This window comes from Xylanibacter caecicola (genome assembly GCF_013166515.1).
Lineage (GTDB): Bacteria > Bacteroidota > Bacteroidia > Bacteroidales > Bacteroidaceae > Prevotella > Prevotella caecicola.
This window is the reverse complement of the sequence record NZ_JABKKJ010000003.1, coordinates 1-115,343: the sequence shown is the minus strand read 5'-3', so window position 1 is coordinate 115,343 and position 115,343 is coordinate 1. Positions and strand designations below refer to the sequence as shown.

86 protein-coding genes, 3 tRNA genes, 1 rRNA gene and 1 pseudogene (1 of these 91 running past the window's edge) are annotated in these 115,343 nt (G+C 49.0%); 43 read left to right on the top strand and 48 right to left on the bottom strand.

Going from position 1 to position 115,343, the window contains the following annotated elements; genetic code table 11:
- The 4 genes from HPS54_RS03235 to HPS54_RS03220 all read left to right on the top strand — a co-directional run.
- A protein-coding gene (locus HPS54_RS03235) for a YifB family Mg chelatase-like AAA ATPase (RefSeq protein ID WP_172344040.1) crosses the window boundary here: on the top strand, positions 1-1,159 show its 3' portion. Its footprint begins 389 nt before the window's first position; 1,159 of the gene's 1,548 nt are visible here — the last part of the coding sequence; the start codon falls outside the window, past its left edge; the stop codon is at positions 1,157-1,159.
- Positions 1,160-2,046: 887 nt separating this feature from the next.
- Complete coding sequence (locus HPS54_RS03230; RefSeq protein ID WP_172344039.1) at positions 2,047-3,999, top strand: Omp28-related outer membrane protein; 1,953 nt, start codon at positions 2,047-2,049, stop codon at positions 3,997-3,999.
- A 172-nt stretch (positions 4,000-4,171) separates the two neighbouring features.
- Entirely contained in the window at positions 4,172-6,250 is a 2,079-nt protein-coding gene (gene metG / locus HPS54_RS03225; RefSeq protein WP_172344038.1) for a methionine--tRNA ligase, read from the top strand.
- A gap of 251 nt (positions 6,251-6,501) precedes the next feature.
- Positions 6,502-7,149 carry a DUF4294 domain-containing protein gene (locus HPS54_RS03220; protein WP_172344037.1) on the top strand — a complete coding sequence of 216 codons (648 nt, stop codon included), beginning with the start codon at positions 6,502-6,504 and terminating at the stop codon, positions 7,147-7,149.
- A 124-nt stretch (positions 7,150-7,273) separates the two neighbouring features.
- On the opposite strand, the gene HPS54_RS03215 is transcribed toward HPS54_RS03220, so the two are convergent.
- Positions 7,274-8,506, bottom strand: a complete 1,233-nt coding sequence (locus tag HPS54_RS03215) for an FtsX-like permease family protein (protein ID WP_172344036.1) — start codon at positions 8,504-8,506, stop codon at positions 7,274-7,276.
- 6 nt (positions 8,507-8,512) lie between these two features.
- A complete protein-coding gene (gene rbfA, locus HPS54_RS03210) occupies positions 8,513-8,851 on the bottom strand; it encodes a 30S ribosome-binding factor RbfA (protein WP_172344035.1) in 339 nt (112 codons plus the stop codon).
- 482 nt (positions 8,852-9,333) lie between these two features.
- Between rbfA and HPS54_RS03205 the strand changes: the two genes are divergently transcribed.
- From HPS54_RS03205 to HPS54_RS03160, 10 genes are all read left to right on the top strand, one after another.
- Complete coding sequence (locus HPS54_RS03205) at positions 9,334-10,131, top strand: DNA alkylation repair protein (protein WP_172344034.1); 798 nt, start codon at positions 9,334-9,336, stop codon at positions 10,129-10,131.
- 226 nt (positions 10,132-10,357) lie between these two features.
- Positions 10,358-11,620, top strand: a complete 1,263-nt coding sequence (gene metK, locus HPS54_RS03200; RefSeq protein ID WP_172344033.1) for a methionine adenosyltransferase — start codon at positions 10,358-10,360, stop codon at positions 11,618-11,620.
- 22 nt (positions 11,621-11,642) lie between these two features.
- Entirely contained in the window at positions 11,643-12,668 is a 1,026-nt protein-coding gene (locus HPS54_RS03195) for a DUF4271 domain-containing protein (protein WP_172344032.1), read from the top strand.
- Between the two features lie 7 nt (positions 12,669-12,675).
- Positions 12,676-13,425, top strand: a complete 750-nt coding sequence (locus HPS54_RS03190) for a uroporphyrinogen-III synthase (RefSeq protein ID WP_172344031.1) — start codon at positions 12,676-12,678, stop codon at positions 13,423-13,425.
- A gap of 8 nt (positions 13,426-13,433) precedes the next feature.
- The gene (locus tag HPS54_RS03185) at positions 13,434-13,835 is read left to right on the top strand and encodes a ribonuclease P protein component (RefSeq protein ID WP_172344030.1); all 402 of its coding nucleotides are present in this window, start codon (positions 13,434-13,436) and stop codon (positions 13,833-13,835) included.
- On the top strand, positions 13,832-14,083 hold the full coding sequence (yidD, locus tag HPS54_RS03180) for a membrane protein insertion efficiency factor YidD (protein ID WP_172344029.1): 252 nt from the start codon (positions 13,832-13,834) through the stop codon (positions 14,081-14,083). Before HPS54_RS03185 ends, yidD begins: the two co-directional genes overlap by 4 nt.
- A gap of 123 nt (positions 14,084-14,206) precedes the next feature.
- Complete coding sequence (gene tyrS, locus HPS54_RS03175; protein WP_172344028.1) at positions 14,207-15,508, top strand: tyrosine--tRNA ligase; 1,302 nt, start codon at positions 14,207-14,209, stop codon at positions 15,506-15,508.
- Between the two features lie 113 nt (positions 15,509-15,621).
- Positions 15,622-15,692: transfer RNA gene (locus HPS54_RS03170), tRNA-Gln, on the top strand.
- Between the two features lie 407 nt (positions 15,693-16,099).
- Positions 16,100-16,942 carry a 5-dehydro-4-deoxy-D-glucuronate isomerase gene (gene kduI, locus HPS54_RS03165; RefSeq protein ID WP_172344027.1) on the top strand — a complete coding sequence of 281 codons (843 nt, stop codon included), beginning with the start codon at positions 16,100-16,102 and terminating at the stop codon, positions 16,940-16,942.
- Between the two features lie 101 nt (positions 16,943-17,043).
- The gene (locus HPS54_RS03160; protein ID WP_172344026.1) at positions 17,044-17,844 is read left to right on the top strand and encodes a gluconate 5-dehydrogenase; all 801 of its coding nucleotides are present in this window, start codon (positions 17,044-17,046) and stop codon (positions 17,842-17,844) included.
- 78 nt (positions 17,845-17,922) lie between these two features.
- Here HPS54_RS03160 and rd read toward each other — a convergent pair whose 3' ends face one another.
- The 3 genes from rd to HPS54_RS03145 are packed head-to-tail and all read right to left on the bottom strand — an operon-like array spanning position 17,923 to position 19,799.
- Positions 17,923-18,090, bottom strand: coding sequence for a rubredoxin (gene rd / locus HPS54_RS03155; RefSeq protein ID WP_172344025.1), 168 nt, complete (start codon positions 18,088-18,090; stop codon positions 17,923-17,925).
- Positions 18,091-18,135: 45 nt separating this feature from the next.
- Positions 18,136-19,191, bottom strand: a complete 1,056-nt coding sequence (locus HPS54_RS03150; protein ID WP_172344024.1) for a glycosyltransferase family 9 protein — start codon at positions 19,189-19,191, stop codon at positions 18,136-18,138.
- The gene (locus HPS54_RS03145) at positions 19,191-19,799 is read right to left on the bottom strand and encodes a DUF4254 domain-containing protein (protein WP_172344023.1); all 609 of its coding nucleotides are present in this window, start codon (positions 19,797-19,799) and stop codon (positions 19,191-19,193) included. Before HPS54_RS03145 ends, HPS54_RS03150 begins: the two co-directional genes overlap by 1 nt.
- Before the next feature lie 614 nt (positions 19,800-20,413).
- Here HPS54_RS03145 and HPS54_RS03140 point away from each other — a divergent pair.
- The 12 genes from HPS54_RS03140 to HPS54_RS03085 all read left to right on the top strand — a co-directional run bounded on the left by HPS54_RS03140 (position 20,414) and on the right by HPS54_RS03085 (position 34,084).
- Positions 20,414-21,487, top strand: a complete 1,074-nt coding sequence (locus tag HPS54_RS03140; RefSeq protein WP_172344022.1) for a 4-phosphoerythronate dehydrogenase — start codon at positions 20,414-20,416, stop codon at positions 21,485-21,487.
- 156 nt (positions 21,488-21,643) lie between these two features.
- Positions 21,644-21,880, top strand: coding sequence for an acyl carrier protein (locus tag HPS54_RS03135; RefSeq protein WP_172344021.1), 237 nt, complete (start codon positions 21,644-21,646; stop codon positions 21,878-21,880).
- A 129-nt stretch (positions 21,881-22,009) separates the two neighbouring features.
- Positions 22,010-23,272: a beta-ketoacyl-ACP synthase II gene (gene fabF, locus HPS54_RS03130; RefSeq protein WP_172344020.1), complete on the top strand. Its 1,263-nt coding sequence runs from the start codon at positions 22,010-22,012 to the stop codon at positions 23,270-23,272.
- Positions 23,262-24,293 (top strand): ribonuclease III, encoded by a 1,032-nt coding sequence (rnc, locus tag HPS54_RS03125; RefSeq protein WP_172344019.1) that lies wholly within the window; start codon positions 23,262-23,264, stop codon positions 24,291-24,293. The genes fabF and rnc overlap by 11 nt, the downstream gene beginning before the upstream one ends.
- A gap of 13 nt (positions 24,294-24,306) precedes the next feature.
- Positions 24,307-25,647 carry a tRNA (N6-isopentenyl adenosine(37)-C2)-methylthiotransferase MiaB gene (gene miaB, locus HPS54_RS03120; protein ID WP_172344018.1) on the top strand — a complete coding sequence of 447 codons (1,341 nt, stop codon included), beginning with the start codon at positions 24,307-24,309 and terminating at the stop codon, positions 25,645-25,647.
- Positions 25,648-25,781: 134 nt separating this feature from the next.
- Positions 25,782-27,611, top strand: a complete 1,830-nt coding sequence (locus tag HPS54_RS03115; protein ID WP_172344017.1) for an ABC transporter ATP-binding protein — start codon at positions 25,782-25,784, stop codon at positions 27,609-27,611.
- Positions 27,612-27,676: 65 nt separating this feature from the next.
- Positions 27,677-28,618 carry a lysophospholipid acyltransferase family protein gene (locus tag HPS54_RS03110; protein WP_172344016.1) on the top strand — a complete coding sequence of 314 codons (942 nt, stop codon included), beginning with the start codon at positions 27,677-27,679 and terminating at the stop codon, positions 28,616-28,618.
- A 59-nt stretch (positions 28,619-28,677) separates the two neighbouring features.
- Entirely contained in the window at positions 28,678-29,832 is a 1,155-nt protein-coding gene (gene glf, locus HPS54_RS03105) for a UDP-galactopyranose mutase (protein WP_172344015.1), read from the top strand.
- Between the two features lie 35 nt (positions 29,833-29,867).
- Positions 29,868-30,890, top strand: a complete 1,023-nt coding sequence (locus HPS54_RS03100; protein ID WP_172344014.1) for an acyltransferase family protein — start codon at positions 29,868-29,870, stop codon at positions 30,888-30,890.
- Positions 30,887-31,669: a lipopolysaccharide kinase InaA family protein gene (locus HPS54_RS03095; protein WP_172344013.1), complete on the top strand. Its 783-nt coding sequence runs from the start codon at positions 30,887-30,889 to the stop codon at positions 31,667-31,669. Before HPS54_RS03100 ends, HPS54_RS03095 begins: the two co-directional genes overlap by 4 nt.
- 373 nt (positions 31,670-32,042) lie before the next feature.
- The gene (locus HPS54_RS03090; RefSeq protein WP_172344012.1) at positions 32,043-33,062 is read left to right on the top strand and encodes a glycosyltransferase; all 1,020 of its coding nucleotides are present in this window, start codon (positions 32,043-32,045) and stop codon (positions 33,060-33,062) included.
- An 8-nt stretch (positions 33,063-33,070) separates the two neighbouring features.
- Positions 33,071-34,084 carry a glycosyltransferase family 10 domain-containing protein gene (locus tag HPS54_RS03085; protein ID WP_172344011.1) on the top strand — a complete coding sequence of 338 codons (1,014 nt, stop codon included), beginning with the start codon at positions 33,071-33,073 and terminating at the stop codon, positions 34,082-34,084.
- 138 nt (positions 34,085-34,222) lie between these two features.
- Here HPS54_RS03085 and HPS54_RS03080 read toward each other — a convergent pair whose 3' ends face one another.
- The 12 genes from HPS54_RS03080 to HPS54_RS03025 all read right to left on the bottom strand — a co-directional run bounded on the left by HPS54_RS03080 (position 34,223) and on the right by HPS54_RS03025 (position 55,430).
- Positions 34,223-35,014 carry a DUF3108 domain-containing protein gene (locus HPS54_RS03080; protein ID WP_172344010.1) on the bottom strand — a complete coding sequence of 264 codons (792 nt, stop codon included), beginning with the start codon at positions 35,012-35,014 and terminating at the stop codon, positions 34,223-34,225.
- A 218-nt stretch (positions 35,015-35,232) separates the two neighbouring features.
- The gene (locus HPS54_RS03075; RefSeq protein WP_253951920.1) at positions 35,233-37,152 is read right to left on the bottom strand and encodes an Ig-like domain-containing protein; all 1,920 of its coding nucleotides are present in this window, start codon (positions 37,150-37,152) and stop codon (positions 35,233-35,235) included.
- A gap of 191 nt (positions 37,153-37,343) precedes the next feature.
- Complete coding sequence (locus HPS54_RS03070) at positions 37,344-38,858, bottom strand: GH3 auxin-responsive promoter family protein (protein WP_172344009.1); 1,515 nt, start codon at positions 38,856-38,858, stop codon at positions 37,344-37,346.
- An 862-nt stretch (positions 38,859-39,720) separates the two neighbouring features.
- Positions 39,721-41,538: a RagB/SusD family nutrient uptake outer membrane protein gene (locus HPS54_RS03065; protein WP_172344008.1), complete on the bottom strand. Its 1,818-nt coding sequence runs from the start codon at positions 41,536-41,538 to the stop codon at positions 39,721-39,723.
- A gap of 12 nt (positions 41,539-41,550) precedes the next feature.
- Positions 41,551-44,577, bottom strand: a complete 3,027-nt coding sequence (locus HPS54_RS03060) for a SusC/RagA family TonB-linked outer membrane protein (protein WP_172344007.1) — start codon at positions 44,575-44,577, stop codon at positions 41,551-41,553.
- 584 nt (positions 44,578-45,161) lie between these two features.
- Positions 45,162-45,815 carry a hypothetical protein gene (locus HPS54_RS03055; protein ID WP_172344006.1) on the bottom strand — a complete coding sequence of 218 codons (654 nt, stop codon included), beginning with the start codon at positions 45,813-45,815 and terminating at the stop codon, positions 45,162-45,164.
- 1,060 nt (positions 45,816-46,875) lie between these two features.
- Positions 46,876-47,091, bottom strand: a complete 216-nt coding sequence (locus HPS54_RS03050; RefSeq protein WP_172344005.1) for a hypothetical protein — start codon at positions 47,089-47,091, stop codon at positions 46,876-46,878.
- 19 nt (positions 47,092-47,110) lie between these two features.
- On the bottom strand, positions 47,111-50,071 hold the full coding sequence (locus HPS54_RS03045; RefSeq protein ID WP_253951922.1) for an immunoglobulin domain-containing protein: 2,961 nt from the start codon (positions 50,069-50,071) through the stop codon (positions 47,111-47,113).
- Positions 50,072-50,850: 779 nt separating this feature from the next.
- On the bottom strand, positions 50,851-51,156 hold the full coding sequence (locus HPS54_RS03040; RefSeq protein ID WP_172344003.1) for a helix-turn-helix domain-containing protein: 306 nt from the start codon (positions 51,154-51,156) through the stop codon (positions 50,851-50,853).
- Positions 51,128-51,469 carry a type II toxin-antitoxin system RelE/ParE family toxin gene (locus HPS54_RS03035; protein ID WP_172344002.1) on the bottom strand — a complete coding sequence of 114 codons (342 nt, stop codon included), beginning with the start codon at positions 51,467-51,469 and terminating at the stop codon, positions 51,128-51,130. Before HPS54_RS03035 ends, HPS54_RS03040 begins: the two co-directional genes overlap by 29 nt.
- Before the next feature lie 484 nt (positions 51,470-51,953).
- Positions 51,954-52,928: an acyltransferase family protein gene (locus HPS54_RS03030; RefSeq protein WP_172344001.1), complete on the bottom strand. Its 975-nt coding sequence runs from the start codon at positions 52,926-52,928 to the stop codon at positions 51,954-51,956.
- Between the two features lie 9 nt (positions 52,929-52,937).
- The gene (locus tag HPS54_RS03025) at positions 52,938-55,430 is read right to left on the bottom strand and encodes a TonB-dependent receptor (RefSeq protein WP_172344000.1); all 2,493 of its coding nucleotides are present in this window, start codon (positions 55,428-55,430) and stop codon (positions 52,938-52,940) included.
- Positions 55,431-55,699: 269 nt separating this feature from the next.
- On the opposite strand from HPS54_RS03025, the gene HPS54_RS03020 reads away from it, so the two are divergent.
- Positions 55,700-55,771 (top strand) — tRNA-Arg (locus HPS54_RS03020).
- Between the two features lie 217 nt (positions 55,772-55,988).
- Here HPS54_RS03020 and secDF read toward each other — a convergent pair.
- The 3 genes from secDF to HPS54_RS03005 all read right to left on the bottom strand — a co-directional run bounded on the left by secDF (position 55,989) and on the right by HPS54_RS03005 (position 61,118).
- Positions 55,989-58,976, bottom strand: a complete 2,988-nt coding sequence (gene secDF / locus HPS54_RS03015) for a protein translocase subunit SecDF (protein ID WP_172343999.1) — start codon at positions 58,974-58,976, stop codon at positions 55,989-55,991.
- A 96-nt stretch (positions 58,977-59,072) separates the two neighbouring features.
- The gene (locus HPS54_RS03010) at positions 59,073-60,164 is read right to left on the bottom strand and encodes an endonuclease/exonuclease/phosphatase family protein (protein ID WP_172343998.1); all 1,092 of its coding nucleotides are present in this window, start codon (positions 60,162-60,164) and stop codon (positions 59,073-59,075) included.
- Positions 60,165-60,200: 36 nt separating this feature from the next.
- Positions 60,201-61,118, bottom strand: a complete 918-nt coding sequence (locus HPS54_RS03005; protein ID WP_172343997.1) for a rhomboid family intramembrane serine protease — start codon at positions 61,116-61,118, stop codon at positions 60,201-60,203.
- 212 nt (positions 61,119-61,330) lie between these two features.
- Here HPS54_RS03005 and HPS54_RS03000 point away from each other — a divergent pair, with 212 nt between their 5' ends.
- A complete protein-coding gene (locus HPS54_RS03000; RefSeq protein WP_172343996.1) occupies positions 61,331-61,603 on the top strand; it encodes an HU family DNA-binding protein in 273 nt (90 codons plus the stop codon).
- Between the two features lie 584 nt (positions 61,604-62,187).
- Here HPS54_RS03000 and HPS54_RS12875 read toward each other — a convergent pair.
- The 9 genes and pseudogenes from HPS54_RS12875 to HPS54_RS02960 all read right to left on the bottom strand — a co-directional run.
- Positions 62,188-62,298, bottom strand: a pseudogene (locus tag HPS54_RS12875) (alpha/beta hydrolase); the annotation flags it as partial.
- Positions 62,299-62,350: 52 nt separating this feature from the next.
- Positions 62,351-63,187, bottom strand: coding sequence for a glutamate racemase (murI, locus tag HPS54_RS02995; protein WP_172343995.1), 837 nt, complete (start codon positions 63,185-63,187; stop codon positions 62,351-62,353).
- Between the two features lie 19 nt (positions 63,188-63,206).
- Positions 63,207-63,707 (bottom strand): OmpH/Skp family outer membrane protein, encoded by a 501-nt coding sequence (locus HPS54_RS02990; RefSeq protein WP_172343994.1) that lies wholly within the window; start codon positions 63,705-63,707, stop codon positions 63,207-63,209.
- 123 nt (positions 63,708-63,830) lie between these two features.
- Positions 63,831-64,331, bottom strand: coding sequence for an OmpH/Skp family outer membrane protein (locus HPS54_RS02985; RefSeq protein ID WP_172343993.1), 501 nt, complete (start codon positions 64,329-64,331; stop codon positions 63,831-63,833).
- Between the two features lie 86 nt (positions 64,332-64,417).
- On the bottom strand, positions 64,418-64,933 hold the full coding sequence (locus tag HPS54_RS02980) for an OmpH/Skp family outer membrane protein (protein ID WP_172343992.1): 516 nt from the start codon (positions 64,931-64,933) through the stop codon (positions 64,418-64,420).
- Between the two features lie 133 nt (positions 64,934-65,066).
- Entirely contained in the window at positions 65,067-67,679 is a 2,613-nt protein-coding gene (locus HPS54_RS02975; protein ID WP_172343991.1) for a BamA/OMP85 family outer membrane protein, read from the bottom strand.
- A 22-nt stretch (positions 67,680-67,701) separates the two neighbouring features.
- Positions 67,702-68,448, bottom strand: a complete 747-nt coding sequence (locus tag HPS54_RS02970; protein WP_253951919.1) for an isoprenyl transferase — start codon at positions 68,446-68,448, stop codon at positions 67,702-67,704.
- 2 nt (positions 68,449-68,450) lie between these two features.
- On the bottom strand, positions 68,451-69,128 hold the full coding sequence (porG, locus tag HPS54_RS02965; protein ID WP_172343990.1) for a type IX secretion system protein PorG: 678 nt from the start codon (positions 69,126-69,128) through the stop codon (positions 68,451-68,453).
- A 25-nt stretch (positions 69,129-69,153) separates the two neighbouring features.
- On the bottom strand, positions 69,154-70,590 hold the full coding sequence (locus HPS54_RS02960; protein WP_172343989.1) for a BamI family beta-barrel-assembly machinery protein: 1,437 nt from the start codon (positions 70,588-70,590) through the stop codon (positions 69,154-69,156).
- A gap of 995 nt (positions 70,591-71,585) precedes the next feature.
- Here HPS54_RS02960 and HPS54_RS02955 point away from each other — a divergent pair.
- From HPS54_RS02955 to HPS54_RS02930, 6 genes are all read left to right on the top strand, one after another.
- Positions 71,586-72,563 (top strand): LicD family protein, encoded by a 978-nt coding sequence (locus HPS54_RS02955; protein WP_172343988.1) that lies wholly within the window; start codon positions 71,586-71,588, stop codon positions 72,561-72,563.
- A gap of 126 nt (positions 72,564-72,689) precedes the next feature.
- On the top strand, positions 72,690-73,991 hold the full coding sequence (aepX, locus tag HPS54_RS02950; RefSeq protein ID WP_172343987.1) for a phosphoenolpyruvate mutase: 1,302 nt from the start codon (positions 72,690-72,692) through the stop codon (positions 73,989-73,991).
- Positions 73,991-75,136, top strand: coding sequence for a phosphonopyruvate decarboxylase (gene aepY, locus HPS54_RS02945; RefSeq protein WP_172343986.1), 1,146 nt, complete (start codon positions 73,991-73,993; stop codon positions 75,134-75,136). The genes aepX and aepY overlap by 1 nt, the downstream gene beginning before the upstream one ends.
- A gap of 53 nt (positions 75,137-75,189) precedes the next feature.
- Entirely contained in the window at positions 75,190-76,320 is a 1,131-nt protein-coding gene (locus HPS54_RS02940; RefSeq protein ID WP_172343985.1) for a 2-aminoethylphosphonate aminotransferase, read from the top strand.
- Positions 76,320-77,039 carry a phosphocholine cytidylyltransferase family protein gene (locus HPS54_RS02935; RefSeq protein WP_172343984.1) on the top strand — a complete coding sequence of 240 codons (720 nt, stop codon included), beginning with the start codon at positions 76,320-76,322 and terminating at the stop codon, positions 77,037-77,039. Before HPS54_RS02940 ends, HPS54_RS02935 begins: the two co-directional genes overlap by 1 nt.
- A gap of 6 nt (positions 77,040-77,045) precedes the next feature.
- Positions 77,046-77,858, top strand: coding sequence for a LicD family protein (locus tag HPS54_RS02930; protein WP_172343983.1), 813 nt, complete (start codon positions 77,046-77,048; stop codon positions 77,856-77,858).
- Between the two features lie 121 nt (positions 77,859-77,979).
- Here the strand turns inward: HPS54_RS02930 and HPS54_RS02925 are convergent, their stop codons facing one another.
- From HPS54_RS02925 to HPS54_RS02895, 7 genes are all read right to left on the bottom strand, one after another.
- Positions 77,980-78,792: a glycosyltransferase family 2 protein gene (locus HPS54_RS02925; RefSeq protein WP_172343982.1), complete on the bottom strand. Its 813-nt coding sequence runs from the start codon at positions 78,790-78,792 to the stop codon at positions 77,980-77,982.
- A 233-nt stretch (positions 78,793-79,025) separates the two neighbouring features.
- Positions 79,026-81,326, bottom strand: coding sequence for a DUF5703 domain-containing protein (locus HPS54_RS02920; protein WP_172343981.1), 2,301 nt, complete (start codon positions 81,324-81,326; stop codon positions 79,026-79,028).
- A gap of 93 nt (positions 81,327-81,419) precedes the next feature.
- Entirely contained in the window at positions 81,420-82,637 is a 1,218-nt protein-coding gene (locus tag HPS54_RS02915; RefSeq protein WP_172343980.1) for a glucuronyl esterase domain-containing protein, read from the bottom strand.
- 260 nt (positions 82,638-82,897) lie between these two features.
- Positions 82,898-84,517, bottom strand: a complete 1,620-nt coding sequence (locus tag HPS54_RS02910; protein WP_172343979.1) for a RagB/SusD family nutrient uptake outer membrane protein — start codon at positions 84,515-84,517, stop codon at positions 82,898-82,900.
- 22 nt (positions 84,518-84,539) lie between these two features.
- Complete coding sequence (locus HPS54_RS02905; RefSeq protein ID WP_172343978.1) at positions 84,540-87,551, bottom strand: SusC/RagA family TonB-linked outer membrane protein; 3,012 nt, start codon at positions 87,549-87,551, stop codon at positions 84,540-84,542.
- A gap of 609 nt (positions 87,552-88,160) precedes the next feature.
- Positions 88,161-88,817 carry an HAD family hydrolase gene (locus HPS54_RS02900; protein ID WP_172343977.1) on the bottom strand — a complete coding sequence of 219 codons (657 nt, stop codon included), beginning with the start codon at positions 88,815-88,817 and terminating at the stop codon, positions 88,161-88,163.
- A gap of 79 nt (positions 88,818-88,896) precedes the next feature.
- Entirely contained in the window at positions 88,897-89,919 is a 1,023-nt protein-coding gene (locus HPS54_RS02895) for a C1 family peptidase (RefSeq protein ID WP_253951917.1), read from the bottom strand.
- Between the two features lie 159 nt (positions 89,920-90,078).
- Between HPS54_RS02895 and HPS54_RS02890 the strand changes: the two genes are divergently transcribed.
- The 4 genes from HPS54_RS02890 to HPS54_RS02875 all read left to right on the top strand — a co-directional run bounded on the left by HPS54_RS02890 (position 90,079) and on the right by HPS54_RS02875 (position 94,204).
- Positions 90,079-91,356: a peptidase U32 family protein gene (locus tag HPS54_RS02890; protein WP_172343976.1), complete on the top strand. Its 1,278-nt coding sequence runs from the start codon at positions 90,079-90,081 to the stop codon at positions 91,354-91,356.
- 12 nt (positions 91,357-91,368) lie between these two features.
- Complete coding sequence (locus HPS54_RS02885; RefSeq protein ID WP_172343975.1) at positions 91,369-91,794, top strand: SufE family protein; 426 nt, start codon at positions 91,369-91,371, stop codon at positions 91,792-91,794.
- Between the two features lie 213 nt (positions 91,795-92,007).
- Complete coding sequence (locus HPS54_RS02880; RefSeq protein WP_172343974.1) at positions 92,008-92,547, top strand: RNA methyltransferase; 540 nt, start codon at positions 92,008-92,010, stop codon at positions 92,545-92,547.
- Positions 92,548-92,695: 148 nt separating this feature from the next.
- Positions 92,696-94,204: a butyryl-CoA:acetate CoA transferase gene (locus tag HPS54_RS02875; protein ID WP_172343973.1), complete on the top strand. Its 1,509-nt coding sequence runs from the start codon at positions 92,696-92,698 to the stop codon at positions 94,202-94,204.
- Between the two features lie 268 nt (positions 94,205-94,472).
- Here HPS54_RS02875 and HPS54_RS02870 read toward each other — a convergent pair whose 3' ends face one another.
- From HPS54_RS02870 to HPS54_RS02850, 5 genes are all read right to left on the bottom strand, one after another.
- Positions 94,473-95,900: an L-fucose/L-arabinose isomerase family protein gene (locus tag HPS54_RS02870; RefSeq protein WP_172343972.1), complete on the bottom strand. Its 1,428-nt coding sequence runs from the start codon at positions 95,898-95,900 to the stop codon at positions 94,473-94,475.
- A gap of 98 nt (positions 95,901-95,998) precedes the next feature.
- Positions 95,999-97,477 carry an FGGY family carbohydrate kinase gene (locus HPS54_RS02865; protein ID WP_172343971.1) on the bottom strand — a complete coding sequence of 493 codons (1,479 nt, stop codon included), beginning with the start codon at positions 97,475-97,477 and terminating at the stop codon, positions 95,999-96,001.
- A 170-nt stretch (positions 97,478-97,647) separates the two neighbouring features.
- Positions 97,648-98,574: a transketolase family protein gene (locus HPS54_RS02860; RefSeq protein ID WP_172343970.1), complete on the bottom strand. Its 927-nt coding sequence runs from the start codon at positions 98,572-98,574 to the stop codon at positions 97,648-97,650.
- 13 nt (positions 98,575-98,587) lie between these two features.
- The gene (locus HPS54_RS02855) at positions 98,588-99,412 is read right to left on the bottom strand and encodes a transketolase (protein WP_172343969.1); all 825 of its coding nucleotides are present in this window, start codon (positions 99,410-99,412) and stop codon (positions 98,588-98,590) included.
- A gap of 345 nt (positions 99,413-99,757) precedes the next feature.
- Positions 99,758-99,831 (bottom strand) — tRNA-Ile (locus HPS54_RS02850).
- 414 nt (positions 99,832-100,245) lie between these two features.
- Between HPS54_RS02850 and HPS54_RS02845 the strand changes: the two genes are divergently transcribed.
- The 5 genes from HPS54_RS02845 (at position 100,246) to HPS54_RS02825 (ending at position 106,557) form a co-directional block, all read left to right on the top strand.
- Complete coding sequence (locus HPS54_RS02845; protein WP_172343968.1) at positions 100,246-102,882, top strand: calcium-translocating P-type ATPase, PMCA-type; 2,637 nt, start codon at positions 100,246-100,248, stop codon at positions 102,880-102,882.
- Between the two features lie 41 nt (positions 102,883-102,923).
- A complete protein-coding gene (locus HPS54_RS02840) occupies positions 102,924-103,529 on the top strand; it encodes an HAD family hydrolase (RefSeq protein WP_172343967.1) in 606 nt (201 codons plus the stop codon).
- Positions 103,530-103,551: 22 nt separating this feature from the next.
- On the top strand, positions 103,552-104,481 hold the full coding sequence (gene ribF, locus HPS54_RS02835; RefSeq protein ID WP_172343966.1) for a riboflavin biosynthesis protein RibF: 930 nt from the start codon (positions 103,552-103,554) through the stop codon (positions 104,479-104,481).
- Between the two features lie 12 nt (positions 104,482-104,493).
- Entirely contained in the window at positions 104,494-105,297 is an 804-nt protein-coding gene (locus HPS54_RS02830; RefSeq protein WP_172343965.1) for a CPBP family intramembrane glutamic endopeptidase, read from the top strand.
- A 645-nt stretch (positions 105,298-105,942) separates the two neighbouring features.
- Positions 105,943-106,557 carry a superoxide dismutase gene (locus tag HPS54_RS02825; protein ID WP_172344104.1) on the top strand — a complete coding sequence of 205 codons (615 nt, stop codon included), beginning with the start codon at positions 105,943-105,945 and terminating at the stop codon, positions 106,555-106,557.
- A 146-nt stretch (positions 106,558-106,703) separates the two neighbouring features.
- Here the strand turns inward: HPS54_RS02825 and HPS54_RS02820 are convergent, their stop codons facing one another.
- The 7 genes from HPS54_RS02820 to rrf all read right to left on the bottom strand — a co-directional run.
- The gene (locus HPS54_RS02820) at positions 106,704-107,879 is read right to left on the bottom strand and encodes a sensor histidine kinase (protein ID WP_172343964.1); all 1,176 of its coding nucleotides are present in this window, start codon (positions 107,877-107,879) and stop codon (positions 106,704-106,706) included.
- 54 nt (positions 107,880-107,933) lie between these two features.
- Positions 107,934-109,742 (bottom strand): MutS-related protein, encoded by a 1,809-nt coding sequence (locus tag HPS54_RS02815; protein WP_172343963.1) that lies wholly within the window; start codon positions 109,740-109,742, stop codon positions 107,934-107,936.
- A 167-nt stretch (positions 109,743-109,909) separates the two neighbouring features.
- Entirely contained in the window at positions 109,910-110,122 is a 213-nt protein-coding gene (locus HPS54_RS02810) for a hypothetical protein (protein WP_172343962.1), read from the bottom strand.
- Between the two features lie 74 nt (positions 110,123-110,196).
- Positions 110,197-110,409 (bottom strand): hypothetical protein, encoded by a 213-nt coding sequence (locus HPS54_RS02805; protein WP_172343962.1) that lies wholly within the window; start codon positions 110,407-110,409, stop codon positions 110,197-110,199.
- Between the two features lie 224 nt (positions 110,410-110,633).
- Entirely contained in the window at positions 110,634-111,971 is a 1,338-nt protein-coding gene (locus tag HPS54_RS02800) for a sigma-54-dependent transcriptional regulator (RefSeq protein WP_172343961.1), read from the bottom strand.
- 311 nt (positions 111,972-112,282) lie between these two features.
- Positions 112,283-114,739 (bottom strand): ATP-binding protein, encoded by a 2,457-nt coding sequence (locus HPS54_RS02795; protein WP_172343960.1) that lies wholly within the window; start codon positions 114,737-114,739, stop codon positions 112,283-112,285.
- Between the two features lie 527 nt (positions 114,740-115,266).
- A 5S ribosomal RNA gene (rrf, locus tag HPS54_RS13055) occupies positions 115,267-115,343 on the bottom strand; the annotation flags it as partial.

The window sequence follows — 115,343 nt, the reverse complement described above, 5'->3', positions numbered from 1 at the left end:
GAAGTTCAAGGGTCTTATCGTTCCAAAACAGAATATCCGCGAAGCCGCAGTTGTAAACAATCTCGATGTCTACGGCATGGAAAACATCACCGACGTAATAAGGTTCTTTAACGGTGTTGAAACGTTTCAGCCCACAATAATCAACACAAGACAAGAGTTTTACGAACAACAAAGCAAATTTGAACTTGACTTTGCCGATGTCCGCGGACAGGAAAACGTCAAACGGGCAATGGAAGTGGCAGCAGCCGGCGGACACAATCTGATAATGATAGGTCCTCCGGGAAGCGGCAAGTCGATGATGGCAAAACGACTCCCCTCCATCCTTCCTCCACTGTCATTAGCCGAAAGTCTCGAGACAACACAGATACATTCCGTGGCAGGCAAGCTCGGCAAAGAAATGTCACTGATATCCCAACGACCGTTCCGCGCACCTCATCACACAATCTCCCAGGTAGGACTATGCGGCGGTTCGTTGAACGCCCAGCCCGGCGAAATATCCCTTGCACACAACGGCGTACTCTTCCTTGACGAGCTTACAGAGTTCAACAAGTCGACCTTAGAAGTGTTAAGACAACCCTTGGAAGACCGCAAGATAACCATAGCAAGGGCAAAATATACCGTAGAATTCCCAAGCTCTTTCATGTTTGTCGCCTCGATGAACCCATGTCCATGCGGTTATTACGGTGACCCAACGCACCACTGCGTGTGCACTCCGGGACAGATACATCGTTACATGAGCAAGATAAGCGGTCCGCTGCTTGACCGCATCGACATACAGATAGAGATAACCCCGGTACCTTTCAAAGACATATCAAAGACGAAAGAAGGCGAAAGCAGTGCATCTATCCGCGAGCGTGTGATAAAGGCAAGGCACATACAGGAAGAACGGTTCAAGGACTTCAAGGAAATTCACTGCAACGCACAGATGACCGAGAGGATGATACACCAATATGCCGAACCCGATGGCAAAAGCGTCGAACTTCTCCGTACCGCCATGGAACGTCTCTCATTATCTGCCCGTGCATACAACCGCATACTAAAGGTGGCACGCACCATTGCCGACCTTGACAACTCCGAAAACGTTCTCTCACGCCATATCGCAGAAGCAATAGGATATCGGAATCTCGACCGCGGCGACTGGGCGGAGAGGGGATTATAAGTCACCACCAACTCACACCGTGAGTGTTACAAGATAATAATTTAACGTAAGTCCGACGAATTATACAAACCACCTTTGAGGGTATTAGAAGTGTGTACCCTTATTCAAAGTATGTATCCTTGTTTTTCAACCCTACACACATGCAATGTACATACAGTCAAAGAGTTACACTCCTAAAGGACAAATCGGTGTAGGGTGTAACCTTTTTTCTAAACTTTTTTATATATAAATGCAAAAAAAACGCTCTCTCCTTCCCCCACACCATAAATATACAGATTTTCTCGCGTAAGTTTATAAAGAAAAAGGGTTCACACCCTTCACACATACTGTTTTGACACATACATGCACTTCGTAAACCTTTGTAACACAACGTATTGCAATGTCCATCCTCTTGAGTGTACCCTTAGTGTACCCTTGGTGTACCCTTTATAAAACGTTGCAACCCTACACACCCCGTGCAATATGTCAAAATGCACGTCATTACGACTTAAATTATTGGCTTGCAAGTCGTTAATTGTCATAACCCATAGCTTTATGATACGTAACCCATAGCTTTATGATACGTAACCCATAGCTTTATGATACGTAAAACAGTGGGATCCACACACTAACAATCAGTATGACTATTTCAAAAAAACAACGACACTTTCTTGTCACGATAAAGGCAATGTGCAGAAACGCCCTTTTTATTGTTAAACGATGTTTATTCAACAAAGGCATAAATTTAAATATTCTTAAATTACCTTCTTGAATTACAAAATAGGCATCAATCGTTTTACTTTTGCAAAAAGTCATTAAATCCTCACAAAAAGTGACATAAGACTGAAATAAAACTATATTCATACACACTTTGAAATCATAAGACAACAATCACAAAACAAATAATTATGAGAAAATCATTACTTACATTGATGGCATTCGTAATAATGGCGAGCACGGCGAATGCCCAGAAAACATTCATGGCGGATGTTCTGAAAACAGAAAAGGTCATGGTGCAAAATCACCAAGATTTAAAGACGGGTGAAATAAAGAAACCAATGAAAGCCCGCAAGAAGATACAGCTGGCAGACAACGAGAAGATAATGGGAATGTACGACACAGACGAAGTTGCTACGGCATCCATGGGTATCGGACTTCCAAGCTACCCCGGCAATCTGAAAATAGCAACACTCATCCCCGTATCGGCAGGCAGTAAGTTCGACGGCGGCAAAATCAAGTCAATACGTTTCGGTCTCTGTCAGCCTGTGGGAGCATCCAGGGTGTTCGTCATAACATTGACGGCAAGTGGGAACATCGGCAACGAAGTGATATCACAGGATGTGGAAACCACCACAGCAGGCTGGAACACGGTAGAATTGACGACACCATATACTATAGACGCAAGCAACATCAGCGGCTATCTTATAGGTTTTGACTATACACAGACAAATACCGCAAATGCTTATCCCCTTTCGTTTGTCAATGCAGGTATGAGCGTATCACCGACTTATGTATACGGCAATCTTGGACAGGGTTTGGGATGGTATAACATCAATGCAGAAAGCCTTGGAAACCTCAGCGTACAGTGTATCGTGGAAAAAGAAGGCGGCTATCCGCAGTACGACCTGATAATTGGTAACACCATAACGGTGCCCTTTGTAAAAGGCGGAAGCAAACTTCAGTACGGCAATGCCGTATGGAACGACGGCAAGGCGATTCCTACAAGCTTTACCGTCGGTATCGGAATAGACGGCAAAGAAGTGGATGTCATAACCAAAGATGCACCTGAATTCACGGACGAAGGTGTGGAGATAAGCGGTCTTTTGGATATTCATACCGACATGGAAGTGGGAGAACACACTCTGTCAATGTATATAAAGACAATCAACGGAACCGTTCCGACAGAGGCAACCGACAATGACATGTCTTCAGCAACTTTCAACGTATACAAAGAAAGCATGCCGCGCCAGAAACAACTCGTAGAACATTTTACATCACAATATTGCACCTACTGTCCTATCGGTATAAGCGTGCTTGAAGGTTTGATAAAGAAACGCAATGACATAGCATGGGTGTCGATACACGGAGACATGCAGAGCGGAACCGATCAGTATACAATCGACGCGGGAAGATACATCACAGAATTCCAGACAACAGGATTTCCAAGTGCCTCATTCAACCGCACTTTCTTCCCAAATCAGGAAAACGTAGCAATAGGTCTTGGTTTCAATGAAAGTATGATAGACATGGCGGTGGCATATATAGGCAACCTTATAGACTACAGTAATGAAATTCCGGCTCTGGCATCTGTCGCAATCAATACAACATACGATGACGCGACAAAAAAACTTGACATAACAGTATCGGGACAAACATTGGACGATTTCACAAAATTTGTCGGCTCCGATGCAGCCCTGACTGTATACCTCACCGAGGATGGACTGGTGTCAAAGCAGCTCAACCAAGGCAAATGGATAACTTCGTTCACACATGACAACGTGCTGCGTAAGGTTGTTACACACCCCTACGGCGATGCAATGAAGATGAGCGGCAACACTTACGAAAACTCATACAGCGTTACTCTCGACGAGACTTGGAACAAGGATAACATGCACATTGTGGCATTTGTAAGCCGCAAACCGTCGAGCGCAAACCGTTACGACAAGCTGTGGGTGACCAACGCAGAAACAGTTGCAGTGAAAGATGCCGCCACCGGCATAGACACCGCTATCAGCAATGGCGCAGACATTAAGGAAGTGGCACGCTACAATGCCAACGGCGTACGCCTGTCGGCACCGCAAAAAGGCATCAATATCGTGAAACTATCAGACGGAAGCATAAAGAAAACGATTGTAGAATAACAAACGGCAGCAAGACAATAAACAAGGCGCCCGGCAGCAACACGTTGCCGGGCGCTTTTTGCATAGTGCCATGCCGTATTGGAGCATACAAGCCAATTAAGCACCGTATACAATATCTAATATCAATAATATTTATTAATTTTGCACCGAATATATTATCAATCACAAGATTATGGAACAGAAGAACTATAAGCGCACAACCGTTACGGCAGCCCTGCCGTATGCCAACGGAGGTGTACACATCGGTCATCTCGCCGGTGTCTATGTACCCGCCGACATCTATGTACGCTATCTCCGACTCAAAGGACAGGACGTGAAGTTTATCTGCGGAAGCGACGAGCACGGCGTGCCGATAACTATCCGCGCCAAGAAAGAGGGCATAACGCCGCAGGACGTTGTGGACCGGTATCACAAGATGATAAAGGACAGCTTCGCAGAGTTCGGCATATCGTTCGACATCTACAGCCGCACGACATCCGACATGCACACCCGCACGGCGTCGGACTTTTTCAAGAAACTGTACGAAGACGGCAAGCTGATTGAAAAGACAAGCAAGCAATATTACGACGAGGAGGCACACCAGTTCCTCGCCGACAGGTATATAACAGGCGAATGCCCCCATTGCCACAACCCGAAAGCTTACGGCGATCAGTGCGAGAAGTGCGGAAGCGACCTCGATCCTACAGAACTTATCAACCCTAAAAGCGCCATAAGCGGCTCGCAGCCTGTGCTGAAAGACACCAAGAACTGGTATCTGCCGCTCAACGAATATCAGGAGTGGCTCAAGGAATGGATACTCGAAGGGCACAAGGAGTGGCGTCCCAATGTGTACGGACAGTGCAAGAGCTGGCTCGACCTCGACCTTCAGCCGCGCGCAATGACACGCGACCTCGACTGGGGTATCCCCGTTCCGGTGGACGGAGCCGACGGCAAGGTGCTCTATGTATGGTTCGACGCACCTATAGGATACATCTCAAACACCAAGGAACTGCTTCCCGATGACTGGGAAAAATGGTGGAAAGGCCCCGAGACAAAACTCGTCCACTTCATTGGAAAGGACAATATCGTGTTCCACTGCATCGTGTTCCCCGCCATGCTTAAAGCCCACGGAGGATACATACTGCCCGAGAATGTGCCGGCAAACGAATTCCTCAATCTCGAGAACGACAAGATTTCCACATCGCGCAACTGGGCGGTATGGCTGCACGAATACCTCACAGACATGCCCGGCAAGCAGGATGTGCTGCGCTATGTGCTCACTGCCAACGCTCCGGAGACCAAGGACAACAACTTCACGTGGAAAGATTTTCAGGAACGCAACAACAACGAGCTGGTTGCCGTCTATGGCAACTTCGTAAACCGTGCGCTGCAACTGACAAAGAAATACTTCGACGGCGTGGTGCCCGAATGCGGAACGCTGACCGACACCGAACGTCAGGCGTTGGACGAGTTCAAGGGAGTAAAAGACAAGGTTGAAAGCCTGTTGAACATATACAAGTTCCGCGATGCACAGAAAGAAGTTATGAACCTCGCCCGCATAGGCAACAAATACATCACCGACTGCGAACCGTGGAAGGTGGCAAAAGGCTTCAAAAGCGACGACGAATCCGTGCGCAAGGAGGCAGAGGAGCGCGTTGCGACGATACTGTACGTATCGCTGCAACTTGTGGCAAACCTCGCCATAGCTTTCGAACCGTTCCTGCCTTTCAGCAGCAAGCGTCTGAGAGACATGCTCAACATTAGCGACTGCAAGTGGGACAGCATTGGTTCTACCGACATCCTGGCGTCCGGACATCAGCTGGCAGAGCCAGAGTTGCTGTTCGAAAAGATTGAAGACGAGACCATAAACCTGCAGCTCAACAAACTTGAAGAGACAAAAAAAGCCAACGAAGCGGCTAACTATAAGGCAGCACCGATAAAAGAAACAATCGCATTTGAAGACTTCGAGAAACTCGACATACGTGTGGGACACGTCAAGAACTGCGAAAAGGTGAAGAAGGCAAACAAGCTGTTGAAATTCACCATAGACGACGGCAGCGGCACAGACCGTACCATCGTCTCCGGAATAGCAAAGTTCTACGCTCCCGAAGAACTTATCGGCAAAGACGTTCTCTTCATCGCCAATCTCGCACCACGCAAACTCATGGGCATAGAAAGCTGCGGAATGATACTCTCGGCAGAAAACTTCGACGGTTCGCTGAGCGTCACATCACTGCTGCGCGAGGTAAAACCGGGAAGCTGCGTGGGGTAATCTTATTTAATTAAGAATTAAGAGCTGGGAAATTAAGAATTAAGAGTTAAGAATTAAGAAAATATGTCTTGGGCGGGCAGCCATAGGACCTATAGGACTTATAAGACCTATAAAGCTTATACAACCACCAAAGCATATTTTCTTAATTCTTAACTCTTAATTCTTAATTTCCCAGCTCTTAATTCTTAATTCTTACTTCTTAACTCTTAATTAGCTTGCCTTTTTTATGCAAAAATCCGTATTTTTGCATTATGATTAGTATACGTATCACTATTATATTAATATTATGTCTTAAGGCATGCGTTGCCCTGCATGCACAAGAAGACAAGAAACATGTCAATCCGGAAGATACAAAGGTCGACATGAACAACCCCACATTCGCTCCTATGGTGAAAGTGGGCAAGGTTCTTGTAGACGGAGACAGCATACAATATGTGGAGCTGAACAACGTATATGTGTATCCTCCGGCAGTATTCAAAAGTGCAAAGAAAAGGAAAGCATATAACCGCATGGTATACAATGTGAAGAAAGTGCTGCCCATCGCAAAGGAAGTAAACCATATAATAATAGAGACATACGAGTATCTGCAGACACTTCCCAACAAGCGGGCAAAGGACAAACACATGAAACTGGTTGAGGAAAGCATCAAGAAGGAATATACTCCGCGAATGAAGAAGCTCACCTTCACACAAGGAAAACTGCTTATAAAACTTGTCTATCGCGAATGCAACTCTTCTTCATACGAACTTATAAGGGCGTTCCTCGGTCCTATACGTGCCGGTTTCTATCAGGCCTTTGCATGGGCGTTCGGCGCAAGTCTTACGAAAAAATACGACCCGGAAGGAGACGATAAACAACTGGAACAGATTGTCCGGCAGGTTGAATCGGGACAACTTTGATTTAAATGAAGAATGATGAATGAAGAATGAAAAATTAAAGTTTCCGATATTGTATTCACACGGGTGAATGACAACCCTGTGAAGAAAGGTAATTGAAGAATTAAAGTTACAGATATTTACCGCATCATTTTTTCTTGTTCAACTTACCTATCATCTTCACCGGATACCACACGGATATCCAACCAACAGCTATCACCGTTACAAATATTATGGCAATGTCCTCGGGGTGAACACTGACAGGGTAAGCCTCGACTATAAACGAGCCGCTGCTCTGCCCAAGCGCCACAAGCCCGTAAGTCTGTTGCAGCCAGCACAACAGCAGTCCGACGGCAATGCCTGCCACTGCCCCGACAAGCGAAATCAGACGCCCTTCCATCAGGAATATGCGCGAAATGGTTCTGTCGTCGGCTCCCAGATTGCGCAGTGTATTCACATCGTCCTTCTTGTCTATGATAAGCATCGACAGCGAACCGATGATGTTGAAACACGCCACCACGAGGATAAAAGTAAGGAATATATAGGCTATAAGCTTCTCGATCTTCATTATCTTGAACGTATCCTCCTGCTGTTCAAAGCGGTCGAGCACTATGTATTTCCCGCCTGCCACCTTCTTCATCTCTGCCTTCACGGCATCAAGGTCACTACCCGCCTTAAGCCTGATTTCAAGCGACGACAGCATGCCCTGCTGACCGAATAGGTTACGGGCAAAGGCGATAGGAGCTATTACATGCCCCTTGTCATATTTCGCCTGCTTGACCATGAACACCACACCGGGCGAGATCAGCGAGTCTTCGACAAAGCCGTCCATAGGGTTTCCCATATCCAACTGCCCCTCGCGCTTGGGCGCATATATCTTCAGAAACCCGTCCCAGTCGGCACTCATACCCAGAGTCTCGGCAAGACGTATGCCCACCGTGCCGTACTGAAGATTTGCGGCATGCAGCGAGAAGTCACCGTTGCCATACAGGATATCCGTTATATTAGTCAGTTCCCTGAAGTTATCATCAACGCCTTTCAGCGTTATCATCGCCTGCCTTCCGTTGTACATGGCAAGCGCCCTGTCCTCCACACACTCCGTTGCCACGTCCACCTGCGGCATACGGCGTATGCTGTCCAGCACCGGGTCGTCGGCAGGCGCCGTCTTTCCCTTTGCCGGTACAATCTGTATCTGCGGGTCGAACCTCGTAAAGAGATTTGCCACAAGGTCGTGAAAGCCGTTGAATACGCTGAGCGTCACCACAAGAGCCATGGTCGCCACCGCCACTCCTACAACGCTTATCCCGCTGATTATGTTTATGACATTGGTGCTCTTTTTCGAGAAAAGATAACGCCGTGCTATGTAAAAGGCAAACCGCATTCTACCCTACCCTTTTTTCAGAAGTTCGTCTATGCGGTCGATATAGTCTAAAGAGTCGTCCACGAAGAAGCGCAACTCCGGTATTATCCGCAACTGATGGCGCACTCTCGTGCCCAACTCGTAGCGCACGGTCTTTTCGTTTGCCGTGATATTATTCAAAATTTCCTCTGCCCTTTCCGACGGGAACACGCTGAGATATGCCGTACAGATGCTCAAGTCAGGACTTACGCGACAACGTGTCACGCTTATCATTACGCCGTGCATCATGCGTGTCTGCGACTGGAATATGATGCTCAACTCCTTTTGCAGAAGCCGTGCTATTTTGTTTTGTCTTGTTTCCTGCATAATTCTTGTTTCCTTTTTTCAACTGCAAATATACGCAGAATATTCGATAAAACAAAATAGCGAAAGTCGGGCTTTAGCCCGGTTCGCGGTGGCGAAGCCAATTTTGTGAGTCAAATATACGCATAAGTCGAGAGCAAAACAACAAATTCATTTGTTTTTTGCCGAGCAGGAGGGGGTTAAGGAGGAGATAAGAGGAGATATGGGGAAGATAAAGGGGAGATAAAGGACGTATGCTTTGTTGTGGGTAAAGAGGAGATAGTGCCTACTCGGTGGAGAAACGTTTAATGTAAAAAGGAGATAAAAAAGATATAAGAAGATAAAGGGAGATAAAAGACAATAGCCTTGTTGCTTTTTACAAGACTATTGTCCCCTATCTCCTGTGGCGCAAGCCACATATCTCCTTTTATCTTCCCTTATCTCCTTATCAATATTCCCCTATCTTCTCTTCAAAAATCTCAAGTATAATCCGTACCTTTGCCTGCATGAAAACATTCAGCGACATACTCACTACGGCAGACGAGGTGGCAGCCACAATGGAAGCACTCGGCGACGAAAGCCAAAGAAACATACTGAAACGCTTTTTCAAGACAGGCAAAGGCGAATATGGAGAAGGCGACGATTTTCTCGGAATAAAGGTTCCGGTGACACGAAGCGTGGCTCTTGCCGCGGCAGGACTGCCGCACGGCGAGACAGCAAAGCTGCTGGCATCGCCAAAACACGAGATAAGACTGTGCGGATTTCTCATCCTCGTGGAACAGTTCCGCAAGATTTCGGGCAAAAAAGCGGCTTCCGACCCGGATTGCATGAAGGCAAGAGAGGAAGCCGTAAACTTTTATCTTCAACATGCCCGATGCGCAAACAACTGGGACCTTGTAGACCTCAGTGCACCAAAGATTATCGGGCAATGGCTCGTGATGCCCTCCACGAGCAGCGAGGATCACAAACGTGAGACTCTCGACCGTCTTGCCGCAAGCAGCAATCTGTGGGAACAGCGCATAGCCATAGTATCCACGCTGACACCCATACGCAACGGCGACTTTTGCCATGTGCTGCGTTATGCCGAACGGCTGCTCACACACAGACACGACCTGATACACAAGGCGGTGGGCTGGATGCTGCGTGAAGCTGGAAAGAAAGACATCGGCATGCTGCGCGCCTTCCTCAAACAGCACCACAAATACATGCCGCGCACCACCCTGCGCTACGCCATCGAGCGCATGGACGATGGGGAGCGAAAACACTGGATGAAACCCACTGATAATCAGAACGATACCTTTTAGGTTCCAAGAGGTGCCCTTTCAGACTCTAAAAGGTGGCATATTGGAACGCAAAAGGGCATCTCTTGCAAGCCGGAAGGTCGTCACCCACACACCGACAGCACCATACACACTCTGTGCACGATGTCACTCACCGGTGAAGTTTAAGTTAAAAAGCCCGCTTTTATTTTGCAGTTAGAGCTATTTGACTTAACTTTGCAACCTTGATTTATTTATAAGGTATAAAGACATGGCATATCTATTTTCATCAGAATCGGTATCGGAAGGACACCCCGACAAGGTTGCCGACCAGATATCAGACTCGATACTCGACCAGTTTCTTGCATACGACGACAAGGCACGCGTGGCGGTAGAGACACTCGTAACAACCGGACAGGTGGTAATAGCCGGAGAGGTGCACAGCGATGTGTACATCGACCTGCAGACGATAGCACGCAACGCGATAAAGCGCATAGGATATACGAAATCCGAATATCAGTTCGACGGCGACTCGTGCGGCATTCTGAATGCCATACACGAGCAGAGCGACGACATAAACAGAGGCGTGGACAACGGCACCGAGACCGAACAGGGCGCCGGAGACCAAGGCATGATGTTCGGATATGCGACAAACGAGACGGAAAGCTATATGCCCGTGTCGCTCGACCTTGCACACCTTATAATGAGAACGCTCGCCGACATAAGGAAAGAAGGAAAGACGATGACATATCTCCGTCCCGACTCCAAAAGCCAGGTGACCGTTGAATACGACGACAATGGCACGCCGCAACGTATAGATACGATTGTGGTGTCTACGCAGCACGACGAGTTTGACACCGACGACGAGAGAATGCTCGCGAAAATCAAGGACGACGTGACAAACATCCTCATACCCCGCGTAAAAGCGCAGATAAACAGCAGCAAGGTGCTCGCACTGTTCAACGACGACATCAAATATTTCGTCAACCCCACGGGCAAGTTCGTAATCGGAGGTCCGCACGGAGACACCGGACTTACGGGCAGAAAGATAATCGTGGACACCTACGGCGGCAAAGGCGCACACGGCGGAGGCGCCTTCAGCGGCAAAGACTCGAGCAAGGTAGACCGCTCGGCTGCATACGCAGCCCGCCACATAGCCAAGAACATGGTGGCGGCAGGAGTGGCAGACGAGATGCTCGTACAGATAAGCTATGCCATAGGCGTGGCACGCCCGGTAAGCATCTGTGTAGACACATACGGCAAGAGCCATGTGGACATGACCGACGGCGAGATAGCCAAGAAAATAGCAGACATGTTCGATCTGCGCCCCAAAGCTATAGAGAAAAATCTGAAATTGCGCCAGCCAATATTCACCGAAACGGCAGCCTACGGGCACATGGGACGGAAACCGGAAGTGAAGACAAAAACGTTCACAAGCCGGTATCACGAAACAAAGGTTGTGGAAGTGGAACTGTTCACATGGGAAAAGCTTGACAGGGTGGACGAGATAAAGGAGAAATTCGGACTGAAATAAGCAATTCTGAACATCTACTTATATGTATTCGGCAGACTCTACGTCGACACAAGGAGCAACGGCGGTGCAACAGGCGGTACAGGATACTGCACACGCCAATGTGTCGCTGCATCCGTCGCAGGTGCTGAAAAAACTGCCGCGCGACGCCACGCCGTGGCAGCAGGACTCTGCCATACAGGCATCCATACATATAGAAAACACCCACCTCAGTACACGTCCGGACACGCTGCACCTGCCGGGACAAGACAAGGGCAAGAGCTACAAGGACATTTCCATACCCCTATACTATAAGGAAAGTTTCTTCTCCAAAGACTCGCTGTATCATCCGGAGATAATTGCAGGACGGTATGGCGTGGCAGGCGACCCCGTGCCATATACCATCAAAGGCGACAACATCATAACAGCCATGCTCCTCGGCGGGTTCATCCTCGCGCTGATAGCATTTGCCAACTCGCGCCGCTTCATCTTCATGCAGGCACGCAACTTCTTCTTAGAGTCGTGCGAAAGCCGGAACGAAATGACCGAAACAACCAGCGAATACCGTTTTCAGTTTTTCTTCCTCCTGCAAGCATGCCTGCTGCTGTCCGTGATAGCATTCATCTACACACAAGACCGCATAGCCGACACATTCGTGCTCGAGTCGCAATATCACCTCATAGCAATATTCTTCGGCTCGTTTTCGGCATATTTCATAATAAAGATGATGCTCCAAACGTTTGTCAACTGGGTGTTTTTCGACAGTCGCAGCAGTAGCCGCTGGTTCAATTCTTCACTGTTCATCACATCGACGGAAAGCATCGCGATATTCCCGCTCGTAATGCTCATGTCATACTTCGACCTGTCCACGCAAAACGCAATCACCTACATGGCAATTGTCATTATATCTGTTAAAATATTGTCATTTTATAAGTGCCTGATAATCTTTTTCAAACGGAACGCCGTTTTTTCGCAAATATTTTTGTACTTTTGTGCCCTTGAAATAATGCCTTTGCTGCTGTTATACGGCACTTTGGCTACGATAATAGATTACTTGAAAATCAATTTTTAGGACATCGATGATAAAAAAGATTTTAATATCGCAACCCAAGCCGTCAAGTGAGAAATCTCCTTATTTCGATATCGCCAAAAACTATGGCGTGGAATTGGTTTTCCGCCCGTTCATAAAGGTGGAAGGACTTACGTCAAAAGAATTCCGCCAGCAGAAAATCAGCATTCTGAACTACACTGCAATTGTGTTTACATCGCGGCATGCCATAGACAATTTCTTCAATCTTGCCAACGAAATGAGACTGGCAATACCCGAAGACATGAAGTACTTCTGTGTAACCGAGACCATAGCACTTTATATACAGAAGTACGTGCAATACCGCAAGCGTAAGGTGTTCTACGGAAACACGGGCAAGATTCACGACCTGATACCTGTCATGGTCAAGCACAAGAACGAGAAATATCTTGTGCCCATGAGCGATGTCAACGACGGAAGCATGAAAGAAATGCTCGATTCCAAAAAGTTGAACCACACCGAATGTGTAATGTACCGCACTGTGAGCAACGACTTTACGGAAGAAGAAGTAAAGACATTCGACTATGATATGTGCATATTCTTCAGCCCGTCGGGCATAAGCGCATTCAAAAGCACTTTCGGAGACAGCAAGAACGACAGTGTGAAAGTGGCGACATTCGGTCCGGCTACGGCAAAGGCCGCACACGACGCGGGGCTGGAGGTATCCATCGAAGCACCGTCCAAGGAGTGCCCGTCCATGACAGGAGCACTGAAAAATTATCTCGAAAAGCACAATAAATAAACATCCGAGTGAAATCCGCCACACTGACACTGGCAAAAACGGAGCGCATATCCGGCAGGACACTGCCGGAAGAACTCTTTAACGGAGGGAAGAGCCGGTCTATGTCAGCATTTCCTATAAGGATGATATACATGCGGACCGAGAACGGCGAAGACAACACACCGGGCGCAAAAATACTGGTAAGCGTACCGAAAAGACGTTTCAAGCATGCCGTAAAACGCAACAGAGTAAAACGTCAGATACGTGAGGCTTACAGAAAAAACAAAAGCATAATACTCGGAAAACTGCACGACTGCGAACGGCAAAGCATAGCGATAGCTTTCATCTGGCAGGACAACAGCCTGCACAAGAGTCCGGAAGTGGAAGACAAGATAATAAAACTTCTAACCAGATTGAGGGAAAAGCTATGAAAGCCATAAAGAAAGCCATAAGCTTGGTATCGTCGGCACTGGTCAGAATACTATGCCTGCCAATCATATTTTACCAAAGGTTTATATCGCCTTACACGCCTCCCGTATGCCGGTTCACACCCTCATGCTCGGAATATGCACGACAAGCACTGATAAAGCACGGACCTGTAAAGGGTATGGCACTGGCAATACGACGGCTGTTACGCTGTCACCCGTGGGGAGGAAGCGGATACGACCCCGTACCGTAAGAAAAAGAATTTTAACAACAGCGGTCTATGGCTGAACGACATCCATAACACCGCAATAAACAATATATCAACTACGACTTTACGATAACTGTCCGTAAAGATGTATTTATACATTAAAGTAAAATGAAAAAGAATTTTGTTGAAGAACTGAAATGGCGCGGAATGCTGGCACAGATGATGCCGGGAACAGAGGAACTGTTACAGAAAGAAACCGTCACGGCATATCTTGGCACTGACCCTACGGCAGACTCACTTCATATAGGACACCTCTGCGGGGTGATGATGCTGCGCCACCTGCAGCGCTGCGGACACAAACCGATAATCCTTGTCGGCGGAGCCACAGGAATGATAGGCGACCCGTCGGGTAAAAGTCAGGAGCGTAACCTGCTTGACCAGGAAACATTATACCACAACCAAGAGTGTATAAAGAAACAGGTATCGAAGTTCCTTGACTTTGAAGCCACCGGTCCCAACAGTGCCGAAATGGTGAACAACTACGACTGGATGAAGGATTTCACATTCCTCGACTTTGCTCGCGAGGTAGGAAAGCACATAACAGTGAACTACATGATGGCTAAAGACAGCGTACAGAAACGCCTCAACGGCGAGGCTCGCGACGGTCTGTCATTTACCGAGTTTACATATCAGCTGCTTCAGGGATACGACTTCCTTTATCTGTACAAGAATAAGGGATGCAAGATGCAGCTCGGAGGCAACGACCAATGGGGAAACATGACCACCGGAACGGAACTGATACGCCGCACTCTGGGCAACGATGTCGAGACATACGCGCTGACATGTCCGCTCATAACAAAAGCGGACGGAAAGAAGTTCGGAAAGACCGAAAGTGGCAACATCTGGCTCGATCCGAAACGCACATCTCCCTACAAGTTCTACCAGTTCTGGCTGAACGTGAGCGATGACGACGCCGAGAAGTACATAAAGATATTCACAAGTCTCGACAAGGAGACCATCGACACACTGGTGGCAGAGCACAGACAGGATCCGGGACAGCGCATATTGCAGAAGCGTCTGGCACAGGAAGTGACCGTAATGGTGCATTCCGAGGAAGACTATAACATGGCGGTAGAGGCCTCGGGCATACTTTTCGGCAAGTCGACAAAAGAAAGTCTGCAGAAACTCGACGAACAGACACTGCTCGACATATTCGAAGGCGTACCGCATTTCGAACTGCCGAAAGAGATGCTCGGACAGCCAGCCATCGAATGTTTCACATGCGACGACGCAAAGATATTCGCAAGCAAGGGCGAGATGCGCAAGCTGACACAGGGTGGCGGAGTGTCGCTGAACAAGGAAAAGCTTGCTGCCACCGACCGTGTGGTGACAAGCGAAGACCTCATAGGCGGCAAATATCTGCTTGTTCAGCGTGGAAAGAAGAACTATTTCCTGGTTACGGTGAAATAAATACACCGGTCTCTATTATCCATTGTATAAGCTGATTACCGCAAAAAACAAATAAAAAAATTTGGTAGTGGCATAAAAAACCACTACCTTTGCACAACTTTTCAACCATTGATTGTCCAATGGTGTAATGGTAGCACAACAGGTTTTGGTTCTGTTTGTGGTGGTTCGAATCCGCCTTGGACAACATTCGTGAAACAAGAAAGACCGGCACAACCGGTCTTTTTTCGTTACATGTAAAATCCATAACTCCAACACACAGAAACAAATAAGGGGCATTTTCCTTTGAATGATTGCTTTTTTCGTATCTTTGACATCGTATTCCACTCCGTCCAATATACTTACGCTCGACAAAAAACAAATGAATTTGTTATTTTGTTCTCGACTTATTCGTATCTTTGACTACGTCTTCGACTGCGTCCAATATACTCTCGCTCGACAAAAAACAAATGAATTTGTTGTTTTGTTCTCGACTTATTCGTATCTTTGTCATGCCTAAACAATATATAAAGCATATCACATATTTACTTGACAGTATACTCTGCATTTTCCAACTGCAAATGGCAGATAAACTTAAATAAATAAAGACTTTTTATGAAAACAAATTATGAAATTCGCTATGCAGCCCATCCTGAGGATGCAAAAAGCTATGACACCAAAAGAATACGCCGCGACTTCCTTATTGAAAAAGTGTTTGCGGCAGACGAAGTAAACATGGTATACTCCATGTATGACCGTATGGTTGTGGGCGGTGCAATGCCTGTTGCCGAAGAACTGAAGCTCGAAGCCATCGACCCGCTTAAGGCGCCATACTTCACTACACGCCGCGAAATCGGTCTGTTTAATGTTGGCGGTGCCGGCACAGTGAAAGTGGGAGACGAGACTTTCGAACTGGGCTATAAAGAAGCGCTCTACATCGGACGCGGCGACCGTGATGTCACATTCAGTAGCAAAGACGCAGCAGCTCCTGCCAAGTTCTATTTCAACAGCGTAACGGCTCATAAGGAATATCCTTGCAAGAAAGTAACGAAGGCTGAAGCAGTTGTCGCTCACATGGGAGCACTTGAGACAAGCAACGAACGCGACATAAACAAAATGCTCGTATCGCAGGTGGTTCCTACCTGCCAACTGCAAATGGGAATGACGGAACTGGCACCGGGAAGCGTATGGAACACCATGCCTGCACACGTGCACAGCCGCCGCATGGAAGCATATTTCTATTTTGAAGTTCCCGAGGATCAGGCAGTTTGCCACTTCATGGGCGAGATAGACGAGACCCGCCACATATGGATGAAGGGCGACCAGGCGGTGCTTTCTCCCGAATGGAGCATCCACTCTGCCGCAGCAACCCACAACTACACGTTTATCTGGGGCATGGGTGGCGAGAACCTTGACTACGGAGACCAAGACTTCTCGTTGATTACGGACTTGAAATAAGCAGAGCATATAAAAGTCCTATATGTCCTATAAGACTTATAATCCGTATAAGGAATAATGTCAAAGAACAATATATATACATTACAAAAACATCAAAAATCATGACAAATCTTTTTTCACTTGAAGGGAAAAACGCCTGGATAACAGGTGCCTCCTACGGCATCGGCTTCAACATTGCAAAGGCTTTCGTTGCTGCCGGAATAAAGAACATTATCTTCAACGACATCAATGAAGCAGCTCTCGAAAAAGGACTCGCAAACTATAAGGAAGCCGGAATAGAAAACGTACACGGCTATGTGTGCGATGTCACAAAAGAAGATGACGTAAAGGCACTCGTAGAAAAGATACATGCCGAAGTAGGTAATATAGACATACTCGTAAACAATGCCGGCATAATCAAGCGCATCCCGATGCACGAGATGAAGCGTGCCGAGTTCCAGCAGGTGATAGACATCGACCTTGTAGGTCCGTTCATCGTAGCTTCTGCAGTACTTCCTGAAATGATGGAACGCCGCGAAGGTAAGATCATCAACATCTGTTCGATGATGTCCGAGCTTGGACGTGAGACGGTGTCTGCATACGCTGCCGCCAAGGGCGGACTGAAGATGCTTACACGTAACATCTGCTCCGAGTACGGCGAATACAACATACAGTGTAACGGCATTGGTCCGGGCTACATCGCAACACCTCAGACCGCACCTCTGCGCGAGCGTCAGGCAGACGGCAGCCGCCACCCATTCGACAGTTTCATCTGCGCAAAGACACCGGCAGGACGTTGGCTCGACCCCGAAGAACTGGGCGGACCGGCAGTATTCCTCGCATCACATGCGTCTGACGCAGTTAACGGACACGTGCTCTACGTGGACGGAGGTATACTGGCATACATCGGCAAACAGCCTTGATGCATATAATTCCCGAAATAAAAAAAAGATGTGCCACTTTTTACAATGGCACATCTTTTTTTATTACATCGTTTACTCTCAATCGTCCTCTACAGGCGAGAAGTCGTCTTTTCCAACACCGCACAACGGGCATACCCAATCTTCCGGAATATCCTCAAATGCTGTTCCGGGGGCGATGTTGTTATCCGGATCACCTTTTTCAGGGTCATAAATATAACCACATGTGTCGCATACAAACTTTTTCATAATACCTCCTTTTTTAAAAATTAATAATAAGTTAATGTAAGAAATCTATCTCTTGTTGTTCATAACGAACTCCGTACGTTCCACTATCTGTTCGGGGGATATGTTCTTCAGACAGAAGTAGTCACCCCTCATACACGGTTTGTTACCATATATGCTGCACGGTCTGCACGGCAGGTCTATCTGCACCGCGTTGCCGACACTCTGCCCCCACCCCATGAATCCTGCGTATGGATGAGTGGCGCCCCACACGCTTACGACCTGCGTCCCTGCCAATGAAGCAAGGTGCATGTTGGCGCTGTCCATGGAAATCATCACGTCCAAACGGCTCATCAGTGCCAGTTCTCCTTTTATACCGCGCATCAGCCCCGAAGCATCGGTACAGCGGTCGTACTTTCCGCACCATTCGCCGAAGACCTCCGTCTCTCTTGCACCGCCTCCAAAGAAGAATATACGGCTGTCAGGATGTCTCTCCAAAAGCTGCTGTACGACCTTCTCCATGAGCCGCACGGGATATATCTTACCCTCATGAGCTGCAAACGGTGCTATGCCTATCCACTTTTCCGAAGGCTGCTTGACGCCAATCTCTTCCGGAAAAACCTGTTCCGTGCATTCACCCGATGCAAAGAGAGACTTGAACTCTATTTTCACCGGATAACCGAGAGCGGCAAGAACATCGGCATAATTTTGGAATGACGACTGCAACTGCACCATCCGCTTAACGCCTGCAGCCGTAAGCCGCCTTTTATCGGCACGATGCTTGTCTATATGAGCAACCTTATATCCGTCCATACAGAAACGCATGCGCAAATAGTCCGAGCGCAGAACGCCATGTAAGTCGGCAATGGCTGTGAATTTCTTTGCCGCCAGCCTCCGGTAAAGAGCATTCAATCCCTTTATTCCCCGGTATTCACTCTTGATGTCAGCCTCCATAAAACTGACATTGGGTGCAAGATTTTCAAAGAACGGACGTGCAAACCCACGGCTCAGCATTGTTATCCGAAGGTCGGGATACTGTTTCGCCAGAGAATACACCACCGGCACAGTCATAGCGACGTCGCCCATGGCAGAAAAGCGAATTATCAGTATATGCTCGGTCTTCATCACTTCTTGTTATTGTACAGGACAGGATTTGTAGCAGGGTCGTTATACATTTTCATCTGCATATACACCTTCATATATTTTCGTCCTGCCTCGATGTCCTCCAACAGTTGATCTATTGCAGTACTAAGATCTGTCTGCTGTTCGAGCAGCACATCTAATTTGGAACGACATTTGTCACAATGTTCGGGTGTGGCATCGGTACGTTCCGCCTGCTCTTTCATGTGATAAATCTTCAAAGCAAGTATCGACAGACGGTCGACAGCCCACGCCGGACTCTCGGTATTTATACGGGCATCCGGCAGCACTTTCACCTCGCTGTACTTTGTGCGGAAGTAACTGTCAATCTGTTCTACGAGGTCTGTACGGTCCTGATTGCTCCTGTCTATGCGGCGTTTCAGGTTCAGAGCCTCAACCGGATCGATGTGCGGGTCGCGTATGATGTCCTCAAAATGCCACTGCACCGTGTCTATCCAGCACTTCAGATAGAGACGGTTCTCTATCGAGTCACGGTCGTATGGATTGTTTATCGGCGTATCTATGTTGTCTTTTACATGATAGTCGGCTATTGCCTGGTTGAACACCCGATTACAAAGTTGTGTGAATGTCATTTCTTAAATGTTTATTGGTTATATATGCAAAACTAATAATTAATTCCCGAAAAACCAACTAAAAACACAATATTTAAGCACTTACGAGGTTTTAGTTAAAAGATTTGTAAGCCAGGGAAGAGGAGGAAAATAAGGAGATAAAGAGAAGACAGGAGAAGATAAAAGGAGATAAAAGACGTATGCCCTATTGATGAAACCTGTAGGGATGCTCCCCGGAGCATCCGAAACCGCATGGCTTGTGTTATTCATAATCACTTCGGCTGCACCAGGGTACAGCCCTACTCGGAGGGTGAAAAGCGAATATAAAGAGGAGATAAAAGATACACGGAATATCCATTGGCGATATCAATCAAACCTCTCGGCAAAATCATGGATTGCAAACAGCGATGGTTACAGTTTCAAAAGGTGTCCTTTCAGCATGCAAGACATGACCTTTTACCTTCTAAAAGGTCACCTTTAGCACGCCAAAAGGTCGGCTATTGCAAAGCAGCCGGAAGCCGATGAAAACTGTAAGCAAAACCCTTTCGAATGTAACAAACCGTAAGCATTTGACTTGAAGTTTCATATCCGGACACTGACTTGAACATACATAACTTGAAACAATATACATACGGATGAAAATAGTAATAGACGATAAGATACCATACATACATGATGCTGTCAGCAGACTCGGAGTAGAGGCTGTATATATGCAGGGCAGCAAGATAGGACCTGCCGACGTGCGCGATGCCGATGCCCTGATAGTGCGCACACGCACAAGATGTGACGAGAGCCTGCTCGGAAACAGCCGGGTTAGTTTTGTGGCTACTGCGACAATAGGATACGACCATATTGACACGGAATATATGAAAAAGGCAGGCATAGAGTGGATGAACTGTCCGGGCTGCAACTCATCATCCGTGGCGCAATATCTTAAATCGGTATTGCTGTTACTATGGCGCGACAAAGGCATGTCACCGACACACACCACCATAGGCATTGTAGGACAAGGACATGTAGGCACAAAAGTGGCGGCAGTGGCAGAAAGCATGGGAATGCAAGTACTTGTCTGCGACCCACCGAAAGCAGAGGAAGGAGCAGAATGCAGATACGGCAAATTCGTGACATTGGAAGACATTGCACGCGAGTGTGACATAATAACATTCCATGTTCCTCTGACACGCTGTGGCAAACATGCCACGTATCATCTTGCAGGACAGGACTTTTTCGACAGTCTGCAACAGTGTCCCGTTATAATAAACACCAGCCGTGGTGCCGTGGCAGACGGCAACGCCCTGATTGACGCCCTATATAATAATAAGGTGAAAGATGCCGTGATAGACACATGGGAAAACGAACCCGACATAGACCTGCGCCTTCTTGACAAGGCTTACATAGCTACTCCGCATATAGCAGGATACAGCGCAGACGGCAAGGTAAATGCCGACAATATGGTGATAGAGGGGCTTTGTAATCACTTCGGTCTGGACAACCCCGGAAAGATAATGCCCCCGGAACTTCCCTACAACGTGACGGCACATCTGAAAGAGCTGCTCGAATGCCGTAACCCCAATAACGAGGAGTGTGTTAACAGAGACATCGCCCTTACACTTTATAATCCGCTGAATGATAGTACAAACCTTAAAAAAGCTCCTGATCGTTTCGAAGAGTTTCGTGGAAATTATCCTTTAAGACGCGAAAAATGGTAAAATAACAAGCAAAATGTTGCACAAAAGCATATGACATGTGCAATAATGCATGCTTTTTTGTAAGAAATATTTGCATAGGTAAATAAAAATTCGTTCCTTTGCAACCGATTTTTAAAGAATAAATCATTTTATAAACATTTTTAAAACAATACAACTATGTCAGAAATCGAATCTAAAGTAAAAGCCATCATCGTTGACAAACTGGGTGTAGACGAGGCAGAAGTAAAGGCAGAAGCAAGCTTCACAAACGATCTTGGCGCAGACTCTCTCGATACAGTAGAGCTTATCATGGAATTTGAGAAAGAATTCAACATCTCTATCCCTGACGATAAGGCTGAAACAATAGCAACTGTCGGCGATGCTATCAGCTACATCGAGGCTAATGCTAAATAATTAATGATGTATTGATTAGTGATTAGCAGTTTATAATATCAGCGATTAGTGATTAGCTTAATACTAATCATTAATCGCTGATGTTCTAATTGCCGATTGCTGTTCTTAAATATTTAATCATATAAGGAAATGGAATTAAAAAGAGTGGTGGTGACAGGTCTCGGAGCCGTGACACCTGTAGGAAACAATCCGGAAGACACATGGAAGAACCTTGTTGCCGGAGTGAGCGGTGCCGCACCTATCACATTGTTTGACAGTTCCCTGTTCAAGACACAGTTTGCATGCGAGGTTAAGGACCTCAACGTCACAGACTATATCGACCGTAAGGAAATGCGCAAGATGGACCGCTACACACAGCTTGCCATGATTTCTGCCATGCAGGCGGTAAAGGACAGCGGAATGGATCTTGAGACGGTGAACAAAAACCGCATCGGCGTAGTGTTCGGTGTAGGCATCGGCGGTATCAAGACTTTCGAGGACGAGGTTTCATATTATGGCAAGAACAAGGAGAACGGTCCCAAGTTCAATCCGTTCTTCATTCCTAAGATGATTGCCGACATTGCAGCAGGTCAGATTTCAATACAATACGGCTTCCACGGACCAAACTATACGACAACGTCCGCATGCGCCTCATCTACCAATGCAATAGCCGACGCATTCAACCTTATCCGTCTTGGCAAGGCAGACGCTATTGTCAGCGGCGGTGCAGAGGCAGCAGTCTGCGCCTGCGGCGTGGGCGGCTTCAATGCAATGCACGCCCTCTCTACACGCAATGACGACCCGCAGCATGCGTCACGCCCGTTCAGCGCAAGCCGCGACGGATTTATAATGGGCGAAGGTGCAGGATGCCTCATACTCGAAGAGCTGGAGCATGCAAAGGCACGCGGAGCAAAGATATACGCAGAAATGGTTGGCGAGGGCATGAGTGCCGACGCACATCACATAACGGCATCCCATCCGGAAGGACTCGGAGCGAAGCTCGTTATGCAGGCTGCGCTTGAGGATGCCGGCATGAAACCCGAGGACATTGACTACATCAACGTTCACGGAACATCAACACACGTGGGTGACATTTCAGAGGCAAAGGCAATAAAGGACGTGTTCGGCGATGCAGCATACAAGCTGAACATCAGCTCTACAAAGTCAATGACAGGCCACCTGCTCGGTGCTGCCGGAGCCGTTGAGTCCATGGTTGCCGTACTCGCCGTGAAGAACGACATTATTCCTCCTACAATCAACCATGAGGAAGATGACAAGGACGAGGAGATTGACTACAACCTTAACTTTACGTTCAACACCGCACAGAAACGCACCGTACGTGCCGCAATGAGCAACACATTCGGATTCGGCGGTCATAACGCATGTGTTATATTCAAGAAATATGACGATTAACAACATTATAGACCGAATAAGGCTCCCTTTCCGCAAGGAGAAGGAGCTTTATTCGTCTTTATACACGGTAATAGGATTTTATCCGCACAACATCAGCTTCTACAAGCAGGCGCTAATGCACAAGAGCATAAAGCAGCGCAACAGCAAAGGGCGCCCTGTAAACAACGAACGTCTTGAATTTCTTGGCGACGCAGTTCTCGATGCAATCGTGGGCGACATCGTCTACAACCACTTTCAGGGCAAGCGTGAGGGCTTCCTCACCAACACGCGGAGCAAGATAGTACAGCGCGACACACTTAACCGACTGGCGCAGGAAATAGGTATCAGCCAGCTTATCATGTCCAACAGACACACTTCCTCTCATAACAGCTATATGGAAGGAAATGCGTTCGAGGCCCTCGTGGGGGCAATATACCTGGACCGGGGATACAATGCCTGCATGCAGTTTATGCAAAAGCGCATATTGTCACAGCTCATCAACATCGACAAAGTGGCGTACAAGGAGGTCAACTTCAAAAGCAAGCTCATAGAATGGTGCCAGAAGAACAAGGTAAAGATAGACTTCAAGCTAATCGACGAGAAGAAAGACGAGAACTGCAGTCCGGTCTTCAAATACCAGGCTGTGGTTGAGGGCATCGAAGGCGGCACAGGCGAAGGCTACTCCAAGAAAGAAAGCCAGCAGCTGGCAAGCAAGAAGACACTGAACATGCTGAAAAGAGACTCCCAATATCTCGATGCTGTCTTTGCAGCCAAGACGGACCGTACAAAGATGGAAGAAGAGCCGGTCATGACCGTTCCTGAGACCGACGTAAAGACCGACTTTATAGTGTCGCAGAAAACTGAAGAGGATGCACCTGTTACGATAGAGCGTGAAAAGAAACAGAAGAAGGCGTCTGCCGTAAAAGAGCAGGAAGGCGAAGACGAGTTCGACCTGTCCGACATCACCGCACAGCCGAAAGCCATGGACAAGGAGGACATCATCGCCGCGGCAGAGGCGGCAGCATTCTCGGAGAACAGCTAAACAACAAGACATAATGAAGAGACTCTTTATAGAAACCTACGGATGCCAGATGAACGTGGCAGACAGTGAGGTCGTTGCATCGGTAATGAAAATGGCAGGCTATGACACCTGCGACGACATAAAGGATGCCGATGCCATATTTCTGAATACATGTTCGGTGAGAGACAACGCCGAACAGAAAATATACAACCGGCTGGACACGCTCAACGCAGAGCGCAAGAAAGGGCGCAGGCTGATACTGGGTGTACTCGGCTGCATGGCTGAGCGCGTAAAGAATGACCTTATAGACAACCACCATGCCGACCTCGTTGCCGGTCCCGATGCCTATCTTTCATTGCCCGACCTCATCGCACAGTGTGAGATGGGGCTGAAGGCGATGAACATCGAGCTGTCTACATCCGAGACCTACCGTGACATCGTTCCGCAGCGCATAGCCGGAAACCGCATCGGAGGATTTGTAAGCATCATGCGCGGATGCAACAACTTCTGCCATTACTGCATAGTGCCGTACACACGCGGGCGTGAAAGGTCGCGCGACGTGGAGAGCATACTGCGCGAGTGCCGCGACCTGCGGGAACGCGGATACAAGGAGGTGACACTGCTTGGGCAGAACGTAAACTCATATCATTATGTCTCCGGCGGCATGTCCGAAGGCAAGGAGAATGAAGAAGTGGTGGACTTCCCCAGACTTCTCCGCCTTGTTGCCGACACCGTGCCGGAGATGCGCGTGCGTTTCACGACAAGCAACCCCAAGGACATGAGCGACGAGACGCTGCATGTAATAGCAGAAAAGCCAAACGTATGCAAACACATACACCTGCCCGTACAGAGCGGCAGCGACCGCATACTCAAGCTCATGAACCGCAAATATACACGCCAGTGGTATATGGAGCGCGTGGAGGCAATAAGGCGCATCATTCCCGGCTGCGGCATTTCAACAGACATCTTTGTGGGCTATCATGACGAGACGGAAGAAGACCACCGTCTTTCGCTGTCGCTCATGGAAGAAGTGGGCTACGACTCTGCCTTCATGTTCAAATACAGCGAGCGTCCCGGTACGTATGCCTCTAAACATCTTCCCGACAACGTAAGCGAGGAGGTGAAGCTGCGCCGCCTTGCGGAGATGATAGACCTCCAGACACGCCTGTCGGCAAAATCAAACGCGAAGGATGTCGGAAAGGAGTTCGACGTGCTTGTCGAAGGCTTCAGCAAACGCAGCCGTGAACAGTTGTGCGGCCGCACGGAACAGAACAAGATGGTGGTGTTCGACAAGGGTTGCCACCACATCGGGGAGATTGTACGTGTAAGAATAACCGGCAGTTCGAGTGCAACGCTGAAGGGAGACGCGGTGTGACAACTCCGTAAAAATATACGCATACCATTGGTGTTCTTGTTTATTTAGCTTATATTTGCAGATATAAACGGTGCCGGACACGCCCTTTTGCACAATAGGCACGGTCCGGTCCGCAAATAATTAATTTCTTTTATATGAAAGAATTCCTGCATGTCTTATACCGCTTTGTACCTCCATATAAGAAATATCTGGTACTTACGGTGGTTTTCAACATATTGTCGGCGGTGCTGAACATTTTCTCGTTCGCAGCCATCATCCCTATCCTGCAAATTCTTTTCCGCACCGAGCGTGCAACGGAAAACGTTGTCTGGCTCGAATGGGACAGCGGAGACTTTAAGGAAATACTTGCAAACAACGCCAACTATTATGTCCACCAGCTTGTAGGGGAAATGGGGGCGACGACCACCCTGCTTGTCATCGGACTGTTCCTTGCGTTTATGACATTCCTCAAGACGGGCGCATATTTTCTTTCTTCGGCAACAATCATCCCCATACGCACAGGTGTCGTCCGCGACATACGCAACCAGCTTTACCGCAAGATAACATCATTGCCGCTCGGCTTCTTCTCGGAAGAGCGTAAGGGAGACATCATTGCCCGCATGAGCGGTGACGTGCAGGAAATTGAAAGCTCGATAATGAACTCGCTCGACATGCTTTTCAAGAACCCGATACTCATAATAGCATATTTTGCAACGCTGCTCGTCATAAGCTGGCAGCTGACGCTCTTCACACTTCTCATTGTCCCCCTCATGGGCTGGTTCATGGGATTTGTGGGAAGAAAGCTCAAGCAGAAATCCATAAAGGCACAGGCTCTGTGGAGCGACACGATGAGTCAGGTGGAAGAGACGCTCGGCGGACTGCGCATCATCAAGGCTTTCTGTGCCGAAGAGAAGATGAACACACGCTTCGACAAGATAAACAGCGAATACCGCGACAATATCCTGAAGGTGAACACCCGCCAGCAAATGGCGCACCCGATGAGCGAGTTCCTCGGCACAGTGCTCATCGTCATAGTGCTTTGGTTCGGCGGCGTGCTGGTGCTGAACAACATGACATTGAGCGGACCTACATTTATCTACTACCTTATTATATTATACAGCATCATCAACCCGCTCAAAGAGTTCTCAAAGGCTGGCTACAACATACCCAAGGGACTGGCGTCCATGGAGCGCGTGGACAAAATCCTCATGGCGGAGAACGACATCAAGGAGCCTGCCGTACCTGCCGCATCCACAGGCTTCAACAGCAAGATAGAATTCCGCAACGTGTCCTTCCGCTATGCGGAGAAATGGATACTCCGCAACATCAACCTTACTGTGGAGAAAGGTAAGACCGTTGCACTTGTAGGGCAGAGCGGAGGAGGAAAGTCCACGCTGGTGGACCTTATCCCGCGCTATTACGACGTGCAGGAGGGCGAGGTGCTCATCGACGGTGTCAACGTAAAGGACATGGGCATACACGACTTGCGGTCGCTCATCGGCAATGTCAACCAGGAGGCGATACTGTTCAACGACACGTTCTTCAACAACATATCATTCGGCGTGGACAGCGCAACCCGTGAGGAGGTGGAGGCAGCTGCGAAAATAGCCAATGCCCACGAATTCATCATGGCGTCTGAAAACGGCTACGACACGAACATCGGCGACCGCGGCGGGCGTCTGTCGGGCGGACAGAGGCAGAGAATAAGCATTGCACGGGCGATACTGAAGAACCCGCCGATACTTATTCTCGACGAGGCAACGTCGGCACTCGACACCGAGAGCGAGCGCCTTGTTCAGGATGCTCTCGAGAAACTGATGAAGACGCGCACCACCGTTGCCATAGCCCACAGGCTTTCAACAATAAAGAATGCCGACGAGATATGCGTGCTCCACGAGGGACAGATTGTCGAGCGCGGCTCACACGACGAGCTGCTTGCACGCAACGGATATTATCACAAGCTGCACGACATGCAGCAGGTTTAAACGGAACACGGAACCGCCCCGCATCCCGGAATGCTCCGTAAACTTGAATAAATATATAACAGGGAATGAAGAAAGTACTGAACAATATTCTTTACGGCGTGACATACATCATGTTCTACGCGCTGTCACTGCTGCCTTTCCGTGCCTTGTATATCATCTCCGATTTTATGTATATCCTTATATACATGCTCGTAGGCTACCGCAAGAAGGTTGTCAGGAAGAATATTGCAACGTCGTTTCCGGAAAAAAGCAGCAAAGAGCTTGCCTGTATAGAGCGCCGCTTCTACCACTGGTTCTGCGACTATTTCGTAGAGACGATAAAACTTCTCTCCATTTCGCCTCAGCAGATGAGCCGCCACATAGAGTTCCGCAACGTGGAGGAACTGGAACAATGCTTCGACAAAGGGCAGTCGTGCGCGGCAATCCTCGGACACTACTGCAACTGGGAGTGGCTCTCCGGCGTAGGCATTGCCTACACACGGCACAAGGATGCCGTTTCCGGACTTATATATCATCCTCTTTACAGCGATGTCTTCAACCGTCTCTTCATCTCGCTCCGCAGCCATCTTGGCGGAGTATGTATCCCCAAGAACGAAATTCTACGCTATCTTCTAAGATACAGGCAGGAACAGCGCCACTCTCTTTTCGGATACATATCCGACCAGGTGCCGAAGTGGGAGAACATACACCTGTGGCTCGACTTCCTCAACCACGACACGCCGGTGTTCACAGGGGGAGAGCGGATAATGAAGAAAATGAACGACGCCGTGTTCTATGTGGATATGGAGCGCACACGCCGCGGTCATTACGTCTGCACGTTCAGACTTATCACCAAGGAACCTGACAGTCTTTCGAAATACGAAATAACAAGAACCTTTTTCAGAATGCTCGAACAGTCGGTACGCCGCGACCCGTCGTGCTACCTCTGGACACACAACCGCTGGAAGCGTACTCACGAAGAGTACGACAGCCGTGTGGCACGGGGCGAGATAAAGATAAGAACATAAGTCACTGCCACTACACCCGCGGCAAAGGGCATCATGAGACATTACGGTAAAGAAAAGCTATGAAACATTACGATTACGTTATAGTCGGCAGCGGACTGTTCGGCGCCACGTTCGCCCATTTCGCCCACAAGAACGGCAAGAGCTGCATTGTCATCGACAAGCGCCACCACCTTGGCGGAAACGTCTACTGCGAAGAGATAGAGGGCATCAACGTCCACAAATACGGCGCGCACATCTTCCATACCAACAACAAGGAGGTGTGGCAGTTTGTCAACTCGCTCGCCGAGTTCAACCGCTACACAAACTCTCCCGTGGCAAACTACAAGGGAGAGCTATACAACCTGCCTTTCAACATGAACACGTTCTACCGCATGTGGGGCGTCACAACTCCCGTAGAGGCACGCCGCAAGATAGAGGAACAGCGCCGGGAGATATCCCTCGAGCTGGGTCTCTCCGCCGGTTGTCCGCCGCGCAACCTCGAAGAGCAGGCTCTCATGCTCGTGGGGCGCGACATATACGAACGTCTCATCAAGGGATATACCGAGAAGCAGTGGGGACGGAAATGCACCGAACTTCCGGCACAGATAATAAGGCGCCTGCCCGTATGCTTTGTCTTTGACAACAACTACTTCAACGATTCGTATCAGGGAATACCCATAGGTGGATACAACCGGCTTATTTCCAAACTTCTATGGGGTGCCGACACCATTACGCGCATGGACTTTTTCAACAGGACATCACCCGGTCCCAACATAGAAAACTGGCGTAATCTTGCCGACAAGCTGGTCTTCACGGGCAAGATTGACCAGTATTTCAACTATTGCTACGGCAACCTCGAATACCGCACGGTGCGCTTTGAACATGAAACGCTGGACGTTCCCAACTATCAGGGGAACGCCGTCGTAAACTACACCGAGCGCGAGGTGCCCTATACAAGAATCATAGAACACAAGCACTTCGAGATGTTCGGCGAAGCCGTATACCAGCTTCCCAAGACCGTCATAAGCCGCGAATACAGCACGGAATGGACGGAGGGAATGGAACCTTTCTATCCGGTGAACAACGAGCGCAACAACTCACTGTATCTGCAATACAAGGCACTGGCGGACAACGAGCCTGACGTGATATTCGGCGGAAGGCTTGCCGAATACAAGTACTACGACATGGCACCCGTAGTGGAAAGGGTAATGGACATCTGGCGTAATCTCCTGTGATGCAATACAAACCTTTTATTAAAGAAAAGACGATTATGACAAACATAAAAGAGCGTAAGAACTGGATAGACTGGATGAAAGCCGTCGGAATGCTTATGATTGTATGGGGGCATTGCTTTCCCGACGGCGGGGTAAGCGAGTTTCTGTATGCCTTCAACGTACCGCTGTTCTTCATCATCTCCGGCTATCTCACACGCCGTGAGACTTCCATGGCTGTATGCTGGGACAAGTGCCTGCACAATCTCGTCATCCCGTATTTCATCCTGAGCCTTATAAAGGTTGCCGGATTTATCCTCAAACACCTCGACGACGGACTTTGGGCATGGTCGCTGTTCGGCGTTACCTTCGGTTTCCACTCCATCAACGGGGCGTCTGGCTGCGGCAACCTGTGGTTTGTCTATGCCCTCATTGTCATAAAGCTTATATTCCAGGTCTTTGTACGCGGGAACAGGAGCATGCTTGCCGTGTGCGTACTGTCGCTCTGCGGTGCCGTTGCCTACAATTATTTTCATGTTGAGATGGCATGGGGCGTTGCCGATGCAATGCTCGCCCTGCCGTTCTTCATGCTCGGCAACCTCGGTTCGTCGGTGCTTAAAGAGCCGTTCAACACCTTCGTCGGCAACATGCGGCGCACCTCTACGGCAACACGCTGGTGCATGGTTGCAGCTCTTGCGGCGGCAACATATATTATAGGAATATACAACGGAGAGGCTTCCATGTTCATGGGGCAATACGGCAACAGCCTCGCTGTCTTTATCACGGGTGCCGTCACGGGCAGTCTTGCCATACTGATATTATCGGTTCTTCTCGATAAGGTCAGGCTTTCCGTTGTCTCCGTCATATCTGCCGGCTCCATTGTCATACTCGAGTTCCACCGCGAATTTCTTCATCCGGTGATGAAGCTCATAAGCAAGCTCGCCCCCCCTACTTGGCAGGAAGTGATTCTTACGTTCGCCCTTTCCTTGGCGGCAACGCTTGCCTTCGTGCCAATAATAATGATACTGAAACGATATTTCCCCATTGTCTTTGGCAGGAGGGCGCAAAACATTAGGCTATGAGAACAACCGTCAGTCCCGATTACGAACACATACGCGGCTTCATAGCCTCCGTTCCCCTGCTCTTTGACCGCGGCGAGGGCACGCTGCTCTTTTCCGGCCGCAACGAGGTGCGCCTTTTCCGCCACGGCGATGTCTGCCTTGTGGCAAAGCGTTTCAAGCGGCACGACATCGTCAAGCAGGCGATATATACGTTCTTCCGCAAGGACAAGGCGCGGCGGGCTTTCGAGAATGCTGCCGCCATACGTGCCCGGGGCTTCGACACTCCTGCACCGATAGCGTATATCGAGGATATAAGGGGCGGTATGATAAGGCAGGTTTACTATATATGTGAGTATACCGACATGAGACCGGTACGCGACGAGCTTATCGAAAAGGAGCCGTACAATGCACGTCTTGCTGCAGAATATGCCCGCTTTGTGGCATCGCTTCACCAAAGCGGCATACTGCACCGCGACCTCAACTCCACAAACACGCTCTACCGCCGCGACGGCAACGGCTACAGGTTTCAGCTCATAGACATCAACCGCATGACCTTCTACGACGGCAAGCCGGTGCCCAAGGCGGAACGCATGGAGAACCTCACGCTGCTGTGGCGTCCCGACGACATGTACATGGACGTATTGGAAAAATATGCCGCGGCATGCGGCTGGACACCAGAGGACATCGACCGCGCCGTATACGTAAAGCTGAGGCACGACCGCCGGTGGACACGGCGCAAGAAGTTCACGGGGAGATTGAAGGGGATTGGAAGATTATTTAGAAGATTATTTGGAAGTTAAAGAAGTTATGAGGGAAGTTATCGCTCCCTTCGGTCGCTGGGAAGTTAAAGGACAATACCGTGACAAGCAAAACCAAAGGCATAAGCATTTGTCTTTTAACTTCATTAACTTCCCATAACTTCTTTAACTTCCAAAATAATCTCCTAAACAATAATAATAACATGAGATACAATGACAAGCAAAACCAAAGACATAAGCATTTGTCCTTTAACTTCATTAACTTCCCATAACTTCTTTAACTTCCAAAATAATCTTCCAAACAATAATAACAACATGAGATACAATGACAAGCAAAACCAAAGACATAAGCATTTGTCTTTTAACTTCTTTAACTTCCCATAACTTCTTTAACTTCCAAAAAAATAATAACAATATGAAATACTTTATCGAAATAGGAACCATCAACAAGGCGAAGCGCGATATTGAGATTATCGCCGGCAGCCTCGGGTATAAAAACCTTACACGCATCAACTTCGGCAACGGGGGCGTTGCACGTTTCTTGACAAAGCTGGTAAGCGTCAGCTCCATCTTCTTCCGCCTGCACCGCGGCGACATGCTCTTTTTGCAATATCCCATGAAGAAGTTCTTCAGGATAGCATCGCTGCTCGCACATCTCAAGGGTGCCGCCGTCGTCACCGTCATACACGACCTCGGTGCGTTCCGCCGCCACAAGCTCACGCCGGAGAAGGAGAACCGCCGGCTTTCTGCCGTCGACGTGCTTATCGTGCACAACCCCACGATGAAACAATATCTTATCGAGAACGGATTTAAGGGCAGGATACAGTGTCTCGAAATATTCGACTTCCTGTCCGACAACACTCCGGCACAGGCAACACTACCGGCAGCGCACCCGTGGCGCATAGCATACGCAGGCAACCTCGGACGCCGCCGCAACGACTTCCTGTATAAGCTCGACGACGTCACGCGCGAGTGGACCCTCGACCTCTACGGCAAGGGCTTTGCACCGGAAGAGTGTTCCAACCCCAACCTGCACTATCACGGCTTCATGCCCTCGGAAGATTTCATCACAAAGGTACAGGCTCACTTCGGAATAGTGTGGGACGGCGACTCCACCGACGAGTGCACCGGGGCATGGGGAGAATATCTCAAGATAAACGACCCGCATAAGACATCGTTCTACCTCCGCGCCGGCATACCCGTCATTGTATGGAGCAAGGCGGCAATGGCGCCGTTCATCACGAAAGAGAATGTCGGCATCGCCGTAAACAGCCTGAAAGACATTGCAGGCATGCTTGCATCGCTCACCGGCGAACGCTATGACGCAATGCGCCGTGCGGCGGCAGAGATGAGCGTAAGGCTCGGCAACGGTCATTACATAACGTCCATGCTCAGCGAGGCTGAGGAATATCTCGGACTATCCGACAAGCATTAAGACAGCTTATGAAAACAATACTGATAATAACACGCGACCCGCTGGTGCACTTCCGCCAGATGAGAAACACCGGCGGCATCACCGACGACGGCGAGTTCCGCTTCGTCATCAACGACACGTCGTGCCGTCCGGACTTTGTTGTGATAAAGGAAAAGGGACTGCGCGTCCCCACTCTGTTCGACGTGCCGCGCAGCCATACCATACTGCTCACCGGCGAGCCTTACAGCATATTGTGCTATCCCCGTAAGTTCTGCGCACAGTTCGGCACCGTCCTTGCGTGCCAGCCGCAGATTAAGCCCATACCGGGAACCAACGTCATACACACACAGGCAATACTGACATGGTTCGTCGGTGCCACGTTCGAACAGGACGGAACAAACCGCTTCCCGATGAACTATGAGGACATACGCCGCGCAAATCCCGAAAAGACAAAGCTTATATCGGTGATATCGAGCAACAAGGCGTTCTCGCGCGGACATGTCGACCGCCTGCGTTTCATGGAGAAGCTCAAGGAACGTTACGGTGACAAGATAGACATTTACGGACGCGGCAACCGCGGCTTTGCAGACAAGTGGGAGGTGCTGGCGCCATATAAGTATCATATAGTAATAGAAAACTCCACCGGCGACTACTACTGGACGGAGAAGCTTGCCGACTGCTATCTTGCCGGCACATTCCCCATATACCACGGCTGCACCAACATCAGCGACTTCTTCCCCGACAGGGCTTTCGTGCCCGTCGACATCCGCAACTTCGACCGCACCGCCGAGATTATAGACGCCACGCTTGCCGCCGACCTCTACACCGGACGTCAGCAGGAGCTTGCCGTCAGCAAGCAGCTCGTCCTCGACAAGTACAACATGTTCAACTTCATTGCAGAGATATGCCGCGGCATCGGCGATACGAAAGAGGCAGGACCGACTCTCATCAACCCCGCCTCAAAATACTTCTCATGGCACAACTGGTATCTTTACACCATAGGCCGCAACTATTATAAAATGTGCAACTGGGTGAGGAAATGAAGAATGATGAATGAAGAATGAAGAATTTGCTGCCGCCGATGGGTGGCTGATAGGGCTTAAGACTAATAGGACCAATAGGACGAACGGCGGCAGCAAATTCTTCATTCTTCATTCATCATTCTTCATTTCCTCAGTTCCTCAGTTCCTCAGCCCCTTCATATTTGTAAGAAAAGCCTTGGCACTGCCGAAGCGCAGGAACATGTCGAGGCGCACGGGCACATGGTTGGCATCGTCAGTAACATAGAAGCGCACAATCTCCTTCCATTTTCCCTTCTCCTTCTCTATGTACGACAGCTCTATGCAGCGGTATTTTATGCCGTTGTCCGCCTTAACGGTCTTCTTCCCGCGATATTTCAGCATTGCCGGTGCCGTGCCGTTACCGTCGGCAATGGGAAAGCTCACCGTATGCCCGGGCTTCCAACCGTCTATGCTGAAGCTGCGGGCACGCAGGAAGATGTTCATCATGTCGTAGACACACTCCGGCGACTTATGGTTGCGCACGTCCTTGCGCCCGTCGGAATGCAGCCGCTGCTGACGCAGGTTACACTGCCCTCCCTTGTACGTATACCATATCTCGTCCACGGTATATCGCTTTCCCTCGCGTGCCCCCTTACGGTAGTACAGCGGCACGAGGTCCTGTCCCGAGTAGCACAGCAGCGTGTCACGCAGCACAAACATGTTATCCACCTTGCCGTTGCCGCGCGTTGTAAGGCTGGCGCGGTATGCAGGCTGTCCCTTGTAGCGGCTCGCCACGGTGGACATGGATGCCGTCCCCGCCTTAACCCACACAAACTTCCAGTTATAATACAGGTTATAAGAAAGAAACTCACCCGACTTAAACGCGGTATTCTTATACGAGCACTGTGCCTCCACCATTACAGGAAGACAAAAAAGAAACAGTGCAGCCATGTTCATTATTCTTTTTCCCATATTCTTTTGTTTAGTATTTTTTATTAGGAGTTAAAGAAGATTTTTTGGAAGTTAAAGAAGTTAAGAAGTTACCGCTCCCTTCGGTCGCTGAGAAGTTAAGACGATACCATGACAAGCATAGGCATAAGCATTTGTCCTTTAACTTCCTTAACTTCCCATAACTTCTTTAACTTCCAAAAAATCTCCTTTACTCCATAATCATTCTTAATTCTTAACTCTTAATTCCTTTCCTCGTTCCTCCTCTTTATCGTCTTCTCCTTGTCAGGCTTCTGCTTCGTTATCGCCATCGGTTTCTGGCGGTCTCCCGCCCTTTCCAAAGGGTTCCACGAAAGAGAGATGTCCCATTTCGCCTTACACTCTATCCTCTCAGGATAGTAGCACATCTCCTCCGGCTGCCGTCCGGCGGCATAGTCGCCCGTGTCCCATTTGCCGTTGCCGTTGCTGTCTACGAACATGCGCATGTAATACGTCGCAGGCTTGATATAGAAAAACTCCGCCGTGCCGTCGCTCGTCCTCACGCTCTTCACCACACGGTCCTGCGTGTCGAGCAGCTCCACCACTATCGCGGTGTCCGCCATGCCCTCAACGGTCATTATCAGCGAGCCGAAACTGTCGAGCGTACGCACACGGAAGCCCTTTTTCATCCCGCCGGACACCCTGCCGTATATGTCGGTGAACGCCGCCGAGTCTATCTCCAGGCTATACTCCGTGCCCGGACGCCACTCTCCCAGCAGCTCGTAAGTACGCGGCTTCCCCTCACGCTCCCTGAATACCATTGGCGAACGGTACCACAACGTGTCGTGGCGCGAATAAAGATGTATGGCGGCAGTGTCTATGCGCGCCAGCGGCGACGGCATCACCACCGTTATGTTGCGGTCGGGCGCAGGCTCCGACTCTATGTCATATTCGGGCTCGAGAGCCTCTGCGGGCATCTCCGTGAGATACACGTCACCCCTTTTCCTTGCCTTCTCCTGCTTCTTCTGCCACTCCTCGCGCTCACGCTCCATGCGCTTCATGCGCTTCTCGTAAGACTCGCGCGGAAGTATCTCCAAGGTGTCCGTATTGCTCACGAGTGCCCCCAGCGTGTCCGTGCCCATATACCTCACCTCCATGCGCAGCGTGTCGGTGTTTACAAGCGCAGTGTCGCGCAGCCAGTATGTCACCGTGTCGTTCTTCTCACTTGCCTCCACCACGAAGGCACCCCTGTCGTCGAAGTTCAGCCCGCGCACCTCCGGCAGCCGGCTGTCGCCGTTGCTGAAGAACAGCGTGAAGGCTTCGGGCTTCTGTCTCTCGCTCTTCAGGAAGTAGCGGTCCGTCTGCACCTCGGTGAAAGCCTTCAGCACGATGTCGTCCGGCAGGAAGTGGGTATATCTCACCGGCACTATCGAGTCTATGTGCAACGAGTCGCGCCACAGCGTGTCCTGCCTCACGTCGGGTTTGCACGCGGGCACTATTATGTCGCGCGAGAATGCCAGCATCTCGCTTTTCTGACTGAAAAAATAGTTGTTGTCCATATCCTGCAGGGCATATATGCGATACTGTCCCGGAGCCACGCCCTTCACGATGAAGCGTCCGCGGCTGTCCGTACGCGACACCCTCAGAAATGGCGTTGTGGTAAATGCCGTGTCGGCAGCCGTGAAAGCCATATCGGGCGTTGTAGGATAAAGCCCCACGAGGATGCCCTTCACCGGTTCAAGGTTCGACGCATCCACAACGCTGCCCGCCACCTCCAACGTATCTATATGGTCGCCCGTAGAGAAGCTGTACGTATAGTTGCCGAGCGGGTTTCCCTCGTTGTTGTCCGATATGGCGTCAGAGAAGTCTATGGTGTACGTCGTCGCCGGCTTCAGCGAGTCTCTCAGCTCCACCACAATCTTCTTCCCTGCCCCCTTTATCTCCGGCATCTCTATCTGCGGCGGCGACACCACCACCTTCTCCGTAGGATTGTCCACGGTGATGTATTCGTCGAAATATATCGTCACCTTCTTCGGGCTAACGCCCACCGCCTTGTCGGCAGGCGTGGCACCCACTATGCGTGGCGGTGTCTCGTCATACAGTCCCCCGTCCGGCTGTCCCATCTTGGCACACCCCGCAACGGCAAGGACAAATGCAATTACTATCGAAAACCTATAACTCATAATTTAAGAATTAAGAATTAAGAATTAAGAATTAAGAATTAAGAATTTGCTGCCGCCCATGAAGCTCAAGCCCTATTTTTCTATTGGTTCTAAAGCCTCTATTGTCTCTATAGCCCCTATTTTCTCTATAGCTTCTATTGCCTCTATAGCCTCCATCACCCCCTCCCAAGGCGCCAGCAAATTCTTAATTCTTAATTCTTACTTCTTAATTTAAAAAGTTCCTCTATATACTCCCTGCTGTTGCTCAGCCTCGGCACCTTGTGCTGCCCGCCCAGCTTGCCCTTCATTTTCAGCCAGTCGTTGAAAAGGTTCTTGCGGGCGGGTATTATCTCCAAGTGCTGCAAGGTGATGTCCTTGTAACGCTTCGCCTCATAGTCGCTGTTTATGCGCTGAAGCTCGCTGTCAAGCACCCCGGCAAACTTCGCGAGGTCCTCCGGCGGGCGCGAGAACTCTATCAGCCACTGGTGGCGGCACTTCGCATTCTCGTTCATGAACACCGGCGCGGCAGTATACTCCAGCACCTCCGCACCCGTGGCTGCACACGCCGCGGCAAGCCCTTTCTCGGCATTGTCCACTATCAGCTCCTCGCCAAAGGCATTTATGAAGTGCTTCGTGCGCCCCGTTATCACAAACTTATACGGGTTGCGCGACGTAAAGCGCACCGTGTCCCCTATCACATACCGCCACAGTCCGCACGACGTCGATATCAGCATGGCATAGTTCTTGCCCGTCTCCACGCCCCACAGCGGCACCACCGTGGGATTGGGACTTCCGAACTCGTCCATCGGTATGAACTCATAGAACACGCCGTAGTCGAGCATCAGCATCATCGCCGGGTCGCCCAGGTCGTTCTGCAGCCCGAAGAAGCCCTCGCTGGCATTATACGTCTCCATGTAGTGCATCGACGGCGACGTTATGAGCTGGCGGTACTGCCCGCGGTAGGGCGTGAACGCCACGCCGCCGTGGAAGAACACCTCAAGGTTGGGCCACACCTCCTCCAAGTGCGTCTTGCCCGTAAGCTCCATCACGCGCGTCAATACGGAAAGCATCCACGAGGGCACGCCGCTGATGTTCGTCACGTTCTTGCCTAATGTCTCGCGTGCTATGCGGTCGCGCTTCACCTCGAAGTCCGACAGCAGCGCCGTTTCCTTACAAGGTACGCGCACGAGGTTGGCAAGCGGGTTGATGTTTTCTATCAGTATGGCACTGAGGTCGCCCACCAGGCTGTCCGCCGCCCCGTAGTTTGCCGCGTGGCTGCCGCCCAGTATCAGGCTGCGCCCGTCGAATATGCGGCTCCGGGGATTGGACATAAGGTACATGGCAACGGCATCCCTGCCCCCCGCATAGTGAATGTTGCGCAGACCCTCCGCGCTCACGGGTATGAACTTGCTCTTGTCGTTCGTCGTGCCCGACGACTTTGCGAACCACCTTACGCGCCCCTTCCACAGCACGTCACTCTCGCCGTGGCGCATGCGGTCGATGTCACCCTTCAGCTCCTCGTATGTGTTTACGGGCACGTTTGCGGCAAAGCCGTCATAGTCTTTTATCTTGCTGAAGAAATGCTCCTTTCCGTACTTGGTTTCCATGGCTTGCGCCACGAGATAACGCAGCACCCTTGCCTGAAGCTCTTCCGCCTCATTGAAGTGCCGTTTCAGTTCCCTCTGCCTCGGCAGGAAGAACATACTTGCTATGCTTGTCAGACTCATATATATAAACGTCTTTTTTACCTGCAAAAATAACCCAAACTTTTGTAAACGGGAAAAAAACGTATACTAATTTATAATTTATAATTGATAATTGACAATCCGTATGATAATTTACATTTTATAATTTATAATGTGAGGGGAAGACAATTTGTAATTTATCGACATTCACATTAATATATAATTTTCCCCGTAGGGATATTCCCCGGAACATCCGAACCCGTATGGCGATTATCATGTATATGCCGGCGGATGCTCCGGGGAACATCCCTACTGTGATTTATATATTCACTCCCAATTATAAATTATAAATTGTCAATTATCAATTATTCCGCCCTTTCCACTTACTTTTTGATTTTTCACAACCCCGAAATACGGCGATATTCTGAAATAAAAAACTTATCGGGCGAAATATCGCCTTAATTTGTGTGCAGGAATAACATACTACCTACCAGCATGTTACACCGAAATACAAGGATATGTGCATCATACGGAATACAAAAGTTGCCTGATTTCACCGCAAAAGCAGGCAGATTATGTCCTAAAGGTGGCATCTTTGACTGCCAAAGCAGGCATATACGGTGCCTAAAGTTACGTGTTTTACCATCTAAAGCATGCTTTTTCACCGCTAAAAGAGAATATTTTCACGGTTTAACGGTATCTTTCGCACACTCCGCTCACGTAGAACAAGATTTTCGGACGACATTTTCAAATTGACGATATGACACACAAAACGGCTTATAAGCTACAATTTGAAACTCGCAACAAAGGGAGAAAGAAGAGACATTGAGGGGAAATACAAGAAAGAACCGCCACGCATCAGTTCCGCGTGACGGTCCTTATTATTTATAATGAAGAAGTTTTTTTAATAGCCGGGGTTCTGATATTCCTCCGGATTGTCTATGAGAAGTATCTCCGCATTAGGTATCGGGCGCAGATAGTGTATGTTCTTGTCGAAACGTGTTATCTGCGGATTAGCCTTTGCAATGCGGCTCTCGAAAGCACGGAAACGCTTAAGTGTCATCCAGCGGTTCCACTCTCCAATCATCTCGCGTGCATTCTCGTCAAGCAGGAAGTCGGCTTTTATCTCCGATGTGCTCACGTCCATGCTGTGGTCGTGACCCTCGCATGAGCGGTTGCGCAGGTCGTCAAGCCGGCTCTTTGCAGCAGGCAGATTGCCCAGACGCCATTCTATTTCTGCCGACAGAAGGTAGGTCTCGCCCAAACGGTATACTATACAGTCGGCTGCCGAATAGGGTTTGTTGGCGTTGGAACCGGCGTATAGCGACGGAGTGTCCGCCTTCTTGAGGCTCGGGAAGAACTTCAAGGGTTTGGCGGGGTTGGCATAGTTCATGTCTACGGTGAACGTAGCATAGCGCTTTGCATCGCGTTCAGCCTGTGTCATGGGCTTGCGCGAGATGTATACGGCGGTGTCGCCCAGCGTGATGTCAAAAGCATGATTGCCCACGCGCGCTGCATCCAGTCTGTAGCGTGTGGCGTCTGCCTGGCTCCAGGTGTATTTTGTGCCTGTCGCATCGTTGGCCTTGTTCACATAGTATGTGTCCTTGAAGAAAGCCTTATAGCGCTTGTCTTTCTCTCCGTAGAGGTCGAGCATGTACTTGCTCGGCTCCATATAGCAGTTGCCCTTTGCCAGCTTCGGCACGGCAAAGCCGTTCACTTCCGTGGCATAGCTTGCCACCATGCCGTCGAGGAATATTCCCGATGTGTTGGCGTTGAATGCCTCGGCATGCTTCCATACGCGGTTGAAATAGTTTCCGCGCGGGTTGTATGCCGTTATCGTAGAGTGGCATACGATGAACAGCGACTCATCGTTGTTCTTGTTGTTGCGCTCGTCGAACACCTTGTCCACGTCGTCATAGAGCTTCACTCCCAGTGCGGCAGCATTGGTTATAAGGTAGTCTGCAGCAGTCTTGGCATCTTCCAGCAGCTTGCGGCTTTCCGCCTCGGTCAGTGCCGTGACGTTGCCCAGTCCGTCGGTATAGGTCGAATAGGTCAGACATGCCTTTGCATATAGATGGTATGCGGCGGCACGCGTCACGTGTCCTTTCACTTCCTGTGTCACAGGAAGGTTCTTCATGGCAAAGTCGAGGTCATCGAGTATCACCTTGTAGAATTCGTTCACCGTGCTGCACTTGGGTGCCGACACAGGACTGGTGGTGGGAACGAGGGGCAGATACTTGCCTCCCCACTGCTCTACGATGTTGAACAGGGCATGAGCACGTATGAAGTGTGCCTCGGCAACGAGGGCGTTTATCGCCTCGGGAGTCATGTCTCTCACCTTGTCGGCATATTGTATTGCGGCGTTGCACGAGTTAAGTATGGCATAGAAACCGGCATATCCCTCGTTCAGCATACCGTTCGACGAGCCGAAGTCTTCATATCTCATCAGCTTGCTCCAGTTGCCGTTGGTGCCTTCGGGGTTGGCATCCTGCCATATGTCGGTTCCGCCTTCGGCAACCATAAGGTATGTGTCTTCCGCCTGACCGTATACAATGCGTATAAGGTCGAAGTAACAGTCGTTCACTTTCTTCTCAAATCCGCTCGGCGTGCTCCACTCCTGGTCGGTGGACACTCCCGACGGGTTATATTCGTCAAGGCTGCATCCTGTGGTGAACATCACTGTGGATGCAAGTGCTATGGACAGCAATTTATGTCTTTTCATTGGTATTTCTTTTTAGAATGAAACGTTTACACCGAATACGAACTGTTTTGACAAGGGGGCTTCATCGTCATTGCCGCCCTTCTCGGGGTCGTAGTCTTTAAGATAGTCGCACTTTGTATATATGAACGGGTTGCTTGCCGTGAAGTAGAAGCGCAAGCGCTCTATGTTTGCTTTCTTGAGCAGCTTCTTGGGTACGGTATAGCCAAGGGTGATGTTCTTTACTTTCAGGTAAGAGCCGTCGAAATAGTTCGCCCACTGTTGGTAGGGGTCCTGACCGTTGGATATGCTTGCGTCCGGGCGCGGATAGCGTGCGCTCTGATTCTCCGGTGTCCAATAGTCGCAGATTACGGGCGACGGAGAAAGTCCGTCGGTGCGGTACCAGCCGGTGAGTCCGTAGTTGATTGTCCACTTCCAGCGTGCTATGACGAGGATGCTCAGGTCGAAGTTCTTGTATGTAAAATTGTTCAGCAAGCTGCCCTGCCACTTCGGGTCGGCGTTGCCCAGTACATAGTAGTCGTCGGCATTGAGTTTGTAGTTTGCCTCGCCTTTCTCGGCAATATGCACCTGTCCCGGTTTCTGGCTGTACTTTGCAGCTTCGTCGGCTTGTGCCGTACCCCATATTCCGGCATACTTGTAACCGTAATATGTATGCACAGCCTCGCCCGGTATAAGATAGTATTCGTTGAACTGCAACGGACCTTCGCTCGTGGTCTTTACCACCTTGTTCTTGTTTGTGGCAAAGGTGAGCGTTGTGTTCCATGTAAACTTGGGACCGGTGAAGTTGCGGCTTGTGATGCTCAGTTCGAGACCGGTGTTGCGTGTCTCGCCCACGTTAGACCAGATGTTGAACGGCGACGAGCCGTATCCTCCGGCAGAATAGGGAAGGTTCTTCTTAAACAGAAGGTTCTTGGTGTCGGTGCGATACCAGTCGAGTGCCATGCTTATGCGCTCGTTGAAGAGACCGAGATCAAGACCTATGTCAAAGTTATATGACTTCTCCCATCCCAGATCCTTGTTGGCAATGGACAGCTGGTAGCCGCTGTATGGCACGGCGATGTCCTGGAAACCGAATATGCCGTTGCGGCTATAGTCGAGCGTTGCATATTCCTTGGCGCCGGCGTTGCCGGTAACACCGTATTCCGCACGTATCTTAAGATTGGAGATGAAGTCGAACTTCTGCATGAAAGCCTCGTCGCTGATGCGCCATGCAAGGGCTGCGGCGGGGAACACATCCCACTTGTTGCCTTCGGCAAGTATCGACGAACCGTCCCAACGGCTGCTCACACTTGCAAGATAGCGACCCTTATAGCTGTAGTTTATACGGGCTGCGTATGACATCTTCTGGCTCTGTACATACTCTGACGATACGGTGGGTGTGCCGGTGGCTGCACCGAGGTTGTGGTATGCATACGAGTCTGTGTCGAAGCCGTTGGCAATGGCTGTCACTTTCTCGCGACGGTCCTTGCTCCATTCCGTCACGCCCGTTACGGTGAACTCGTGGTCGTCCTTTATCTTGAAGTTATATGTCAGGATGTTCTGCCACTTGTAATTATAGGTGAATGTGTTGGGAACCTCTGCTGTCACCTTGCCGCTCTCAAGTCCTTGATACGACTTTGTTCCGGTGTATATTCCCTGCTTCACGTTGCGGAAATATCCGCCGAGCACGCTCTTGAACGACAAGCCTTTCAGCGGTGTCAGTTCCACGTATGCCTGCGGCATCACACTCAGGGTCTTCACGTTGTTTACATACTGCTGTGAGCCTGTGTCGGCAAGAGGGTTCATGTTGCCGTCGCCGAGCGGATAGTCTACAAGTTTGCCGTTCTCGTCGTAAGGCGTTCCGAGCGGAGGCATGCAGAGCACGCGGTTCCAGATGCGGCTGTAGCGGCGGTCGTTGTCCGAGTACATGGCGTACAGGTTCAGACCGTATTTCACCATTTCGTTTGCCTTGAAGTCGAATTTGGCACGTGCGGAATAGCGTTGCAGTTCATCACCCTTGAGCAGACCCTCGAGGTCGTAGTAGCCCAATGAGAAGTAAGATGTCATGCGGTCGTTGGAGTACGATGTGTTGATGTTGTAGCTCTGTGTCTTACCCGTCTGCGATGCAAGTTCCGCCCAGTCTACCCATTGTCCCTTGTCTATGTAGTCCTGCATGTAGTTGGGGAACAACTTGCCGTCGTCTTCCGGACCGTTCCATACACCTGCCGCACGCTGTGCCTCGCGACGGAAGTTGATATAATCCTGTCCTGTGTTTACTTTCGGGAAACTGGTAATGGTGTTCCAGCCGTAGTAAGCATCAAGGTCGATGGAAAACTTATCCTTTTTGGGTGTCTTGGTGGTGATGATAATGACACCGTTTGCACCTGCGGCACCGTATATAGCCGTGCTCGACGCACCTTTGAGGACTTCTATCGACGCAATGTCATTGGGATTGAGTTCCTCGTATGAGCCTTCCATGCCGTCGATAATGAACAGCGGATTGTTGTCACCGTTTATCGAGCGGACGCCACGGAGGTTCATGTTCACGCCGGAACCCGCCTCACCGTTGGACCTTGTAATGTCGAGACCGGCAACCTGTCCCTGTATTGCCTCGATGACATTGCTTGTAGGCATGCGCACAATGTCTTCTGCCTTTACGGACGAAACGGCACCCGTAAGGTCTCGTTTCTTCATCGTACCGTAACCGATGGCAACAACTTCGTCGAGTTCCTGTGCGTCGGATTTCATCGTAATGTTGAGGTTTGATTGTCCTTCAGCCTTCACTGTGACCGTGGCATAGCCCACGTAAGAAAAAACGAGTGTTGCGTTTGAAGGAACGGGAAGTGAGAAGTTACCGTCTACGTCGGTAACACAGCCGGTACCCGACTGACCCTTTACGGCAACAGTAACGCCGATTAGCGGGTCGCCGTTGTCATCTACGACTTTGCCCTTGACTGTTTTCGATTGGTTAACTTGTTGTGTCTCAGTGGATTTTACCCCCCGAAAACACTGCCGGCTACTATTGGAACGGGCATTGACAATGTGCCAACGGCAAGTCCGCAAATAACCAACGCGCGTCCGTGTCCATGACTTAGTACATCAAATAGATGACGCATGTTTTTCTGATACTTCATCGGTAATTTTTAAATTGGTTAGTAATAATATATAAAAAAATAATCGTAAACTTGTTATTAGATTTAATTCAAGGTGAGCGTCTTGAGCTGCTTTAATTCATCATAGGTTGTTGCAAAGATAGTTTTTATTTATTAAAAACAAATAAATTGACAGCTTTTTTTGTGCCGGAGGTGTCATTTTACAATAAATACAATAAAGAAGATAGAGGGAGATAAAAGAAGATATGTGGCTTGCGCCACGGGAGATAAAGGACAATGGTCCTTGGATTAAGCAACAAGGCATTTGTCCTTTATCTCCCTTTTTATCTTCCCTTATCTCCCTCTATCTCCTTTTTACATTTGGTTCTCACCCGCCGGGAATATGGATATGCTTGTATTTGTCCTTATTGGGACGGATGTTCGTTATTCCGAACTTACGCATAATCTATAATTAGGAGGGAATTTTATATATTAGTGAGTTTACGAATTACAAATTACATTCCCCTCACATTATAAATTATCAATTGTCAATTATTACGCTGATTTATACTTTACAACTCCATGCAGGAACTTTAAAGAATGGAAAGAATAATCTTTACATTCCCCTTTCTTATATGTAATGGAAACTATCAGTTTCTTTTCATCCTTATAATAGCCGGATGCAAAAGAATACTTTTTCCATAAATGCTCCACACAACTATCCACTTCTTCTATATCCGGATCGGAAGAAAGTATATTGGACATCTTCTCTTTGAAATCTTCTTCTTTCATCTTGCAGTCCAATATGGTTACAGCCTTACGGGCTTTATACCCATCCACCGGATTTGTTATCTCAGGATGTTCCTTTGCCAAACGTTTATTGTCATACCTGAATATGACAAAACGGTTGCATATGGAATATATATCCTCGTCACCCAATGGAAGAGTGTATACAAACGCCCCATCGGGCAATCCGACCTTCTCCAAAGAACGACCTGAGATATGAAACTTTTCATATCCCGATAAATCGACAACAGTCTCACCCTCGGTATAAATGGTTTTGTTCCGATCTTTGGGAACGGATATAACCGTGTCGCTGCCATCGTATGCTCCGGCAAACGCACATTTCACATTCTCCACACGTTTGGAGGTAACGACCTTTATCACGAAATAGATAAAAAACGCTGATATTGCTATATATAGTATCATACTGTTCATATCATAAACTAAACTGATGCGACTTTCTGGCGCGGACAAACAGCATATAGCGAAGATGTCTTCAGCCCCATCATACATAAATATAGCATAACCACACAGAAGATACGCCAAGGATTGCCTTCAACGTTAATGCTTAGAAGCAATATCACAAAAAGGCTTTCCACCAATATGTATGATACTTTTGTCCATCTCTCATCCAATATTTGGGTATCCTTTTTCAATGAGAACACACTGTACAGATAATCACCAAAGAAAGCAATAATCCATATAAAGACAGGATTTAAGACATCCTTAAGCAAATTTTGGGACACAACCTGTCTGCAGTCCAAATCCAATATACCTGTAAAAGATGAAATAAAAGAGATTACACCCCAGAATATCACATATATGAGATTAATCCAATTCAAATCCACTACATTCTTCATAACTGAGATACAAAGATACTACAAATTCTACTATTTTCAAAGAAAGCACTGTAGAAAGTGCTAAAATTGCATTAAATAATGATAATTTACAATAAATACAATAAAGAAGATAGAGGGAGATAAAAGAAGATATGTGGCTTGCGCCACGGGAGATAAAGGACAATGGTCCTTGGATTAAGCAACAAGGCATTTGTCCTCTATCTACCTTTTATCTTCCCTTATCTCACTCTATCTACTTTCCACATTTAGTCTTCATCCGCTCGGTAGGGACATATGCTTGTATTTGTCCGCACGCATCGAAGAGGCGTTCAGATAAGAAGTTAAGGTTTTCAATACAAATGCTCTGTTGCTTCATACCTTTTATGTATGTGCATGCCCCAAAGAACGCCTCCGTGAGGCGTGCGGACATTTACAAGAAAAAGTCCCTACCAAGGGGAAAACGGATAAAGATATTGTCCGTTATCCCGAACTCGCATAAATAATGATAATCTTTGTTGTAATATGACTTCCTAAAAACTATTGTATAACAAAAAGTCCGGCGCGTCTGCAACCGCAGTGCGCGCCGGACTTCTTAATAGTAAGGATATGCAACAAATTGCTTTTACCCTTATATCATCATGATAATATTACCATTCGTCATCGTCCCAAAGGTCAGGATTGTTGGGTTTTGTACATATGATATCTTCGCTATCACCATCCTTGTCATTTATATCCAAGTTTACTTCATCAGTAATATCTTTTTTATCCCAAGTGGATACACCTGTTTTTGACAGACCGGCTAAAAGCGATTCTGTTTCTATATTCACAAGTTCGATACTTGGTTTTATATATATTCTTTTCATGGTTTTCTGCATTAAATGATTACTTAACAATGATTTTCTTCCCGTTCGTTACATATATACCCTTTGCCAGACCCTCTATGCCGTTACGGCTTACAATCTGCCCGTTCAGGTTATATACGTTGCCATTCATGACATTTGCATTTTCTGCATCCGTGAGAATAGAACCAATGTCCGTAGTCGTTCCGTCTTCAACACCGTTAATGCTCAAACCTGTAAGTTTGGAGAAAGTACCTTCTCCTATATATTCAAACCATGCACGTGTTCCGTTCATCCTCCTGACTTTTGTAGACAAGTATATGTTGTTACCTGTGCCGTCTGCCTTGTAGCCAATATAATAACTGTTTGCAGGCATGTCCTTCGGAATATAAGAACCGGTAATCTTCCAGTTACCGCCTGTCATCTCCTTGATTGGCACATAACCCGTATATGTTATATTCTCAAACTTAGGATTCTCTTTTTTACTAACGGGTTTTATCAGCACAGGTGTACCTGCTACTATCATCTGATGGAAATGCTTTACAAGGTTCAGTTTGGAACCATCCACCTTGCCGAAGTGAAGAATCTGTGTGCCTTGTCCGAAAGCATCTTCCAGAGTGGACGGGCTTACGCTGAATGGTAGGACAAGAGAGGTCCATACGCCTGCATCGAATGTTCGATTAAGCGTTACGTTGCATCCGGATATACCTGTTTTGTGAGCTTCAATCGAAGCAGGAAGTCCTTCTACAAGTTCCTCACCGGTTCCGTCTTCATTAATTGTAATATTCCTATTGTTTACAATTTCTGCCCACTTTGTATCATCCTTGATAAGTCTCTTGAACGAATATCCGCAGGCACCAACCTTTGTAACATGCCCCATGATGAAGTATGTCTTTCCCGGCTTAACATCGAAAGAATATCTCACGTATGCCTTAGAAAGGGTTATCCAGCCGTTGCCGTCTTTATAAAGAATGTTGTGGTCAACCTCTGTTTTAGCATCACCTCTCCAATATGCCTTAGTGTCATCATCACTTACGGTATTGCCACTGGCATCCGTCAAAGTTAAACCGTCGTCACTAAGCGTGCAATCCATGTGACCTGCCCTATATACCAGATTACGATACAGTTTGAAATTCCTTTCCGATTGTTCTACAGTCTGAGGGTTTTCACCGGTATCCTCTGTAAAAGAATTATCTGTAGCACCAAACTTGAATATCTCAACGTTCATATCGCTGTTGGCATTAATAAATGCCCTCACGTTCTCGACAACCCTACCTTCTTCATCACAAACATAAATCGGGCGTGTCCTCATAACCGCATGATTGGGATTATCTGCATTAGCAATGATACCGTTCTGTCTCAAGATAACATTGATGGTACCGCCCATCTTAGGCTCAAACTTGATATAAGCACCGGATACAGGAATCTTGAATGTTCCGTTGTCTGTAGACGCTTCTGTATAATATCCATTCGTGACTTCTGTATACGGGACATACTGTGTGCTTCCGTCAAACTGTTTCTTTGATTCACCCTTAGCATCCTGTTGTCCTCTCGCCACGTATTTAAAGCCTGATATTTCAGAACTGCCCATCGTCCCGTCAACAGATGTCTTCTCCCAAACATTTGCCTCTCCTTTACTTCCGTACGTCGCTATGACATATTTACGGCTACCATCCTCTGTTGCAATAATACGCTGGTCACCGCCATTAAGCTGTACTCCTTCCTTTAGGTCATTTATAAGGGTGAAATTAAAACGTATAGTCTTGGTAATACGTTCACCGACTTCTTTTTTTGTCTTCGTATTATAAACAACAGCAGTGACAAAAGTTGTAGACGTCAGCAATATATATCCGCCTTTATATTCAGTAGTAGGCGTTGAGGTTCCTGAATTATTCTCATCATTAACCATTGTATATCTTACCACACAGTTAGTTGCATCTACCAGTCCCTCCGGCAATTTGAAATATAAACGCAACCTTTCACCTTCGTATGCCTTATCTTTTAAGGCATCGATATCAATATCTACCTCTGCCTCACTTCCGGCATCTTCCTTCACTTCCTTTAAAATGAATATCGGCTCTGCAACTACCGGTGCAGCCGTAACAGCAACCCGTAATGTTGTCGTTGCGCCATTGTACGTTTCATTTCCGGCAAAGCTCACCGTGATTGTAGCTTCACCTACAGCCACCGGTGTGACATTACCGCTTTCATCTACTGTGGCAACACCCGTATTATCACTTTCATAAGTATATGCAAGACCATTAATAACCTCCTCACCGTCTTTAGCTGTCACCTCAATAGGTTTTGTTGCATCGCCTATTGACATATTCATATCGCTGGAAGAAAGGGTTATGTCGTTCTTGACAACAATAACGGTTGCAGTTTCTGATTTTACAACATTGTCATTTTCTTCTCCTGTATTATTTTTAGCTATACAATAATAAGTATATGTTCCTGTTGAAGACTTGCTTGTTGTATAAGAAGAATTTGTCTCATCAGGTATCTCGGTATCATTCTCATACCATTGATATGTAGGAGTAGGATTTCCATTTGCCACAGCGGTCAATGTAAAGTCTTTATTTACACCCACATTTGTTTCTGATAGAGATATTTTGCATTCTGTGACAGGTATAGGTGTAGTATTGCTATAAACAATAATTTTAGTAATTTGAACCTTCCCATTCGCTGTAACTGTAATATCATTAGATGTAAAATTAGTTGCTTCCAAAATTACTTTACCTGCCGTCAGTTGTTTTGTTGAAGAATTAAAACTTCCTATAGAACTATAACTACTCCTACCTATAAATATCTCAACACCTGTAATACTTTTATTTTCACTTGTAATTTTAAGTGTTCCTGTTTCTAGTACATGATAGCCATTATCTCCTTGGCTTTCAGAGAATAATACAGTGATACCATCAATTGTTTTAGTATCAAATCTATCTTTTTTATCATTTACCACAAAATCAAAAGTAACTGATTGTGCCCAACCCACAACAGTCATCAGACACATTAATAATAATGTAAGAAATCGCTTCTGTCCTCTGTGATTTCTCTGTTTCTCACCCTTTATGCAGGGTGAACCTAAGTAAAAAGTTTTCATTTTAAAAGGATTTTAGTTGTTTATTTTATTACTTGTTATACTTCATGTTGTCCGCAGACTTGATATTGTATCTTTTCTGTTGCCGTATACTTGCGGTTTTAATATACCATCATTGCTTTTGCAAGTAGAGTGAGGTGTATTTTGTTAGTAGTGTTTAAGGTGCGGGGTTTTACTCGCCCCGCACCATGCCCTGCCTTTTTATACGCGACAAAGTCTCGACTGTTTCAGTTTTAGGTACAATTAACTTTAGTGTTTGTCTTTTTTAATGGTATTATTGTTATATATATTTTAGTTGTTTTTACGAAATAATCACATGTTATACGTAGTTCTTGATTGTAAATGTACATCTTTTTCAACTTTTATGTCAAAAAGTAATGTTCTTTTTTACATAAAATAACGAAAACGATTACGGAAGAAATAAGTTTGACAGATAATGGGAAATGATTGATTGTGTCGGTTGCCTGCTATTTAACGTTAATTTAACGAATTAAACAAACCACCCTCCGAGGGTGTTCATAATTCAATATTTGTTGCATGTATGGATATTTTTTTCACTTCGTTCAACAACACGTCTTGTAAATGTCCGCCTAAACAGTCTGAAAATCAATGGCTATATGCCGGGCATTTACAAGACGTGTTGTTGAACGAAGTGAAAAAAGTGCCGTCTGAAGGATATAAGATTACATTACAGGCTTGACAATATCAAATTTAAGTCCAAGTGCGTTAATAATGCGCAGGAACAATCCTACACCGGGTTCGATAAGCCCATTCTCAATCTTTGATATGTAAGACTTGTTCGTACCTACTTTCTCGGCAAGTTCGCTTTGGGTCATTTTCGCTTCTTTTCTTGCTTCAACAAGAACCTGACTCGTATAAAAAGTATATGCCTCTTCGTCAAACCGAGCACGCTCACTTGTACCTTTTTTTCCATATTTGCGCTCAAGAACGGCACTGTAATCATTTATTTGATGATTGTTTGTCTCCATAATATGCTTCCTTTATTTTTAATGCCTTTTCAATTTCTACTGACGGTGTCTTTTGTGTTTTCTTATGAAAACCGTTGAACAATACGACAATTTTCCCGTCATCGAAGATAAAGAACACACGGTAAATATTTCCTCCGTATTCCATACGTAACTCATACAATCCGTCACGTATGAATCTTATAAATTTGGCAGGCAGTCTGTCTTCTATTTCCAACAGTGAGATGATGTAATCAAGTTTACGCAGTTCTTTTTCAGAAAGCGTTTCGATGAATGCCTCAAAATAACCTCCATATGTTATTATCTTACGCTTCATAATGCAAAGATAATAAAAGTTTACATATATAACAACAAACGATAGTATATAATTGATAATTTATAATGAGATAAGCGAATTTATGTACTGCGCGTAGGGATGTTCCTTGGAACATCCGAAACACCAAGACAATTACCATATACATGCCGGTGAATGTCACACTTAAGTGATAACGCCATGCGGCTTCGGATGTTCCGGAGAACATCCTTACAACAAAAATTGAATTGTGACACACCCTCATCTTTATATCCACCTTATGTAGGGACTTTTTATTGTAAATGTCCGCACGCATCGAAGAGGCTTAATATCAACAGTAAAAGTTTTCAATATTTTTTATCCGCGTGAAAGTAACAACGAACGCCTCCATGAGGCGTGCGGACAAATACAAGACGTGTTGTTGAACGAAGTGAAAAATATATCACTACTCGCGCGGAGAAAACCAATTAGCTTTATTTTCGATTGCCGAGCGTTGCTTCTTCATTCTTCATTTCAAATTTTGCTCTTTTCCAAAAAAGCACTTTGATATGCCGAGCCGGTCCATTATTGCGGCAATGAAGAAACATCCTGCTACGGCAAATGCCAACGAGACGGCAAGGAAAAGCATTCCCGTGGGTTCCACGCGCAGGAGAACGGGCTGATAAATCTTGGCAAGCACGGTGAAAACGGGAGAGAAAAGAAGCAGCACAAGCGTGTTCCTGCCGATGAAGAGCATAAGGCGAAGCACGGTGCCGCGACAATATCCGAACAGCACAAGGCAAAGGCTCATGGCAAGATATACCATGGCAATGCCACCGGGAGTGCTCTTGTCGAGACACGCAGGCATACAGGCGATAAGGACAAACGGAACGGCGGAAAGCAACGACGGACGGAAGAACGAGAGAAAAGGCGTGCCGCTGTGGCGCAGAACAACGCCTGCCATGAAATAAAACGCGCACGGCAGGGACACAACATGCAGGCAGCGTGACAGAAAGGCATAGCACAGCGCGAGGATGACAAGACGGGGAAGAAGCGTAATACGTGGCAAACGGAACACAAAGAAACATATAAGTCCGCAGAGCATCAGTGTGTGCAGATACCAGTATGGTCCCAGCGGATGCAGCAAAATCTTCTCGACAAGAAGTCCCACAGTGAGATTGTCCACGTGCTCGCGTATGGGAAGGAGTGACGCCATGAACGTGTATCCGCTCTCCATGACGGTGTATGGTATGAATATCCACAGCAGGGTGAGAAGATAGCTGCGCACGCTTCTGCCGGTATTAAGCATATATCCGGAAATAATAAGAAACGCAGGCATATGAAAAGTGTACACTATCTTCTTGGCATAAGGGTACGTGTCGCCGATAAAGACAATGTGGAAAGCAATCATGAGGAGTATCATGATTGCTTTAATAAAATCTATCTCGACGATACGCCGGCGGGAATCGCCGGGTGCCGTGGCTGCGTTATGCTGTTCCGTCATGGTTTGTTCTTACTGCTCGTCGCCGTTGTAGTTAATCTGGCTGTCCTGCATGTTATTCTCGTCGTGGTTCATCTTCGGGCGCTTTGCACGCATGTTGCCGAAGTTGTATGTCAGCGTGAAGTTCACGTTGCGGCTGTGACGCTTGTTTATCTGATGACGCGAGAATGTCTCGTTAGACGTGAATGTCTCCCACTTACGGCTATTGAACACGTCGCGGCAGTTAACCGAGAGGGTCAGAGCCTTGCTGAAGAACGACTTGCGCAGACCAAGGTCGAGTCCGTAGTTTGCCTTGCGGTATCCCTGTGTGATGACCTGACGCGAGCGGTAACGCCCCGTTGCCTGTATGGATATGTCATACGGCAGTATGATGCTTGCCTGCATGCGTGCGTTCCATGTGAAGTTGCTGTTGCCCTCACCCGTTACCGTCTGTCCGTCGATGTCGTAGCTGAAACCGTTCAGCTTGTAGTAGTAGGCATTGGCGGTTGTCGTGAGGTCGAGAATGCGGAACAGTTTGTTTTTCAATACCATTTCAAGTCCTGTGCTCAGGCTCCGCGCCACATTCATATTTGTCTGGTACATAATGCCGTCCGTGGCGCCCTGATAGTTGATGCGCTGTATCACGTCCGTGGTGGGACGATAGTATGCACTAAGCATCAGAGAGTGTTCCGTCCATGTCTTTAGATAGTTGAGTGAGAACGAGTGGCTGTATTCCGGCGTAAGCTCGGGATTGCCATACGACACTATCGAGGCGTCGCGGGTGTTTCTGAAACTGTTGAGCTGTCCGCCCCACGGACGGCGCAGACGGCGTGTATAGTTGAGCTGCAACTGCTGTGTCTCCGTAAGCTGATATGACATGAATACGCTGGGGAAGAGCTGGAAATAGTCCTTCTTGAACGCCGGTTCGCGTTTCGTGGCATCGTGTTCCTGTTCCCACGTATAGCTCTCGGTGTTTACCTTCCAGTATTCTCCGCGCAGACCTGCCATAATGCCGAACTTGCCGAAGTTGAGCGTTGTCGTTGCGTAAAGGGCATGCAGATCCATGTCGTATATGAAGCGGTTGAAGTATTCCTTGTCTTCCGTGCTGTTTGTTCCCTCCCACGTATCGTCGACATACGACTCCTGCGGAGAGTTCTCGTGACTGAAGTTTCCCTGATATCCCGCCTGCAGCTTTATGTTCTCCGTTATGGGATTTTCATAGTCTATCTTCACCTCCCAGCGCTTGTTGCGCATGTACATGGGGCGGTGCTGATAACTGTACTCGCGCCCGCGGTCGGGCATGTCAATATATTCCGTGCTGTCCTGATACAGTTGATCGTTGTCCATGTTCCAACTGTGATAGTCGGCAACGAAGTCGATGAAGTGAGTATCCGTAAAGTTATGCCTGTAGTTAAATTCCCCGTAGAGCATGCGCATGTCTGAGTCGCCCGTGTTATGACGCGTCATTATATGGCTGTCCGTGGCACTTCCTATCGCTCCGTAGTGATATGGGTAGGAATATCCGTCGTTGTGTCCGCCCTTCATCATCATACCGCTAAGCGAGAAATCGTCCTTTTTCGTTGCGTGCCATGTGATGCCGGCGCGCGAGAAAAGGTTGTTGCCACGGTGTTCGGAGTCGCTGTTATAATACTGATACTGGTTGTTGGCGAACGATTCCTGATAGCTTGAAGTGTTGCCCTTGTGCACTCTGTGACGGTATCCGATGTTGAGATAGGCATCGAACAACGAACTGTTGTAGTTGATGTTACCGCTTGTGTTTGCTCCGCCGTTGGTGTTACCGCCTGCCTGCAGCGAGCCGTAGTAGCCCGCCTTGCGGTCTTTTTTCAGCACGATGTTTATTATTCCGGCACTGCCTTCGGCGCTGAACTTGGCAGACGGATTGTCTATCACCTCGATGCGCTCGATGCTTTCCGCCGGCAACTGCTGCAATATTTCAGCACGATTGTCGGTTGTAAGACCGCTCGACTTGCCGTTTATCCACACCTCCACACTGGTGTTGCCGCGCAGGGAGATATTACCGTCGTTGTCTACCTCTACAGACGGGATGTTCTCAAGCACGTCTGCCGCGGCTCCGCCGACATTTATTATCTGCTGCGACACGTCGAACGACTTGCGGTCTACTTCCAGTTTCATCGACGACCGCTGCCCGGTTACGGTAACTTCGTTAAGCATCCGTGTGTCTTCCGACATATACAAACGACCGTAGCTCACCATTTTCTTTTCATCGGAGATGGTGAAATTGCGTTTCAAAGTCTTGTATCCCATAAACGACAGGGTGAGGGTGTAACTTCCGTTTTCAAGCCCCGAGACCCTGAAAGCGCCTCTCTCATCGGTAATACCGCCTTTCAGCGTCTTGGTGTCTCCCTGCCGCGACACGGCTACATTTACAAACTGGAGTGCTTCGTCTACCCTCTTATCCAACACGTTACCCTTAACCGTTCCTTGCGAAAATGCGCATGCCGTGCCCAATATGAACAGGCTGAACAACAATAATAATCTACTCATAACTATATTGTGACAGACAAATAATGTGAAAGTTTAATCAATTACATGCAATTTCAGCACATTACCATGCCGGAAGTCCTTTTTAAGGAGGTGCAAAGTTAACAGGTTTTATTCTAACAGCCAAGAAATAACATGCTTGTATATATGAAAATAGAAATAAAATTCTTACCTTTGCATGCGTAAATGCCGTTGATATACTTCATCAACAAAAGTTTTTTATCTTTGCAACGGCATTTGCCCGTATAGCATACGGACGCAACAAAGAGTGGGGTCTCATAGTTCAATGGATAGAACAAGTCTCTCCTAAAGATTAGATCCGAGTTCGATTCTCGGTGAGACCACTTCTTTTTAATTAAGAATTAAGAATTAAAAATGAAGAATTAGAGGAACTATAGAAAACTATAGAACCTATAAAAATCTATTGATACGATAGAATCTATAGGTCATGCACTTGATAAAACAGCAAAAGCAAACACTCGCTATCGATTGTCAATATAAAAAGATGTGGAACCGTAACCGGTTCCACATCTTTTTATATATAGCCTTATGATACTCTGTTTATGCCGCAGCAGCAGTCTTATTGCCGGCTTTCTTGCCGAGCGTGATGTATGCCACAGGAGCTGCAACAAATATTGACGACAGTGTACCTGCCACAACACCGATAATCATTGCAAACGAGAAGCTGCGGATGCTGTCACCTCCGAGGAAGAAGATGCAGAGCAATACCAGCAACGTAGACAGTGAAGTGTTTATGGTACGTGCCAATGTCTCGTTCAGAGAGTTGTTGAACGTCTCGCTAAGTTCACGTTTCTTGTACAGTCCGAGGTTCTCGCGTATACGGTCGAACACAACCACCTTGTCGTTTATAGAGTAACCGATAACCGTCAGGATGGCACCGATGAAAGTCTGATCTATCTCGAGCGAGAAAGGAACTATTCCCCACAGTGCCGAGTAAATACCGAGCACAACCAGCGTGTCGAGAGCCAGAGCCACTACAGAACCCAACGAGAACGCTACGTTATGGAAGCGGACGAGGATGTAGAGGAATATGGCAACGAGAGCCAATATAACGCTTATGATAGCGCCGTGAGTGATATCCTTTGCCACAGAAGGACCAACCTTGGCAGAACTGATAATGGAACCGCCTGCACGCACATCGGGATTTTTGAATGCGTCGACACTCTTCTGTGTTACAAGATTTGCCTTTGACAACGATGTGAAAAGGATGTTCTCTACCTCATCGTCGATGTTCGGGTCGTTGGACTCTATCTTGTAGTTGGTGGAGATACGTATTGTCTTTCCGTCGGTACCTATTGCAAGAGCTGTAACATGGCTGTCGCCGAACGACTTCTGCAAAGCCGCGGTCACCTGCTCGGGCTCTACCGGTTTTTCAAGTTTTATGATATAGTTGCGTCCTCCGGTAAAGTCGATACTGCGACTCAGACCCTTTGTAAAGAGACATGCAATGAACAGAACTGCTATTACGCCTGCTATAGTGAATGTGCGACGACGCATTCCCATGAACTGTATCTTTGTATTCTGAAGCAGATTACGCGATACGCGTGTTGTAAAGTTCAGGTTCAGCCACTTGTCTTTCTTCATGCGGTTTTCGTAAACAAGGCGTGTAAGGAACACTGCAGAGAAGAACGAGCAGCATATACCGATGATAAGCGTCGTTGCGAAGCCACGGATAGGACCGGTACCGAATACGTACAGGATTACACCCGTGATGATAGACGTAAGGTTAGAGTCGAAGATTGCCGAGAAAGCGTTGCTGTATCCCAGTGAGAGAGCCTGCTTTACGCCAAGTCCCTTACGCAGTTCTTCCTTGGTGCGCTCGTATATCAGCACGTTTGCATCCACCGCCATACCGAGCGACAGCACCATACCGGCGATACCGGGCATTGTCAGTGCAGCCTGGAACGATGTCAGAATGCCGAGCGTGAAGAACAGGTTGATGAGCAGAGCGCAGTTGGCTATCATACCGGGTATCAGGTCGTACATCACCACCATGTATATCATAAGGATGATAAATGCCACGATGAACGACATTATACCCTGCTGTATCGACTGTGCACCCAATGTAGGACCAACCACGTCTGCCTGTACGATACGTGCAGGTGCCGGCATACGACCGGAGATAAGGGTGTTTGCAAGGTCCTTGGTGTCTTCGATTGTAAAGTTACCGGATATCGTCGAGTTTCCTCCCGAGATTTCTCCGTTAACGCGTGGAGCGCTGTATACCACATCGTCAAGCACAATGGCGATGGCCTTGCCGACGTTTGCCTTTGTCAGAGCTGCCCAGCGGCGTGCTCCGTCAGAGTTCATGGACATGCTTACGCTGGGACGTCCCGTCATCTGGTCGAACTCGTCCTTGGCACTTGTCACCACATCGCCCTCAAGCGGAGCGCGACCGTTGCTCTGTGTCACCTTGAGCGCATAGAGTTCGAACACGTTCTTTGCCGATATGCCGTCGGCGGGCTTTGCACCCCACAACAGTTTCACGTCTGAAGGCAATATCTGCTTTGCCGTCTCCGAATAGATAATCTTGTTTATTTCGGCTGTATCGCGCACGCTTGCATATCCGACGATACTGAGCGAGCCTTGCGGAACAACCTGAAGCATGGCAAGCAACGGATTTTGTTTCTTTGCCTGTGCCAACTGTGAGCTTTCGTTGGCTGCAGCCTTTTCCGCAGCAGACGAAGCACCCTTGTTTATCTTCAATTTCATATCGGCGGGTGCTGCTTCTGCCACCTTGTTTGCGGTCGTATCGGCAGTTGCAGTCGAGTCTTCTGTCTCAACGCCTGCAAGGCGCTGGTCTATCTGACGCAGATAAGGCACAACCTCCTCGCTGTTGAATGTCTCCCAGAACTCGAGGTTTGCGCTGCTCTGGAGCAACTTACGTATGCGCTCCGGCTCGCGTATACCGGGCATTTCTACCATAATACGTCCGTCCTGACCTTCCAGTTTCTGGATATTGGGCTGAACAACGCCGAACTTGTCGATACGGTTGCGCACAACATTGTAAGAGTTGTCTATAGCCGACTGAACCTCTGCACGCAGTGCCTTCTCCACCTCGCTGTCGCTGCTCTGTGTCGTAACCTTGCCTTTCAGCTGCTGTGTGGCAAAGATTTCCGCCAGGCGGTGTCCGGGCGCATTCTGCTGATAATACTTGATGAAGAGAGAGATAAAGTCGCTTTGGCTTTTCTCTTCTTCCTTCTTTGCCTGTTCCATTGATTTAACGAAGGCAGCATCTGTCTTGTGATCTGCCAGTGTCTCGATAACGTCCGGAACGGAGATTTCGAGAATCACGTTCATACCTCCCTTAAGATCCAGTCCCAAGCCTATCTGTGTTTCCAGACACTTCTGATAAGAGTACACGCCCAGATATTTCACCGAGTCTTTGTAATCCTGCTGTGCAATGGAGTCCTTTATGCCGGCAGCCTGCTTGTCATAGTAGGCGGTGGCAAAGGAGAAAGACAAATAGAAGATGCTTGCAAGAGTCAATAAGGCGGCTGTTACAATTACAATTCCTTTGTTTTGCATTTTTTGTTATTATTAAATTATTGTATTCGTAATTTGATATATAGCGTGCAAAGATAATTATTTTTTTTTAAACTTTGGAATATTTAAGTTGCTTTATTACTGTTTTTTTGCTTGTTTCGAAGCTTTTTCCAGCCAGCCGTATATGGGATAGTGGTCTGACGCGTCTATGCTTCTGTCTACTTTGAAGTTGTAGGGTTGCCACTGCCCGGAACACATTATGTTGTCTATCCTTACGAAAATGGCGTTGTGATTGTATGATATACCCGGTCCGTTGGCAGTCGCCACGTAACAGTCGGTAAGCTCGTCGGCAAGTATACGACGGGTATATGATATCGGGTTGTCGTTGAAGTCGCCGCACAATATAATGCTTTTGCCCTTATGCCGGCGCACATATTCCGCCACGGCTTCTGCCTGCGGCGCCCTCCTGCGGTTGGCGTCACCGAGCTTGGTTATCAGTTTTTTCGACTCTTCCTTTATGGTGTCGTTTCCGGCATTGCCTTTTACTATATTCCTGAACTCGGCACGTTCTTCAAGCGACAGCCCCGTAGACTCGAAATGGTTGTTGATTATAATCACAGTGTCGCCGTCCATTACGACTTTGAACGCCGCACTGGCATTGCTTTTAGAGGAATATTCTATCTGCTCCTTGCCCACTATCGGGTGTTTGCTCAGCAGCACGAGCGACGTGCCCGAAGGGGCTTTCAATACCGAATCGCGATACGGATAGGCATCGCCGGTATATGTGACAAGCGGTTCGGACATTGTCCCTTCCTGTATACAGACTATGTCCGCACCGCTATCGCGTATGTAGCGGAATATGGGGTTAAGGCTGTCGACCATGATGTCGGGCGAGCCATAGTTGGCAACATTATACGACATGACCTTCACCGCGCCCTCGGGCGTGTCGCCCGTGATGTTGAGCGGCGAATATGTGCGTATGGGGAAATAACACAGTATAAATCCGATTAAGGGAATGAGCGTGCCCCTCTTATAGAACATTAGCCAGAAAACGAGAAAGGCAAAATTACATATTATGAAAAACGGGAACGTCAACCCCACGACAGACAGCAACGGGTGGTCTGCCGGACTGAGTCTGTCGCTCATTCCTACCAGTGCCATCACCGCCACCGTGGCAATGTTGGCACCCGACATAAGCTGTATCGTCAGCCTTTTCAGTTGTCTGAACATTACTTCAAGAAAAGATTTCGTGCATAACGACTGTTGTCATTTCCTGCCGTTTTCAAAAAGTTTCTGTTTCTCTTCCTTCGTCAGGCTGTCGTATCCGCTGCGGCGTATCTTGTCGAGAATGCGGTCCGTCTCCTCCTGTTCCTTTCTCTTCCTGGCGTTATACTCGTGGTCGCTCTCTCTGCGGTTACCATACATGTCGTCTGCCTTGCGGTGGGAGTGCTTCTCCCACGAGTTTCTCATTCTGTCGAAGAACTGATGCCCACGGTTGCGCCCGAAATTGCCGTTGCCACCGTTGCCGCGCCAGTATCTTATCATGATATATCCGAAGAGCATGCCGCCGAGGTGGGCGAAATGTGCCACGTTGTCGCCTTTTGTGCCGAGCGCGAAGAACAGTTCAATCGCTGCATAAAACATCACGAACCATTTTGCCTTTATCGGTATCGGAAGCGGAAATATGAAAATGCGCTCTTCGGGGAATATCATGCCGAAAGCAAGCAGTATGCCGTATACCGAGCCTGATGCCCCCACGGTGGTCCATGAGTTGAGAGCAACGGAGTTCACTCTGCCTGCTTCGATGAGGTCTGCTACCCCGAACGACGGCACCTGGTCGCTCATCATTATATAAAACGAACCGAGTTGTGTAAGTTCCTGTATCAGTCCGGCTCCTACACCGCATGCCAGGTAATAGAACAGGAATCTCTTCGGACCCCACACATTTTCCACCACACACCCGAACATCCAAAGAGCGAACATGTTGAAGAATATATGTTCCAGACCGGCGTGCATGAACAAATATGTGAACAACTGGTAAAGATGAAAATCGGATGCCAGCAGAAAATGAAGTCCCAGTATGTCTTTGAGGTCTACTCCCACCCTTCCGAACACGAAAGTGGCGGCAAACATCAACACATTAATAATCAGAAGATTCTTTGTTATGACAGGGATATTGCGCATGTAGTAAATCTTTATGTTTATGTTTTACAGACGGCAAAAATACTAAAAATATCCGTTATAAGGCATAAAAACACGCTGTTACGCGGTTTTTTTCAATAAATTACTCACTTTTTCGCCTTTTTTGTTTGGTTTATAAAAGGTTTCAATTATATTTGCGAAACAATTAACGGATTATATTTCCTAACATATTAATAATTAATAACTAAAAGATTATGAACAAGACAGAACTTATTGAGAAGATCGCAGCCGGTTCAGGTTTGAGTAAGGCTGATTCTAAGAAGGCTCTTGATGCTACACTTGCAGCAGTAAAAGAAGCTCTCGTTGCCGGCGATAAGATAGCATTGGTTGGTTTCGGTACATTCAGTGTAAACGAGCGTCCCGCTCGCGAAGGCATCAATCCGCTTACAAAGCAGAAGATACAGATTGCCGCCAAGAAAGTGGCTAAGTTCAAGGCAGGTGCCGAGTTGGCAGATGCGTTGAACTGATTCTATATCTGAGAGTAGTAGATCTATCGGGGCATGTCCGTCAAGGGCATGCCTTTTTTACAGGATTGTATCTCGTTGTAAATCAGAACGATACACGAGTTAGGGAGGGTAAAACATATTGCTCAGGAAGCTTGTTTCATGCTTACATTTTAATAAAACCGCACCTCCTGTATTTGCGATATTTCAAAATAAATTTCTTTTGTGTGTAAATAATCGCGAAAATGCGCGTGCAACTGTAAGTTGTTGTTATATTGTGCGTTACTTTTGATTACACCAAAGTGTGCAATAAAGAGCAGTGTCCGGAATGAGAAAGTGCGTAACATCACACCGTAAACCTACGCACTTTACGACGTGAAGTGGCGCAGTTTACAGCCTTAAGTGGCGCAGTTTCACAAGTGTCAAAAGTGCACGGCAAGATGTTCATATATAGATCCGTTTCTTTATTAATTTCTGCCAAATAATGCCAAATCCTGACAATAGCTGCCAATTCCCGCCAACGGACATGCCGGAAGCATTATCTTTGCACTGAAACAGTAGCAGCCCGCTACTTTACGTGAAGTTCGATGTAATATCGAACTTCGTTTTTAAACGTTTATTTGAAGATGCTTGTTAAAGAATGCTTCCAATTTGTCGAACGGAATGACGGTAGAATTGTCATAAAGGTCCGTATGACTTGCACCCGGAATAATCATCAGTTACGCGAGTTCGGGATAAGTTTCTTCAAAAAAAGTGTTAGTTGTTTGGACGTTATCCCAGTACAACGTTCTCTACGTCTACCGACTCATGAAGGAACATCTGCGCCGATTCCTTGAAACGTTCGGTGTTCTCTGTCGTCAGATAACGGCAGGTGCCGCCTTTGGAACAGCGCCGCTCCATTTCCGGATGGCGTGTCAGATAGTCGGCAAGGCTATTCGCCACATATTCTCCCTGGGGCACAATGCGTACCCCCTCGGGCACGTACTTCTTTATCTTCGGCATAAGCAGCGGATAGTGGGTACAGCCCAATATTATGGCATCGATGTCAGGGTCGAGATTCATCAGTTGGTCTATACGTTTTTTTACGAAATAGTCGGCTCCCGGACTATCTGCCTCGTTGTATTCCACGAGCGGCACCCAAAAAGGGCAAGCGACGCCCGACACTTTTATATCGGGATAGAGTTTGGATATTTCAAGATTGTAGCTTTCGCTCTTTATGGTACCTTCGGTAGCAAGAATACCCACATGGCGCTTTCGTGTAAGCAGCCCTATGATTTCTGCTGTGGGGCGTATTATTCCGAGAACACGGCGGTTTGGGTCTATCCGGGGTAGATCGTTCTGCTGTATGGAGCGCAGTGCCTTTGCCGATGCGGTGTTGCATCCGAGGATTACCAATTGGCAACCCATGTCGAAAAGTTTCATCACCGCCTGGCGCGTAAACATATAGACGACGTCGAACGAGCGTGTGCCGTAAGGTGTACGGGCATTGTCGCCGAGATACATATAGTCGTATTGGGGCAGCAACTGCCTCATTCCGTGGAGTATGGTCAGACCGCCGTAACCGGAGTCGAACACCCCTATGGGACCGGGAGTACCGGACAATGCCATATACGCGAACCTTTCTTTTTTATTTCAGCAGTTCTTTCAGCTCTGCCGTGATGTCCGTTCCCTGCGCCGGATCTATGTAGGGGCAGGCATCATTGTCGGTGTTAAGGATAAAAGCATATCCTCTTTCCATGCCTATACGCTTGAGCACGGCGCTCAGTTTTGATTTCAGCGGCATATTCATGTCGGCTTCCGCCTGCTTGAGCAAACGGCGAGCCTCTTCCTTGAAGGTAATGTTCTTCTCCATTATCTCTTGCAGCTCTGCCTGACGTTTGTTGAGTATGGCAGGTGCAAAGTTGCGCTGACCTTCAAGAAACTCTTCATATTTAACATTAAACTCCTCTTCGGCACGCTTTGTCTCAGCCTCATACTGCGACGCCAGCTTCTTCATATTTTCCTGTACTATGGCATGTTCGGGCATGGAACCGAACACTTCGCCGTAACTGAAATATGCAAATCTGACCTGTGCTCCGGCAACCACCGGCAACACAAGAGCCATGATAAAGAGTATCGTTTTTTTCATATCGGTGTTAAATATAAATGATGACATGGTTCTAATACGGATAGGGCATGGCGTGCCGCGATGTACGACAAGAACATATATGCCGCCGCTTGTTCCCGACGGCACGCCATGCTCCGTACCGTTTTATTTCATCTTTGCAATCTCCGCCTTGACATCGGCAGTAACATCCTTGCTCAGTGTGTCGCTGATATAGGGTATGCCGCTGGCGTTGTCCATGATGTATACATAGCCACCGGCTTTGCCTACGTTCTTTATGGCAGTCATCACTTTCGTCATTATAGGCTGCATCTTCTCCTGTTGTGCCTTCTGGAAAGCCTGCTGGTTGTCTTGCTGTGCCTGCTGGAACTTCTGAAGCAAATCCTGTATAGTCTTCTCTTCTTCCTGCTGTTTTGTGGCGTTCATCGTGCTCTTTGACTTCTCGTAGTTGTCAACTTTCTTCTGGATTTCGTCCTGCATCAGCTTCAGGTCGTTGTCATACTGTTTTGCCTGAGCTTCAAGCTCGCCTCTTACCTTCATGAATTCAGGTAGGTTTTGCATTACCGACTGTGCGTCTACATGTCCGAACTTCTGTGCCGACATTGCCATAGGAACGCAAAGCATCAGCATTAAAATAAGTTTTTTCATTTCCTTTTTGTTTTTATTATTAATTATTCAAGTTCTATTTCAATACCGCCGTGACAACAGTTGTCGCCATTGCCGAGGTTGTGTCGTCAGTTGGAATATCCCAGTTTGCGCAGCACCTCGTTGCTTATGTCTATCTTGGGCGAGCCGAAGACAATGCCGGTATCCGACGCCCTGTCTATCACAAGAGAATATCCGCGCATGTCGGCGATGTCCTTTACGGCGTTGTAAATCTCCTTCTGTATCGGTGTCATAAGACTGGTGCGCTTCTTGAAAAGCTCGCCTTCCGGACCGAAATACTTCTTTTTCAGTTCACTGGCTTCCTTTTCTTTCTCCATTATAGCCTCCTGGCGCTGTTTCTTCTGCTCCTGCGAGAGAAACACCACCTCGTTCTGGTAGTTCTTGTAGAGTGTCTGTGCCACCGTATTGATAGCCTCCACCTCTGCCTGCCATTTCTTGGCTACCTGAGAAAGCTGTTCGTTGGCACGCTCATAGGCAGGAACGTTTTTCAGGATATACTCCATATCCACCAATGCGAACTTCTGTGCATTTGCCGTCACAGCCATGAGAGCCATGACAAACATTGTCATTATTTTCTTTTTCATGTTACCTCCTTTGTTTTTATTTTTCTCTTTTTAATTTTCTATAAGACATATAAGACCTATAAGTCCCATAAGATCTATATGGCATCAAAGCCCCCCAATAATTATTAATTATAAATTATCAATTATAAATTAACTAAAACTCTTGTCCCAGTATGAAGTGGAACTGGCTGCCGCTCTTCTGTCCAAACACCTTGTCAAAGCCGTAAGCCCAGTCTATACCCATAAGTCCAACCATGGGAAGGAATATGCGCACGCCTATTCCGGCAGAGCGCTTCATGTCGAACGGATTGAACTTCTTCGTCTCGTTCCATGCGTTTCCGGCTTCGGCGAATGTCAGTCCGTATATCGTGGTGTTACCAAGCAGGAACGGATAACGTAGCTCAAGCGTGAAGCGATCGTATGCATAGCCCTCATATCCGTAAGGAGTCAGCGAGCCGTTTTCATATCCACGCAGTCCTATAGTCTCCTCGGCATATCCCGACGAATATCCGCTCATGCCGTCGCCACCCATGTAGTATGTCTCGAAAGGCGACTTTTTGTGCTTGTTATACGACCCGAGCAGTCCCATTTCCACACGTGTCATCAGCACAAAGCATTTCTGTCCGCTTGTAAGAGCCGTATATGTCTTTGCCTTGAATTTCCATTTGTGATACTCAATCCAGCGATATTTCTCCTGTTGCTCGTCCGTATATGTCGGCGAGTTGCGGTCTACGGCAAGGTTGGCATAGTCTTTTTTCTGGAATTTAGACCATGGTGGAGTTACAGTGACGGAAGCTGAGAACTCCGAACCGCGTCGCGGGAACAGTTGGTTGTCCGTAGACACACGCGAGAGAGTTATGCCGAGATTAAGGTTGTTGCAGTTTCCGTTGGTCACGAGGAAGTACTGCCAGTTCTTCAACATGTATCGCTGATAAGCCAATTCCACCGAAAGCTGAAAGTAATCGTCGGGCCATCGCAGGCGTTTTCCCCATCCCACGGATACGCCGAGCAGCTGAACGTACTTGTCGGGGTCGTAATAATTCTCGTACCAGTTATTGCTATTGCCGTAACCATACAAGTAATTATAGTAGTTGTTCATGTATCCGCTGTTGTAATAGTTGCTCGATACGTCGGTCTGCTTTGAATAGTAGGCACCCACACTGAACTGTATCGGGCGCTTGCCGCCGAACCAACTGGTGGAATAAGAGGCGTTGTACGATTGATAGTAGGTACCGTTTGTCTGCGCACCCACCGACAGAACCTCGCCGTCGCCCACCGGAAGAATACCTCTGTGCTCCTTATTCTTGTTGAAAAGATTGCGCATGGAGAAATTGTTCAGCTTCAGACCGACACGCCCGATGACTCCAGTCTGTCCCCAACCGAGCGAGAATTCCACCTGGTCGTTAGACTTCTGTACAAGATCCCAGTTAATATCTACTGTACCGTCTTCGTAATTCGGCTTCACGTCCGGGTTTATCTGTTCCGCATCGAAGTGTCCCATCGATGCCATTTCACGTGCCGAACGCTGCAGTGCCTCTTTCGAGAAGAGATCGCCCGGTTTTGTTCTCAGCTCGCGGCGGATGACGTTTTCATACAGTCGGTCGTTGCCGTTGATGCGCACGCGACTGATATGCGCCTGCTGTCCCTCCATTATACGCATCTCCAAGTCGATAGAGTCGCCAACGATATTCACCTCCGTCGGCTGCAGGTTATAGAACAGATAACCGTTGTTCCAGTAGTTGTTTCCCACGGCATCGTCGTCTTCCGAGAGGCGCTTGTTCATGAGTTTCTGATTGTAGACATCGCCTTTCTTCATGCCGAGCACGCTGTTCAGATAGTCTGTGGAGTAGATGGTATTACCAACCCAGTTGATGTTTCGGATGTAATATTTCTTTCCCTCGTCCACTTTTACGTACACGTTCACATGCTTATCGTCCACGTTCCACACGCTGTCCTCAATGATTGTAGCGTCGCGGTAGCCAAGCTCGTTATACTTGTCGATAAGGTTCTGTTTGTCCGTCTTGTATCTTTCGGGGGTGAACTTCTTTGCTTTCAGGAACGAAGACAACTTTCCCGCCTCGTGTATTTTTGCGAAAGCGCCTTTTCGGAACAGCCCTCCTTTAATTTTGTTGTCAGCCAATTGTTCGTTGCCTTCGATAATGATGCTGCGCACTTTCATCTTTTCCTTCTTGTCGATGATAACGTCGAGTATTACATGATCTTTGTTTGCAACGTCGTCACGCTGTATTATGGAGATATCAGCGTTCTTGAAGCCCTTGTCGTCAAAATAGTTCTTTGCAAGAATTTTAGCACGGTCGATCATGTTCGGTGTAATCTGACTGCCCTTGAGCAATCCCAGTTTAGCCTCCATATCTTCCTTTTCCGTTTTCTTCAAACCGATATAGTTAATCGTAGAAACACGCGGACGAACAGCCAGATAGAAATGAAGATAGACCTTGTCTCCCACTATCGAGTCGGCAGCAATCTGCACTTTCGAGAACAAACCGTGCCTCCAATAACGCTTCACGGCATCGGTGATCTCCTGTCCCGGCACCGACACTTCCTGTCCTATGACAAGTCCGGATATACCGGTGAGCATATAGTCCTCGTATCCGCTGACACCCGAAACGGCGATGCCGCCGATTTTGCATGTTCTCGGTATTCCGGCATACGATATGTCAGGGTTTACTATCTTCTCCTGCGCCACTGCGCCAATGCTTGTCGATAATGCCGCAAACAGCAGTATTCGTCCTAATATCTTGTTCATCTTCTTTGTTTGTTGTCTTGTTCTATTCGTTGTTTTCCACCTGCGCCTCCGTTTTGCCGAAGCGTCTCTGCCGTTTCTGATAGCACGCTATGGCTTCGCGCAGCGCCTTTTCATCGAAGTCGGGCCAGAAAGTGTCGCAGAAATACAGTTCGGAGTAGGCTATCTGCCACAAAAGATAGTTGCTTATGCGCACTTCCCCGCCTGTACGTATCAGCAGATCAGGGTCGGGCATGAACGATGTCTGCATGTGTGCGGATATCATCTCGTCGTCTATGTCGTTGCGGTCGATAGTACCTTCCGCCACGCCGGCGGCTATTTCGCGCACGGCATGCGTTATTTCCCATTTCGAAGAATAACTCAGAGCCACCACCATTGTCATGGCGGTGTTGCCGCTTGTGTGCTCCATCGTCTCATTGAGCTTGTCCTGCACTGCCTGCGGCAGGCGTGCGATGTCGCCTATTACGCGAAAGCGCACGTTGTTCTTCATGAATATCTCGTCTTCGAGCGACGACAGAACCAGTCCCATAAGTGCAGCCACCTCGTCGGCAGGGCGTTTCCAGTTTTCCGTCGAGAAGGTGTACAGTGTGAGATATTCCACGCCGAGGCGCGTACACTCTGATGTGATGCGGCGCACAGACTCCACACCTGCCTGATGTCCGTAGCTGCGCTCCTTGCCGCGTTCCGCCGCCCAACGACCGTTGCCGTCCATTATTATGGCGATGTGGCGCGGCACCCGCTTCATGTCTATACTTATGTCTTGTCCTGTCATTTTCAGTCTTTATTACATGTCCTGCACTTTGGCATCAGGCTGTACGTGATAGTAAGCTGAAGAGCCGAATAGCAGTCGGTGTTCTTAAACAGTCCGGCACTCTTTATCATATATGGGTCTTCCACGCCGTCGAGCTTGTCGCTCAGCGAGAAGTGCATAGCCCATTCCAGTCCCAGATTAACCCTCGGTCCTATCTTGTATTTAACGCCTGCGCCTATAGGAAAGTTTGCTGTAAAAACGCTTTCGTCACCGCTCTTCACATACGTTCCGCCTATGCCGAGAAAAACGAAAGGCGTGAGTCTCTTTGCTCCGCGATAGTCACGACCGGTGCCATAGGGCCAGAAGTTGTATTCGTATGCCACGCTAAAGTCAGTCAGCGAGTTGCTGAACTCTACCGGATTGTCATTGAACTCGGGATAAAATGTCTCTACATCTCCCGACGAGCCTTTAAGTTTTCCAAACGACAGACTTGCCCTCAGCCCCATATATGGGTTGAAGACACGTCTGACGAGCAGTGTCGTCATCGGCTGCATGTTCTTTGCTATACTGCCGTTGAAGTCGCCCTGGTATGACACCATGCCCACACCGGCGCCCAGCTCCAGCCTGTACTCCTCGTCATCCTGCGCACGCGCCGTGACAGCAAGACATATGACAGTAATTATAAGCAGGAGTTTCTTCATATACACCTTATTATATTATATAGCCCTACAGACGCGGACTTTTTGTGAACGATGTCCGGTCGTTAGCCCAGCCGAGCTGGCTCAGTCTTCCGCGCCATACCTGTCCCGTTTCTCCGCATATAATCCAGAGGAAGTTGTCGGAACCTGCGACAAAGGCGAAAGACGACTTACTGCCGGCAAAGTCTTTTGGAAAGCTGAAGCGGCTGTCGTTGTGCCATGACAGACCGTTGTCCGGACTGAAGTACATCTGTGCAAAAGCCTTGACCTTTCCGCCGTCCATTTCATCGCCGCCGAACGCCGCCAAACGACCGTCATAGCATGTCATGACAAGATTTTCGAGGCGCGGCAGAACTTTCTTAACCACGTTGTCATAGTATGTCCACGAATGATTTTCAGAGTTCGGAGCATATTCCTCCACCTTGCTCCATACCACAGCAGTGGTGTCTGTGGCATCGAGCATATCTGCATGATTGCCGGTCATTATCACGCGTTCGGTCTGTGCGTTTGTCCTTAGTGGCAGCACGGCAAAGTTGATATCCCTGTCGGGCAGCATGCGCGCATCGCCGTCGAGCGTCTCTGCCGTCCACGCCACTCCGTCATCCGACGAAACGATGCCACCGTTGCCGTCGAGCGCATAAAGCCTGCGGCTGCCTGCGCCTACAAGGCGTGCCACACCAGCCACATCGGAAACCTTTTCCCAGTTGTCGGCGTCGGCAGATTTCAACAACTGACTGCCGCAGAGCATGTATATCATACCGCCTTTAACAGCCACGTTACTGTAGTCAGCTGCTGCTATAACCATATTGAAGTTGGGCGTAGCCTGGCGCCATGAGTGCCCGTCTGCAGCGTCGGTGTGATAAATATGTGTGGCTGTGCCGTCTGTTCCGAATACGAATATCCTGCCGTTGTTCTCCACCGCCTTCATCGCCGTAAGCCGTGCAAGGCTTGGCTCCGTGCACATAAGATTCCAATATACGGTATCCGCATATTCTTTATGCACGTTCACGCTCACCTTGTACGTGCGCTTGCCCGTGCCCGCCATGTCGAATACCGAAATCTCGCGCGGTTCCGAAAAGTCTATCGAGTCGCTGCTGTTATAGTATCTCAGCGTGTCGCTGTCGATGTCCTTTATCACTATCACCCCCGAGTTCTTGCTCGTAATCTCGCAAATCACATGTTTGTTGTCCGTGCCTACGGGCAATGAGTCGGCATTATATATCTCGCGCTTTACCTGATCTATGTAGAATTTATATTTGCTGCCTGTCACCGTCACCACCACGGCACTGTCTTCGCCCGTAGACGACTTGACTGTGGTGTGTCTGTTAAGCGTTCCGAGAGAGAATGCCGAGATTGCCGTATCATCGGCAAAGATAAACTCGGTCTCGTTTCCATCGTCCAAACAGGAAGCACAAAGAAATATTACCGAAAACAATATTACGAAAGGTAAGAGTATCCTTTTCATTATGTGATAATTTTATTTTTAGCTGCAAATTTAAACAGAATTCTGCAAAAAGAACGTCTTTTCAGTACTTTATTGCACAAAACATGAGTTAATTACGCTTTTTTAATTAAACGTAAAGCCGCAGAGATACAAAGTCCGTGCCACCGTGTGGTGTCGGTGCGCAATGCGTACACAGGACTGCCGTGCAAGCGTGGGCGTGCCGACAAAACACGCAAGAGATGCAACGAAAGAGAACATGAAACCTTTGGAACAAAAAAAGAGGACGACATGAATCACTCATACCGGCCTCCTGAATACTTTAACGGATATTTGTGTTTACCAATGCTATTATATTGACAACCGTCATTATGATAACCGAAACAATCAAAATCTCCGTTTCTAAATCTAATAACATAATCTTTACCTTAAATCTATCAAACTACTAACCTATGAAAAACAAGTATTCTCACGAACACGATGCAAAGATAACGCTTTCCGTGTGCGCACACAATATTGTTTTCTCACTTTTTTCATATCATCACCGTTTATTTGACATACATCAAAGAAAATGTTTTTCCGGAGCAACTTATCGTCATAAAGCCATGCACGCGGCACAGGTCACAACGCCGAAAAAGCACTATTTTCGAGACGCTTGTAACGTGTTGATAATCAAGATGATACCTCCGAGGTTCTAAAAGGTGGCTTTTTGTCTCCTAAAAGGTGCCCTTTTAGAGTGCAAAAGGACACCTTTCAGGAGACGAAAGGAGATAAAAGGAGATGCGGGAAGATATGCGGCCGGCGCCACAGAAGATAAAAGACGATACTCTTGGAGCAAGCAACAAGACACACGTCTTTTATCTCCTTTTATCTTCCTCTATCTCCTTTTATCTTCTTACAAAAATAAAATCCCAGCCAATTCTATGCTTTCTGAAAACTTAAATTCATTGAACTGATGTTATTAATAATAAAATATGTACCTTTGTATTCTCATATCAGTCAAGTTGACTTGTAACAGTGTGTCCGGCGGCAGAGGTGCCGGAAAAGGATATAATCTGCATACGGAAATGGCATTCAATATAGAAGAGGAATACAGAAACGGACATCTCGTCACGGCAGAAATGAAGAAAGTGTGGGCTGTGGAGCTGGATCTGCTGAGAGAATTTCTCGGCTTTTGCCGGCGCAACGGGCTGCGCTGCTGGGCAGAGGGAGGAACGCTTTTGGGTGCGGTGCGCCACAAGGGCTTCATCCCATGGGATGATGATGTGGACCTGATGATGCCGCGCGAGGACTACGACCACATGAACATGATAGGCAACAGTCAGTTCCGCCCCCCCTATTTCTTACAGACGGCATATACGGACACCGGCTATTATCGCAGCCACGCACAGTTCCGCAACAGCGGCACGGCGGCGATACGCCCTTCCGACTCGTTCCAACCGTTCAACCAAGGGATATTCATCGACATATTCGTTGTGGACGCCGTACCGCCCGAGGGCAGGGGTGCACGACTCGACGACATTCTGAAAAGAAGCGCATATCCTCGCAAACTGCTTAAGGCGGTGAACATGAACGTAGTATATTCAGGCAGGTTCGGACAGATATTCCGCAAACTCAAAGCGCGCCGTATGCTGAAAAGAAGCAGTTGGAAGGACATCTACAGGCAGTCGGAAGAAGTGCTGCGCGAGACGTGTTGGAACGACACCGACAAGGCGGCGGAACTTACAATGAGCGGTGACAGACACATCTTTGACAAGAGCATACTCGACGAAACGGTGTGGCTCGACTTCGAAGACATACAGATACCGGCGCCCAAGCGTTACGAAGAGTTTCTGCGGGGCGAGTTCGGCGATGACTACATGACGCCCATAATGGCACCGAACATGCACGGCGGACTGGTCCTTGACACGGAGAGGAGTTACCACGAGGTGCTGCCGGAGGTGAGAGACGAATACAGGCGCGGCGCATGGCGACGACTTAGGAAGAAGCTGTTTTAAGAGGGTTCCTCGGAGAGAAACTGAGAACTCGGAGTTCTCCGAGAGCTCTGAGCACTCCGAGCTCTCAAAAATCTCGGAGCTCTCAAAGAGCTCCGAGCCCCTTAATAACAATAAAAAAACAACATAATGAGCAAAATCGTATACTTAGGCATGATAGGAGACATCATGCACCCTGGACTTATAAACATCATAAGCGAAGGCGCCAAATACGGCGACATAACAATAGGTCTTTTCACGGACAAGGCAATAGCGACACACCGCCGCCTGCCATACATGACGTATGAACAGCGCAAACAGGTAGTGGAGAACATTAAAGGCGTGGCAGACATTGTGCCGCAAGATGAATGGAGCTACGTTCCTAACCTAAGGAAGTACAAGCCTGATTTCATAATACACGGTGACGACTGGAAATGCGGACCGGAACAGGAACTACGTTCCGAAGTGTTCGAGACCATGAAAGAATGGGGCGGACAGGTAATAGAGATACCATACACGCACGGTATCAACTCTTCGTCGCTCGCCAAGGAACTGCAGGCAATAGGCACCACACCGGACGTCCGTCTTAAATCACTGCGACGACTCATAGCCGCCAAACCCATAGTAAGAATTATGGAGGCACACGACGGACTGAGCGGACTGATAATCGAGAACACGGAAATAGAGAACGGACTGAAGAAATCATCATTCGACGGAATGTGGTCGAGCAGTCTCACAGACTCCACATCGAAAGGCAAACCGGACATCGAAGCCGTGGACCTGACAACGCGCATGCAAGACCTTACCAACATTCTCGAGTGTACCACCAAGCCTATAATCTACGACGGCGACACGGGCGGCAAGCCCGAACACTTCGTCTTCACCGTGCGCACGCTTGAACGCAACGGCATATCGGCAATCATAATAGAAGACAAGGTGGGACTGAAGAAGAACTCGCTATTCGGTACCGAGGCAATACAGACACAGGATTCGATAGAGGGTTTCTGCCATAAGATACGCATGGGCAAGGAGGCGCAGGTGACAAAAGACTTCATGATAATAGCCCGCATAGAGAGTCTCATTGCAGGACACACGGTGGAAGACGCGCTCGAAAGGGCATACGCATACGTGGATGCCGGCGCCGACGGCGTGATGATACACAGCAAGGAAAAGACGGGAGATGACATCAAGGCATTCTGCACGGAGTTCCGCAAGGTGCATCCGGCTGTGCCCATCGTCGTAGTACCTACCACATATAATCACATAAAGGAAGACGAACTGGCGCAATGGGGCGTGAACGTGGTGATATATGCCAACCACATGCTGCGTGCCGCATATCCGGCAATGGTGCAGTGTGCGGAGACAATACTGCGCAACGAGCGCTCGCTCGAGGCGAACCCTATATGTATGCCGATAAAACAGATACTTGAACTAATACCGGGAACAAAATAATGATACGTCCTGAATTTTTCTACGATACGCTTAAAGGCATGGGCATAGACTTCTATACGGGTGTGCCCGACTCGCTGCTGAAAGACATCTGCGCATATATAACAGACCATGCGGAGGGAAAGAACAACATAATAGCGGCAAACGAGGGAGGTGCCATGGGACTGGCTGCGGGATATCACCTCGCCACCGGCAGGACACCGGTGGTGTATATGCAGAACTCGGGATTAGGAAACACGGTCAACCCGCTGCTCTCGCTCACCGACAAGGAGGTGTACAACATCCCCGTGCTGCTCGTGATAGGGTGGCGAGGAGAGCCGGGCGTGCACGACGAGCCGCAGCACGTAAAGCAGGGCAAGGTGACACTAACGTTGCTCGAGGCTATGGGCATAAGGTATGAGGTGATGAGCGACGACGAGAAAGAAGTAGAGAAACAACTCGCCAAGGCAACGGAATATATGACCGGTACGAAAGAAGCGTTCGCTTTAGTGGTACGCAAGGGCGCTTTCGGCAAATACAAACTGCAGTCTTCGCCGTCAAATCCTTACACCATGGAGCGCGAGGAGGCGATAAAAGCCGTGGCACAAGCTGCGGGCGACAACAGCGTGATAGTATCCACGACGGGCAAGATATCGCGTGAGCTGTTCGAGCACCGTACTGCCACAGGTGAGGGACACAGTCGCGACTTCCTTACGGTAGGCTCTATGGGGCATGCTTCGCAGATAGCATTGGGCATCGCCTTGAACCGTCCGGAACGCAACGTCTACTGTTTCGACGGCGACGGTGCCGTCATAATGCACATGGGAAGCATGGGCATAGTGGCAAGTATGGCGCCCGAAAACTTCTATCACATCGTCTTCAACAACGGTGCACACGACTCCGTGGGCGGACAACCGACAATAGGCTTCGGCGTAAACCTGACAAAGATAGCGGAAGGATGTGGTTACAAGACAATAATAAGCGTCGGCACACGCAGTGAGCTTGACAACATTCTGCCCACGCTGACAACCCTCCCCGCACCCGTGCTGCTCGAGATAAAGGTGAAGAAAGGTTCTCGCGAAGACCTCGGGCGACCAACCACAACACCCGTGGAGAACAAAGAGGCGCTGATGAGCTTTTTAGAAAAGAATGATTTATATCTTCTATAGGAACTATAGTATCTATAAAAGATATAGTCCCTATAGCCCAAATAACAACAACAATGAACATCAAAAGAAACATATTGCTCAATCCCGGACCAGCCACGACCACGGATACGGTGAAGATGGCACAGGTCGTACCGGACATCTGTCCGCGCGAAAAAGAGTTTGCAGACATGATGAAGGGTCTGCGCGAGGATCTTGTAAAGGTGGCACACGGCGACCCGCAGCGACACACGGCAGTGCTGTTCACCGGCTCGGGAACAATAAACATTGACGTTTGTCTTAATTCTCTGCTGCCCGAAGGCAAGAAGATACTTGTGGTAAACAACGGGGCATACAGCTCGAGAGCCGCAGAAGTGTGCCGGTATTACGGCATGCCGCACATAGACCAGAAGTCATCGGTGTTCGACGTTCCCGACCTTACAGCCGTGGAAAAGACGCTGGACGAGAACCCGGACATAGCATTGGTATACACCACACACCACGAGACGGGTACGGGAGTGCTGAACCCTATACGCGAAATCGGCGCCATGGCACATGCCCACAATGCGATATTCGTTGTGGACACGACGTCGTCGCTCGGCATGATACCGTTCGACATGGTTAAAGACAACGTGGACTTCTGCATGGCTTCGGCACAGAAAGGGCTTATGGCAATGACCGGACTGTCGTTCGTCATCGGCGACAGGAAAATCATAGAACAATCGGCTGAATACCCCAAACGCTCTTACTACTGCAACCTTTTCCTGCAATATGACTATTTCGAGAAGACGGGACAGATGCACTTCACACCGCCCGTACAGACCATATACTCCACCATACAGGCACTGAAAGAATACCGGGAGGAAGGCGAGGAAGCCAAGTTCCGCCGTCACCGCGAGGTATTCGAGGCGATACACGAGGGATTGGACGAGCTTGGTTTCAAGGATGTGATAAGGCGCGAGATACAGTCGGGGCTGGTGGTATCTGTGAAATATCCGGACGACAAGAATTGGGACTTCGACCGCATTCACGACTACTGCTATGACAACGGCTTCACCATATATCCCGGAAAGATAAGTACCACGGACACATTCCGCCTCTGCTCGTTGGGAGCAATCGTACCGGAAGACATCAAGGCATTCTTCCGTACACTGCGCAAGGCTCTCGAGGAAAACGGAATAAGCATACCGGTAACATACAACAGATAATGGTAAAGACAGCAGTTATCATGGCGGCGGGATTAGGCAGCCGCTTCGGAAAGATGACGGAGAGCATGCCCAAGGGTTTCATCGAGGTGGGAGGCACCGCAATGGTGGTGCGTTCTGTCGAGACACTCATTGCATGTGGCATTACACGTATTATCATCGGGACAGGATATAAGAAAGAGGCTTACGAGCAACTGGCGGACATATATCCCCAGATAGAATGCGTATACAGCGAGAAGTATGCCTCTACAAACAGCATGTATACGCTCTACAACTGTCGCGAAGCAATAGGAAACGAAGACTTCCTGCTGCTCGAATCGGACATAGTGTACAGCCGCAACGCCATAACGGAGCTTATGGAATGTCCTCATCCGGATGTGATGCTAATCACACCCGTAACGAAATTCCAGGATCAGTACTACGTGGAGCACGACAGCACGGGGCGTTTGACAAACTGTTCGACAGACAAGACAGAGGTGAACGCTGCCGGCGAGCTTGTCGGAATACACAAGCTATCGGCAGAATTCTTCTCCCGCATGTGCCGCGACTATGCCGCCGTTGTCGCTGAAAAGCCGAAGATGGGGTATGAATATGAGTTGCTTTCGATGTCGCAGAACGTCATGCCGGTGTATGTCTTGAACGCCAAAGACGTGAAATGGTACGAGATAGACGATGAAAGCGATCTGGAATATGCCGAGCAAAACATCATAAGATCATTGTAAGGAAACATGGCAAACTATGACATTGAACGTCTGCACGGCAAGATGCTCGACATACTCACGGCAATAGACAAGGTGTGCCGTGAGCACAACCTGCGCTATTACATCATTGCCGGGACAATGTTGGGAGCGGTGCGGCACAAGGGGTTCATACCGTGGGACGACGATGCGGACATCTGCATGCCGCACAAGGACTACGACATACTTATAAAGCACTGCCGCGAGTGGCTGCCCGAAAGATACGAGATGATATGCGCCGAGAACGACAGTCATTATCCCCAACCGTTTGCCAAGATACAGGACGCGGAGACAACAATGATAGAACATGCCCACCTGCGCTACGTCGGAGGTGTATACGTTGACGTGTTTCCCGTCGACGGCATGCCCGACAACCGCCTGCGGCAGCGTCTGCGCGTGAACAAATACAAGTGGTTGTGCAAGTTGTTGTACTTCACATATCGCGACCCCTACCGCCACGGGCACGGTCCGAGCAGCTGGCTGCCGTTGCTATGCCGCCGCTTGTTCACCGTCAATGGGCTGCAGCGCAGCATCAGACGTCATCTGATGAAATACGATTTCGATACCAGCCGCCACGTACTTTGCTTCGACGACGGCTTCCGCAGCATCGTGACAAAAGACGTTTACGGCTCTCCGACACCCTATACATTTGAGGGGCGCACCCTAATGGGCGTGGAGAAAAGCGATGAACTGCTTACAAAGATGTACGGGGATTATATGACTCCGCCGCCCGAAGGCACCGAGTTCCAACATAACTTCTATTATCTTGACCTTGATAAACCGTACAGAGAAATTAAGAGTTAAGAGTTAAGAATGAAGAGTTAGCTGCCGCTTGGCTTATATAGGTCCAATTAGTCTTATTAGTCCAATTAGCCTAATAGCCAAGCGGCAGCTAACTCTTCATTCTTAACTCTTAACTCTTAATTCACCTATCGATACCATATTCCGTCCTCTTCAGCCTTTTCTTCCTCGTCTCCTTACGTATGGCATTGTTCAGTTGCCACGCTTCATTATTCACATACGGTCGGCTGTGGTCAAGGTGTATCACTATTGCACTGTAACGAATCTGCCTTGAACGTATGCCGGTATTGAAGAGACGCTCGCCCAGTTCGCGATCTTCACCGCCGTATCTCATGCGCTCGTCGAAGCCGTTGGCAGCCATCAGATCATGGCGCCAGCCCGAAGAGTTCATGCCGTTCCATGTTGCCTTGGTGGGCGTAACGGCATTCATGAAAGAAGAAAAGAAGCCGCAGCGCACAAGTTTGGTACACTTAAAAGACAGTTTCAGCCCGCGCGACCGTAGCCATGCAATGCTGAAAGGACGCCCTTGGCAGATATCCTCGTGCGTCATCTCACGACTTATAGACATGGGAAGGGAAAAGTATCCTCCCGAAAGGAAGCAGCCCTTACGCGCATAACGCAGATGAGTGGCAATGAAATCGCGCCGCGGCACGCAGTCCTGATCGGTAAAGATAATATAGTCTGCCGTGGCAACTTTCAGCGCCTCATTGAGTATCTTCGTCTTCCTGAACCCGTCATCCTCATGCCATACGTGCTTTATCGGCAGAGTTTCCGCATATCGCTCTATCAACATGCGCGTATCATCGCGCGACCCGTCGTCGGCAATAATAATCTCGTCCGCCTTGCGTTCCTGCGCCATATAGCCCCATAACGTCTTCTCCAACCACTCCGGATTGTTGTACGTCGATATGATAATGCCTACTTTTATATTATTCATTACGCAAATATATGAAGAATATTCGACAAAACAAAATAGCGCATCCATAAACAAATGTTACAGATTTCTATCTCATATGCGATACATTTACATCTCATATGCGATACATTTACATCTCATATGCGTTACGTTTACATCTCATATGCGATAGAAAACCATATAGCATATCTTAAGTTCCGATACACCTTACGTGGATTGTTTGCAATATAACAAGGAACTTAAACTCGGCGAACTTACATTAATATAACGTCTTTTCGCCTCGTTTCGGGAAGCACGACAAGGCGTTCCACCCTACCGTTCTTATATACACATTCGACAGTTGTCTGCTGCGGAGCGTGCAGTTTGAAGCTTACATCCCACTCTTTGGGCCAGCATGGCAATAGCAGGATGCTGTCGCCGACGTTCTGCATCAGCATCTCCTGCAGCGCTATCATTCCCGTTCCGCCCCAATTATGGTCGGGTGTCCAGTCGTGACCGGGTCCGAAGAACGCCGGAAAACGGTGCCTGCCGTCCTGCAGTTTTCGCCATACCAGGTCGCGAGCTTCGGGCAACAGCCCGAGTCTTGCGCAGAATATGGCGTCCTGATGCCACGACTCATGGCGGTTCTTCTGCCAGCGCGGCTGGTCTATGCCATATCTCCATGTGTCTCGTGCCACCTCAAGGTCGGGTCTTCCAAGCCCGTACATGTCGTATGGGAACACGGGATAGAGCTGGTTTATCTCCACGTTCATCAGCCGCTCGAACGACTGTGCCGGGGCTATCACCTTGTGTCCCTCCATTATGCGGAAAGGCAACGGCGGCATGTGCGACAGCATCTCCTGCCATTTCGAACGACTTGTGTCGCTCAGATATTTGTCGGGCAGCGCCAGCAGTTCACGGAGCACGGTTGTCAGTGCGGCTATTGTCTGCGACGAGTTTGTAGCCATCTTGTAGGTCTCGCCGGCTGTTCCCGGATAGAATATGTAGTGTTTGTTCCTGTCGAAAGGCTGAACCGTGCGTTGGAGAGCAAGCATTCGGTAGTGCTCGTCGAAGAATGTAAGGCAGCTCTCGATGAACGGAATATACGGGCTTATGTCGCGTCCCTCGTATGTATGGGTGCGAATCATCATCAGACAAAAGTCCATAACGGTGTCCCACAGATACTCGCAATAGCCGTTCGCCTGCTTGCCTCTGGGACGCAGACCTGTGCGCGGCTCCATTCCGTAGCTGTATGCCACCGGCAGTCCGAAGTTCTCTATCTGTTCCGTAAAACAGGCGCCGTTGTGCCCCCAATACGACTCTGTCATCAGTTCGGCATTGCGCTGCATCCTCAGATAATAGCTGAACTGCGAGTCCATCATGTCCCAGTCGCCGCTTTTGAGCATGGGCCAATATACGAGCCGCTGGTTTTGCGCCGTCATTGAGGCACCTCCCCATTGGCGGAAGTCGGGCGAAAGGCGTCTGTTGCCTTTCACATAGCACGGGTCGAAGGTGAAGAGTGAGCCGTTGAACTTTGTCGGTGTGTCGCCATAGGCATTGCATCCCAGCATATAACGGAACAATTGGTAGTTGCGCGCTATCTGCTCCGCTCTCGGGTCGGAAGCGCTATACATATTTATATAGCTTCTTTGCCAGAACTCGCTCCACCATCGCAACGATGCCTTTCTGTCGGCGGCGGTCGATGCAAGCTGTCTCTTCTGTATGCCGTCGAGCGTCTGCCGCCATTCCCGGAGCGTTGGTGTCTGTGCCACATGCGTTGTTATTGTGATGTTGATTTTCTTCTGCGGCGCTGCCGAAACGAGACTCCACGAACGGTAGTCCGTATCGGCATAACGCCCGTTGCCCGTACTTCCGGCAACGAGTCCGGAACCTTGTATCAGTCCTCCGAACGTGCGGTTCTTGACAGGATTCCACAGTTTGTCCTTTATATCCTGCAGTTCTTCACAGTCAACGGTGCGGTCGAATACGAAATCATTGCGGTTGCGGTGATAGAAAAGTATTTGGTTCTTGTCGAAAGCCACACTGTCCGGATATATATAAATATTCTCCTTTGTCCCCTTCATGCCGCAAAGATGAGCATCCTCTCCGCTCAGCGCATAGTCCGCATAGCGCCAGTTCTCGTATGTCAGAGTGGCTTTCTGCGGCTTGTCTGCCCTCACTTCAACGTGCACTACCGGATGAAACACGTCCACCCACAGCGTCACCACCGTGTTGTTGCTTCCATACAGGCGCACCGTACCGTCCTGCAGCGTCAGCACCTGACGGAAGTTCTTGTCGAAATGAGCCTCGGACAGGTGGAGTCTGACGCGCCCGAGCTTGAGCAGAGCATTGTTCTCGTCGAAACAACTGCTACGGGAGAAGTAGAAAAGGATGTCGTTGTTCTCCGCCCAGACGTTGAGTCCGGTCTCTCCGCCGCCGCACGGCATGGACTCCGAGCTGTTTTTGCTTTGCGTGTTCCACGTCACATTGCAGTCGCCGAGCGTCTGAAACGACTTGCCACCGACGCCCGTGCACATAAGCAACATTGCCAGGATGTACGATAATCTTGTCTTCATGATATAAAAATGTTATTGCTTTTTTAATATAGACGGTGCCTTTTTATTTGTGTACCTGCCTTATTTATAAGATGAATTACAGACGTTATGACTTCAACGGAGTGCCTGCATGATGAAGTTCCAGTCGCTTTTCAATACGGCATGGGGACCCTCCCGCAATAAATAAACGATATTCTGCGGCTTGCCGTACAGACTGTATGCCGGCAAGGCAAACCGGCAGCCGAGTTCTTCGCCCTTAGGATCTGCCCACAAATCCTCCGTCCCGCTTATCACGATAAGTTTACGTGGAGCAATCATTGCCAGCAGTTCATGCTGGTCGAATGGCATGTATTCCTCGCGATGACTGAACTGTCTGAAGTTTCCGCAGAACCAGTGATAGCTCCACTCGTTGACACATTCCACTGTCTCGCCTACGCAACGGCGCGACAATGCAGCGCCGCAGCATCCGGAATTGACAGACACCACGGCGGCGAAACGCCTGTCGGTGGCTCCCGCCCACAGAGCCGTCTTGCCAAGTCGCGAATGCCCCATGACTGTCACGTTGCACACATCAACGACATCAGCGGCGAGCTTTTCCATAGCGTCGAGAGCCCTGCTTGCCGTCCATGCCCAGCATGCTATCGCTCCCCATTCGTCAGGCAGCGGATAGTCCTGACCTTTTTTATAGAAGTGACGGTGCAGACGGCTCGTCTTGAAGTCGTCGCGTGCCTTGTCCGCCTCGGCGTCTGTATAGCGGAAAGTGGCGAGCACATATCCACGGTCAAGCAGAGTATCGGTCTGCCATGCCTCACCTCCTTTTGCCCTGGAACCGTCCTTGCGCCACTGCCAGATAGAGTCGCTGTCGGCAAACGACAGTCCAAGGATTGTCTTTCGGGGCAAGTTTTCGCTTTTCTTGTCGTGTTTCCATACGAGAGTAAGCCTTACGTCGGGTCCGTCGGAGGTGAGATGCAGAATGATGTCTCTTCTCATTGCTTTCCCGTTCCACACTTTCCGGTCTTTTCCCTCTGTCTCAAAACTGAATGTAGAGTCCTGCCGTGGCTGTCTGCCATACATATAAGTGGTGAAGAGTTGCATCAGCTCGGGGCGGCGTTTGTCCTCCCATTCTGCCGCAGCCGTAACCTTTGTCCCGTCAAGACAGGTCATCATGTCGGGCAACGTATACTCCGGAACCAACGCCTCATCATAGTTGGCATTGTTGTAGTATGCCTTGAAAAAGTCACGGTTTGCCACTCTTCTCTCATATTGCGCCATACAGCATGTCGCCGACACCACCACTGCAAGGGTGCTGATGAAAATCTTCTTTATTGTCATACTATACCTTATTATATATATGAGGTTTTTTATGAAGGAGGAGATAATGGGGAGATAGGAGGAGATATGTGGCTGACGCCACAGGAGGTAGAGGACAATAGCTTTGAAACAAGCAACAGAAATTCGTCCTTTATCTCCTTTTATCTCCCCTTATCTTCACTTATCTACTTCTAAAGAAAGAGCCCCGAAAGCCTTTCACGACTCTCAGGGCTCGGTTATTCAGTCAATACAGTCGCACGGACCGTCGTTCATACATCCCTTTACTTCGACACATTGTCCGGGTTCTGAGCACCTTTAAGAGCCTTGTTGCTGTCAAGGTCTCCCTTCGGAATCTTGAACAGATATGTCTTCTTGGGCTTGAACACGATTTCGTCGGACATGTAAGTGATGCCGAGTTCTTTTGTCTTGCGGCACTTCTCGGTAGCGAAGTCGGCAAGTTTGTCCTTGCGCAACTCGTCGAAGAACACCTTGCCCTCGCCCACAAACTCATAACGGCGCTGGTCAAGGATGTCGTTGTCGATGTCTGCCTGCGACGTTCCTTCGGGAAGAGTAACAAGACCGGCACGCTTGCGCACGTCGTTGAGTTGTTCAAGACCGTCGCCGCCATTCAGCAGATTGGCTGCCTCGGCATAGTTGAGCAACACCTCGGAGTAGCGCAGAATGGGGAAGTTGGCATTAGGAGCTTCCAACGAGAAGCTGGTGCGGTTGTCGAAATACTTGCAGTTGAACACGGCGCGCATCTCTGCCGGACGGTCATTCCATGCCTTCGGTTCCCACGACAGGGTGTTTATGTTATACCGACAAGGCTGCGAGACAAGCGACTTGGCGTCAGGACCGCACAATCCTTCGAAATATGAAAGCAGGGCATTGGCACGCTTGTCACCCTTCTCAACCATTTCTTTATAGAGCAATCCCGACACGCCGAAGCGTGCATACTGGTAGCATCCCATATAAGCGGTGTTGGTACGTCCCAGTCCGAAACGTATGTGCATGCAGTTGCTCTGTCCTGCCTGTTCTGAGTATTGCAGCTCGAATACCGACTCTTCGCAGTTCTTGGCATTGGCATTGAACCAATAGAAGTTATCGGTGAACTCCGGCATCAGCTTGTATACTTTCGAATTGATAACCTGCCAGCTGTAGTCTTTAGCCAACTGCAGGTCTTCCCTGTTGTTGTCGTTCATAGTTGCCTTGTAGAGATACACCTCGCCAAGCGCAGCCTGAGCAGAACCTCTCGATGCGCGCCAGACTTCGTATCCGCTCGTACCGCGAACAGGAAGGAACTCTTCCGCCTGCTTAAGGTCATCGATAATGCGTTTATAAGTGTCGTCTACCGATGCTCTCGGAATGTCAAGCCCTTCAACACCGTTTGTATAAGTGGTTGTGAGAGGCACTCCGCCGAACAGGCGCAGCAGGTGGAAATACGTATAGCCTCTAAGGAACAGCGCCTGTCCCTTGATGCGTTTACGCGACTCATCGCTCATGCTCACTCCGTCGACACGTCCGAGCACCACGTTCGCCCTGTTGATGCACTCGTATGCCATCGCCCATATCTTCATCACTCCGCCCACAGACTCGCTGTTGGCATATACCCACTGCGACAGCTCGTGCATGTTGTCCTTGTTGTATGTGGGCCATCCCTGCTCCGTAAGCATCTCTATCTCTGCCAGATATAGAGCGTTGTTTCCCGAGTACAGGCGACGGAAACGGTTGTAGGTTCCGGTCAGTCCGGTCTGCACCTCAGCCTCTGTCTTATAGTATGAGTTCGGGTCGATGAATGTATACGGATTCTCATCGAGGTCGCTACAGCTTGTCAGCGATACCCCTGTTGCCGCCATAGCCGCCATGGCTACGCCTGCCATCATATATTTAAATGTCTTCATTGTATATGCTTTTGGTTAAATCTTAGAACTTGATATTAACTCCAAATATCACTGTCTTGCCGTAAGGGTTGGACATGTCACCGTTCTCCGGGTTGTATCCGTTGTGGTTTGCAGATGTGATGAAGTTCTGGAAGTTCACATTGAACACAAGGCTCTTGATATAGCTTGTATTGATGAGTTTGGTGAAATCATAGCTCATCTGGATGTTCTTCAGGATGAAGTACGACCAGTCGGCGTTGGTGCGGTTGGAAAGCACAACACCCTTGGCACCTATGCCGGGAGCTGTTCCGTTGGGATTGGTCTCGGCGTCCCACATGTCATGATAACCGTCTTTCGAAGGCACACCAATCTGGTTCTTCACACTATTGTCAATCCACATCGCGTAGTTTCCGGTGTCCTGATAGCCCACAGACCATTTTGTTCCGTTGGTGTAGTGGTTCTCGGCACCCGACATTGAAGCATATTTGAAAGCACCTTGTCCGTATACTTGCAGTTTAAACTCTTTCCACTGCACACCGAGATTGAAACCGTAGAAATATTTCGGCTCTATGCTGCCGATGCACTTTGTATCCTCTATGGAGAGCTTGCCGTCGCCGTTCACGTCTTCATACATTTCCGAACCTATGCCCACGGTACCTCTCAGACCGGGCATCTTTTCAAGATAAGCGTCCAATGCTTCCTGCGACTTGATAATTCCCAAAGAGCGGTAAGCATAGACACCGTTGACCGGCTGCCCCACTTCAAGGACTCTCGACAGACCAGTCGAAGCTGTTCCGTCGTGAATGACGATGCGGTCTGCCCCGTCGTACAGTTTCTTTATCTTGTTCGTGTTGTACGTGAAGTTTCCTCCAACGGTTACCGTCCAATCCTTGTCCTTATAGACATCGGCACTTGCCGAGAACTCCAAGCCGTAGTTGCTAACCTTGCCCACGTTGCTAAGAACATTCTGATAGCCGGATGTCGACGGTATCGGCACGTTGTAGAGCAAGTCCGTTGTCTGGCGGTTGTAGTAATCGAAGTTCAAATATATGCGGTCGATAAGGGTGAGGTCGAAACCTGCATCAAACTGCTTGGTGCTTTCCCACTTCAGTTTCGAGTTGCCCACTTCCTCATAGAAGCCTATGATAGAGTTTGTTCCGTCCGAATAGTTGCCGTTGCCGGTCGAGGTTTGCAGACGTGCCAAAGACTGGTAGTTTCCAATCTCCTGGTTACCGGTAACGCCGTAGCTGGTACGAAGTTTCAGGTTTGTGATTATCTTATTGTTCTTCAGGAAGTTTTCCTCTGATGCGCGCCATGCCAGACCGACCGACGGGAATGTACCCCACTTGCTGTCGTCGCCGAAGCGTGATGAACCGTCGAAACGTATTGTCGCCGTGAGCATATAGCGGTCTTTGTATGCGTATGTGCCGCGTGCCGTCCATGAGATGAGGCGGTTGCTGTAGATGTCGCTCTGAACTTTGAGCGAAGCAGGAGATGCTCCGGCAAAGTCGTGTGCGCCAAGCGCGTCGTTAGAGAACTGACCGGACATCTGCGAATAGCGGTATTTATAGTCCTGCCATGAATAGACACCGGTGAGCGACATGCGGTGGTCGCCCCACTGATTGCTGTAGGTAAGGATGTTATCCATAAGGCGCGACTCCTGTTTTGTCCACCGGTGCATGCCCGAACCCGTTGTCGCGCCGGACTGTATTCCTTTCGCCGTCTGCGATGAAATGAACTGATAGCGGTTGGCGGTCTTGACGTCGTAACCTATATTAAGCTTATAGTTGAAGTGCTCGGAGAAGTTCACCTGAGCAAAGAAGTTGCCTATGAAACGCAGACTCTTGATGTAATCGTCCGTGGCATTCATGTCTGCAAACGGATTGAACACCTCTCCGTGCTGGATAATGTTGTAAGACCCGTCCTCGTTATATGGCAGATCGGTAGGATATGCCAGGCGGAACAGGTCGTTGGTAACCTGATTTGTCAGGATGTCCTGCCGCGAATTTGTAAGCTGCATGTTCGAACCAATGGAGAACCATTTATTGAACTTGTGTTCAAGGTTTGAGTGCAGAGAGAACTTCTCATATCCCTGTGCCTCGAGCAGTCCGTCCTGATTGTAATATCCGGCAGAGAACATATACCTTGTGTCGCCACTCATGCCGTCGAGCATTAGCCCGTAGTCCTGTGTCAGCGCAGAACTCTTTATTACGCCCTCCTGCCAGTCATAGAACCTGCCGTCGTATGTTCCGCCGGGGAAAGGTTCCGTACCGCCTTGTATTTTTGTAGCCTTGTTAAGATAGTCGATGAACTCCTGTCCGGTGATTGTCTCGATAAGGCGTGAGCGCATCTTTACTCCCATGTTGGCATGGACGGTTATATTGTGCTTTCCTTCAGAGCCTTTTTTCGTGGTGATCATCACGACACCGTTGGCACCGCGCGAACCGTAGATGGCCGTCGCGGAAGCGTCTTTCAATATTTCCATGGACTCGATGTCAGCAGGGTTGATGTCGTTCATGTTTCCGTCTGTCAAGGCAAATCCGTCCACAACATACAGAGGATCCGTACCGGCATTGATAGACGCCGAGCCGCGGATGCGCAGTGTGGGCGCCTCGCCGGGCTGGTTATTGGTGAACACGGCAACTCCGGTAGACTTTCCTTGCAATGCTTCGATAGGATTCGACGCCATGACGGATGTTATGGCATCGCTGCGCAGTGAAGTCGTTGCACCTGTAAGGTCTCGTTTCTTCATCGTTCCATAACCGATGGCTACTACTTCATCGAGTTCCTGCGCATCGGATTTCATTGTGACATTAATGGTTGACTGTCCTCCGGCTTTCACCGTAACCGGAGTGTAACCCACGTATGAGAATACAAGTGTTGAGTTTGAGGGTACTGAAAGAGAGTAGTTGCCGTCTACATCGGTAACACAACCGGTGCCCGTCTGACCCTTTACGGCAACGGTAACGCCGATTAGCGGTTCGCCGTTGTCATCTACAACCTTTCCTTTAACTGTTTTCGATTGGTTAACTTGCTGTGTTTCAGCAGATTTCACCCCCCGAAAACACTGCCGGCTACTATTGGAACGGGCATTGACAATGTGCCAACGGCAAGTCCGCAAATAACCAACGCGCGTCCGTGTCTGTGACTTAGTACATCTAATAGATGACGCATGTTTTTCTGATACTTCATCGGTAATTTTTAAATTGGTTAATAATAATTTATCAAAAAATAATCGTAAGTGTTATTAGATTTAATTCAAGGTGCAGAAACTCAAACTGCTTTTGTTCATCATAGGTTATTGCAAAGATAGTTTTTATTTATTAAAAACAAATAAATTGACATCTTTTTTTATGGCGGAGGTTTCATTTTACAATAAAGTAGATAGAAGGAGATAAAAAAAGATATGTGGCTTGCGCCACGGGAGATAAAGGACAATGGTCCTTGGATTAAGCAACAAGGCATTTGTCCTTTATCTCCCTTTTATCTTCCCTTATCTCCCTCTATCTCCCTTTCAAAAACATACCCATTTCACAAAACGCCACCTTTCGGCTTGCAAAAGGTGGCGTTTCAGGCTCTAATATGCCACCTTTCAGAGGCTGAAAGGGCACCTTTTGGAGCCTGAAAGGTATCATATTGATTTACATATAGTTACAGATAGCTTTCAGACAAGGACGATATCACGCAGTTTGTCAAAGCTGTCGATGACATATTCGGTGCCTAATTCCTCAAGTTCCTCGCGTGTGCCGTTGCCGTATGTCACACCCACGGCACGCACTCCGGCGCGGTGTGCCATGAGAACATCAAACTGTGTGTCGCCCACTACGATGGCATTCTGCGGCAATATGCCGGTCTTGTCGAGCGTCACGAGCACCATGTCCGGGGCAGGCTTGGCATTATCTATATCGGTGGCGCATATCACAAACGAGATATATTGCTCCATATTCATCTCTCTTAGAAAATCGATGAGGGTATCTCTGCCCCTGCTGCTGGCAATAGTTATTGTCGTGCCGGCGTCGTGGAGCGCCTTTATCGTCTCCACCACATGCGGAAACACGGGCACGGCACCCGGTTTGTTGTTCTCGAAAAACAGCCGCGTGTAGGTCTCGGCGCACTTGTCGCCCATGGCGTCGTCCATGTCTATGAGTTGCGTAAAGGTCTTTTTCAGGGGCAGTCCTATCATCGCCGCACACTGGCTGTCGGTGCGCGGCGGAAGATTAAGCTCGCGTATAGTCTGCTGCATGGTGTTCACTATCAGACTCTGCGTGTCTGCAAGAGTGCCGTCGAAGTCGAGTATCACAAGTTTTGTTTTACAGTTCATTGTTACAATATTATAGTTAATATAGGTCCTATAGGATTTATAAGGCTTATAGGACTTATGATGTTACCTTCTGCTTTTGCTACTTCCGCATCATCACCGCCACGGTGTTGAGCCGCGCATAGTTGTACGACATATACATAAAGCCGCCGTAAGGGTTATCCGTTCCCCATGAGTTTTTGCAGATAAACCAGCGTCTGCCGGCGGCATCGCGGGCAATGCCTACAAGCTCCATGCAGTGGTCATCGGTGACGGAGAAACTCTCAAAGGCGCGCTGACGCTCGTCCTGCGTCACCGTGCGGCTCTCGTCGGGCAGGAAGGCTGTGCCGCGCGAAAACGAGAAGGCATCGCCGCGTGTGCCTCCTTCCCAGCAAACAGGATGCCCGGCAAGGAGCGATGTCTCTACACGGCGCATCAGTGTGTCTATGGGAAGATTGAGAAAAGTGTCGTGACTGTAGTTGTCGGGCAGTTCAAGGTCTGCATACTCGTCGAAAGGATGATGCGTAAAACTTGTCAGCGCCATATATTCATCGGGACGGCACACGCTGCGAGCGAACTCCACGGGCGTGTATCGCGCGCCGTACATATATATATTATATGGCATCGGGGCGATGTCGCGGTCGAGAATGTCGTCCACCTTGTCACGCCAGCGGTCGAGTCCCGTACGCGCCCTGACAGCCCTTTGCGCCGCATTCTCTATCTTGCGGCATGCCATGGCGACATCGCCGTCACACCGGTACGAGTCGTAAGGCATTGCGCCGTAGCGCATTATAAGGCGGACAAGTTGCGGCATGGTTCCGCGAAGGGATATGTGCGACGTCCCGCCGGTGAGGTAAAGACGCTCCGCCTCGCTACGCAGCAGCATGCGCGCGACATAGTCGGGCGAGAGATTGACCGAGTCGCCCTGCATAAGATGCTCGCTCTCTATGGTTGCAAGCATGGCGTATGCCCAGCAAAGGGCGTCTCTGCCCTGATGCTTTACGGGGGTGGTGCGTATTAGGGATATTGTGGTGAAGCGTGGCGCGGGCGGCGCAACGTCGCTCTTCCTGCCACACGAAAGGAGAACGACGACTGCCGCGAAAAATGTAAAGTATTTCTTCATCATACAGTATATCTTTAGTTCTGCCGCAACAGACATGCCTTGGCACAACGGTGCAAAGTTACGGCAAGAGCGATACACGGCAAAACATTTTTAGCGGTTTTTGCATTGATATGCCGTGGTTTATGTGTGCGGATAACGCAAATATTTAGTACCTTTGCAGCCATGAACCAGCAACAGTTATCTGATTTTGAGATAATGGCGCCCGTGGGGTCGAGAGAAAGTCTCGCGGCTGCCATACAGGCAGGCGCCGACTCGGTGTATTTCGGCATCGGGCAGCTCAACATGCGTGCCCACTCGGCAAACACATTCACCGTCGATGACTTGCACGAGATAGCGGAAACGTGTCACGCCCATGGCATAAAGACATACCTGACGGTAAACACGATAATATACGGCGAGGATCTGAAAACCATGCGCACCATCGTGGATGCCGCCCGCGAGGCAGGCATATCGGCGGTGATAGCGAGCGATGTGGCGGTGATGACATACTGCAACAGCGTGGGACAGGAAGTGCATCTGTCCACGCAACTCAACATATCGAACATCGAGGCGCTTAAGTTCTATGCCCGGTTTGCCGATGTGGTGGTACTGGCACGCGAGCTGAACATGGAGCAGGTGGCGGAGATATACCGCGGGATAGTGGAAGAGAACATCTGCGGACCGTCTGGAAAGCCCGTCCGCATAGAGATGTTCTGCCACGGCGCGCTGTGCATGGCGATAAGCGGAAAATGTTATTTGAGCCTCAACAACACGGGACGCAGCGCAAACCGGGGCGAGTGCATGCAGCTGTGCCGCCGCTCGTATACGGTGACTGACACCGACACGGGCGACCAGTTGGAAATAGACAACAAATATATAATGAGTCCTAAGGATCTGAAGACCATACGCTTCATAGACCGCATGATGAATGCCGGCGTGCGTGTGTTCAAGATAGAGGGACGCGCACGTGGTGCCGAATATGTCTACAGCGTCATCAGGTGTTACAAGGAGGCAATGGCGAGCGTACTCGACGGGACGTTCACAGAAGAGAAAAAGGACGAGTGGGACAAGCGTCTTGCCACCGTCTTCAACCGCGGTTTTTGGGACGGATACTATCAGGGGCAGCGTCTCGGCGAGTGGAACAGCCACTATGGGAGCTGCGCCACGGAGAAGAAAGTGTACGTGGGACGCGGCGTGAAATATTTCTCAAAGTTGGGAGTGGCTGAGTTTACCTGCGAGGCTTGCGAGTTCGAACCGGGCGACAGGCTTCTTGTCACGGGTCCTACAACGGGCGTGATGTACGTAACGCCGGACGAGATACACGGCGACAACGGTGCCGTGGCAAAGGCAGAGAAGGGCACGCGCGTAAGCATAGCCGTACCGGAGAAGGTGCGTCCGAGCGATAAACTGTTTAAACTGGTGAGTACCGGGAACGGACTTGACAATAAAACGAAACAATAAAAAACATCGACAATGACAATAAACGAGCTTCAGGATGAGGTGATAGAGGAGTTTTCCGACTTCTCCGACTGGATGGACAAATATCAGTATCTCATCGACTTGGGAAACGAGCAGCAGCCTCTTGACAACAAATACAAGACGGAGAGCAACCTCATCGACGGCTGTCAGAGCCGCGTGTGGTTACAGGCAGACCTGACGGACGGCAAGGTTGAGCTTACGGCGGAGAGCGACGCACTGATAGTAAAGGGTATAATCGCCCTGCTTATAAGAGTGCTCAGCGGGCACACTCCGGGCGAGATACTCGACGCCGACCTGTATTTCATAGACCGCATAGGACTGAAAGAGCACCTCAGCCCCACGCGCAGCAACGGTCTGCTTGCCATGATCAAGCAGATAAGGCTTTACGCTCTGGCATTCAAGACAAAGGAAGAAGCGTGATAATTTATAATTGATAATTCATAATTTATAATTGTTCGTTGGCGCGAAACGGGTATCGCAAGCGTCTGTAAAACAAACAGTGTCGTCCTTTCAGGACATCGGTTGAAGACAGAAGACACCAATTATAAATTATCAATTGTAAATTATTAATTTCTCCCGAATAGCCCCCTTAATTATAAATTATAAATTGTCAATTATAAATTAATATAGGTTTTGCGTAAACTAAAGACCATTGAAATGCACCGCATGACCGTCGACGAGTTCCGTAATGCGGAGAAACTGCCGCTGACGGTTGTCCTCGACGATGTCCGCTCTCTGCACAACGTGGGCAGCGTGTTCCGCTCTTGCGACGCATTCAGAATTGAGGCGATATATCTCTGCGGCATAACAGCGACACCGCCGAACGCCGAAATACACAAGACGGCACTCGGAGCGGAAGACAGCGTGGCGTGGAAATATTTCAAGACGACGGCAGAGGCTGTGGCGGAACTGCACTCCACAGGGCACATGGTGTTTGCCGTGGAACAGTGTGAGGGCAGCACTAAGCTGCACGAAATGGATGTCGACGGGAATGGAAGATATGCCGTGATACTCGGTAACGAGGTCAAAGGCGTTCATCAGGAGGTGGTGGACATGAGCGACGGATGTCTCGAAATACCGCAGTTCGGCACCAAACACTCGCTTAATGTTTCGGTCACGGCAGGCATGGTTGTATGGGAGTTTGCACGGAAGCTGCTTCTTGACGCACGCTGACAACGCGCCATGTACCCCCGGAAGCAGGCGGAAGGCAATCGGCAAGATACGTTTTTGTAATCATTTTGTATCTTTTTTCATAAAATAATGAGTATCTTTGCCATCGTTTTAAGTTTAAAACATAAAGAATAACAACATTTACATATTTATGGCTTATACACGCATGACGGCTGCCGAGGCTGCAGCCTTGATTAAAAACGGAGAAAACTTAGGTCTCAGCGGCTTCACACCGGCAGGTACGGCAAAGGCCGTGACAAAGGAACTGGCAAAGATAGCCGTTGCCGAACATGAGGCGGGACGCGAATTCAAGGTAGGTATCTTCACAGGAGCATCGACAGGTCAGAGCACCGACGGCGACCTCGCAAACGCACAGGCTATAAAATATCGTGCGCCATATACCACAAACCCTGACTTCCGAAAGCATGTCAACATGGGCGAGATCGCATACAACGACCTGCATCTGAGCCACATGGCGCAGGAGCTTCGCTACGGTTTCATGGGCGAAGTGGACTGGGCTATACTCGAAGTGTGCGACATAGAGGAAGGCGCGGATACCTGCAAGGCATATCTTACGGCAGCCGGCGGCATAAGTCCCACGGTGGCGCGCCTCGCCAAACACGTGATTTTGGAACTTAACTCATTCCACAGTCCGGCGGCAAAGTTCATACATGACGTGTACGAACCGCTCGACCCACCTTACCGCATGCCTATTCCAATCACCAAAGTCAACGACCGCATAGGCAAGCCTTACGTGGAAATAGACGCCAAGAAAATTGTAGGCGTTGTGGAATGCAACATACCCGACGAGGCAAGGGCGTTCAAAGACTCAGACCCCATAACGGATCAGATAGGACATAACGTTGCCGAATTCCTCGTGGCAGACATGCACCGCGGCATCATACCAAGCTCGTTCCTGCCGTTGCAGAGCGGCGTCGGAAGCACGGCAAACGCCATACTGGGTGCCCTCGGACATGACAAGAACGTGCCGGACTTCAACGTTTACACCGAAGTGCTGCAAGACAGCGTTGTCGGCATGATGCTCGAGGGACGCGTTAAGGATGCTTCGTCATGCTCACTGACCGTCTCCAACGAGTGTCTGAAGCAGATATACGACAACATGGACTACTTCAAGGATCACCTGACACTGCGCCAGAGCGAGATATCAAACTCTCCGGAGGTTATCCGCCGCTTGGGTGTAATAGCCATAAACACGGCTATCGAGGTGGATATATACGGCAACGCGAACTCTACGCACATAAGCGGAACGAAGATGATGAACGGCATCGGCGGCAGCGGCGACTTCGAACGCAACGCCTATATCAGCATCTTCACATGCCCGTCGGTGGCAAAGGGCGGAATGATAAGCTCTATCGTTCCCATGGTAAGCCATCATGATCACTCCGAACACGACGTGAACATCATCGCAACGGAGCAGGGCGTGGCAGACCTGAGGGGAAAGAGTCCTGAGGAAAGAGCACGCGAGATAATCGAGAAATGCGCTCACCCCGACTACAAGCAACTGCTTTGGGACTACCTGAAGATAACAAAGTCGGGACACACACGTCACTATCTGCCTGCCGCTTTCGCAATGCACGACACGCTGATGCGCAAGGGCGACATGCACTTGACAGACTTTGCGGAGTACATTAAGGAGTAGGTTAGGTTATAAGGTTTCAGGTTTGAGGTCTTAAGGTGAAAAATGTTAGGTTTTAAGTCTTGAGGTTTCAGGTCTTAAGATAAGATAATAGAGTAAGCCCGAAAGGGTCCAGCATAAAATGAGACATAACACCTTAAAACCTGATATCTCAAAACCTAAGAACCTAAAAAATATACATCGAAGCATAAATAAGAGAAAACAGCCGGTCAGGAAAATTCCTGCCGGCTGTTTTTACGTATATTAAATACAATCTCCCAGACACTTACCCTCACTCATGAACATACAAGTTCCAACCCAGATAGGTCTCTATCGCCTCGTTCAATACGTCTGCTACTTCGGCACGAACAAGCGCAACATGATGCTCGAAACCGTTCTTACAGATATACTTCATGAGTTTCTGAAGTTCAGGAACCTTTGTCACAACGATACATCCATCCATTCCGTACGGGTCGTCGGTAATCTTTCCCTCGCCAAGATAAGCCTTTATACAGCCTTTTGTATCATCGGTCGAGATGCGGAAGTATGTAAAGTCGCCGGCACTTACCTTTGCATAGACAGCCCCGAACGTGTTTATCTTGCCCAATGTGCGACCTAACACGCCCAGCGGACCAAGTTTCAGGTTGTCGTTGCCCACAAACGAGCGCGGGAAGTTGCCACAGTGGGTGCAAACGCACTTGTTTCTGTCCTCGGCAAAGTTGTTGTTCCAGTCGGCAAGAGCAGCCGGCTCGCCCGATGCAAGGGTGAGCGCAAGCATCGACACAGCACCCGCGATATCGGTCTCGCAGGCAGCGGGAATATTCTTGTCACTGAGCATGCTCATCGTCACACATGCCGCACAGCCGTAGTTCTGCTCAAGAGAGTCCCAGCACTGTATGGCAACCGCGTCAACCTGATTTGCCTCCACCCAACGCTCCACGGCAAGTCCGAACTTTGCCTGGAGCATGAGTTTCTCCTTGTACGACTCCGGCACAGAAGCATAGTTGCACACTTTCTCCATCTGTGCTGCCAGCTCCGGGTCGTCATCGGCAATGGCATTTGCTGCAAAGATAACCTCACTGAGGTCTGCCGGCACAACCGTTATGCCCGAAGCCTGTAACAGTTTCTCACTGGCACGGCATGTATTGAAGCCCAGCGGACGTGTACCTATCTGTCCGATGCGCGCATGTTTCAGTCCGTTTACCACTCGGCACACTGCTGCAAACTTGTCAATGTCCTTTGCCAGCAGGTCGGAATAGATTGAATATGTGTGCAGTGTGGTGTCCGTAAACGGTATTCCGTACTGATAAAGGTTGTTGCACACCGATATCTTGCCACAGAACGCATCGCGGCGACTGTCAAGATCCACCTTGTCATTCTCGTCGTCACAAGCCTGAACCATTACGGGCACGTTGAGATCCGCAACACTTATGGCATTGATAATTCCTATCTCGAAACCGAAGTTGGGCAGCGACACGATGATACCGTCTATGCGGTCGCGGTTCCGGCGGAACAGTTCCGCACACTTCAGCCCGTCCTCACGTGTCTCGATACTGCTGCTTCCTGTCGGCGTAGCGTCTTCGGGCAGGATCACATAGTCATATCCTCCCGCCTCAAGGGTTCTCAGAAGCTGTGCCCGCACATCGCGTGCCAGTTCCGAATTGAAATAAGCTCTTGTGCCTATGATGACACCGAAGCATTGTTTTTTATTGTTTTTCATAATGTATGATATTGTTTTGTTGTTTGTCTGTTGTTGTTTGTTTTAATTGGACAAATAGGTCTAATAAGACTAATAAGACCAATAAGGTAAAACCAGCTTTATTTCAAGAGCTGCTTCACTGCCTTGTGCCATCCCGCCACAAGCACATTCATCCGCTCCTCGTTGTCCTGTGCCTCAAGGCGCCACTTACCCTTGCGCAGGCGTGCCACCTCCTCGAACGAAGCCCATACCTTGCGCGAAAGACCGTTCATTATGACCGCACCGAGTGCCGAAGCCTCCTCAATGTCGGAACAGTTGACGGGAACGCGCAGACAATCTGCCTGAAACTGCATAAGCAACTTGTTCTTCGTAGGTCCACCGTCCACGCGTATCTCCTTCAGAGCAACACCCGCCTTCACTGTCATTGCCTTCACCAGATCGTTCACCTGATAGGCAATCGACTCGAGGGCAGCCCTCAGGAAGTGAGCGCGTGTGGTGCCGAGGGTAAGTCCGAAGACAGCTCCCTTAACCTCATCGTTCCACCATGGGGCGCCAAGACCTGCAAAGGCGGGAACAAGATACACTCCGCCGCTGTCGGCAACCGATGCAGCCTCTGCCTCAACATCAGCCGGCGAGCCAATCATCTTGAGCTGCTCTTCCAGCCATTTGAGCGTGGCACCGGTGCAATGAATGTTACCCTCAAAGGCATAGAACACTTTTCCACAGGCAGCCAGACCAATCGACGTAACCAGTCCGTCGGGAGCCGGCGAGGCATTCTCGCCGATGTTCACCATAACGGACGAACCGGTGCCGTAAGTAGCCTTGCCCAATCCTGCCTCAAAACACATCTGTCCCGTAAGCGCACCGTGCGAGTCGCCTATCACTCCGGCAATCTTTATCGGCTCGGCAAAGATGCCTCCGAGTGTCGTCTCGCCGAAAACACCGTCGCAAGGCAGCAGTTCCGGCAGCATGGTGCGCGGTATCGTAAAGATATCGAGCAGCTCGTCGTCCCACTGCATGGTATGTATGTTCATGAGCATGGTACGCGATGCGTTGGTATAGTCCGTCACATGGCTGCGACCTTCGCTTAGCTTCCACACCAGCCACGAGTCTATAGTACCCATGAGCAGCTCGCCCCGGTCAGCCCTGCGGCGTGCCCCGTCTACATTGTCGAGTATCCATTTGGCGCCGCTTGCCGAGAAGAACGGGTCTATGAGCAGTCCGCTTTTCTCCTGCACCACCTTGCCGTAGCCCTCGGCTTTCAGCCTGTTGCAAATATCAGCACCGCGCATGCACTGCCACACAACGGCATTGCACACCGGCTTGCCCGTCGCCTTGTCCCACACGACAACCGTCTCGCGCTGGTTTGTTATCGCAAGCGAGTATGTGTTTTCCGCCGGATTTTCGTCTTTCAACAGCTCTGCCGTTGCCTTAAGGACATTGGCGTAAATCTCCTCCGGGTCGTGTTCCACCCACCCGGGTTTGGGATAATACTGCTTATGGGCAACATTCACGCGCTTCAGCATCTCGCATTTGTCGGTGAAAAGCATCGCCTTTGTTGCCGATGTGCTCTGGTCTATCGCTATTATATAGTTCATGGTATTGTTGCTTTTATCATATATTTGGGGAGATAGGGGAAGATAAGGGGAGATAGAGGGAGATAGAAGACATCTGTCTTGTTGCAGGCGCATAAGCCGTTGTCCATTTATCTTCTGCGGCGCAAGCCGCATACCTTCTCATATCTTCTTTTATCTCCTTTTACCCAACATCACTTTCCCAAGAAGTCCAACGTGCTCTTCACTATGCCGTCGGCATCCAGTCCGTAGTGGGCGAAAATCTCCTTGTTGGTGCCATGAACGACATCTTCGTCGGGTATTCCGAGTATTCTCACGGGCACGGGATTTTCCGAAATAATCTCCGTAACCATTGCTCCGAGACCGCCGAACATGCTGTGCTCCTCGACAGTGACAATCCGTCCCGTGTCGGCAGCAGCCTTAAGCACGGCTTCCTTGTCGCACGGCTTCACCGACGACATGTCGAGCACGCGTGCGCCGACGCCTTTTTCCTTAAGCTCCCTGCCGGCCTGAAGAGCGTGCCAAACGGTTTCTCCGGCTGCTATTATCGTAACATCGCCACCGTCCATAAGCATGTTTGCCTTGCCAAGGCGGAACTCAAAGTCGTCGTTCTCATATACCTCGGGCACCGCCGCACGACCTACACGCACGTAAACAGGCTCGGGATAGTCTACAAGCAGCTCCACCAGCTTGCGTGTCTGCCGTGCGTCGCACGGCAAAACCACGTTCATGCCGGGGAATGTGCGCAGCGCAGCAATGTCATGCAGACTGTGGTGAGTAGCACCGAGGGCGCCGTATGCCACACCGCCGCTGACTCCCAATATCTTCACCGGATTGCGGCTGTATGCCAAGTCAACCTTCACCTGTTCCAGACTGCGTGCAACATAAAAGCACGCCGGTCCGCACACGAACACTTTCTTGCCGCTGTGTGCCAGTCCGGCAGATATACCCACGGCATCCTGCTCGGCTATTCCGCACTCCACAAACTGGTCGGGCAGCTGGTCGGCAAAGTCGCCCAGTGTCACCGAACCGCGCGCATCGGATGTCACGGCAACGATGTCCTTGTCTTTCTTTGCCAACTCCAACAATGTATCTGTAAAACTTTTTCTACATGCTATCATATCTTCCGTGTTTTTAAAGGTTGTCTATTCTTTCGGTTATCTCCTTCATCGCCGCCTCATACTGCTCCTGCGTGGGCACGCCGTGATGCCATTTGGCGATGTTCTCCATAAACGACACTCCCTTGCCCTTTGTCGTCTCGGACACCAGCAGGTGGGGTTTTCCGTTCGTATAATCTATGCTGTTGAAAGTGTCGATGATGCTCTGCATGTCGTCGCCGTTCATTGTCTTCACGTCCCAGCCGAAAGCCGACCACCTGTCGTGTATGTTGTCGATGCCCATCACATTCTCCGTATTGCCGCTTATCTGCAGGTGGTTGCGGTCTATTATGGCCACGAGGTTGTCCAGATGATACTGGTTTCCCGCCATCGCCGCCTCGTATATGGAGCCTTCGCCCTGCTCGCCGTCGCCCATCAGCACAACGGTCTTGTAACTCTTGCCGTCCATCTTGGCAGCTATCGCCATACCCACACCTATGGGCAGTCCATGACCCAACGCACCGGTGTTCACCTCTATGCCGCTCACCTCTATCGTGGGATGACCGGAGAGCACCGAACCATATTGTCCGAGGGTGTCGAGCACCTCTTTTTTCAGGAAGCCCTTAGACTCAAGTGTAACATAAAGAGCCTCAACACAGTGTCCCTTGCTGAGCACGAAACGGTCGCGGTCTGTGTTTTTCGGGTCCGCGGCATTTACATTCAGAATGTCAAAATACAGAGCCGTAAGCACGTTCAGGCACGAAAGGTCGCCACCGATGTGTCCTGCCTTGGCATTGTAGATAACTTCGATAAGCCGTCTGCGGTTGATTTCAGACTGCTTGATGAGTTCGTTTATTTTCATAATATCGTTCGTTTAATAATGTCTTACAAATTTAAAATAATTAAATAAAAAGACCAAAAAAAGCAGGTGTTAACCTGCCATATTAATTTTATTTAAAGATTTAGGACATGCCATCGGCAAACGGTTCAAAACGTCGCACCGCGCCATGTGCGCACCCCGAAAACGCAACATGTGGTCTTTCGGGTTCTAAAAGGTGGCATATAAGAGCCTGAAAGGACACCTTTTAGACGCCGAAAGGGCACCTTTTGAAATCTAAAAGATATCATTCTGATTATCAGGATGTTGCAGGAGTGTATAAAAAAGACAAAAGACACAACCGTTGAAGTTGTGTCCTTTGTCTTTCGGTGGGCCAACCAGGGCTTGAACCTGGGACCTCCAGATTATGAGTCTGTTGCTCTAACCAACTGAGCTATAAGCCCGGCTTTACCGTGATATGTGGTAAAGATTTCGGCTGCAAAGGTACATCTATTCGATGATATATCCAAATTTTTTTACAAGAAATGCATCAAATACACCATAAAAAAGATGTTTTTATGCAAAATATACGTTAAAATAGGGGTGTCAGAAACAATGTCAAGCCCTTTTTCGGCTCTTTTATATTAACTTTGCATTGCCCTTGGAAGAGGGAGAAAAAGAAGAGGATAAAATGAGATAAGAGGAAATATATGGGGAGATAGCAGGGAGATAAAAGACGTATGCCTTGTTGCAGGCGCACAGACATTTATCCCTTTATCTTCTGCGGCGCAAGCCGCATACCTCCTCCTGACTCCCCTTAACTCCTTATTTAAGGAGAAAATCCACATCATAAACATTATTATATATACATATCGGAAATGAATAAAGACATCGACAACACATCTGCCGATTTTAAAGGACTTACGTTCGCAGAAGCGGAACAAAGCCGTATGAAACACGGCGAAAACCGCATCACACCGGTAAAGAGGGCATCGTTATGGTCGCTCTATGCCGAAAAATACAAAGACCCCATAATAAGAATACTCATAGCCGCTGCCGCCATATCGCTGATACTGGCATTCATTGAGGGTGACTTCATGGAGACAATAGGCATATTCATCGCCATATTCCTCGCCACCACTATAGGTTTTTACTTCGAGACAGACGCCACGAGGAAGTTCAATGTGCTCACTGCCCTCGGTGAAGAAAGCCCGGTGAAAGTAATAAGGGATGGCAAGGTGACGACAATAGCGCGCAAGGACGTTGTCGTAGACGACATTGTGCTTATAGAAACAGGCGACGAGGTTCCTGCCGACGGCATCATCGTGAAAGCCGTAAGCCTCGACATCAACGAATCATCGCTTACAGGCGAGCCGATTGCACACAAGTCTGTCACCCCTGGCGACGGCAGCAAGGAGGCTGCCTATCCGTCGAACATGGTGCTTAGGGGGACACTGGTAATAGGAGGACGCGGCACATACCGTGTGAGCAAAGTGGGCGATGCAACCGAAATAGGCAGGCTGTCGCTCAGCAGCACGGAGATAACAAGTGTCAAGACACCGCTGAACATACAGTTGGAGAAACTGGCACGCCTGATAAGCAAGTTCGGACTGGCTCTTTCGGTGGCGGCTTTCGTGCTCTTCCTCGGTCACGACATCTTCACGGACGACGTGTGGAGAGGCACCGACTACTTCCGCATGGCACAGACGGTGATGAAATATTTCATGATGTCGGTAACCCTCATAGTGATGTCCGTGCCCGAAGGACTGCCCATGGCGGTAACGCTCAGCCTCGCTCTAAACATGCGGCGCATGCTGAAGAACAACAATCTTGTGCGTAAGCTGCACGCCTGCGAGACTATGGGAGCCGTAACGGTGATATGCACGGACAAGACAGGCACACTTACGGAAAACCGCATGAAGCTCACCGAAATAAGGGGTAATGGACTGCACATCGGTAGTGGCACCGACGGCGACAAGCAGAAAATGGATCTCCTTGCACGTGCAATGGCTGTCAACACCACTGCCGAAACGGACGACGGCAAGGGCATAGGGAACCCCACGGAAACGGCACTGCTGATATGGACGGACAGCATGGGATACGACTACAAGACGATAAGAAAAGACTGTCCGATAATATCCCAAATGCCTTTCTCAACCGAACGCAAGTATATGGCAACGCTTGCCGAAACACCGGCAGGCAGGATGCTTTTCGTAAAAGGCGCTCCGGAAATAGTAACAGGCTTCTGCGACATGGACACAGAGGAAAAGGAACAGGTCGATAAACAGCTCCGTACCTGGCAAAACCAGGCTATGCGCACACTCGCATTTGCATGCCGCGAGATACCGAAAGACCACACAGGCGACATAAAGGACTGCCTTCACGGAATGTCACTGCACGCCGTAACAGCCATAACCGACCCCATACGCCGCGATGTTCCGGAGGCTGTAGGCAAGTGCCGCGATGCCGGAATAGAGGTTAAGATAGTCACGGGAGACACGTCTGCCACAGCTGCCGAAATAGCAAGACTGATAGGAATAAACGTTAACGACAATAATGAGGGAAGTCTGATAACCGGTGCCGAGTTTGCCGCCTTGACGGATGAAGAGGCATACCGATGTGTAGAAAAACTTAAGGTGATGAGCCGCGCCCGCCCGGCAGACAAGCAGCGGTTGGTGGAAATATTGCAGAAACGCGGCGAAGTGGTTGCCGTAACGGGAGACGGAACAAACGATGCGCCGGCGCTGAACCATGCACATGTAGGTCTGTCGTTAGGTTCCGGCACAAGCGTGGCAAAAGAGGCGAGCGACATGACGCTGCTCGACGACTCGTTCAACAGCATCGTCACCGCGGTGATGTGGGGACGCTCGCTCTACAAGAACCTGCAGCGTTTCCTCTTCTTCCAGCTTGTTGTCAACGTGACAGCCCTGCTGATCGTTCTGGGAGGTTCTTTAATAGGTACCGAAATGCCACTGACCGTAACACAGATATTGTGGGTGAACATCATAATGGACACCTTCGCGGCAATGGCTCTTGCATCGCTTCCGCCCGAAGAGGCGGTGATGAAGGAAAAACCGCGCAGCCGCGACGAGTTCATCATCAGCCGGAAGATGTTCGGTACGGTACTAACCATCGGCTCACTGTTCTTCATCGTAATGTTTGCCATACTGATATGGTGTCTGCAAAGCGACCGTGAAATGCAACTGCACGAACTTACCATATTCTTCACAACATTCGTAATGTTGCAGTTCTGGAACCTTTTCAACGCCAAGACTCTTGGCACCTGTACTTCAGCATTGCGCGGACTGCGCCGCGACCACGGGCTTAATCTCGTGTTGCTGCTCATCTTAGGAGGTCAGTGGCTCATCGTCACGTTCGGCGGTGAGATGTTCCGCACGGAACCACTGTCGTTAACCGAATGGGCAGTCATAGTGCTTTCAACATCTTCGGTGCTGTGGATAGGAGAGATATTAAGGTGGAGAAGCAGAAGGAAAAGATTGGGAACAAAGGGATGAAGATTTGCTCCCGAACCATGAAACAAAGAAAATAAAAAAGGATGATACGAAACATCATATTCGACTTCGGCTGCGTTCTTGTCGACCTTGACAAACAACGGTGTGTCGAGGCGTTCCGAAAGATAGGGGCTGAAAGCATATCGGCATACGTTGACGAGTGCCGGCAGGAAGACCTCTTCCATGATCTCGAGACGGGAAAAACAGGCATCGGGGAGTTTTGCGACGAGGTCAGGCGCAAGGCTCCGGCATGCACGGCAGACAACGACACAATATGCAATGCATGGAACAGCCTGCTCGGGGGCATTCCGAAGAGGCGTATCGAAAAGCTTGTAAGCCTGAAAGAAAGATACAGGCTATTCGTTCTGAGTAATACCAACCCGATACACTGGAAGAAAGCGGCGGACGAATATTTCCCTATGGACGGCATGAACGTCGACAACTATTTTGAGAAAGTGTTCCTGTCGTACCGCATGCACCTTATAAAACCGGACACGGAGATATTTATCCGGACACTTGCCGAAGCGGGAATAAAAGCGGAAGAAACACTATTCATCGACGACTCCGCCGCCAATTGTCGCGCTGCCGCCACACTGGGTATCAGCACCATGCACGTGACCTGTGGCGACGAGTGGCTCGACAAAATATAAAATAACAAGGAAAACAACGATAATGAAAACATTATTCGTAAACGAAGATACGAGAAACGATGTCCCGTGTGTCGCCACCATAGGTTTTTTCGACGGAGTGCACCGCGGACACCGCTTTCTGACAGACACCGTGACAGCAGAGGCACGACGCACGGGAATGGCATCGATGGCAATAACCTTCGACCGACATCCGCGCACGGTGACAGGCAACGGATATAAGCCGCAGATGCTGAACACACCGTACGAGAAGCAGGAACTGCTGGTAGAGACGGGCATAGACATCTGTGCCGTACTGCCGTTCACAAAAGAAACGGCAGCGCTGTCTGCCCGTGAGTTCATGAAAAAGATACTGCACGACAGGCTGAACGTGAAGACACTGATAACGGGATATGACAACCGGTTCGGGCACAACCGTGCCGAAGGCTTCGACGACTACGTGAGATACGGTGCCGAAACGAGCATGGAGGTGCGCCGCGCAGAAGCGTTCGTGATGAACGGGGTCAATGTCAGCTCATCGGTGGTACGCGCATTCTTGTCCGAAGGCGAGGTGGAAATGGCTGCCCGCTGCCTCGGCTACAGATATAAGATTGCCGGGCACGTGGTGAACGGCATGCACCAGGGACGTCAAATGGGATTTCCCACGGCAAACATAGATGTTGCCGGAGAGGGAAAGATGATACCGGCAAACGGCGTGTATGCCGTAACCGTAAGCATAGAGGGCGTTGCCGGCATATTTGCAGGAATGATGAACATAGGCACGCGCCCCACTTTCGGTGGTGGAGACGTGTCGTTGGAGGTGAACATCTTCGGTTTCTCAGGCGACATATACGGCAGGAAAGTGGAGGTGGAGTTCGTGAAACGCATCCGCGGCGAACGCAGGTTTGCTTCTGCAGAGAAACTTCAGGAACAGCTGGAAGACGACCGCAGAAAAGTAATGGAACTGAATTTATAAGGAATAAGGATTATGAAAAAATCGCTGTTATATCTCTTTACATTCATCGCCCTGCAGTTTTTCCTGTCATGGACGGTATTTTCCGTATGGCTCGCCGTCGAGGGTTACAGTCCTGAAGATGTGCTTTTGATGTTTACCGGAAATGCCAAGCTGCCGAAAGACGCGGCGATGACGATACTCGCATCTGCCGTATACAGTGCCGCCACGCTGGGTGTATTCCTGTGGCGCAAGTGGAGCGTGGTGTCGCCGGCATATCTGCGCAGCAGACAATGGGGTGTTTTCTTCTGGACAGCAACGGCGGCAGTAGGAACAATTGTGCCGTCGGTATGGCTTCAGGAACAGCTTCCGCCACTGCCCGACACGATGAAAGACACGTTCGCCATGATTATGGAACACGACCTGGGATACTTTACGGTGTGCATCTTCGCACCCATCGTGGAGGAAATGGTGTTCCGCGGGGCTATTCTCCGTACACTTCTCAGCACGTTCAACCGCCACTGGTATGCCATTGTGGTGTCTGCATTGATATTCACCGTGGTGCATATCAATCCGGCACAAATGCCGCATGCCTTCCTCATAGGACTGCTGCTCGGCTGGATTTACTATCGCACGGGGAGCATACTGCCGGGCATATTGCTCCACTGGGTGAACAATACGGCTGCCTTTGCCGTGGTGCGTCTGTTCCCCGGAAAGGACGACATGTGGCTCATCGACCTTCTTGGCGGCGACCACAGGCGCGTTGTTCTCAGCCTGATATTCTCGCTCTTCATACTCCTGCCGTCGCTGTATCAACTCAACATGAGGATGAAACGATGAAACAGCACTTATATCTTTAACTTTCACTTGACAATTGAATTAACGAAGAGTTAACGCCCGTTGCAGATGTTAAAAACGCAACGGGCGTTGTTTTTTCACAGCGTTAAGAAATCCGACAATCATCATCCGCCGGCAGAGAGCACATCTCCCGCATTGCAAAAGGGCACCTTTCTGCCCCTAAAAGGTGCCCTTTTGCAGCCTGAAACGCCACCTTTTAGAAGTCAAAAGGTATCATCTTGATTATCAGGCAGTTGTAAAACAGAGTCATAGGAACCGTCTTATAGATCCTATAAGACCTATAAGTCCTATAAGCCCCATAAGATTTACAAAGAAAAAATTAACCCCTGCAATGTTAAAATTAAGCCTTGTTGCAGGCTTTTCACAATCGCCGTGAACCTCTTTTAACCAAGAAAAGTCCTTTGGTTAATAATGAAGAATAATGCCATGAATATACGTTAAAACTGCAGAAAGGAACATCATTATACTTATATTTGCAGCAGAAGGGACGGAAAGTGGCAACCACCGACATCTCATTCTTTAAAGAGCAATAACATATAAACACACGTGAATATGCTGAACTATTATCAACTTTTAAAATGTTTCATTATGACTTGTACAATCAACAGTTTCTGCACGGCAGACATCATGGCACAGACAATGCCCAAAGAGGGCAAGTTCGAACTGATAAAACTCCCTTACGCGGAAAATGCGCTGGAGCCTGTAATATCGCAGGAGACCGTCTCCCTGCACCACGGCAAACACTTGCAGACCTACGTGACCAACCTTAACAACGCCCTGACGGGCACTCCGCTCGAGGGTGCATCGCTTGAAGAGGTGGTGATGAAGTCGCAGGGAGGCGTGCTGAACAACGCCGGACAGACGCTTAACCACAACATGTATTTCATGCAGCTGTGCGCTCCATGCGACGACAACATGCCTTCGGGAAAGATTGCCGAGGCTATAGACCGCGACTTCGGGTCGTTCGAGGCTTTCAAAAAAGAGTTCACGCAAAAGGGCACAACACTATTCGGCTCGGGCTGGGTGTGGCTGTCGGCGGATAAAGACGGAAAACTTGTGATAACGCAGGAGTCCAATGCGGGCAACCCTATACGCAGCGGACTGCGCCCGCTGATGTGCTTCGACGTGTGGGAACATGCCTACTATGTTGACTACCGCAACCGTCGCGCCGAACATATCGACAATATCTGGAAGATAATCGACTGGAAAGTGGTGGAAAGAAGAATGGAGCATGGTAATTAAGAACGTGGAATTTAAGAATTAAGAGTTAAGAATTAAGAAAATATGCCTTGTTGGATATTAGTCTTATTAGGCTAATTAGACCAATTAGACCAATTGGTATTCCCGCCCAAGGCATATTTTCTTAATTCTTAACTCTTAATTCTTAATTAGCTTACTCTTAATTTCCCCACCTCTATTCTAAACGTCGTTCCCAAGCCAACTTCCGAGCTTTTCACGTATATATGCCCTTTATGGTATTCCTCCACAATGCGTTTGGCGAGCGAGAGACCAAGCCCCCACCCTCTTTTCTTTGTTGTGAAACCGGGTCTGAAAACGTTTCTTATATCCTTTTTTCTTATTCCCTTGCCCGTATCCGCCACCTCTACGACGGCACCGCCGCCCTCTTCAAACATGGTCAACGTTATGGTTCCGCTGCCCTCCATGGCGTCCACGGCGTTTTTGCAGAGATTTTCGACCACCCACTCAAAAAGCGATGCGTTGATGTTAACCACCACATCATGGGACGGACAGTTGCATATCATCTTTACGCGTGACGATGTACGGCGGTCCATATATTCCACCACGTGTTCCAACACCACGTTGAGACTGACGGGAACGACCTCCGGTTGAGAACCTATCTTTGAAAAACGCTCGGCTATGAGCTGCAGACGACGCACGTCCTTGCCCATATCCTGAACCAATGTATCATCAGGATAGGTTTCTTTTAGGATTTCTATCCATGCCATAAGACTGGATATCGGAGTGCCAAGCTGGTGCGCCGTTTCCTTTGACAGACCCACCCACACCTTGTTCTGCTCGGCTTTCTTTGACGTCAGAAGGGCAAAAATTGCCACAACAACGAACAGAAGAACAACACCGAGCTGCACATACGGATAGGTGGAAAGGCGCTTTAGCATCACCGAGTCGTCATAACACACACTGATATGTTCTGCCTGTGACGTGTCGCCAATGGCTATACTTATATGACGACCACCATTGTATAGCCGACGACCCATCGACGAGACAAATGCCATACTGTCTGCCTCGGTCTTCGCATCAATGTCTATATTGCGGTAGGTCTGTACATTTCCGTTGGAGTCGAGGACAATTACGGGAATGGTATTGTTCTCGTTTATCACCTTAAGCACAAGGTTAAGGTCTGCCGTCTCGTCTGCCATGCTAAGCGAACGCATCGCCTCCGCCCACACCTCCATCTTGCCGTGCTCTTCCTCTGCGAGGTCCTTTACAAGGATATCCGACACGACGAGAGATGCCACGGCTATGATTACGGCTGCCATGACAAGGAGTATTTTAACCTGACGTATTCTGTCTGTCCACTGCATATACTATAAAAACGCCCTTATGAGAATAATATTGCACGGGCAAGGATGCACGTGTCAATGCTCCTGACTGTCGGGAAGAGGTGTGCCGCACTCTTCGTGCATCATCAGGGAAAGCAGGTATGAAGCGTTGAGATTGCGCACCACGCCACGGTGCAGCTTGTATGTGTACCTGATGTCCGCGCCCCGCTCAATCTCGAAACAATAGTTGCGGTACACGTCGGGCTGTTCGGTTTCAAGGGCGGAAAGCCCAATGTCGTGGGTGGCAATCACAGCGGAGACGGGATAGCGGGCTATTTCGCGGAGGAAAAACGCCGATCCGCTGAGCTTGTCCTGCGAGTTGGTGCCTTTCAGTATTTCGTCGAGGATGATGAAAGTGAACGAGTGAGCCTTTACATGGCGTACCAGCCGGCGGAGCCGCAGTATCTCTGCCTTGAAATAAGAAATGTCGCGCGTAAGGTCGTCGGATGTGCGCATGCCGGAAAAAAGCGACACTATGGAGAAACGGAACGAGCGGGCACAAACGGGAACACCGTTGCAGGCAAGGACGTATGCCACACCGAGCGTGCGCAGAAAGGTGCTCTTTCCAGCCATATTGGCACCTGTTATGATTGCCACATTGTTTTTCTTAAGAGTGAAATCGTTCGTCACCGCCTTGTCATGAGACAAGAAAGGATGATACACTCCGGAGGCTTCCAAAAGCAGGTCGCTGTCCGCAGGCAATATCTCTGCAGGCACATTGTCGGGACTGTTGAAAGCGTATGTGGCAAGACTGACAAGGGCATCGGTCTCGGCAACGGCATTCACCCAACGCTCCATGTATCCGGCATATCTTCCGCTCCATGCCCTGAAACGGCGGACGAGCATGGCATCGAAGAGCATAATGCCGTTGAAGAGAATGTAAATGACAACGTTATTGCGCCAGTCGAACATCTTCAGTATTCCCGAAAGACGACGGAACGCCTCCATGCTGTTGCTCTCACCGTCAAAAAGGTCTGCCTTAACGCGCGTAAGGAAAGATGAACGGAAAGGGGCATCGTGTATGTCGTCCAATATGGAAACATATTTCCGGCACCCGGCATAAAGACGTTCCACGCCCATAACCTTTTTCTTCATAAGTCCGGACAGACATCCGGCAAGACACAACTGGACTGTAAAAACCATGAAAAAGACCGCAAACGGCAACACTCCCGCCACACCAAGCACAAATGAAACGGCGGCAAGCGCCGTTGTGAAATATGGCAACGGAGTATCTATGACCATGCGCCGGACAAAACCGTAGTCCGTCTCCCGGTTTACGGGAAAGCCCTTTTCTCCTACCGGAAGATTTGAAAGAAAACGGATGCGCCAGTCCGTCATGTCCTTAAGTTCGGCTATTGCTTCCTGCCGTTCCAATATATAATCCCTGTCTTCGCCCGGACGAGAGAGCATGGTGGCAAGCCTGTCGGCACCCGGACGTGTGACCGTGTGGTTGAGACGGTTGAAAAGCGAGCCTGCGCCAAAGATGTCGAGGTCGTAAGAATACTCATGATCGGCGTTCACATACTCCGCCCCGTCGGCAAAGGGGGTGAAATCGCCATTAAGATAAGACAGTTCTCCGTCGCAGACCTTAATCATCCGCTCCAACCTGTCGATACGTTCACGACAACGGTGGTCGAGCACGCAAACGGCAATATAAAGGGCAAAGCCCGCGGCAGCAAGCCACCATGCCAAGACGAAAGAAGCTGTGACGGCGCAATAAACCTGCCACGATGCGAAGGCGAACAAAACGAGTTTGGCATATACATATCTGCGACTGACACGTCGAAGCCCTTCTTCCGTGCTTCTTAGAGACCTTATTTTCTCCTTATATAGACCGTATATCATAAAACGTTTGAGTATTCTTATATAAGTGACAAATATACGAATTTATCATTATATATCTCTCACGGTGATTTAAAAAAAACGTAACAGAATGACAATAAAAAAGAAACGGCAGACAAGAATGAAATCCCGCCACGCCGTTCCGGATGTTTATGAGCAATTATACTGATTTATTTGACAGTATCCGCCGGGGCAACTTCCTGAGCAGGTTCCGCCGGAGCAGGCTCTGAAGTCTTGTCTTCGTCACTTTGTACTATTGTCGTGTCTACTGCTATAGAGTCGTTAAGGCTGCTGTTTGAAGTGCCGTTTGAACTGTTTGCGAATACACCGCTTACCGATACCAATGTCAAAAACGCTACTGCAAATACTGAAAACTTCTTCATAATTCTTTCTCCTTCTAATGATTAATGAAATTCTGTAATAATAAGAAATGTTATTTTAAACTACCGTTCCGCAATTATTTAACCGTGTCTGCGGGGGCAACTTCCTGAGCAGGTTCTGCCGGAGCAGGCTCTGACGTCTTGTCTTCGTCGCTTTGTACTATTGTCGTGTCTACTGCTATAGAGTCGTTAAGGCTGCTGTTTGAAGTGCCGTTCGAACTGTTTGCGAATACACCGCTTACCGATACCAATGTCAAAAACGCTACTGCAAATACTGAAAACTTCTTCATAATTCTTTCTCCTTTAATGATTAGTAATAATGTTGTCTCACCTAAATAAAGACAATAGGCGTGCCAAAAAACAAGTTTTTTTCGTAAGCATCTGATTATAAAGAAGATAATAAAAAACACACTTTCACGCCATGTGTGGAAAGTGTGGAACGGGTGTGGAATTATTCCACAGAATGTTGTGGAACGTATGTGGAAACTTATACGACTTGCTTGTGGACTTTACGTCATATATCCATGCCGAAACGGGCAAGTTTGTTGTAAAGAGTCTTGCGGTCTATGCCGAGCAGCTGTGCAGTCCTGGTCTTATTGCCTCCGGTGGCACGAAGGGCGGCTTTTATCTGTTCTATCTCCGTTGACTCGCTGTGCAACGGACGGATTTCCGGCTCTACCGGACGGATGGACTGTCGCAGGTCTTCTGGGCAGATGTATCGTCCGCCCGCGAGAAGTGCCGCACGGCGGACCACGTTTTTAAGCTCGCGCAAATTGCCGGGCCATGTGTGACGTGCCATCATCTCGGCAGCCTTGGCGTCAAAACCGAGGATGTCGCGCTCCAATTCGGCATTTGCCTGCTTAAGAAAATAATCGGCAAAGAGAAAAAGATCCTTGCCGCGGTCTTTCAACTCGGGCATGTATATTGTAAATTCGCTTATGCGATGGTACAGATCCTCGCGGAAATCACCCCGCACCACGGCTTCGGCAAGATTTTCATTGGTCGCACACACAAGGCGTATGTCCACATCGGTCTCCTTCGTGGTGCCGACCGGACGGACCCTATGTTCCTGAATGGCACGCAACAACTGCACCTGTACCTCATAGCCGAGGTTTCCGACCTCGTCGAGAAACAGCGTACCCCCGTCTGCTTCGACAAAAGCTCCTTTCTTGTCCTCGACAGCGCCGGTGAATGCTCCCTTGACATATCCGAAAAATTCGGATGCCGACACTTCTCTCGAAACCGAGCCGCAGTCTATTGCCACAAACGGACGTGCAGCACGCTTGCTGCGCTCATGGATAAGTCGTGCCACATGTTCCTTTCCCGTTCCACTGGCGCCAAGAATAAGTACGGACATCATTGTCGGCGCCACGAGAGAAACATGGTCGTAGAGGCGTGAGGCGGCATCGCTCGTGCCTTCCATATACTGCAGTCCGGGACGGGAAGGCTGCACGGGCTTTGAACAGACCGGAACCGACGCCGGAGCTGACGCAATGGCATCGCCGATCTTCTGCAACAATATGTCGGGCTGCACGGGCTTTGATATATAGTCGCTTGCTCCTGACTTCATTGCCAGCACGGCATTTTGAACCTCGGCATAGTTGGTCATCACTATAAACGGTATGTCAAACCCGTTATCGCGCATCCATCGGAGCAGTTCCAGACCGTCACGACCCGGCAGACGAAGATCTGACAGCACAAGATCGAAACCATTGCCGCCCTGCATCATCTTCATGGCATGCGCCACATCGCCGGTTCTGTCAACACTAAATCCCTTCTTGCCGAGAAACGTCTGCAACATGGTGGCAAACGTAAGGTCGTCTTCAACCAAGAGTATACGTGCATTTTTCATGTCGGTACATAAATATATATTGTTGCAAAGGTAATCCTTTTGAAAACCACAGGCACTGACATTTTATCTTTTTTTGGGTTACTTAACATCTGGTTGTAAACATGGCATTTTACAGGAAACGGTATTCTGCTTTCTAAAAGGCGGTCTTTCAACTTCCAATATGTCGTCTTTCAGGCTCTAAAAGGGTGCCTTTTAAAAGACAAAAGGTATCATCTTGATTTTCAAACGGTTACAAAAAAGTAAAATAAAGGATTATCGGACATGTGAAATATAACAAGTCTGATAACGGAAAAACGTGTATCAACCGGTGTCTAAACATCATCGAGCAGCGCAGCGGTATGTTCCAGTTCTGACAGCACAAGACGACACATTCCGTCCATATCCGACGGCATAGAAGGCTCATGGCGCACATCTGCGAGGCGACGGAGCAACGGTACAGCTGGCGACTGTATCATCGTAAAGACCGGAATAAGTTTATGGGCAAGAGCCGGAATGTCCGAGAAATCGGAATTTTCGACAGCACGACGAAACATCGAGATGTGCTCTGCCGTGTCTTCGCGGAAACGGCAAAGAATTTCGCGCTCGGCATCGGGGTCTCCGGCGGCAAAAGCTGTAAGGGCTGAAAAGGGTGACGAAACGGCGGACGGAACGGACGCATCGCCGGCGGACGGAACGGCACCGGTTATTCGGGTGATGACCTTGGAAAGATGAACGGTCGTGAAGGGTTTGAAAAGGCACGAAGCAAAGCCTGCTTCCTCAAAGTGAGAAAGGGCAAGGGCATCGTGTGCCGTCATGGCTACAACCGGCATGGAGGGATTTCCTATTCGCTTTATAATCTCGAAACCGTTCATGGCGGGCATCTCTATATCGGTGAAAACTATATCATATGAATTCTCGCGCAAGTGGGCAAACATGTCTTCTATACGACTGCAGAGAGTCGCGTGCCATTGTCCTCCGCCTACAGACGCTATCATATCGCCGATGAGTCGGAGCTGCATGGCATCATCGTCTATGACAAGAATGTGCAGTTCTTTTGTGCTGCCGGCAACAGGTGCTTCACTCTCTGCCGGTTCGTTGTCGGAAGATGCCTCACATGGAGGCGAAAGGGGCAATTCCACAAAGAACGTCGTACCGCTGCCACGGACAGAACTCAAACGGACGGAACCTCCAAGAAGGTCGGTAAGTTCGCGCGTGATTGACAATCCCAAGCCGACACCTTCTATACCTTGGGCACCGGGAAGACGCGTAAAGGCATCGAAAACACGGCGGCTTTCATCCTCAGTCATACCCATGCCGGTATCGGCAACCGAGAACTTCAGCATATTGTCTGTCACCTCCGCCGTTATCTCCACACTGCCCTCGGATGTATATTTTATGGCATTTCCAATAAGATTTTCGGCAATCTGGCGTATGCGGAAGGCGTCGGCACAGAAAAGCAATGACGGCTCAGACCGATAGCTATAGTGCAAGGCAAGACCTTTGGCAACTGCACGGGGACGAAAACTGTCCGTACAGTCACTCAACAGGCGGAACGGAGAGAACGTCACGGGGGTAACGGTAATACGCCGGTTCTCAAGGGCATGATAGTCATGCAAAGCCCCCACGAGCTGCAACAGATGTGCCGCCGAACTGCGGATGCTTGAAATATATTCCGCCGGTTTGCCACCGTGTATATATGCCTTGAGCATCTCCACAAATCCCGAAATAGATGCCACGGGCGACTTTATGTCGTGTGTTATTGTGAGAAGCAGACGCTCACGTTGCTCAAGAAGGTTCTCCGCACGTGTACGTGCTTGTTCAAGATGCTCTTTATAACGGTTGCCACGACGGATGTCGCGCAGGATGAAAAAAAGGAATGCGACCGCCAGCAGTACCGCCAAGGCAGCAAGCACACTGACGCTTAGTATCACATCGGAACGACGGGCTGCATCAGAGACTGATGTATTAATGAGCCATTGCTGTTCGGCTTTATTGATATTGTCGAGCAAAAGACGCATGCGCCCTGCAAGTTCGGCACCGGCACGGCGCAGTTCCTGCCCCTTCTCGTTATAACGGTTCCGACGTACGGTGCGACGGACATCATTCTTGCGCTGTATATCGGAAAGGACATGGGCAACGGTGTCACCAACGTTGAGCGTCCGGTTTACGGTATCGCCAGTCGTGACATCGGTATGCGTAAGCACGGCTGTAGTGTCGGACTTGGGACGACGGAAAGCATCAGCGAGACGATTGATAAACTTGCGGCTCGTCTTCTCTACAACGTATGTGGTCTTCTTCTCCCTGTTTACATTTTCTGTACTATGATGTATAACCACCGAATCTTCTCCACTGCGCAACATCTCGAGCTTTTCCTCATAGAGATCCTTAATATTTCTGGAATCCATAAGACGGAGAAGCTGTATCGTATTCATATATTTCTCGTCGAGAAGAGTCTTAAGTGAGTCGGTACGGGCTTTCTGCCGCGAGTCGCTGACAAGAAGTTTGAGACTGTCGGCGGTTGACTTGGCAGATCTCAATGCCCGTTCGTAATCATTCATGACACTGTCATTTCCCATAAGAATCATCTTTTCAAGATGTTCAACCTCAAGCACACCGAACATAAAATGATTGGTAACCTCGGACCGAAGTGAAACATACCGCTCCACATCAGACAAACGTATGGCAGAGCGTACATAACGGTAAATGAAGAAAGAAGCCGCACATAGAATACAAAGAACAAGCGCATAGCCTACAGCGACTTTAACGGACACACTGAATCTCTTCATCATAATGATATTTGCAACGGGATAATATTAGTGCAAATATAAATAATGATACATGTTCCGCAATCATCAATACCGTATAACTCGTCGATTTTTACATTTATTTATGACAAGAAAGACATTCTAAAAGCATTTGGCGCAAAGTCCGAGAGACATACAAAAAAACACCAAGGAACTTATAAAGAACATAACATAAAGATACAGAGAACTTACCCTCCATCCACCGTGAAGAATACGATAGAAAGCCATGACTCGTTGTTTGGCAGCCGGATGAAGCCCCCAAATATTATCCTTGCCTTTGAAATTCCTTAAAATGAGCAAAAAGGAGAATAAGAAATATGCAGAAAAACAGTACTTTTGGAAAGAAACAGAGACCGAAAAGAAAGATAAAAGTTATAAGAAAGAAGAGAATAGAAGTACGGACATGAATACAATACATGTCTTTTCAGTATCCCAGTGTACAGATACATATACCCAAAAAAGAATCCGTCCCGGAAACCTCCTGCCGTGGAAGTGTCCGGGACGGAAATCAAAGAAGGCGGCTACCTACTCTCCCGCATTGCATTGCAGTACCATCGGCGCGGGCGGGCTTAACTGCTCTGTTCGGAAT

Excerpts from the sequence above, each read along its gene's own strand:
- HPS54_RS03230 (WP_172344039.1), top strand. The coding sequence starts at position 2,047 with ATGAGAAAATCATTACTTACATTGATGGCATTCGTAATAATGGCGAGC.
- metG (WP_172344038.1), top strand. The coding sequence starts at position 4,172 with ATGGAACAGAAGAACTATAAGCGCACAACCGTTACGGCAGCCCTGCCG.
- HPS54_RS03220 (WP_172344037.1), top strand. The coding sequence starts at position 6,502 with ATGATTAGTATACGTATCACTATTATATTAATATTATGTCTTAAGGCA.
- HPS54_RS03215 (WP_172344036.1), bottom strand. The coding sequence starts at position 8,506 with ATGCGGTTTGCCTTTTACATAGCACGGCGTTATCTTTTCTCGAAAAAG.
- rbfA (WP_172344035.1), bottom strand. The coding sequence starts at position 8,851 with ATGCAGGAAACAAGACAAAACAAAATAGCACGGCTTCTGCAAAAGGAG.
- HPS54_RS03205 (WP_172344034.1), top strand. The coding sequence starts at position 9,334 with ATGAAAACATTCAGCGACATACTCACTACGGCAGACGAGGTGGCAGCC.
- metK (WP_172344033.1), top strand. The coding sequence starts at position 10,358 with ATGGCATATCTATTTTCATCAGAATCGGTATCGGAAGGACACCCCGAC.
- HPS54_RS03195 (WP_172344032.1), top strand. The coding sequence starts at position 11,643 with ATGTATTCGGCAGACTCTACGTCGACACAAGGAGCAACGGCGGTGCAA.
- HPS54_RS03190 (WP_172344031.1), top strand. The coding sequence starts at position 12,676 with ATGATAAAAAAGATTTTAATATCGCAACCCAAGCCGTCAAGTGAGAAA.
- yidD (WP_172344029.1), top strand. The coding sequence starts at position 13,832 with ATGAAAGCCATAAAGAAAGCCATAAGCTTGGTATCGTCGGCACTGGTC.
- tyrS (WP_172344028.1), top strand. The coding sequence starts at position 14,207 with ATGAAAAAGAATTTTGTTGAAGAACTGAAATGGCGCGGAATGCTGGCA.
- kduI (WP_172344027.1), top strand. The coding sequence starts at position 16,100 with ATGAAAACAAATTATGAAATTCGCTATGCAGCCCATCCTGAGGATGCA.
- HPS54_RS03160 (WP_172344026.1), top strand. The coding sequence starts at position 17,044 with ATGACAAATCTTTTTTCACTTGAAGGGAAAAACGCCTGGATAACAGGT.
- rd (WP_172344025.1), bottom strand. The coding sequence starts at position 18,090 with ATGAAAAAGTTTGTATGCGACACATGTGGTTATATTTATGACCCTGAA.
- HPS54_RS03150 (WP_172344024.1), bottom strand. The coding sequence starts at position 19,191 with ATGAAGACCGAGCATATACTGATAATTCGCTTTTCTGCCATGGGCGAC.
- HPS54_RS03145 (WP_172344023.1), bottom strand. The coding sequence starts at position 19,799 with ATGACATTCACACAACTTTGTAATCGGGTGTTCAACCAGGCAATAGCC.
- HPS54_RS03140 (WP_172344022.1), top strand. The coding sequence starts at position 20,414 with ATGAAAATAGTAATAGACGATAAGATACCATACATACATGATGCTGTC.
- HPS54_RS03135 (WP_172344021.1), top strand. The coding sequence starts at position 21,644 with ATGTCAGAAATCGAATCTAAAGTAAAAGCCATCATCGTTGACAAACTG.
- fabF (WP_172344020.1), top strand. The coding sequence starts at position 22,010 with ATGGAATTAAAAAGAGTGGTGGTGACAGGTCTCGGAGCCGTGACACCT.
- rnc (WP_172344019.1), top strand. The coding sequence starts at position 23,262 with ATGACGATTAACAACATTATAGACCGAATAAGGCTCCCTTTCCGCAAG.
- miaB (WP_172344018.1), top strand. The coding sequence starts at position 24,307 with ATGAAGAGACTCTTTATAGAAACCTACGGATGCCAGATGAACGTGGCA.
- HPS54_RS03115 (WP_172344017.1), top strand. The coding sequence starts at position 25,782 with ATGAAAGAATTCCTGCATGTCTTATACCGCTTTGTACCTCCATATAAG.
- HPS54_RS03110 (WP_172344016.1), top strand. The coding sequence starts at position 27,677 with ATGAAGAAAGTACTGAACAATATTCTTTACGGCGTGACATACATCATG.
- glf (WP_172344015.1), top strand. The coding sequence starts at position 28,678 with ATGAAACATTACGATTACGTTATAGTCGGCAGCGGACTGTTCGGCGCC.
- HPS54_RS03100 (WP_172344014.1), top strand. The coding sequence starts at position 29,868 with ATGACAAACATAAAAGAGCGTAAGAACTGGATAGACTGGATGAAAGCC.
- HPS54_RS03095 (WP_172344013.1), top strand. The coding sequence starts at position 30,887 with ATGAGAACAACCGTCAGTCCCGATTACGAACACATACGCGGCTTCATA.
- HPS54_RS03090 (WP_172344012.1), top strand. The coding sequence starts at position 32,043 with ATGAAATACTTTATCGAAATAGGAACCATCAACAAGGCGAAGCGCGAT.
- HPS54_RS03085 (WP_172344011.1), top strand. The coding sequence starts at position 33,071 with ATGAAAACAATACTGATAATAACACGCGACCCGCTGGTGCACTTCCGC.
- HPS54_RS03080 (WP_172344010.1), bottom strand. The coding sequence starts at position 35,014 with ATGGGAAAAAGAATAATGAACATGGCTGCACTGTTTCTTTTTTGTCTT.
- HPS54_RS03075 (WP_253951920.1), bottom strand. The coding sequence starts at position 37,152 with ATGAGTTATAGGTTTTCGATAGTAATTGCATTTGTCCTTGCCGTTGCG.
- HPS54_RS03070 (WP_172344009.1), bottom strand. The coding sequence starts at position 38,858 with ATGAGTCTGACAAGCATAGCAAGTATGTTCTTCCTGCCGAGGCAGAGG.
- HPS54_RS03065 (WP_172344008.1), bottom strand. The coding sequence starts at position 41,538 with ATGAAAAGACATAAATTGCTGTCCATAGCACTTGCATCCACAGTGATG.
- HPS54_RS03055 (WP_172344006.1), bottom strand. The coding sequence starts at position 45,815 with ATGATACTATATATAGCAATATCAGCGTTTTTTATCTATTTCGTGATA.
- HPS54_RS03050 (WP_172344005.1), bottom strand. The coding sequence starts at position 47,091 with ATGAAAAGAATATATATAAAACCAAGTATCGAACTTGTGAATATAGAA.
- HPS54_RS03045 (WP_253951922.1), bottom strand. The coding sequence starts at position 50,071 with ATGACTGTTGTGGGTTGGGCACAATCAGTTACTTTTGATTTTGTGGTA.
- HPS54_RS03040 (WP_172344003.1), bottom strand. The coding sequence starts at position 51,156 with ATGGAGACAAACAATCATCAAATAAATGATTACAGTGCCGTTCTTGAG.
- HPS54_RS03035 (WP_172344002.1), bottom strand. The coding sequence starts at position 51,469 with ATGAAGCGTAAGATAATAACATATGGAGGTTATTTTGAGGCATTCATC.
- HPS54_RS03030 (WP_172344001.1), bottom strand. The coding sequence starts at position 52,928 with ATGACGGAACAGCATAACGCAGCCACGGCACCCGGCGATTCCCGCCGG.
- HPS54_RS03025 (WP_172344000.1), bottom strand. The coding sequence starts at position 55,430 with ATGAGTAGATTATTATTGTTGTTCAGCCTGTTCATATTGGGCACGGCA.
- secDF (WP_172343999.1), bottom strand. The coding sequence starts at position 58,976 with ATGCAAAACAAAGGAATTGTAATTGTAACAGCCGCCTTATTGACTCTT.
- HPS54_RS03010 (WP_172343998.1), bottom strand. The coding sequence starts at position 60,164 with ATGTTCAGACAACTGAAAAGGCTGACGATACAGCTTATGTCGGGTGCC.
- HPS54_RS03005 (WP_172343997.1), bottom strand. The coding sequence starts at position 61,118 with ATGCGCAATATCCCTGTCATAACAAAGAATCTTCTGATTATTAATGTG.
- HPS54_RS03000 (WP_172343996.1), top strand. The coding sequence starts at position 61,331 with ATGAACAAGACAGAACTTATTGAGAAGATCGCAGCCGGTTCAGGTTTG.
- murI (WP_172343995.1), bottom strand. The coding sequence starts at position 63,187 with ATGGCATTGTCCGGTACTCCCGGTCCCATAGGGGTGTTCGACTCCGGT.
- HPS54_RS02990 (WP_172343994.1), bottom strand. The coding sequence starts at position 63,707 with ATGAAAAAAACGATACTCTTTATCATGGCTCTTGTGTTGCCGGTGGTT.
- HPS54_RS02985 (WP_172343993.1), bottom strand. The coding sequence starts at position 64,331 with ATGAAAAAACTTATTTTAATGCTGATGCTTTGCGTTCCTATGGCAATG.
- HPS54_RS02980 (WP_172343992.1), bottom strand. The coding sequence starts at position 64,933 with ATGAAAAAGAAAATAATGACAATGTTTGTCATGGCTCTCATGGCTGTG.
- HPS54_RS02975 (WP_172343991.1), bottom strand. The coding sequence starts at position 67,679 with ATGAACAAGATATTAGGACGAATACTGCTGTTTGCGGCATTATCGACA.
- HPS54_RS02970 (WP_253951919.1), bottom strand. The coding sequence starts at position 68,448 with ATGACAGGACAAGACATAAGTATAGACATGAAGCGGGTGCCGCGCCAC.
- porG (WP_172343990.1), bottom strand. The coding sequence starts at position 69,128 with ATGAAGAAACTCCTGCTTATAATTACTGTCATATGTCTTGCTGTCACG.
- HPS54_RS02960 (WP_172343989.1), bottom strand. The coding sequence starts at position 70,590 with ATGAAAAGGATACTCTTACCTTTCGTAATATTGTTTTCGGTAATATTT.
- aepX (WP_172343987.1), top strand. The coding sequence starts at position 72,690 with ATGAGCAAAATCGTATACTTAGGCATGATAGGAGACATCATGCACCCT.
- aepY (WP_172343986.1), top strand. The coding sequence starts at position 73,991 with ATGATACGTCCTGAATTTTTCTACGATACGCTTAAAGGCATGGGCATA.
- HPS54_RS02940 (WP_172343985.1), top strand. The coding sequence starts at position 75,190 with ATGAACATCAAAAGAAACATATTGCTCAATCCCGGACCAGCCACGACC.
- HPS54_RS02935 (WP_172343984.1), top strand. The coding sequence starts at position 76,320 with ATGGTAAAGACAGCAGTTATCATGGCGGCGGGATTAGGCAGCCGCTTC.
- HPS54_RS02930 (WP_172343983.1), top strand. The coding sequence starts at position 77,046 with ATGGCAAACTATGACATTGAACGTCTGCACGGCAAGATGCTCGACATA.
- HPS54_RS02925 (WP_172343982.1), bottom strand. The coding sequence starts at position 78,792 with ATGAATAATATAAAAGTAGGCATTATCATATCGACGTACAACAATCCG.
- HPS54_RS02920 (WP_172343981.1), bottom strand. The coding sequence starts at position 81,326 with ATGAAGACAAGATTATCGTACATCCTGGCAATGTTGCTTATGTGCACG.
- HPS54_RS02915 (WP_172343980.1), bottom strand. The coding sequence starts at position 82,637 with ATGACAATAAAGAAGATTTTCATCAGCACCCTTGCAGTGGTGGTGTCG.
- HPS54_RS02910 (WP_172343979.1), bottom strand. The coding sequence starts at position 84,517 with ATGAAGACATTTAAATATATGATGGCAGGCGTAGCCATGGCGGCTATG.
- HPS54_RS02900 (WP_172343977.1), bottom strand. The coding sequence starts at position 88,817 with ATGAACTGTAAAACAAAACTTGTGATACTCGACTTCGACGGCACTCTT.
- HPS54_RS02895 (WP_253951917.1), bottom strand. The coding sequence starts at position 89,919 with ATGATGAAGAAATACTTTACATTTTTCGCGGCAGTCGTCGTTCTCCTT.
- HPS54_RS02890 (WP_172343976.1), top strand. The coding sequence starts at position 90,079 with ATGAACCAGCAACAGTTATCTGATTTTGAGATAATGGCGCCCGTGGGG.
- HPS54_RS02885 (WP_172343975.1), top strand. The coding sequence starts at position 91,369 with ATGACAATAAACGAGCTTCAGGATGAGGTGATAGAGGAGTTTTCCGAC.
- HPS54_RS02875 (WP_172343973.1), top strand. The coding sequence starts at position 92,696 with ATGGCTTATACACGCATGACGGCTGCCGAGGCTGCAGCCTTGATTAAA.
- HPS54_RS02870 (WP_172343972.1), bottom strand. The coding sequence starts at position 95,900 with ATGAAAAACAATAAAAAACAATGCTTCGGTGTCATCATAGGCACAAGA.
- HPS54_RS02865 (WP_172343971.1), bottom strand. The coding sequence starts at position 97,477 with ATGAACTATATAATAGCGATAGACCAGAGCACATCGGCAACAAAGGCG.
- HPS54_RS02860 (WP_172343970.1), bottom strand. The coding sequence starts at position 98,574 with ATGATAGCATGTAGAAAAAGTTTTACAGATACATTGTTGGAGTTGGCA.
- HPS54_RS02855 (WP_172343969.1), bottom strand. The coding sequence starts at position 99,412 with ATGAAAATAAACGAACTCATCAAGCAGTCTGAAATCAACCGCAGACGG.
- HPS54_RS02845 (WP_172343968.1), top strand. The coding sequence starts at position 100,246 with ATGAATAAAGACATCGACAACACATCTGCCGATTTTAAAGGACTTACG.
- HPS54_RS02840 (WP_172343967.1), top strand. The coding sequence starts at position 102,924 with ATGATACGAAACATCATATTCGACTTCGGCTGCGTTCTTGTCGACCTT.
- ribF (WP_172343966.1), top strand. The coding sequence starts at position 103,552 with ATGAAAACATTATTCGTAAACGAAGATACGAGAAACGATGTCCCGTGT.
- HPS54_RS02830 (WP_172343965.1), top strand. The coding sequence starts at position 104,494 with ATGAAAAAATCGCTGTTATATCTCTTTACATTCATCGCCCTGCAGTTT.
- HPS54_RS02825 (WP_172344104.1), top strand. The coding sequence starts at position 105,943 with ATGGCACAGACAATGCCCAAAGAGGGCAAGTTCGAACTGATAAAACTC.
- HPS54_RS02820 (WP_172343964.1), bottom strand. The coding sequence starts at position 107,879 with ATGCAGTGGACAGACAGAATACGTCAGGTTAAAATACTCCTTGTCATG.
- HPS54_RS02815 (WP_172343963.1), bottom strand. The coding sequence starts at position 109,742 with ATGATATACGGTCTATATAAGGAGAAAATAAGGTCTCTAAGAAGCACG.
- HPS54_RS02810 (WP_172343962.1), bottom strand. The coding sequence starts at position 110,122 with ATGAAGAAGTTTTCAGTATTTGCAGTAGCGTTTTTGACATTGGTATCG.
- HPS54_RS02805 (WP_172343962.1), bottom strand. The coding sequence starts at position 110,409 with ATGAAGAAGTTTTCAGTATTTGCAGTAGCGTTTTTGACATTGGTATCG.
- HPS54_RS02800 (WP_172343961.1), bottom strand. The coding sequence starts at position 111,971 with ATGAAAAATGCACGTATACTCTTGGTTGAAGACGACCTTACGTTTGCC.
- HPS54_RS02795 (WP_172343960.1), bottom strand. The coding sequence starts at position 114,739 with ATGATGAAGAGATTCAGTGTGTCCGTTAAAGTCGCTGTAGGCTATGCG.